The sequence below is a fragment of the Marinococcus sp. LNHM4E3-1 genome (genome assembly GCF_056034405.1).
On record NZ_JBQLID010000003.1, the window covers coordinates 115344 to 228583 of the forward strand.

At 47.7% G+C, this 113240-nt stretch carries 117 protein-coding genes, 4 tRNA genes and 1 pseudogene (2 of these 122 cut by a window edge); 81 read left to right on the top strand and 41 right to left on the bottom strand.

Annotation, left to right across the window (positions count from 1 at the left end; genetic code table 11):
- From mnmE to ACTRXI_RS04265, 6 genes are all read left to right on the top strand, one after another.
- Positions 1-628: the 3' end of a tRNA uridine-5-carboxymethylaminomethyl(34) synthesis GTPase MnmE gene (gene mnmE, locus ACTRXI_RS04240; protein WP_322525348.1), read on the top strand. Its footprint begins 749 nt before the window's first position; only the last 628 of its 1377 coding nucleotides appear in the window; its start codon lies beyond the left edge, outside the window; it ends in the stop codon at positions 626-628.
- 46 nt (positions 629-674) lie between these two features.
- Positions 675-2555 carry a tRNA uridine-5-carboxymethylaminomethyl(34) synthesis enzyme MnmG gene (mnmG, locus tag ACTRXI_RS04245; protein ID WP_474261231.1) on the top strand — a complete coding sequence of 627 codons (1881 nt, stop codon included), beginning with the start codon at positions 675-677 and terminating at the stop codon, positions 2553-2555.
- A gap of 129 nt (positions 2556-2684) precedes the next feature.
- Positions 2685-3398, top strand: coding sequence for a 16S rRNA (guanine(527)-N(7))-methyltransferase RsmG (gene rsmG / locus ACTRXI_RS04250; RefSeq protein ID WP_474261232.1), 714 nt, complete (start codon positions 2685-2687; stop codon positions 3396-3398).
- Between the two features lie 116 nt (positions 3399-3514).
- Complete coding sequence (gene noc / locus ACTRXI_RS04255; RefSeq protein WP_474261233.1) at positions 3515-4357, top strand: nucleoid occlusion protein; 843 nt, start codon at positions 3515-3517, stop codon at positions 4355-4357.
- A 40-nt stretch (positions 4358-4397) separates the two neighbouring features.
- Positions 4398-5171, top strand: a complete 774-nt coding sequence (locus tag ACTRXI_RS04260) for a ParA family protein (RefSeq protein ID WP_022792953.1) — start codon at positions 4398-4400, stop codon at positions 5169-5171.
- Positions 5152-6000, top strand: a complete 849-nt coding sequence (locus ACTRXI_RS04265; RefSeq protein WP_474261234.1) for a ParB/RepB/Spo0J family partition protein — start codon at positions 5152-5154, stop codon at positions 5998-6000. The genes ACTRXI_RS04260 and ACTRXI_RS04265 overlap by 20 nt, the downstream gene beginning before the upstream one ends.
- A 75-nt stretch (positions 6001-6075) precedes the next feature.
- Here ACTRXI_RS04265 and ACTRXI_RS04270 read toward each other — a convergent pair whose 3' ends face one another.
- On the bottom strand, positions 6076-6534 hold the full coding sequence (locus ACTRXI_RS04270) for a GNAT family N-acetyltransferase (protein WP_474261235.1): 459 nt from the start codon (positions 6532-6534) through the stop codon (positions 6076-6078).
- 277 nt (positions 6535-6811) lie between these two features.
- Here ACTRXI_RS04270 and ACTRXI_RS04275 point away from each other — a divergent pair, with 277 nt between their 5' ends.
- Positions 6812-7522: a DUF554 domain-containing protein gene (locus ACTRXI_RS04275; RefSeq protein WP_474261236.1), complete on the top strand. Its 711-nt coding sequence runs from the start codon at positions 6812-6814 to the stop codon at positions 7520-7522.
- Here the strand turns inward: ACTRXI_RS04275 and yyaC are convergent.
- Entirely contained in the window at positions 7460-8182 is a 723-nt protein-coding gene (gene yyaC / locus ACTRXI_RS04280; RefSeq protein ID WP_474261237.1) for a spore protease YyaC, read from the bottom strand. The two genes, ACTRXI_RS04275 and yyaC, sit on opposite strands and share 63 nt — an antisense overlap.
- Before the next feature lie 208 nt (positions 8183-8390).
- Between yyaC and ACTRXI_RS04285 the strand changes: the two genes are divergently transcribed.
- The 22 genes from ACTRXI_RS04285 to rlmH all read left to right on the top strand — a co-directional run bounded on the left by ACTRXI_RS04285 (position 8391) and on the right by rlmH (position 26959).
- The gene (locus ACTRXI_RS04285; RefSeq protein WP_091615215.1) at positions 8391-8579 is read left to right on the top strand and encodes a DUF951 domain-containing protein; all 189 of its coding nucleotides are present in this window, start codon (positions 8391-8393) and stop codon (positions 8577-8579) included.
- 154 nt (positions 8580-8733) lie between these two features.
- Positions 8734-9834, top strand: coding sequence for a redox-regulated ATPase YchF (gene ychF, locus ACTRXI_RS04290; protein WP_322525355.1), 1101 nt, complete (start codon positions 8734-8736; stop codon positions 9832-9834).
- 138 nt (positions 9835-9972) lie between these two features.
- Positions 9973-10260 carry a 30S ribosomal protein S6 gene (rpsF, locus tag ACTRXI_RS04295; RefSeq protein ID WP_022792961.1) on the top strand — a complete coding sequence of 96 codons (288 nt, stop codon included), beginning with the start codon at positions 9973-9975 and terminating at the stop codon, positions 10258-10260.
- 27 nt (positions 10261-10287) lie between these two features.
- Positions 10288-10776: a single-stranded DNA-binding protein gene (ssb, locus tag ACTRXI_RS04300; protein WP_474261238.1), complete on the top strand. Its 489-nt coding sequence runs from the start codon at positions 10288-10290 to the stop codon at positions 10774-10776.
- A 44-nt stretch (positions 10777-10820) separates the two neighbouring features.
- Entirely contained in the window at positions 10821-11057 is a 237-nt protein-coding gene (gene rpsR / locus ACTRXI_RS04305; RefSeq protein ID WP_022792963.1) for a 30S ribosomal protein S18, read from the top strand.
- A gap of 152 nt (positions 11058-11209) precedes the next feature.
- Entirely contained in the window at positions 11210-11347 is a 138-nt protein-coding gene (locus ACTRXI_RS04310; RefSeq protein ID WP_474261239.1) for a hypothetical protein, read from the top strand.
- 250 nt (positions 11348-11597) lie between these two features.
- Positions 11598-12536, top strand: coding sequence for a YybS family protein (locus tag ACTRXI_RS04315; protein ID WP_474261240.1), 939 nt, complete (start codon positions 11598-11600; stop codon positions 12534-12536).
- Between the two features lie 12 nt (positions 12537-12548).
- Entirely contained in the window at positions 12549-14519 is a 1971-nt protein-coding gene (locus ACTRXI_RS04320; RefSeq protein ID WP_474261241.1) for a DHH family phosphoesterase, read from the top strand.
- On the top strand, positions 14516-14959 hold the full coding sequence (rplI, locus tag ACTRXI_RS04325) for a 50S ribosomal protein L9 (protein ID WP_474261242.1): 444 nt from the start codon (positions 14516-14518) through the stop codon (positions 14957-14959). Before ACTRXI_RS04320 ends, rplI begins: the two co-directional genes overlap by 4 nt.
- Positions 14960-15055: 96 nt before the next feature.
- Positions 15056-16420 carry a replicative DNA helicase gene (gene dnaB / locus ACTRXI_RS04330; protein WP_474261243.1) on the top strand — a complete coding sequence of 455 codons (1365 nt, stop codon included), beginning with the start codon at positions 15056-15058 and terminating at the stop codon, positions 16418-16420.
- Positions 16421-16640: 220 nt separating this feature from the next.
- A complete protein-coding gene (locus tag ACTRXI_RS04335) occupies positions 16641-17933 on the top strand; it encodes an adenylosuccinate synthase (protein ID WP_474261393.1) in 1293 nt (430 codons plus the stop codon).
- A 142-nt stretch (positions 17934-18075) separates the two neighbouring features.
- A tRNA-Lys gene (locus tag ACTRXI_RS04340) sits at positions 18076-18151 on the top strand.
- A 5-nt stretch (positions 18152-18156) separates the two neighbouring features.
- A tRNA-Glu gene (locus tag ACTRXI_RS04345) sits at positions 18157-18231 on the top strand.
- Between the two features lie 199 nt (positions 18232-18430).
- Positions 18431-18506, top strand: a tRNA-Asp gene (locus tag ACTRXI_RS04350).
- Positions 18507-18687: 181 nt separating this feature from the next.
- Positions 18688-18763, top strand: a tRNA-Phe gene (locus ACTRXI_RS04355).
- 227 nt (positions 18764-18990) lie between these two features.
- Complete coding sequence (gene yycF / locus ACTRXI_RS04360; protein ID WP_091615232.1) at positions 18991-19701, top strand: response regulator YycF; 711 nt, start codon at positions 18991-18993, stop codon at positions 19699-19701.
- Positions 19702-19704: 3 nt separating this feature from the next.
- On the top strand, positions 19705-21555 hold the full coding sequence (gene walK / locus ACTRXI_RS04365; RefSeq protein ID WP_474261244.1) for a cell wall metabolism sensor histidine kinase WalK: 1851 nt from the start codon (positions 19705-19707) through the stop codon (positions 21553-21555).
- On the top strand, positions 21552-22916 hold the full coding sequence (locus ACTRXI_RS04370; protein WP_474261245.1) for a YycH family regulatory protein: 1365 nt from the start codon (positions 21552-21554) through the stop codon (positions 22914-22916). Before walK ends, ACTRXI_RS04370 begins: the two co-directional genes overlap by 4 nt.
- A gap of 1 nt (position 22917) precedes the next feature.
- Positions 22918-23853: a two-component system regulatory protein YycI gene (gene yycI / locus ACTRXI_RS04375; RefSeq protein ID WP_474261246.1), complete on the top strand. Its 936-nt coding sequence runs from the start codon at positions 22918-22920 to the stop codon at positions 23851-23853.
- Between the two features lie 18 nt (positions 23854-23871).
- Entirely contained in the window at positions 23872-24666 is a 795-nt protein-coding gene (locus ACTRXI_RS04380; protein WP_474261247.1) for an MBL fold metallo-hydrolase, read from the top strand.
- 213 nt (positions 24667-24879) lie between these two features.
- Positions 24880-26127, top strand: coding sequence for a S1C family serine protease (locus ACTRXI_RS04385; RefSeq protein WP_474261248.1), 1248 nt, complete (start codon positions 24880-24882; stop codon positions 26125-26127).
- A gap of 352 nt (positions 26128-26479) precedes the next feature.
- Complete coding sequence (gene rlmH, locus ACTRXI_RS04390) at positions 26480-26959, top strand: 23S rRNA (pseudouridine(1915)-N(3))-methyltransferase RlmH (RefSeq protein ID WP_474261249.1); 480 nt, start codon at positions 26480-26482, stop codon at positions 26957-26959.
- A gap of 51 nt (positions 26960-27010) precedes the next feature.
- Here the strand turns inward: rlmH and ACTRXI_RS04395 are convergent, their stop codons facing one another.
- Positions 27011-27646, bottom strand: a complete 636-nt coding sequence (locus ACTRXI_RS04395) for a hypothetical protein (protein ID WP_474261250.1) — start codon at positions 27644-27646, stop codon at positions 27011-27013.
- 183 nt (positions 27647-27829) lie between these two features.
- Entirely contained in the window at positions 27830-28102 is a 273-nt protein-coding gene (locus ACTRXI_RS04400; RefSeq protein WP_474261251.1) for a DUF4190 domain-containing protein, read from the bottom strand.
- 200 nt (positions 28103-28302) lie between these two features.
- Here ACTRXI_RS04400 and ACTRXI_RS04405 point away from each other — a divergent pair, with 200 nt between their 5' ends.
- Together ACTRXI_RS04405 and ACTRXI_RS04410 are read left to right on the top strand one after the other, a co-directional pair.
- Positions 28303-28992 carry a uracil-DNA glycosylase gene (locus ACTRXI_RS04405; RefSeq protein ID WP_474261252.1) on the top strand — a complete coding sequence of 230 codons (690 nt, stop codon included), beginning with the start codon at positions 28303-28305 and terminating at the stop codon, positions 28990-28992.
- Positions 28989-29831, top strand: coding sequence for an aldo/keto reductase (locus tag ACTRXI_RS04410; RefSeq protein ID WP_474261253.1), 843 nt, complete (start codon positions 28989-28991; stop codon positions 29829-29831). Before ACTRXI_RS04405 ends, ACTRXI_RS04410 begins: the two co-directional genes overlap by 4 nt.
- Before the next feature lie 57 nt (positions 29832-29888).
- Here the strand turns inward: ACTRXI_RS04410 and ACTRXI_RS04415 are convergent, their stop codons facing one another.
- Positions 29889-30377 (bottom strand): glutathione peroxidase, encoded by a 489-nt coding sequence (locus tag ACTRXI_RS04415; protein ID WP_474261254.1) that lies wholly within the window; start codon positions 30375-30377, stop codon positions 29889-29891.
- Between the two features lie 174 nt (positions 30378-30551).
- Between ACTRXI_RS04415 and ACTRXI_RS04420 the strand changes: the two genes are divergently transcribed.
- The 9 genes from ACTRXI_RS04420 to ACTRXI_RS04460 all read left to right on the top strand — a co-directional run bounded on the left by ACTRXI_RS04420 (position 30552) and on the right by ACTRXI_RS04460 (position 38061).
- Positions 30552-31601, top strand: coding sequence for an AbrB family transcriptional regulator (locus ACTRXI_RS04420; RefSeq protein ID WP_474261255.1), 1050 nt, complete (start codon positions 30552-30554; stop codon positions 31599-31601).
- A gap of 335 nt (positions 31602-31936) precedes the next feature.
- On the top strand, positions 31937-33217 hold the full coding sequence (locus ACTRXI_RS04425) for an ammonium transporter (protein ID WP_474261256.1): 1281 nt from the start codon (positions 31937-31939) through the stop codon (positions 33215-33217).
- A 3-nt stretch (positions 33218-33220) separates the two neighbouring features.
- Entirely contained in the window at positions 33221-34234 is a 1014-nt protein-coding gene (locus tag ACTRXI_RS04430; RefSeq protein WP_474261257.1) for a DUF294 nucleotidyltransferase-like domain-containing protein, read from the top strand.
- Complete coding sequence (locus tag ACTRXI_RS04435; RefSeq protein ID WP_091615278.1) at positions 34235-34942, top strand: exonuclease domain-containing protein; 708 nt, start codon at positions 34235-34237, stop codon at positions 34940-34942.
- A gap of 44 nt (positions 34943-34986) precedes the next feature.
- A complete protein-coding gene (locus ACTRXI_RS04440; protein ID WP_462869050.1) occupies positions 34987-35244 on the top strand; it encodes a MerR family transcriptional regulator in 258 nt (85 codons plus the stop codon).
- Between the two features lie 117 nt (positions 35245-35361).
- On the top strand, positions 35362-35547 hold the full coding sequence (locus ACTRXI_RS04445) for a hypothetical protein (protein ID WP_091615281.1): 186 nt from the start codon (positions 35362-35364) through the stop codon (positions 35545-35547).
- Between the two features lie 167 nt (positions 35548-35714).
- A complete protein-coding gene (locus ACTRXI_RS04450; protein ID WP_474261258.1) occupies positions 35715-37184 on the top strand; it encodes a nicotinate phosphoribosyltransferase in 1470 nt (489 codons plus the stop codon).
- A 180-nt stretch (positions 37185-37364) separates the two neighbouring features.
- Complete coding sequence (locus ACTRXI_RS04455) at positions 37365-37664, top strand: DUF5327 family protein (protein ID WP_474261259.1); 300 nt, start codon at positions 37365-37367, stop codon at positions 37662-37664.
- A gap of 19 nt (positions 37665-37683) precedes the next feature.
- Entirely contained in the window at positions 37684-38061 is a 378-nt protein-coding gene (locus ACTRXI_RS04460; protein WP_474261260.1) for a DUF423 domain-containing protein, read from the top strand.
- Positions 38062-38116: 55 nt separating this feature from the next.
- Here the strand turns inward: ACTRXI_RS04460 and ACTRXI_RS04465 are convergent, their stop codons facing one another.
- The 5 genes from ACTRXI_RS04465 to ACTRXI_RS04485 all read right to left on the bottom strand — a co-directional run bounded on the left by ACTRXI_RS04465 (position 38117) and on the right by ACTRXI_RS04485 (position 43683).
- Positions 38117-38944: a DUF368 domain-containing protein gene (locus tag ACTRXI_RS04465; protein ID WP_474261261.1), complete on the bottom strand. Its 828-nt coding sequence runs from the start codon at positions 38942-38944 to the stop codon at positions 38117-38119.
- Positions 38945-39088: 144 nt separating this feature from the next.
- On the bottom strand, positions 39089-39403 hold the full coding sequence (locus ACTRXI_RS04470) for a DUF3817 domain-containing protein (protein ID WP_474261262.1): 315 nt from the start codon (positions 39401-39403) through the stop codon (positions 39089-39091).
- Positions 39404-39502: 99 nt separating this feature from the next.
- Positions 39503-40060 (bottom strand): GNAT family N-acetyltransferase, encoded by a 558-nt coding sequence (locus tag ACTRXI_RS04475; RefSeq protein WP_474261263.1) that lies wholly within the window; start codon positions 40058-40060, stop codon positions 39503-39505.
- Between the two features lie 12 nt (positions 40061-40072).
- Positions 40073-41122, bottom strand: coding sequence for an NAD(P)/FAD-dependent oxidoreductase (locus ACTRXI_RS04480; protein ID WP_474261264.1), 1050 nt, complete (start codon positions 41120-41122; stop codon positions 40073-40075).
- A 380-nt stretch (positions 41123-41502) separates the two neighbouring features.
- The gene (locus tag ACTRXI_RS04485) at positions 41503-43683 is read right to left on the bottom strand and encodes an ATP-dependent Clp protease ATP-binding subunit (protein ID WP_474261394.1); all 2181 of its coding nucleotides are present in this window, start codon (positions 43681-43683) and stop codon (positions 41503-41505) included.
- Positions 43684-44081: 398 nt separating this feature from the next.
- Here ACTRXI_RS04485 and ACTRXI_RS04490 point away from each other — a divergent pair, with 398 nt between their 5' ends.
- The gene (locus ACTRXI_RS04490; protein ID WP_474261265.1) at positions 44082-44348 is read left to right on the top strand and encodes a hypothetical protein; all 267 of its coding nucleotides are present in this window, start codon (positions 44082-44084) and stop codon (positions 44346-44348) included.
- A 27-nt stretch (positions 44349-44375) separates the two neighbouring features.
- Here the strand turns inward: ACTRXI_RS04490 and ACTRXI_RS04495 are convergent, their stop codons facing one another.
- On the bottom strand, positions 44376-45623 hold the full coding sequence (locus ACTRXI_RS04495; RefSeq protein WP_474261266.1) for an MFS transporter: 1248 nt from the start codon (positions 45621-45623) through the stop codon (positions 44376-44378).
- A gap of 221 nt (positions 45624-45844) precedes the next feature.
- Here ACTRXI_RS04495 and ACTRXI_RS04500 point away from each other — a divergent pair, with 221 nt between their 5' ends.
- The 5 genes from ACTRXI_RS04500 (at position 45845) to ACTRXI_RS04520 (ending at position 50029) form a co-directional block, all read left to right on the top strand.
- The gene (locus tag ACTRXI_RS04500; RefSeq protein WP_474261267.1) at positions 45845-47200 is read left to right on the top strand and encodes an aminotransferase; all 1356 of its coding nucleotides are present in this window, start codon (positions 45845-45847) and stop codon (positions 47198-47200) included.
- 159 nt (positions 47201-47359) lie between these two features.
- Positions 47360-48160: a helix-turn-helix domain-containing protein gene (locus ACTRXI_RS04505; RefSeq protein ID WP_474261268.1), complete on the top strand. Its 801-nt coding sequence runs from the start codon at positions 47360-47362 to the stop codon at positions 48158-48160.
- 57 nt (positions 48161-48217) lie between these two features.
- On the top strand, positions 48218-48643 hold the full coding sequence (locus tag ACTRXI_RS04510; RefSeq protein ID WP_474261269.1) for a VOC family protein: 426 nt from the start codon (positions 48218-48220) through the stop codon (positions 48641-48643).
- 22 nt (positions 48644-48665) lie between these two features.
- Complete coding sequence (locus ACTRXI_RS04515; protein ID WP_474261270.1) at positions 48666-49073, top strand: VOC family protein; 408 nt, start codon at positions 48666-48668, stop codon at positions 49071-49073.
- A 56-nt stretch (positions 49074-49129) separates the two neighbouring features.
- Complete coding sequence (locus tag ACTRXI_RS04520; protein WP_474261271.1) at positions 49130-50029, top strand: DUF5996 family protein; 900 nt, start codon at positions 49130-49132, stop codon at positions 50027-50029.
- A gap of 38 nt (positions 50030-50067) precedes the next feature.
- On the opposite strand, the gene ACTRXI_RS04525 is transcribed toward ACTRXI_RS04520, so the two are convergent.
- The gene (locus ACTRXI_RS04525) at positions 50068-50388 is read right to left on the bottom strand and encodes a hypothetical protein (RefSeq protein ID WP_474261272.1); all 321 of its coding nucleotides are present in this window, start codon (positions 50386-50388) and stop codon (positions 50068-50070) included.
- Between the two features lie 177 nt (positions 50389-50565).
- Positions 50566-51102 carry a macro domain-containing protein gene (locus ACTRXI_RS04530; RefSeq protein ID WP_474261274.1) on the bottom strand — a complete coding sequence of 179 codons (537 nt, stop codon included), beginning with the start codon at positions 51100-51102 and terminating at the stop codon, positions 50566-50568.
- A 137-nt stretch (positions 51103-51239) separates the two neighbouring features.
- On the opposite strand from ACTRXI_RS04530, the gene ACTRXI_RS04535 reads away from it, so the two are divergent.
- Positions 51240-53258 (top strand): heavy metal translocating P-type ATPase, encoded by a 2019-nt coding sequence (locus ACTRXI_RS04535; RefSeq protein ID WP_474261275.1) that lies wholly within the window; start codon positions 51240-51242, stop codon positions 53256-53258.
- Between the two features lie 58 nt (positions 53259-53316).
- On the opposite strand, the gene rpiA is transcribed toward ACTRXI_RS04535, so the two are convergent.
- A complete protein-coding gene (rpiA, locus tag ACTRXI_RS04540; RefSeq protein WP_474261276.1) occupies positions 53317-54003 on the bottom strand; it encodes a ribose-5-phosphate isomerase RpiA in 687 nt (228 codons plus the stop codon).
- A gap of 55 nt (positions 54004-54058) precedes the next feature.
- Positions 54059-54685, bottom strand: a complete 627-nt coding sequence (locus ACTRXI_RS04545; protein WP_474261277.1) for a hypothetical protein — start codon at positions 54683-54685, stop codon at positions 54059-54061.
- Positions 54686-54813: 128 nt separating this feature from the next.
- On the opposite strand from ACTRXI_RS04545, the gene ACTRXI_RS04550 reads away from it, so the two are divergent.
- Both ACTRXI_RS04550 and ACTRXI_RS04555 read left to right on the top strand, forming a co-directional pair.
- Positions 54814-55872, top strand: coding sequence for a sulfotransferase (locus tag ACTRXI_RS04550; protein ID WP_474261278.1), 1059 nt, complete (start codon positions 54814-54816; stop codon positions 55870-55872).
- Between the two features lie 93 nt (positions 55873-55965).
- Positions 55966-57099, top strand: coding sequence for an alcohol dehydrogenase catalytic domain-containing protein (locus ACTRXI_RS04555; RefSeq protein WP_322525400.1), 1134 nt, complete (start codon positions 55966-55968; stop codon positions 57097-57099).
- Between the two features lie 109 nt (positions 57100-57208).
- Here ACTRXI_RS04555 and ACTRXI_RS04560 read toward each other — a convergent pair whose 3' ends face one another.
- The 10 genes from ACTRXI_RS04560 to ACTRXI_RS04605 all read right to left on the bottom strand — a co-directional run bounded on the left by ACTRXI_RS04560 (position 57209) and on the right by ACTRXI_RS04605 (position 64169).
- Positions 57209-57757: a GNAT family N-acetyltransferase gene (locus ACTRXI_RS04560; protein WP_474261279.1), complete on the bottom strand. Its 549-nt coding sequence runs from the start codon at positions 57755-57757 to the stop codon at positions 57209-57211.
- A gap of 118 nt (positions 57758-57875) precedes the next feature.
- A complete protein-coding gene (locus ACTRXI_RS04565; protein WP_462865915.1) occupies positions 57876-58067 on the bottom strand; it encodes a YwbE family protein in 192 nt (63 codons plus the stop codon).
- A 96-nt stretch (positions 58068-58163) separates the two neighbouring features.
- Entirely contained in the window at positions 58164-59090 is a 927-nt protein-coding gene (locus tag ACTRXI_RS04570; RefSeq protein ID WP_474261280.1) for a prenyltransferase, read from the bottom strand.
- 125 nt (positions 59091-59215) lie between these two features.
- Complete coding sequence (gene chrA, locus ACTRXI_RS04575; protein ID WP_474261281.1) at positions 59216-60391, bottom strand: chromate efflux transporter; 1176 nt, start codon at positions 60389-60391, stop codon at positions 59216-59218.
- Between the two features lie 17 nt (positions 60392-60408).
- A complete protein-coding gene (locus tag ACTRXI_RS04580) occupies positions 60409-60714 on the bottom strand; it encodes a PadR family transcriptional regulator (RefSeq protein ID WP_091615351.1) in 306 nt (101 codons plus the stop codon).
- Positions 60715-60864: 150 nt separating this feature from the next.
- A complete protein-coding gene (locus ACTRXI_RS04585; RefSeq protein ID WP_474261282.1) occupies positions 60865-61602 on the bottom strand; it encodes a class D sortase in 738 nt (245 codons plus the stop codon).
- A 128-nt stretch (positions 61603-61730) separates the two neighbouring features.
- The gene (locus ACTRXI_RS04590; protein WP_474261283.1) at positions 61731-62747 is read right to left on the bottom strand and encodes a DUF6612 family protein; all 1017 of its coding nucleotides are present in this window, start codon (positions 62745-62747) and stop codon (positions 61731-61733) included.
- A 198-nt stretch (positions 62748-62945) separates the two neighbouring features.
- Entirely contained in the window at positions 62946-63311 is a 366-nt protein-coding gene (locus tag ACTRXI_RS04595) for a DMT family transporter (RefSeq protein ID WP_474261284.1), read from the bottom strand.
- A gap of 16 nt (positions 63312-63327) precedes the next feature.
- Positions 63328-63639: a DMT family transporter gene (locus ACTRXI_RS04600; protein WP_474261285.1), complete on the bottom strand. Its 312-nt coding sequence runs from the start codon at positions 63637-63639 to the stop codon at positions 63328-63330.
- Positions 63639-64169, bottom strand: a complete 531-nt coding sequence (locus ACTRXI_RS04605) for a TetR/AcrR family transcriptional regulator (RefSeq protein ID WP_474261286.1) — start codon at positions 64167-64169, stop codon at positions 63639-63641. The genes ACTRXI_RS04600 and ACTRXI_RS04605 overlap by 1 nt, the downstream gene beginning before the upstream one ends.
- Before the next feature lie 183 nt (positions 64170-64352).
- Between ACTRXI_RS04605 and ACTRXI_RS04610 the strand changes: the two genes are divergently transcribed.
- The 10 genes and pseudogenes from ACTRXI_RS04610 to ACTRXI_RS04655 all read left to right on the top strand — a co-directional run bounded on the left by ACTRXI_RS04610 (position 64353) and on the right by ACTRXI_RS04655 (position 72077).
- The gene (locus ACTRXI_RS04610) at positions 64353-65444 is read left to right on the top strand and encodes a GGDEF domain-containing protein (RefSeq protein ID WP_474261288.1); all 1092 of its coding nucleotides are present in this window, start codon (positions 64353-64355) and stop codon (positions 65442-65444) included.
- A gap of 131 nt (positions 65445-65575) precedes the next feature.
- Positions 65576-65953, top strand: a pseudogene (locus tag ACTRXI_RS04615) (PAS domain-containing protein); the annotation flags it as partial.
- A gap of 81 nt (positions 65954-66034) precedes the next feature.
- Positions 66035-66490: a methyl-accepting chemotaxis protein gene (locus ACTRXI_RS04620; protein ID WP_474261395.1), complete on the top strand. Its 456-nt coding sequence runs from the start codon at positions 66035-66037 to the stop codon at positions 66488-66490.
- Between the two features lie 156 nt (positions 66491-66646).
- Positions 66647-67714 carry an NAD(P)H-dependent flavin oxidoreductase gene (locus tag ACTRXI_RS04625; RefSeq protein ID WP_474261289.1) on the top strand — a complete coding sequence of 356 codons (1068 nt, stop codon included), beginning with the start codon at positions 66647-66649 and terminating at the stop codon, positions 67712-67714.
- A 62-nt stretch (positions 67715-67776) separates the two neighbouring features.
- A complete protein-coding gene (locus ACTRXI_RS04630) occupies positions 67777-68196 on the top strand; it encodes a DnaJ family domain-containing protein (RefSeq protein ID WP_474261290.1) in 420 nt (139 codons plus the stop codon).
- A 277-nt stretch (positions 68197-68473) separates the two neighbouring features.
- Complete coding sequence (locus ACTRXI_RS04635; protein ID WP_474261396.1) at positions 68474-69454, top strand: sodium:calcium antiporter; 981 nt, start codon at positions 68474-68476, stop codon at positions 69452-69454.
- Positions 69455-69574: 120 nt separating this feature from the next.
- Positions 69575-70744 (top strand): MFS transporter, encoded by a 1170-nt coding sequence (locus tag ACTRXI_RS04640; protein WP_474261291.1) that lies wholly within the window; start codon positions 69575-69577, stop codon positions 70742-70744.
- Position 70745: 1 nt separating this feature from the next.
- Positions 70746-71180, top strand: coding sequence for a MarR family winged helix-turn-helix transcriptional regulator (locus tag ACTRXI_RS04645; RefSeq protein WP_474261292.1), 435 nt, complete (start codon positions 70746-70748; stop codon positions 71178-71180).
- Positions 71181-71328: 148 nt separating this feature from the next.
- Positions 71329-71877, top strand: a complete 549-nt coding sequence (locus ACTRXI_RS04650) for a DUF2812 domain-containing protein (RefSeq protein WP_474261293.1) — start codon at positions 71329-71331, stop codon at positions 71875-71877.
- Positions 71878-71909: 32 nt separating this feature from the next.
- The gene (locus ACTRXI_RS04655) at positions 71910-72077 is read left to right on the top strand and encodes a hypothetical protein (protein WP_474261294.1); all 168 of its coding nucleotides are present in this window, start codon (positions 71910-71912) and stop codon (positions 72075-72077) included.
- 19 nt (positions 72078-72096) lie between these two features.
- On the opposite strand, the gene ACTRXI_RS04660 is transcribed toward ACTRXI_RS04655, so the two are convergent.
- The gene (locus ACTRXI_RS04660; protein ID WP_474261295.1) at positions 72097-72732 is read right to left on the bottom strand and encodes a class I SAM-dependent methyltransferase; all 636 of its coding nucleotides are present in this window, start codon (positions 72730-72732) and stop codon (positions 72097-72099) included.
- 229 nt (positions 72733-72961) lie between these two features.
- On the opposite strand from ACTRXI_RS04660, the gene ACTRXI_RS04665 reads away from it, so the two are divergent.
- Positions 72962-73222 carry a metal-sensitive transcriptional regulator gene (locus tag ACTRXI_RS04665; RefSeq protein WP_474261296.1) on the top strand — a complete coding sequence of 87 codons (261 nt, stop codon included), beginning with the start codon at positions 72962-72964 and terminating at the stop codon, positions 73220-73222.
- A gap of 123 nt (positions 73223-73345) precedes the next feature.
- Here the strand turns inward: ACTRXI_RS04665 and ACTRXI_RS04670 are convergent, their stop codons facing one another.
- On the bottom strand, positions 73346-75784 hold the full coding sequence (locus ACTRXI_RS04670; protein WP_474261297.1) for an EAL domain-containing protein: 2439 nt from the start codon (positions 75782-75784) through the stop codon (positions 73346-73348).
- Between the two features lie 262 nt (positions 75785-76046).
- Here ACTRXI_RS04670 and ACTRXI_RS04675 point away from each other — a divergent pair, with 262 nt between their 5' ends.
- From ACTRXI_RS04675 to ACTRXI_RS04705, 7 genes are all read left to right on the top strand, one after another.
- Positions 76047-76499, top strand: coding sequence for a hypothetical protein (locus tag ACTRXI_RS04675; protein ID WP_474261298.1), 453 nt, complete (start codon positions 76047-76049; stop codon positions 76497-76499).
- Positions 76500-76586: 87 nt separating this feature from the next.
- Positions 76587-76934, top strand: coding sequence for a YflT domain-containing protein (locus ACTRXI_RS04680; protein WP_474261299.1), 348 nt, complete (start codon positions 76587-76589; stop codon positions 76932-76934).
- A 139-nt stretch (positions 76935-77073) separates the two neighbouring features.
- Complete coding sequence (locus ACTRXI_RS04685) at positions 77074-77880, top strand: ZIP family metal transporter (protein ID WP_474261300.1); 807 nt, start codon at positions 77074-77076, stop codon at positions 77878-77880.
- Positions 77881-78086: 206 nt separating this feature from the next.
- Entirely contained in the window at positions 78087-79340 is a 1254-nt protein-coding gene (locus ACTRXI_RS04690; RefSeq protein ID WP_474261301.1) for an MFS transporter, read from the top strand.
- A gap of 176 nt (positions 79341-79516) precedes the next feature.
- Positions 79517-80662, top strand: a complete 1146-nt coding sequence (locus tag ACTRXI_RS04695) for an iron-containing alcohol dehydrogenase (RefSeq protein ID WP_474261302.1) — start codon at positions 79517-79519, stop codon at positions 80660-80662.
- Between the two features lie 12 nt (positions 80663-80674).
- Positions 80675-82354 carry an ATP-binding protein gene (locus ACTRXI_RS04700; protein WP_474261303.1) on the top strand — a complete coding sequence of 560 codons (1680 nt, stop codon included), beginning with the start codon at positions 80675-80677 and terminating at the stop codon, positions 82352-82354.
- Complete coding sequence (locus tag ACTRXI_RS04705) at positions 82335-83714, top strand: sigma-54-dependent transcriptional regulator (RefSeq protein ID WP_474261304.1); 1380 nt, start codon at positions 82335-82337, stop codon at positions 83712-83714. Before ACTRXI_RS04700 ends, ACTRXI_RS04705 begins: the two co-directional genes overlap by 20 nt.
- 90 nt (positions 83715-83804) lie before the next feature.
- On the opposite strand, the gene adhP is transcribed toward ACTRXI_RS04705, so the two are convergent.
- From adhP to ACTRXI_RS04720, 3 genes are all read right to left on the bottom strand, one after another.
- Entirely contained in the window at positions 83805-84821 is a 1017-nt protein-coding gene (gene adhP / locus ACTRXI_RS04710; RefSeq protein ID WP_474261305.1) for an alcohol dehydrogenase AdhP, read from the bottom strand.
- 213 nt (positions 84822-85034) lie between these two features.
- The gene (locus tag ACTRXI_RS04715; protein ID WP_322525430.1) at positions 85035-85316 is read right to left on the bottom strand and encodes an adhesin; all 282 of its coding nucleotides are present in this window, start codon (positions 85314-85316) and stop codon (positions 85035-85037) included.
- 263 nt (positions 85317-85579) lie between these two features.
- Positions 85580-86878: an arsenic transporter gene (locus ACTRXI_RS04720; RefSeq protein WP_474261306.1), complete on the bottom strand. Its 1299-nt coding sequence runs from the start codon at positions 86876-86878 to the stop codon at positions 85580-85582.
- A 195-nt stretch (positions 86879-87073) separates the two neighbouring features.
- On the opposite strand from ACTRXI_RS04720, the gene ACTRXI_RS04725 reads away from it, so the two are divergent.
- Genes ACTRXI_RS04725 through ACTRXI_RS04735 form a run of 3 tightly spaced genes read left to right on the top strand, consistent with a single transcriptional unit; the run spans position 87074 to position 89352 of the window.
- Entirely contained in the window at positions 87074-87664 is a 591-nt protein-coding gene (locus ACTRXI_RS04725) for an NADPH-dependent FMN reductase (protein WP_474261307.1), read from the top strand.
- 27 nt (positions 87665-87691) lie between these two features.
- Positions 87692-88189 carry a cation:proton antiporter regulatory subunit gene (locus ACTRXI_RS04730; RefSeq protein ID WP_474261309.1) on the top strand — a complete coding sequence of 166 codons (498 nt, stop codon included), beginning with the start codon at positions 87692-87694 and terminating at the stop codon, positions 88187-88189.
- A gap of 5 nt (positions 88190-88194) precedes the next feature.
- Positions 88195-89352, top strand: a complete 1158-nt coding sequence (locus tag ACTRXI_RS04735) for a cation:proton antiporter (RefSeq protein ID WP_474261310.1) — start codon at positions 88195-88197, stop codon at positions 89350-89352.
- Positions 89353-89477: 125 nt separating this feature from the next.
- Here the strand turns inward: ACTRXI_RS04735 and ACTRXI_RS04740 are convergent, their stop codons facing one another.
- Entirely contained in the window at positions 89478-90083 is a 606-nt protein-coding gene (locus ACTRXI_RS04740) for a trimeric intracellular cation channel family protein (protein ID WP_079474554.1), read from the bottom strand.
- A gap of 256 nt (positions 90084-90339) precedes the next feature.
- On the opposite strand from ACTRXI_RS04740, the gene kynU reads away from it, so the two are divergent.
- Both kynU and ACTRXI_RS04750 read left to right on the top strand, forming a co-directional pair.
- Positions 90340-91611 (top strand): kynureninase, encoded by a 1272-nt coding sequence (gene kynU / locus ACTRXI_RS04745; protein ID WP_474261311.1) that lies wholly within the window; start codon positions 90340-90342, stop codon positions 91609-91611.
- 31 nt (positions 91612-91642) lie between these two features.
- Complete coding sequence (locus ACTRXI_RS04750) at positions 91643-93247, top strand: glutamate synthase-related protein (RefSeq protein ID WP_474261312.1); 1605 nt, start codon at positions 91643-91645, stop codon at positions 93245-93247.
- Positions 93248-93364: 117 nt separating this feature from the next.
- Here ACTRXI_RS04750 and hemQ read toward each other — a convergent pair whose 3' ends face one another.
- Positions 93365-94114: a hydrogen peroxide-dependent heme synthase gene (hemQ, locus tag ACTRXI_RS04755; RefSeq protein ID WP_474261313.1), complete on the bottom strand. Its 750-nt coding sequence runs from the start codon at positions 94112-94114 to the stop codon at positions 93365-93367.
- A 363-nt stretch (positions 94115-94477) separates the two neighbouring features.
- Between hemQ and pta the strand changes: the two genes are divergently transcribed.
- Complete coding sequence (gene pta, locus ACTRXI_RS04760) at positions 94478-95482, top strand: phosphate acetyltransferase (RefSeq protein ID WP_474261314.1); 1005 nt, start codon at positions 94478-94480, stop codon at positions 95480-95482.
- A gap of 43 nt (positions 95483-95525) precedes the next feature.
- On the opposite strand, the gene ACTRXI_RS04765 is transcribed toward pta, so the two are convergent.
- The 3 genes from ACTRXI_RS04765 to ACTRXI_RS04775 form a co-directional block, all read right to left on the bottom strand.
- Entirely contained in the window at positions 95526-96392 is an 867-nt protein-coding gene (locus ACTRXI_RS04765; RefSeq protein ID WP_474261315.1) for an MBL fold metallo-hydrolase, read from the bottom strand.
- Between the two features lie 107 nt (positions 96393-96499).
- Positions 96500-97846, bottom strand: a complete 1347-nt coding sequence (locus tag ACTRXI_RS04770) for a sugar porter family MFS transporter (RefSeq protein ID WP_474261316.1) — start codon at positions 97844-97846, stop codon at positions 96500-96502.
- Positions 97847-97978: 132 nt separating this feature from the next.
- Positions 97979-98821 (bottom strand): lipoate--protein ligase family protein, encoded by an 843-nt coding sequence (locus ACTRXI_RS04775; RefSeq protein ID WP_474261317.1) that lies wholly within the window; start codon positions 98819-98821, stop codon positions 97979-97981.
- A gap of 238 nt (positions 98822-99059) precedes the next feature.
- On the opposite strand from ACTRXI_RS04775, the gene ACTRXI_RS04780 reads away from it, so the two are divergent.
- From ACTRXI_RS04780 to speB, 6 genes are all read left to right on the top strand, one after another.
- A complete protein-coding gene (locus ACTRXI_RS04780; RefSeq protein WP_474261318.1) occupies positions 99060-100301 on the top strand; it encodes a dicarboxylate/amino acid:cation symporter in 1242 nt (413 codons plus the stop codon).
- A gap of 151 nt (positions 100302-100452) precedes the next feature.
- Positions 100453-101766 (top strand): HD domain-containing protein, encoded by a 1314-nt coding sequence (locus tag ACTRXI_RS04785; RefSeq protein ID WP_474261319.1) that lies wholly within the window; start codon positions 100453-100455, stop codon positions 101764-101766.
- Positions 101767-101835: 69 nt separating this feature from the next.
- Positions 101836-102339, top strand: coding sequence for a YwgA family protein (locus tag ACTRXI_RS04790; RefSeq protein ID WP_474261320.1), 504 nt, complete (start codon positions 101836-101838; stop codon positions 102337-102339).
- Between the two features lie 51 nt (positions 102340-102390).
- Positions 102391-102939, top strand: coding sequence for a YwhD family protein (locus tag ACTRXI_RS04795; RefSeq protein ID WP_474261322.1), 549 nt, complete (start codon positions 102391-102393; stop codon positions 102937-102939).
- A 61-nt stretch (positions 102940-103000) separates the two neighbouring features.
- Positions 103001-103840, top strand: coding sequence for a polyamine aminopropyltransferase (gene speE, locus ACTRXI_RS04800; protein WP_474261323.1), 840 nt, complete (start codon positions 103001-103003; stop codon positions 103838-103840).
- Positions 103841-103842: 2 nt separating this feature from the next.
- Complete coding sequence (gene speB / locus ACTRXI_RS04805; RefSeq protein WP_474261324.1) at positions 103843-104718, top strand: agmatinase; 876 nt, start codon at positions 103843-103845, stop codon at positions 104716-104718.
- A gap of 55 nt (positions 104719-104773) precedes the next feature.
- On the opposite strand, the gene ACTRXI_RS04810 is transcribed toward speB, so the two are convergent.
- Entirely contained in the window at positions 104774-105985 is a 1212-nt protein-coding gene (locus tag ACTRXI_RS04810) for a cytochrome P450 family protein (RefSeq protein WP_474261325.1), read from the bottom strand.
- Positions 105986-106155: 170 nt separating this feature from the next.
- Between ACTRXI_RS04810 and ACTRXI_RS04815 the strand changes: the two genes are divergently transcribed.
- Positions 106156-106743, top strand: a complete 588-nt coding sequence (locus ACTRXI_RS04815) for a hypothetical protein (protein ID WP_474261326.1) — start codon at positions 106156-106158, stop codon at positions 106741-106743.
- A gap of 19 nt (positions 106744-106762) precedes the next feature.
- Here the strand turns inward: ACTRXI_RS04815 and eutB are convergent, their stop codons facing one another.
- Positions 106763-107725: a hydroxyectoine utilization dehydratase EutB gene (eutB, locus tag ACTRXI_RS04820; protein ID WP_474261327.1), complete on the bottom strand. Its 963-nt coding sequence runs from the start codon at positions 107723-107725 to the stop codon at positions 106763-106765.
- 147 nt (positions 107726-107872) lie between these two features.
- On the opposite strand from eutB, the gene ACTRXI_RS04825 reads away from it, so the two are divergent.
- On the top strand, positions 107873-108742 hold the full coding sequence (locus tag ACTRXI_RS04825; RefSeq protein WP_474261328.1) for an NAD(P)-dependent oxidoreductase: 870 nt from the start codon (positions 107873-107875) through the stop codon (positions 108740-108742).
- Between the two features lie 46 nt (positions 108743-108788).
- On the opposite strand, the gene ACTRXI_RS04830 is transcribed toward ACTRXI_RS04825, so the two are convergent.
- The 4 genes from ACTRXI_RS04830 to ACTRXI_RS04845 all read right to left on the bottom strand — a co-directional run.
- Positions 108789-110264 (bottom strand): MDR family MFS transporter, encoded by a 1476-nt coding sequence (locus ACTRXI_RS04830; protein WP_474261329.1) that lies wholly within the window; start codon positions 110262-110264, stop codon positions 108789-108791.
- Positions 110261-111142, bottom strand: coding sequence for a TetR/AcrR family transcriptional regulator (locus ACTRXI_RS04835; protein WP_474261330.1), 882 nt, complete (start codon positions 111140-111142; stop codon positions 110261-110263). Before ACTRXI_RS04835 ends, ACTRXI_RS04830 begins: the two co-directional genes overlap by 4 nt.
- Positions 111143-111287: 145 nt before the next feature.
- Positions 111288-112949: a putative ABC transporter permease subunit gene (locus ACTRXI_RS04840; RefSeq protein WP_474261331.1), complete on the bottom strand. Its 1662-nt coding sequence runs from the start codon at positions 112947-112949 to the stop codon at positions 111288-111290.
- A protein-coding gene (locus ACTRXI_RS04845) for an ABC transporter ATP-binding protein (RefSeq protein WP_474261332.1) crosses the window boundary here: on the bottom strand, positions 112946-113240 show its 3' portion. The gene runs 479 nt beyond the window's last position; only the last 295 of its 774 coding nucleotides appear in the window; its start codon lies beyond the right edge, outside the window; the stop codon is at positions 112946-112948. The genes ACTRXI_RS04840 and ACTRXI_RS04845 overlap by 4 nt, the downstream gene beginning before the upstream one ends.

Genomic DNA, 113240 nt, shown 5'->3' on the forward strand with positions numbered 1-113240 from the left:
AGTGCCCGGCACCACAAGAGACGTGCTCGAGGAGTATGTAAACGTCCGGGGGGTGCCGCTTCGTTTAATTGACACCGCCGGTATACGTGAAACTGAAGATATTGTGGAAAAGATCGGCGTAGAACGCTCCCGCCAGGTGCTGCAGGAAGCGGAGCTGATTCTTCTTGTCATCAATAGTGCAGAGCCGCTCTCCGATGAAGACCGAGCATTATTTCAGGCAGTTCAGGGCATGAATGTTATTGTTATAATGAATAAAACGGATCTTCCTAAACAGGTCGATGAGGAAGAACTCCGGGAGTATACCTCTGGGCGGCCGATTATTGCCGCTTCTTTTCTGAATGATGAAGGCATTGACAGTCTTGAAGAAGCAATTGCCCACCTCTTTTTTGATGAAGGGGTGGAGGCAGCGGACATGAATTATTTGTCCAATGCCCGTCATATTGGGTTATTGAATCAGGCAAAACGTTCGGTAAATGACGCTTTGGAAGCCGTGGAAATGGGAGTACCAGTAGACATGGTACAAATTGATATTACCCGGGCCTGGGAACAGCTCGGAGAAATTGTCGGGGAAAATGTGCATGACGGATTAATTGATCAGCTGTTTGCCCAGTTTTGTCTCGGAAAATAGATACACCCGCTGCAGGCGGAGGGTAATACTAGAAGGAGGAACTGTAATGAGTTACAACGGAGGAAATTATGACACGATTGTCATCGGCGCCGGACATGCGGGCGTAGAAGCAGGGCTTGCTTCTGCACGCATGGGAGCTAATACATTGATGCTGACGCTGAACCTGGACGCCGTAGCGTTTATGCCGTGCAACCCGTCCGTAGGAGGGCCGGCAAAAGGCATCGTCGTCCGCGAAATTGATGCGCTCGGCGGAGAAATGGCTAAAAATATTGATAAAACCCATATCCAGATGCGGATGCTTAATACAGGAAAGGGACCGGCTGTTCAGGCGCTCCGTGCGCAGGCTGATAAATTTCTTTATCAGCAGGAAATGAAGCGGACCCTTGAGAACACAGACAATTTAACGATCCGCCAGGGACTGGTGGAGGAGTTGATCGTTGAAGATAACGTATGTAAAGGCGTAGTCACTAATACTGGTGCGAGCTATTATTCTTCCTCGGTCGTAGTGACAACGGGCACTTATCTGCGCGGCAAGATTATTCTCGGAGAACTCGCTTATGAAAGTGGTCCGAATAACATGCAGCCTTCCATCAATTTATCGGACAGCATTAAAGCGCTCGGGCTCGATATGGTCCGGTTCAAAACCGGCACTCCGCCCCGGGTGAACAGTAATTCCATCGATTACAGCAAAACAGAGATCCAGCCCGGCGACGAGCAGCCGCGGGCCTTTTCCTACGAAACGGTGGAATTCATTACTGATCAGCTCCCGTGCTGGCTCACCTATACCGGCGCAGAAACGCATGAGCTGATTACAAACAACCTGCAGCGCTCCCCAATGTATTCCGGTATGATCGAAGGAACAGGTCCGAGGTACTGCCCTTCAATTGAAGACAAAATTGTCCGTTTTAACGACAAGCCGAAGCACCAGATTTTCCTCGAACCCGAAGGCAGAAATACAGATGAAGTTTACGTGCAGGGGCTCTCAACCAGTCTTCCGGAGGACATTCAGTTTGGCATACTCAAAACGATCCCGGGACTTGAAAACGTAAAAATGATGCGCCCGGGATATGCGATCGAATACGATGCAATTGTTCCGACGCAGCTGTGGCCGACCCTTGAAACAAAAACCGTGGAAGGTCTCTTTACGGCCGGTCAGATTAACGGTACTTCGGGTTATGAAGAAGCTGCCGGGCAGGGGATTATGGCCGGAATCAATGCAGCCTGTAAAGCACAGGGCAAGGAAGGCGTCATCCTTGACCGTTCGGATGCGTATATTGGAGTACTTATTGATGATCTGGTCACTAAGGGCACCAACGAACCATACCGCCTGTTAACATCGAGAGCGGAATACCGCCTGCTTCTACGTCATGACAATGCCGATCTGCGTCTAACCGATATCGGTCATGAGATCGGATTGGTTCCGGAGGCCCGCTACGAACGATTTGTGCATAAAAAAGAATCGATCGAGGCTGAGAAAAAACGATTGGAGAGCTTTACTCTGAAGCCGCATGAAGAAATTAATGATATGCTCATTTCCCGCGGTTCAACAGCGATGAAGGAAGCAGCTTCGGCGGCCCACCTGATGAAGCGGCCGGAAATCGGTTATGCTGACGTTGCTCCATTTGCAGACGCGCCTTCGTCTATTGCGCCGGATGTAGCCGAACAGGTGGAAATTCAGGTAAAATACGAAGGATATATTTCCAAACAGCTTGAACAGGTCGAGCGGATGAAAAAAATGGAAGAGAAAAAAATTCCAGAGAGCATCGATTACCACTCCATCTCGGGTATTGCGATTGAAGCGAGACAAAAGCTTTCAGAAGTACGTCCGCTTTCTGTCGGACAGGCATCCCGTGTATCCGGGGTGAATCCGTCCGATATATCTATACTGCTTGTGTATATTGAACAGGGCCGTATGGCAACAACGTAACAGTGCGTGATAAAGCCCCTGCTTACTGAAAGCAGGGGCTTTTTTTAAGACAACGCCGTTTTGCTAAGGGGTAAACACCAGGAGTGTGAGCGTTGTCGTATTATCCAGTGAAGGGCAGGAAAGAAAAGAATGAGTAAAGAAACGTTTCCGGAATGGCTTGAAGCCATACATATTTCTTTGGACGATAAACAGAAGAAGCAATTTGAACAGTATTATCAGCTGCTAGTGGAATGGAATGAGCGCATGAATCTGACAGGCATTACTGAAGAACGGGAGGTATATGAAAAACATTTTTATGATTCTCTTACCGGGGCTTCCCTTTCGGCCTTTAAGGCAGAAGGAACCCTGATCGATGTCGGTTCAGGAGCCGGCTTCCCAAGTCTGCCTCTTAAGATCTGCTTTCCGGAGCTTCAGGTTACGATTGTCGACTCTTTAAAAAAACGCATCGGTTTTTTAGAGGAAATCGTCAGTGAGCTTGGACTTGAAGGAGTGACCCTTATCCATGACCGGGCGGAGCAGCTGGCTCGTCAAAAGACGTACCGGGATCAGTTTGACGCAGCGAGTGCCCGTGCTGTGGCTAAGCTGCCAGTACTGCTCGAGCTCTGCCTGCCGTTTGTAAAGCCGGGAGGTGTTTTCATTGCTTGGAAGGGAGCCAGCGGGGAAGAAGAACTGCTTGAGGCAGAAAACGCCCTGTTAAAATTAGAAGCAGAAGCATTGGCCCCGAAGAAAATGAAACTGCCTGAAGAAGAGAGCGAACGGGTGCTTTTAGCATTCGAAAAAAGGAAAAAGACCCCAAAAGCGTATCCGAGAAAACCAGGGACCCCGGCAAAAAATCCTTTATAATCACCCACGGCTCATTCGACAACCCTTAGAAACGTGATAGAATGAAAGAGCAAATGTACGAAATCCACTAGTGAAACATCATGGGCCGCAGTTTTTAAGTGAGGTGATATACGGGTATGAAACAGTCGATTCAAAAATGGTTCGGTCTGGGAGACAACCAGGCTGAAAAAAGCGGCATTAATGAACACGAAGTTAAAATGATTCCCATCCATCAAATCATGGCGAATCCTTTTCAGCCACGGACCATCTTTTCAGATGAAAAGCTTTCGGAATTAGCTCAATCGCTGCAGACGCACGGCCTTCTGCAGCCAATAACGGTCAGAAAGCAGTCCGGAGGCTATGAGATTATTGCTGGCGAAAGGCGTTGGCGCGCTTCGCAGAAGCTTGGATGGAAAGAGATCCCGGCGCTGGTGAAAGAATTTAATGATACCCAGACGGCCTCAATTGCGCTTATTGAAAACCTGCAGCGGGAAGCATTGACAGCGCTTGAAGAGGCAGCTGCATACGCCAGGCTGCTTGAAATGAATCAGCTCACGCAGGCAAGTCTGGCGCAGCGGCTGGGAAAAAGTCAGTCGACCATTGCTAACAAGCTCCGTCTGCTGCATCTGTCTGAATACGTTCAGGAGAAGCTCTCAGAAAAAGAAATTACTGAACGGCATGCCAGAGCCCTTCTGAAGCTGCCGGAGGCGGAGCGCCAGGATCGTATCGTTAACGAGGCCATTGAAAAGGACTGGAACGTGAAACAGACGGAAGACAGGATTGCTGCTTTGCTTGATCCAAAGCCAAAAAAGACAAGGCAGCCGAAAAAGCACGTATCCAAAGATACCCGTATTGCCTTAAATACGATCCGGGAGTCGATAGATATGGTGACGAAAAGCGGCATGGCAATTGATACGGATGAAGAAGACTATGATGGTTATTATCAGGTAACCATTCGAATACCAAAATCGAAGCAGTAAACAAGAAGAACAGCATGGAACTGGGAAAGTAGGTGTATCGATGGCAAAAACTGTTGCTATCGCCAACCAGAAAGGCGGCGTTGGGAAAACAACAACAGCAGTAAATATTAGCGCCTGTCTGGCACATGTAGGACAGCGGGTGCTTCTCGTGGACATTGATCCGCAGGGCAATGCTACCAGCGGGGCGGGCATTGAAAAAGGGGACGTTGAAAAGTGCGTTTATAACGTTCTCGTTGAAGACACAGATATTCGTGATATTGTCCGGGGAACAGCCTTGGAACAACTGGACGTAGTACCTGCCACCATCCAGCTTTCCGGGGCAGAAATTGAACTGGTCTCCACTATTTCCCGGGAAATCAGGCTGAAAAATGCATTGGAGGATGTGGCGGCGCAGTACGACTACATAATAATCGATTGCCCTCCCTCCCTTGGGCTTTTAACGATCAACGCGCTTTCCGCTTCGGATTCGATTTTAATCCCTGTGCAGTGCGAGTACTACGCCCTCGAAGGATTGAGCCAGCTGCTCAATACCGTCCGGCTTGTGCAAAAGCACTTAAACCATGATCTGGAAATCGAAGGAGTCCTGCTTACAATGCTCGACGCAAGGACCAATCTCGGATTCCAGGTTATAGAAGAAGTAAAAAAATATTTTCAGGAAAAAGTATTCGAAACGATTATTCCCCGGAATATACGTCTTGGGGAAGCTCCAAGCCACGGTCTTCCAATTATTATGTACGACGCAAAGTCTAAGGGTGCCGAGGTCTATTTAGAATTAGCAAAGGAAGTGGTTGCTGGTGGCCAAAGGTCTAGGTAGAGGATTGAACGCTTTTTTCCCGGAAGAAACAGGCGGCAACGAAGATCAAATCACTGCCGTACCAATACAGGAATTACGGCCGAACCCTTATCAGCCGAGAAAACGATTTGAAGAAGAAGCGATTGAAGAGCTGAAGCAATCTGTGGCGGAGTTCGGTGTTTTGCAGCCAATTCTCGTTCGCAAAAGTATTAAAGGGTACGATATTGTTACGGGAGAGCGGCGGTTCCGTGCTGCCTCAGCGGCAGGCCTAAAAGAAATTCCGGCGATTGTAAAGGATTTAAGCGATGAGCGGATGATGGAAGTCGCGTTAATTGAAAATCTGCAGCGGGAAGATCTGAATCCATTAGAAGAAGCCCATGCGTATCAGCGTCTGGTGGAATCACTCGACATTACTCAGGATGAACTGTCCAAGCGGCTCGGAAAGAGCAGACCGCACATTGCCAATTATATCCGACTTCTGCAGCTGCCGGCAGAAGTGCAAAAGCTCGTTGAGACCAAGGAGATTTCCATGGGACATGCCAGAACGCTTCTTGGATTGAAAAAGAAAGAGCTGGCGGTGAAGGTAAGCGAACAGATTGTTAAACAGGCACTCAATGTCAGGCAGACGGAAGCACTTGTTCAGCAGATGAACGAGGGTGTTCCACGTGAAACAAAGCCAAAACAGCCGGCCTCTCCTTTCCTTGAACAAAAAGCTGAGGAACTCCAATCATATTTTGGTACCTCCGTTTCTATTCAGCAGGGAAAAAACAAAGGAAAGATTGAAATCGAATTCTTTTCGGATGAGGACCTGGATCGGATTCTTCAGCTTCTGAGTGAAGAAAAAGAATAAGGAAAGGGCTTCCGGTTTTACCCGGGAGTCCTTTCTATTTTGCATGGCTTAAAAGGCGGAGGGTAGGACGAAGTATCAGGCGTAGGAGGAATGGCGTTCAAGTACTACCATGGGATGCCCGTCGGAAAGGCTGAATGTGCGGGAAATGACAAATCCAAATGAATGGTAAAGATCGATCGCCGGCTGGTTTTTTTCGCTTGTATAAGCGTAAATTAAAGTATCCAGATGGTGATTTAATAGATATTTCAGCAAATAAGAGGCAAAGCCCCTCCGGAAAAAATCCGGGTGGACGACGAGTCTTGTGATTTGCAGCTTTTTTTCCTGGTATTCATAAGCAATAAAAGCGCAAAGCTCCCCCTCCACAAAGTAACCAACAAAGGTTTCCTTCGATGCCCGGATAGCTTCCACCGTTTCATTTAGAGCAGGGATATCAAAATTGTCTATAAGCACAGCTTCTGTATGGTAGGATTGCTGCTGCAGAGCAAGTATACTTTTAGCGGTATTGTATTTATGATTAGGTAAAAGGACGATCATTATAATCTCTCCTTAAAATGAAAGGGCAGAAAAAACGATAAAAGACATCAGCTATGTAACCTTTGCCTTTTAGGGCAAGCCCGCTCCAGTTCATTTTATAGTAAAATATTTAAAGCCAGCCCAAAAGGCACAAAAATCAATAGCCAAAAGCACAGGATGAAGAGACTCACCGTTGCTTCCGGCATTTGGACTGCACTTATCAGCGTATCCACAAAGGATTTCAAAAGAATATACAGAGAGAAATAAAGAAACAAATGGGAAAAGGGAGCGGACATTTATGGTGCTGACAGGAACATTGGTCAACGGAGTGACTATTATTATTGGATCATTAATGGGGTTATTGTTTCACCGTATACCGGAAAGAATGAAAACAACCATTATGCAGGCGTTGGCGCTGGCGGTTGTTCTTCTTGGCATTCAGATGGGACTGCAGACAGAACAATTTTTAATTGTCGTGGGCAGTCTGGTAACTGGAGCCTGGGCAGGAGAGCGCCTGCGAATCGAAGATGGTCTGGAGTCGGTCGGCCAGTGGGTGGAAAAACGAATGGGAAACAGCGGTACAGAGAACACAGTAGCCAAAGGTTTTGTAACTGCCACGCTGGTATATGTGGTGGGAGCTATGGCAGTGCTTGGAGCAATGGACAGCGGGCTGCGCCAGGAGCACGATGTGTTATTTACAAAATCAATGCTGGACGGATTTTCAGCGCTTATTTTTACAACGACGATGGGGATCGGGGTGTTATTTTCGTTTATCCCAGTCGTTATTTACCAGGGATCCATTGCCCTTTTTGCCGTCCAAATTGATAGGCTGGTGCCGCAGGAGGCCATGGATACCTTTATTACTGAAATGACGGCTACCGGCGGCGTGATGATTATTGCTATCGGCTTAAAGCTGGCAGGTCTTTTAGAAATCCGGGTGGCAAATCTACTTCCGGCGATACCGATGGTGGCTTTTTTTGTGTTTATTATCCGTCTGTTCGGCGGATGAAGCCTCCCGAAGGAAGCGGACATGGTCGTCCTCGTTATGGAAAGTTAACGGAGGGGTGGTGGCTTCTTCCTCCTTCAGGACATGCTGCGTTGAGATTGACCGGTCGGCAAGAAGGAAGCTTTCTGCTATTAAAGAAGCCATTGTGTCGATAGTATACAACCTGGTATTTTGCAGTACGAAGTATTCCATCATTCCGCTGACATTCACTATGCCGTTAATATGCATATCTCCAACCATTGGAAGCTTCTTTTTCATGGCAGCTCCCGGAGTTACTCCTCCTTCATTCAAAGTAACTTTCCCTACATTCTGAAGATAACCAAGACAGGCGTCTACAGCGATAATAAAAGCATGCGGATGCTCTGCGGCAATGATCGAAAGCGTTTCTTCTAAATTAACAGCATGTACCGGGTACTGGAGAGTGCCGTATATATAAAAGTTTTCCAGTTGCTTTTCAAGAAGCTTGCTTCCGGTTAAAGGCCCTAGAGAATCTCCGGTGGAGCGGTCTGTGCCAATACAGACCAGGATGATATCTTCATCTGTGACACGCTCCCGGATGTGACCGGTCAGGCAGTCCGCCAGCTCTCCAGCACTTCCGGGCTCATCCATGCTGACGTGGCAGTGAGTACGGTAGGCTTCACGTGAAACAGCTTTTTTCCCCATAGCAGATAACTCCTTTCCAGAATTCTCCCCAAAAATAATTGTATTAGCCTACTATACCCGCGTTTGGGTAAAAATAACTGTCGTATTTAAGCAAAAGCCGCCCCGGACAGAAAGATGAGAGTTTAATTGAGGTTTTTGACGGATTACGATAGGATAAAAAGTACCGAATCGTTCAGGTGAGATGAGAAGAAAGGAGAAAACGGGCCTTATGGTGGAAAAGCAGCCTTTTGATATCAATAGTATTGTGGAAATGAAAAAGCAGCATCCTTGTGGAGAAAATCGCTGGAGAATTATCCGGATGGGCGCCGATATCCGGATTAAGTGCGAAGGGTGCGGACATAGCGTGATGCTTCCGAGAAAAGAATTCAGTAAAAAGGTGAAAAAGGTGCTCGAATAATTCCGGTAAAGCTGCTCTTGTTGTCGCAAAAGTGAAATTATACTATACTCAAAGCAATATACTAACGATAAAGAGTTGCTTTTAAGGACAGCTGCGGTTGTCCTCTTTGTTATGTTTAGAGAAATATTAATTGAAAGAAAGAAGGAAATAATAAATGGCTTTAACTACAGGTATAGTCGGACTTCCGAACGTCGGGAAGTCAACATTGTTCAACGCGATCACTCAGGCGGGAGCGGAGTCTGCCAACTATCCGTTCTGCACAATTGACCCGAACGTAGGTATTGTGGAAGTGCCGGACAGCAGGCTCGAACAGTTAACAAATATGTTTCAGCCGAAAAAAACGATTCCTACCGCATTCGAATTTACAGACATTGCCGGCATTGTTGAAGGAGCGAGTAAAGGAGAAGGCCTGGGAAATAAATTCCTTTCGCATATCCGCGAAGTGGACGCTATTTCCCACGTGGTACGCTGCTTTGACAGTGATGACGTGACTCACGTCTCGGGGAAAATAGATCCGATCCATGATATCGAAGTAATTAACCTGGAACTGATTCTTGCAGACCTTGAGACGGCAGAAAAGCGGATCGATAAAGTAGCAAAGCTTGCCAAATCCAAGGATAAAGATGCAATGCAGGAGCATGCAGTACTCGAAAAGATTGTCGAAGCACTGAAAGAAGAACAGCCCGTGCGCAGCCTGGAATGGACTGAGGAAGAGCTGAAAATCGTTAAAGGCTTCCAGCTTCTCACGATGAAGCCGGTATTATACGTCGCCAACGTCAGCGAAGATGACTTAATGGAAGAAGAAGACAATGAGCACGTCTCCCGTGTCAAAGAATTTGCAGCAGCTGAAGGTGCGGGCGTTGTAGTTATCTCGGGGAAAATTGAAGAAGAACTCGCGGAGCTTGAAGGAGAAGAAAAAAATGAATTTCTTCAGGATCTCGGCATTGAAGAGCCGGGGCTTGACCAGCTGATCCGGGAAGCTTATTCCCTGCTTGGCCTGCAGACGTATTTTACTGCAGGTGAACCGGAAGTAAGGGCCTGGACGATCCGCAAAAATACAAAAGCTCCCCAGGCTGCCGGTGTAATCCACAGTGATTTTGAGAAAGGCTTTATCCGTGCCGAGGTTGTCGGATACGAAGACCTGATGCAGGCAGGTGCAATGAATAGCGCCAAAGAAGCAGGCAAGGTAAGGCTTGAAGGCAAGGAATATATCGTTAAGGACGGCGACGTTGTTCATTTCCGCTTTAACGTTTAATTTTTCCTCCGGGAATATTGTAAAATGCAATTCAAGCTGATATAATTTTAACTTGCGAGTTAAAAACGGATAAGCGTTTTTTGCTCCTTGTTCTTTTCCACCGGAGAAGAGCCGAAGACCAAAAGGAGGTGACGCAGCATGCGGAATTATGAAGTACTTTACATTATCAGCCCGAATGTTGACGAAGATGGTGTCAAAAACACAATCGAACGGTACAACAAAATCTTAACGGATAACGGCGCTGAAATTGAAAAAGTAGACGAAGTAGGAAAAAAACGTCTCGCATACGAAATCAATGATTTTCGTGACGGGTATTACGTTGTAACCTACATTAAAGGCACCGCGGACGCTACCAACGAATTTGACCGTCTGGTTAAAATCGATGATAACGTAATCCGCCACTTAGTTGTTCGTAACGACGACTAATTTCATTAACAATCAGGAGGGGTTTAAATGATAAATCGTGTCGTGTTAGTCGGTCGGCTGACCGCGGACCCTGATCTGCGTTATACCCCGAACGGCGTAGCAGTCGCTAACTTTCGCATTGCGGTAAATCGTCCATTTACCAACCAGCAGGGCGAACGGGAAGCAGACTTTCTTAACTGCGTCATTTGGCGGAAGCAGGCAGAAAATGTGGCCAATTACTTGAAAAAAGGCAGCCTGGCCGGTGTGGATGGACGTATGCAGAGCCGGAGCTATGAAAACCAGGAAGGCCGTCGTGTAACGGTAGTAGAAGTTCAGGCGGAGAGCGTGCAGTTCCTTGAACCGCGCGGAGCGTCCGGAGGCGGAGGTTCTTCGCAGGGAAGCGGCTATTCTCAACAGCAGAGCAGCCAGAGCTCAGGTTCAGGCCAGCAAAATCGCGATTCGTCTAATTTAAACGATGATCCGTTTTCGGATAACGGGCAGCCAATCGACATTTCAGATGACGATTTGCCATTCTAAAACCCCTGAGAGCATAAACAATCTTTTATAAAGGAGGATAAACAATGGCAGCAGCAGCACGTCGTAGAGGAAAAAGACGGAAAGTTTGTTACTTCACAGTAAACAAAATTACTCATATCGATTACAAAGATACTGAACTCTTGAAGAAGTTTATTTCAGAAAGAGGGAAGATTCTTCCACGCCGCGTAACTGGTACGAGTGCGAAATATCAGCGTAAGCTGACCCGCGCTATCAAGCGTTCCCGTCACGTAGCATTGCTTCCTTTTGTGCGCGAGCAGTAAAGGAAACATTTAAACACCCTTTTCCAGGCCTTATGCCCGGGGAAGGGTGTTTTATTGTATGGAAACTGGCTGTATGTTTAGGCCGCTCCCTCCCCGGGGTATAAATGAAGTAATTGTTAAAGCGTTTTATATACTGGGAAGGAGGTTTTCATATGGACGTTCAGTCTTATATTACAAAAATTAATAAACAGCTTGAAGAATTGAAGCAGGATGATATTCAAGCCGCAGAGGAAAACATAGAAGCAGAGGTTCCAAACGAATCTTCCTTCAAGCTGCCGAATGAAGAATAAATAAAAGCCCGGCTGCAGATAAATAAACGAAATAAGGCGCTGACGTAAGTCAGCGTTTTTTAGATATGTACAGCCTTTGACTATTCGGCTGTTCGTCTTTCTTTTTAAAAGGGAATAAGCTAAAATGAACGAATGGAATTTCCATGAGTACGAAGAGATAAAGGCAGCACTGGGATAATGTGGGAGTGAAAGCAATTGGGCGGCTGCTGTACATTTATTTGACTGCCTTTGTAAATGAGGTGAACGTGAAGTGAAAAATGCTAGAAGTGTCGCAGAAGCAGCCGTCTTTAGCGCTATTTTCCTGGTGCTGGTACTGCTGCTGATCTTTGTGCCGGTCGTCGGAAGTATATTAACGATAGCGATGCCGCTTCCGTTTATTATTTTTGTGGCAAGAAACGGATGGAAGCCGGGCATTTTTATGTTTATCGTCTGTGCGCTGCTTGCGACTTTGTTTACGGGTGGTATTGGTTTTCCGACTGCTTTGATTTTCGGTCTTGGGGGCATTGCAGCAGGTGCGCTTATTCATCAAAAGAAGCCGGCTTTTGCCGTTTTTGCTGCAGGGACTGTGGCTTATATCATCGGCCTGGTTTTATTTTATTTAAGTTCGGTTCTTTTGTTTAATATTGATCCGATCCAATTGATCCAGCAAACACTGAATGAATCTATTGCCCAGGCGAGAAGCATGATGGAGAGTATCGATCAGAATACCTCAAATCTGGATGCCTTAGCAGAGATGGTTACACTGATTCAATACATCGGTCCGGTGCTCCTTATTGGCACAGGCATTATTCTTTCATTTATAACCCAGGTGTTCGCTCATGTTATTTTGAAGCGTGTCCGGATGGATTACCAGCAGTTTCCGGCTTTTCGAAACTGGAATTTTCCGAGGTCTCTCATATGGTATTATTTGACCGGTTCCATATTTATTTTGATTGGGCTTGAAGAAGGCACGGCTATGTATATTGTTGTTATGAATCTTTTTCCTCTTTTGGAGCTGGCTGTGGCGATTCAGGGCTTTACCGTGATCTTTTATTTCCTGCATGCTAAATCCTATCCGAAATACTACGGGGTTCTCATTATCGTCGGGAGTATATTATTATCAACAATAGCATTATTTTTGGCCCGCATTTTAGGTATAATAGATTTAGGTTTAAACTTGAAGCAACGCATTCAAACCGACACGAAGTAGGGGTTGAGTTACATGCCGAAGTTTTTAATACGGCGGTGGTACGGCTATCATATCGTCGGATTGTTCATACTAGCCGGAATAGCACTTGCCTTTCTCACCTGGTTTCAATGGGAAATAGGGGCTGTAGGATTTGTCCTGCTTGGAGCTTTGGCTATTTATGTTATCCAGGCGGAGCGTTCATTTGAAAAAGAGCTTGAACGGTATATATCTACGCTGACCCACCGTGTGAACAAGGCGGGGGAAGAGGCAGTAACCGAAATGCCTATCGGCATACTGTTATATGATAAGAATTATCAGATACAGTGGGCGAACCCCTTCATTCTTTCCTACCTGCCGAAGGAGTTCATGGGAAAACCGATCAGTACTGTATCTGAACGTCTGGCTGCAGCGATTAAGCAGGGGGAAAGCGAAATACATTTAACGATGAGAAATCGTCATTATACCGTTTATATTCACCGCGAAGAACGGCTGCTGTATTTTTTTGATATGACTGAAACGACGGATATTCAGGCGATGTATCAAAAAGAAAAATCAGTTGTGGCGTTTATTTATTTGGATAATTTCACTGAAGTTACCCAGGGCATGGACGATCAGACAAGAAGCCGGCTGATGAGTCATGTGACTACCGCTTTGAATGAGTGGGCGGGGGATCATGACATTTTACTGCGCAGCATCGCTGTAGACCGGTTTATTGCTATCATGAATCAGGACGCCCTTGATCATCTTGAGCAGACAAAGTTTGAGCTGCTCGATTACGTACGTGATATTACGAGTAAAGAGAAGGTGACCATCACCCTTAGCATCGGCATCGGTTCGGGCGAGCCCTCCCTGCAGGAGCTTGGTTCCCTGGCCCAGTCCAGTCTCGATCTCGCACTCGGACGTGGAGGCGATCAGGTAGCCATCAAGGACGCGAACGGAAAGGTGCGTTTTTACGGGGGAAAGTCCAATGCGGTCGAAAAGCGTACCCGGGTGCGCGCCAGAGTTATTTCCCATGCACTGCGTGATTTTGTTCTCGAAAGCGACCAGGTCATTGTGATGGGCCATAAAAATCCGGATATGGATGCTATTGGTGCTGCGATTGGCGTGCTTAAAATCGCTGAGGTAAATAATACAGATGCGTATGTTGTCGTAGATCCGGATGAAATTAATCCGGATGTGAAAAAGCTGATGGAAGAAATCGAAAACCATGAATACCTTTGGTCTCAATTTATTACGCCGTCAGAAGCAATGGATGAAGTGACGAAGCACACGCTGCTCGTTGTTGTGGATACACACAAACCCTCCATGGTTATCGAGCCGCGGCTGATTGACCGCGTGAACCGTACGATTGTTCTTGATCACCACCGCCGGGGAGAAGAGTTCATTGAAGATCCGGTGCTTGTATATATGGAACCGTACGCTTCATCCACAGCCGAGCTTGTAACAGAGCTTCTGGAGTATCAGCCGAAAAAGCTCAGTATGGATGTGCTTGAAGCAACGGCGATGCTTGCAGGCATTATTGTGGATACGAAAAGCTTCGCCATCCGAACCGGATCTAGAACGTTCGATGCAGCCTCATTTTTAAAAATGCACGGTGCCGACACGACTATGGTGCAGATGCTCTTAAAAGAAGATCTCGATCAATACGTGGAGCGGTCGCATCTTATCGAGCGGGCGGAGGTCTACCGTGACGGCATGGCTGTTGCCGCCGCTGCGGAAGATGAAATGTACGGCCAGATTTTAATCGCTCAGGCAGCAGATACCCTGCTTACGATGAACGATATCAAAGGTTCATTTGTGATATCTAAGCGTCAGGATGATAAAATTAGTATCAGCGCCCGTTCGCTTGGTGAAGTGAACGTGCAGTTAATAATGGAAGCTTTAGGCGGAGGCGGTCATTTAACGAATGCGGCAACGCAGCTGACCGATACTACGATTGAAGAAGCGGAAAAACGCCTGAAGCAGGCCATTGATGAATATTTGCAAGGGGGCACATCCGAATGAAAGTCATACTGAAACAAGACGTAAAAGGCCAGGGGAAAAAAGGTGAAGTTGCAGACGTATCCGAAGGGTACGCCAGAAACTATTTATTAAAGAAGGACCTTGCTGTAGAAGCGAGCAAAGGCAATCTGCGGGACCTGGAAGCTACGCAGAAAAAACAAAAAGAACGTGAGCAGGAAGAGCTTGAGCAGGCGAAGAAGTTTAAGGAGCAGCTCGAAACAACAGACGTAGAGCTTACTGCCAAAGCAGGAGAAGGCGGTCGTTTGTTCGGAGCGGTTTCTACAAAACAGATTGCGGAAAAGCTGAAAAGCATGAACATGAAAGTGGATAAACGTAAAATAGAAATTGACCAGCCAATTCGTTCACTTGGCTATACTAAAGTACCAATCAAGATTCATCCTGAAGTCACAGCTGTCGTAAACGTACACGTGACGGAAGAGTAACAGCTGCGTGGATGAATAAAGAGCCTGTTTCCCCGTCATAAACAGAGGGTAAGAACCAGGCTCTTTTTTTCAACACGTTCTATAGAGGTGAAAGCAATGAATGATATTTTCACAGAACGGGTCCCCCCGCAGAATATTGAAGCAGAACAGGCTGTTTTAGGTGCTGTCTTTTTAGAGGGCGAAGCACTCATTACTGCCACGGAGCATTTGATGCCGGAAGATTTCTATCGTCAGTCGCATCAGCGTATTTTTAATACGATGATTGAGCTGTCTGAACGGGGAGAGCCGGTTGATCTTATTACGGTCAGCACGGAACTGCAGGCAAAACAGGTGCTCGAAGAAATCGGCGGTCTTTCTTATCTTACCGATCTGGCAAATGCTGTACCGACAGCGGCCAACGTTGGTTATTACAGTCAGGGCGTATACAGTAAGTCCCTGCTGCGGCGGCTGATACGTGCGGCAACTAACATAGTGAATGAAGGCTACAGCGGAGAACATGATGTAGAGGAAGTACTTAACGAAGCTGAAAAGACTATAATGGAAGTATCGCAGGAGCGTCGTTCGTCTGCCTTCGTTTCCATCAAAGATGTACTCATTGAAACATATGACAATATTGAAATGCTGCAGAACCGGGAAAATGACGTAACCGGAATTGCGAGCGGCTTTGCCGAGCTCGATCATATGACTGCCGGATTTCAGCGCAGTGACCTGGTGATTGTGGCTGCGAGGCCTTCGATGGGGAAAACGGCCTTTGCCTTAAACATTGCCCAGAACATTGCAACAAAAACCGAGGAAAATGTGGCTATTTTCAGCCTGGAGATGGGTGCTGCCCAGCTTGTGCAGCGGATGCTCTGTGCAGAGGGAAACATTGATGCTAACCGTCTTCGTACCGGTGCGCTTCAGGAAGAGGACTGGGAAAAGCTGACGATGGCGATGGGGAGCTTATCTTCAGCCGGTATTTTTATTGATGATTCCCCGGGCATACGGGTAAACGATATACGTGCGAAATGCCTCCGTTTGAAGCAGGAACGGGGTATTGGAATGATTCTGATTGACTATCTGCAGCTGATCCAGGGAAGCAGCAGAGGCGGGGAAAGCCGCCAGCAGGAAGTTTCGGAAATCTCCCGAAATTTAAAAGCTCTTGCGCGTGAACTTGAGGTCCCTGTAATTGCGCTCTCCCAGCTTTCCCGCGGGGTGGAATCCAGGCAGGATAAACGCCCGATGATGTCTGATTTAAGGGAATCCGGAAGTATTGAGCAGGATGCAGATATTGTATCGTTTTTATACCGTGATGATTACTATGATCAGGAATCCGAAAACCAGAATATCATTGAAATTATTATTGCCAAACAGCGTAACGGGCCGGTTGGTACGGCCGAGCTCGCTTTTATTAAAGAATATAATAAATTCGTTAATTTGGACCGGCGACACGACGATAATCAGATCCCGCCCGGAGCTTAGACTCCGGGCTTTTTGTATAAGCGAACAAATTAAGCAAATAAAACTTTTAATGTTCGTGTTTTATTGACTTTGTGTGCCGTGGTTGATAGACTATCTAAGGGATTTTCTCCATAATAAAATAAGAATATGAAAACTTTAGATGAAGCCAAGTGAACGTTATTGGATAAGCAAGAAAAATATGCCTAAGGTGCCGGCAGGAGAGATTGTGGAGGTGGACGCTGTGTCGTCAATAGTAATTGTAGGAACTCAGTGGGGAGACGAAGGAAAAGGAAAAGTAACGGATTACTTATCAGAAAATGCGGAGGTTGTGGCCCGTTACCAGGGTGGAAATAACGCTGGTCATACGATTGTCTTCGGAGGAACTAAATACAAGCTTCATTTAATTCCGTCCGGAATTTTTTATGATAATAAAACATGTGTCATCGGAAACGGAATGGTTATTGATCCGAAAGCGCTCGTTGAAGAGCTGGAATATCTGCATGAGCGCGGCGTTGATACAAGCAACCTGCGTATCAGCAACCGTGCCCACGTTATTCTTCCTTACCATCTGCGTCTCGATGCCGTGGAAGAAGACAGCAAAGGCACAAATAAAATTGGAACGACCCGTAAAGGCATTGGCCCGGCTTATATGGATAAAGCTGCCCGCGTAGGCATCCGTATTGCTGACCTTCTGGATAAAGATGAATTCCGGGAAAAACTGTCGCGGAATTTGAAAGAAAAGAACCGTCTGCTCGAAAGAATGTATGACGCAGAAGGGTTTGAGCTTGAAGATATTCTGGATGAATACTATGAGTATGGCCAGTTCTTTGCGAAGTATGTCTGTGATACATCGGTAGAGTTGAATGAAGCGATCGATAAAGGCCGCCGGGTGCTGTTTGAAGGTGCGCAGGGCGTGATGCTTGATATCGACCAGGGCACGTATCCCTTTGTCACTTCCTCAAATCCTATCGCCGGCGGCGTAACTAACGGTTCGGGAGTAGGACCGTCCAAAATTCAGCACGTGGTGGGCGTTTCCAAAGCATACACGACCCGCGTTGGCGACGGCCCGTTTCCAACAGAGCTGTCTGACGAAACCGGGGACCAGATTCGTGAAGTCGGAAACGAATACGGGACCACTACCGGCCGGCCCCGCCGTGTCGGCTGGTTCGACAGCGTAGTCGTGCGTCATGCCCGCAGGGTGAGTGGGATCACCGATTTATCTTTAAATTCCATTGATGTTTTGACCGGTATTGAAACGCTCAAAATATGCAAGGCCTATAAGTACCGGGGAGAGATTATGGAAGAATTCCCTGCGAGCCTGAAGGTACTTGCAGAGTGCGAGCCGATTTATGAAGAGCTGCCGGGCTGGACAGAAGACATCACCGGTGCTTCGTCGCTCGGGGATCTTCCGGTAAATGCCCGTCATTACATTGAACGTATTTCCCAGCTGACCAACATTCCTATCAGCATTTTCTCAGTAGGCCCGGACCGGAATCAGACAAATATGGTCCGCGGTGTATGGGCTATCCAATAAAAACCACTAAGCATCTGCCATAGAGGCGGATGCTTTTTTCAACGAATCACTTTTTTCATGCAAAACTAGTTGAAATTGCATCTGTGACGTGATAATATTACTCATGTTGTCGTTATCCACAGCGACAATTTCTTCATATTAGGAGCCATTAGCTCAGTTGGTAGAGCATCTGACTTTTAATCAGAGGGTCGGAGGTTCGAATCCTCCATGGCTCACCATGAAAGGCCCGTTGGTCAAGTGGTTAAGACACCGCCCTTTCACGGCGGTAACACGGGTTCGAATCCCGTACGGGTCACCATTTTCTTATCAAGCAGAAAATGAACATCACTGAAACAAACGATAAGATTCGCAGTGTATTCCCCCTTACTCATTTTTGGAAAGAAGACACCAGAAGGTTGAGTTTGCCAGGGAGAGAGCAAAGGAACGTACAAAGCGTACGTGACTGCAGCGAACGAAAGCAGCAGACGATAAGATTCGCAGTGTATTCTTTTTAAAAAGGGCCTGTGGTGTAGTGGTTAACATGCCTGCCTGTCACGCAGGAGATCGCGGGTTCAAATCCCGTCAGGCCCGCCATTTTATTTTCTGATTTACTCATGGCCAGGCAGCTCAGTCGGTAGAGCAACAAGCGATACTTCTCCGAATGTTCTGCGAGTTGTCCGTCCCGAATTGCTTCATCGAATAAGCAAAGAATGAGGGTAAGGACAGTAGCCCTGGAAGCAAGAGCAGTATCTAAGCAAAATTATTTTTTTAGCATGGCTCGATAGCTCAGTCGGTAGAGCAGTGGACTGAAAATCCTCGTGTCGGCGGTTCGATTCCGTCTCGAGCCACCATTTTTATAAAATAACCAGCGCCTGGACATTGACGTCCAGGCGCTTTTTTCACAGGCTTTCGGCCTCGATAGGAACAGATAAAGAGCTGTGTTACAATGTGAAAGAGAATTGTAATCCTCTTAAATATTTTGCAATAAACATAAAGAGGCATACCTTTGCAGGATGTTACTACACATAGATGATTGAATTTATGCCTTTTCACATTTGAGGAATGGAGCGGTGGGAACATGGATGAGAAAATATTAGTAGTCGATGATGAACAGCCAATTGCTGATATATTAGAATTTAATCTTCAAAAAGAAGGGTTTCAGGTTGTTTGTGCATATGACGGCGACGAAGCTTTAGAAAAGGTGGATAATTTCGGTCCGGATCTGATTCTTCTTGACGTCATGCTTCCAAACAAGGACGGCATGGAAGTATGCAGAGAAGTCCGGAAGCGGTTTGATATGCCCATCATCATGTTAACTGCTAAAGACGGGGAAATCGATAAGGTGCTCGGTCTTGAACTTGGAGCAGATGACTATGTAACCAAACCGTTCAGCAACCGGGAGCTTCTGGCCAGAGTTAAAGCCAATCTTCGCAGGAAGCAGCCGGCAGCAGAAGAAGGCAGCACCGAGCCGCAGAATGCTATAAAAATCGGTGACCTTCTCGTAGACCCGGATGCTTATTTAGTAACAAAACGTGGGGAGCCGATAGACCTTACGCATCGGGAGTTTGAACTGGTTCTTTACCTTGGCCGCCATATCGGCCAGGTAATGACAAGAGAGCATCTTCTGCAGGCCGTGTGGGGCTATGATTACTTTGGGGACGTACGTACCGTGGACGTAACGGTGCGCCGTTTAAGAGAGAAAGTAGAAGACAATCCGAGCTTCCCTGAGTGGATTGTGACAAGACGTGGTGTTGGATACTACTTAAAACATCCAGAACAGGAGAAGTAATGTATGAAGATTATCGATTTTTTCAAATCGATTCATTTTAAACTCATTTTGATCTTCGTGCTGCTGATTTTTGTAGCGATGCAGTTCATTACCGTATTTTTCACGAGCGCTCTTGAAGACACGCTCGTGGAAAATTTTAATGATACGCTCGCCGAGCAGACCGATCTTCTGGAGTATAATGTGCAGGAAGAACTGACACAGAGTCGAGGAGAAGACGATAATACGGTTCAGGAGGATATCGACAGTTTATTAAGCCAATTTGCCAATTCAGGAGCAAATAATGATCCGGGACAGTCGAGTCCGGAAGCCAGGGTGATCGGCTCCAATCAGATTATTTTAGGCACGTCGAATATAAACGAGCAGGATATCGTCAATAACCAATCGAACGATGACCTTGTGCAGCGGGCGTTATTAGGGAATACGCTTGAAGAAGTGCGCTGGGACGCCGACAGCGGCCACAGGGTCAGCTTAATTGTGCGGCCGATCGAAGAAGACGGAGAAATTCTGGGTGTATTGTACGTGCGTTCCGACATGTCGAGCGTATACAGCCTGGTAAATGACATCAGCAGTATTTTAATTGCAGCGAGCATTATTGTGCTGATTTTAAACGCCATCCTTGGTATTTTGCTAGCCCGCACGATTACAAGACCTATCGCGGACATGCAGCGCCAGGCTAAAATTATGGGGGAAGGAGACTTTTCCCGCAGAGTCCGCGTGTACGGCAACGATGAAATCGGGCAGCTGGCCCATTCCTTTAACCAGCTGACGCTGAAACTAAAAGAGAGCCAGGCAAGCACCGAGGATGAAAGGAAGAAATTAAGCTCGGTTTTGACCCATATGACAGACGGGGTTATAGCCACTGATGAACTCGGGCGCATCATTTTGATGAACAAACGCGCTGAGCAGCTGTTAAACAAAAACAGCGACGAAATGGAAGGCACGTACATTACAGAAGCTCTGCATTTGTCTGAGACGCTGACATCGAGTGATCTGTATGATTATAATGAAGCGATTATGCTGGATTTCAGCAGCGAGGAACAGGATTTTCTGCTGCAGGCCAACTTTTCCATCGTGCGAAACGAAGACGGACCGGTTACTGGTCTGATTACCGTGCTTCATGATGTCACGGAGCAGGAAAAGATCGAAAGAGAGCGCCGGGAATTTGTATCAAATGTTTCTCACGAATTAAGAACTCCGCTGACTACGCTGAAGAGCTACATGGAAGCTCTCGAAGACGGAGCGATGCAGGATGAAAATCTGGGACCCCGCTTTTTACAGGTGACCCAGAACGAAACGGACCGAATGATCCGGCTCGTGAACGACCTGCTTCAGCTTTCGCGGATGGACAGTGACGAAATCAGCCTGGACTTTTTTACTGTGGACCTGTCTGAAATGATTAATCAGGTGATTGAACGCTTTGAAATGATTAACAAGGATAAAAATATTGCTTTCTATAAAGAAGTCCCTTCCTACCCGGTATACGTAGATATGGACAAAGACAGGATTTATCAAGTCTTTGATAACGTGCTTTCAAATGCCGTGAAGTACTCGCCGGATGGCGGGGAAATCAGTGTGCAGATGTTTACTCGTGCCGATGCTGTAGACGTGGAAATCAGCGATCAGGGTGTAGGCATTCCAAAAGAAAGCCAGCACCGTATTTTTGACCGGTTTTACCGGGTGGATAAAGCGAGAGCGAGAAACCTCGGGGGCACCGGACTGGGTCTTGCGATTGCCAAGGAATTTATCCATGCGCACGGCGGAAGAATTGCGGCTGACAGTGAATGGAAAAAAGGAACCACTATATTAATTACGCTGCCATATTCAGTGATTAATAAAGCGGAGGCTGGATCATGAAAGAAACAATCAAATCCTGGGTGTTAACGATTTTAGTAATAGGCAGTCTGCTTCTTACCTGGCAGAACTGGTCGTTTCAGCCCGAATATGATAGCGTCAATTCCTCTGAAACCGTACAGGAAACGACAGAAATAGCAGAGACCCGGGAAGCAGGTGAAATCGTCCGGCCGAATCAGGGAGTAGTGCGTTCAAATGGCAGAAGTGTTCTCATGACCGAGGACCAGGCTTCAACTGACCTGGACAAAGCCTTCCGGCAGCTCGAAGAGGCAAGCATCACAGAAACATCAGCGACTGACCTGGAGCATGATGAGCTGTACGAAAACGTCTCTTCAGCAGAATATTCGATGGAGCTTGTATTTCCGTCGTCGGTATCGTGGTCGATGATCAATGAACTGTTCAGCTTTGAGGATGAAAGCGATGAAGCATCCAGCATCCTGGATGGCTCGATTGACCGGATTATATTAACAGCTTCACCGGCAAGTGAAGAACTGAACGCTGCGTTTGTTTCCTACGATCAGGGTGTAGTTGTAAACAGCAACACCAGCCTGGATAAAAGCGATGTGGAGCACGAACGGTATCTCTCGGAATACGAAAACATGCTTACTTACAGTGCTGATGAAAACGGGTATGAAAAGCATATTTATATTCCCGAAGATCCGGGATCCCGGACGAATTATACCTATGCTTCCACGAGTTTATCAGCCAACAGCTTTCAGCAGGTGTTGCTGCCGGAAGGAAATGGACAAAACCTTCAGACGTACAACTATGATTCATCAGAAGTCATCACAGACGGCACGAGAGAGCTGCGGATTAATAATGCCGGGGATTACCTTCGTTATGCCAACCCAACCTATTCGGAGCAGACAGACGGTAATGATACAAGCAGCCTTGTTTCTTCCTTTGAGTTCGTGAACAATCATGCCGGCTGGTCGGATAATTACCAGTATTATGATTCCACCACCCTGGACGGAGAAACAACGGTTACCTTCAGAATGAATAAAGGCGGTCTGCCAGTCTTCCGGGACTCCAATGGCAGTGATTTTGCTTCCATTCAGGTGTCGAATGTAGGCACGCAGACAAGTGGGTATTCCCGGCCGCTGTTTGATTTGGAAAATAACCCGGTCAGGACCGGGGCTGCTGGTGTCTCCACCGATCTTCCCACCGGGGAAGAAACGCTCGATGCTGTACAGGAGCAGTGCAGTTCTTCGCTGATTGAAGATATACAAATCGGCTACAGCATTTCAAGAAACGGGGAAAATTCCGGCTATTATGACATGGAGCCCGGGTGGTTTGTCCGCTGCGATGGCAGCTGGTCTCCAGTGGATTTTGGCGGAGACGATAACGAAGAAGGAGGAGAATAAGATGGACTGGGCGAGAACAAAGACCATTTTTATTATTGTTTTCCTGCTTCTTAATACATTTTTGCTTTCGAGTTATTTAGAACAGCAGACCAATTACCAGGAAAGCTCTGCCTCCCAGACAGGCGGTGAGGAATCAGAACAGCGGCTCTATGGGTATCCAGAGGATGATCTGCCGGACCGGATTGAACAGCTTCATCTAGAAGCAAGCTACGTGGATTTTGAAGACGGGAGCCGCTCTCAAAAGGTAGAAGACAACTCAAACATTAGTGAAATTACGTATATATCAAACGAACGACTGATTGGAATGAGTGCTACGCTCGAGGAACCGGTGGAAATATCTGAAGCTAACCGGAACGAGGATCTGGCCTCCTTTTTAAGCGACTATGTCTGGAGTGCAGACGATTATGAACAGGGCCAGATGGATGAAGAGTTAAACAGGCAGTACTATTATCAGACGTTTGACGATAAGCAGATTTATAAACCGGAGACGTCTGCCCAGCTTGAGCTGGTGTTTAACGACCAGGACGAGATTGTGGGCTTCCGACAGTCGTATTTTGAGCTCGATGCCACTCCGGCAGACAGCACCATTCCTCCGGAGGATGCTATTGAAGCCCTGGGGAACCCGAGCAACGGTATTCTGCAGACAAACGATACGGTGAGCGATGTGAGCGTCGGTTACTTTAACCAGGTTACACCTCAGGGAGAAAACGTTTATTTATATACACCGATGTATATTGTGGAAGTAAACGGAGAATCGAGGTACCTGGTGAATGCCAGAACCCAGCGCGTCCAATCATGGGAGCAGGTAATGGAGAATAACGGCGAAGAGGATATCATGGTCGAACCGGAGGTGCCGGAAAATGACTCTGACCCGGAAGAAGATGCTGAAGAAGATGGTTCAGCGGAAAACGGGGAAGAAGCACCGGCTAATGAATAGGGAAAGCAGGAGGATAGAATGACACTGCAGTTCAGTGTACTTGCCAGCGGCAGTACAGGCAATGCTATTTACGTACAGACTGGGAAGCAGCGTTTGTTGATTGATGCAGGATTGAGCGGCAAAAAAATAGTGGAAAATTTAAATGCGATCGGTGTGGATCCAGCAGCTTTGGACGCGCTGATAGTTACCCATGAACACAGCGATCATATTAAAAGCGTCGGGGTATTAAGCCGGAAATACCAGCTGCCGGTCTATGCCAACGTAAAAACGTGGCAGGCGATGGAAGGGCTTATTGGGAAGGTACCCCTGGAACAGAAATTTCACCTTGACCGAAATCAGCCGGCTGCATTTGGCAATATTGAGCTTGAGCCATTCCACGTTTCGCACGATGCAGCAGATCCTATGTTTTTTGTGTTTCACCATGAAGGCAAAAAACTGGCGCTTGCCACAGATATGGGATACGTCAGCGACCAGATCAAAGGCACGGTAAAAAATGCCGATGCGTACGTTTTTGAATCAAACCATGACATTAATCTGCTTCGTATGGGCCGCTATCCCTGGAATGTTAAAAAACGAATCCTGGGTGATTCCGGACACGTGTCGAACGAGGACTCCGCTTATGCGCTCGCGGATATTGTCGGAGAGCGGACGAGCAGAATCTATCTCGCGCATTTAAGCCGGGACAATAACATGAAAGACCTGGCACGGATGACAGTAAAGCAGGTGCTTGAAGAAGAGGAAACAGGAATAGGTCATACGTTTCATCTCTACGATACGGATCCATTTCTTCCTACAAGCCTGCATACCCTTTAAACCAATATATATGGTACACCTTAGGGGTATTCTCTATAAACGTAAAAAATTATCAAAAGCGCGCCCTTTTACTGGACGGGGCGTGCTTTTTCTTCGTACAATAAATATACATCCCGGCACCCGAGACGGGTATGATAAAGGGTCTTCATTTCAGTATGTGTCAAAAGCACTGAAATCAGCCCCGGTATCTTATGAAAAAGGAAGTGTCGGAATATGGGTTATTATGATGATCATGCAAGAAAAGAAAGTCAGAAGCAAAAGAAAAGTCGCAGAAATGTAGGTATCGCGGGCTTTGTGGGGGCAATTCTCGGTGCAGGGGTAATGACAGTATCAGCACCGTTTATATATGATTCGGTTTCAGGGGAAAATACTGAAACGATTGACGGGACGGCGGATTTATCGGACAACGGTTCCGGATCCGACGTCTCTACGGAAGAAGTCAGTGCAGAGGCTGGCACGGTAACAGCAGCAGCAAACGAGGTTTCCGGGGCTGTAGTCGGAGTGTTTAATCAGGTTCAGTCAGAAAACGCCGGTATTCAGGGCAGCGAGGACCAGGGCGAAGAATCTGTCGAACAGGGGACCGGCTCTGGCGTTATTTATAAAAAGGAAAACGGCTCAGCGTTTATTGTTACCAACAACCATGTGGTAGAAGGAGCAAATTCAGTAGAAATCAGCTTAGAGGATGATACCCGGCTGGAAGCAGAGATTGTCGGTACTGACCCTTATACTGATCTGGCCGTGTTAAAAGTAGATGGCGGACAGATAGACACGGTAGCTGATTTTGGCAGTTCGGATGACCTGCAAGTAGGTGATCAGGCAATCGCCATTGGGAATCCGCTCGGCACAGATCTGTCACGAACAGTGACAGAGGGAATCATCAGCGCGAAGGACCGCAGTATTCCGGTGGATTACGACGGGGATGGACAGGATGACTGGGAAGCAGACGTCATGCAGACGGATGCAGCGATCAACCCCGGCAACAGTGGTGGTCCTTTGGTCAACAGCTCAGGTCAGGTCATCGGCATTAATTCGATGAAAATTGCCCAGTCTTCGGTGGAAGGCATCGGGTTTTCGATTCCAACATCAGTGGCAGTGCCGATCATTGAAGATTTAGAAGAAGACGGCGAAGTAGAACGCCCGCAGCTGGGTGTTGCTATTCAATCAATTTCTGAACTGTCAAGCTACAACTGGACAGAAGAGCTGGGACTTCCGGAAGATGTGGATCACGGAGTGTACGTGACCCAGGTCCAGCCAAATTCTGACGCGCAGGAGGCAGGACTCGAACAAAACGATGTGATCACTCAAATTGACGGCGAAGAAGTACAGGGAGGCAGCGACCTCAGGAATTATCTCTATAACAGCACCGAAATCGGAGATACAGTTACTATAACGTATTACCGGAACGGGGAAGAGCAGACAACGGATATAGAATTAACACAGACAGCATCCACAGGTGAATAAATCAATTCAGGGCCTTCCATTGAAGGCTCTTTTTTTGTGGATAAATATAGATATGGTCGAACTGAAGAAAATATATGCTACAATAGACGCGGAGAAAATTGTATGGAGAAAGAGAGACAAACCCTTGCTATACTGCTGTAAAGAACATATAAGATAATTATTGGATGACGTATTGTAAAATGAAAAAAGTATAGCTGTGGGTGTGGATAGGATTGTGGATGAAAGTGAAAAAATATCCACACCCTGTGAGTATCGGGGAGAAAAAGCAGAATATATCTTGTCAATTTAGGCTCGTTCACTTGTGAATATGTGGACAATTTCTGTGGAAAAATAAGCTGGAGGGAAAAGACCTGTGAATATATTGATTATTGCCGTCGGTAAATGCAAAGAAACATTCATCAATGAAGGAATCGCAGAATATAAAAAAAGACTGAGCAGGCAGGGCTCCTTGGAAATTGTTGAAGTAAAGGATGAAAAAACACCGGAGCAGGCCAGTGATAAGGAAAATGAGCAGGTAAAGAATACAGAGGGCGAACGCATTCTCAAAAAGATTCCTGAACGGGGATACGTGATTGCTCTTGAGCCGGAAGGCAGAATGATTTCTTCTGAACAGCTGGCTGCAACCTTCCAGGATTTAGCCGTACAGGGAACGAGTACAATTGTTTTTGTCATCGGTGGATCGCTCGGCCTATCCGGGGAAGTATTAAAGCGGGCTGATTTCAAATGGTCATTTTCTGCGTTAACCTTCCCCCACCAATTAATACGCCTGATGCTTACAGAGCAGATCTACCGTGCAGTACAAATTAATGCGGGTAGCCCGTACCATAAGTAAAAGGAATGTAAAAAGCGCTTACTCTTAAAGGAGCAGGCGCTTGTTTAACAGTTAATTATTGTAGGCGCTTAACTGTTCTTCATAGGCGAATTCGACCATAACAAAATCATAGCCCCAGTCGTTGTAAGCGTTTTGCAGAAGCGTTTCCTTTGTACCTGTGTCGATGGAAAGCTCTGATAAGCTCTCGTAGGCAGCTCTCTGCTCCTCTATGACGAAATCCTGCATGACGTAGTCGTCAGGCCAGTCGCTCTCTGCATTTTCTTTAATACGGGTCTCTGCCTCTTCTTCAGTAATCGAAGCGATAACGTTCGTGTAGCTTCCGTCTGTCTCTTCGCTGGAATCGGATGAAGCTTCTGTCTCTTCTTTCTCCTCGTTGAAGGTCCCTGCTTCTTCTTTTAATTCTGCGTTTTCTTCCTTAAGCTCTTCGTTTTCTTCCAGTAAATTCTGGTTCTTTTCCTTTAGATTTGTTTTCTTTTCTTTTAGACTGTTCTTTTTCTCGCGGAGTTCTTCATTTTTTTCCTGCAGATTGGACACTTTTGTTTTCAGTTTCTGGTTCTTTTCCTTTATTTCCTGCAGTTCTTCCTTCACAGAAGACCCTGAAGCAGCTTCGGTCTCTATAGAAGTACTGCAGGCTGAAAGCATGAATAAGGAAACAAGACCTACGACAGGTACAATCTTTTTGTTCATATAACCTCCTAATAAAATGTATTTAATAGTTATATAGTACTGCCGGTGAGAAGGATAAACAAGTATTTGTTTGCCGGCCATTTCTTTTTATAGGCAGCTGCTTTTTTTGCAGGGATGCTTTACTTTACGGACAAAAATTCGGCGCTTTTAGGTGTAAAAAACCTAAAAGCGCCGATACTTTTATCATAATACAAAAACATTTAACGTAATGATAGCTCCTATTATCGTTCCAATTAAGCTGAAAATGACTCCGGCCAATGCTGCTTTTCTTCCGCGGTAATGATAGTTTTTAATGTCCTTTAATGCTTTAATCCCGGTCCACAAACCAATAATACCGAAAATTACACTGAAAGGAAAAAGAATTACAAGAAAAATGAATGCATCAAACCCCAGGACTAAGGAAATGATGGCTTTAAGGCTTCTTGGCTGGGTCGCCACTGTATCAGTTTCATTCATGGGCTGCCGCTCCTTCACTATACCAGATCACATTATCGTCTTTTTTATCGTAACGCGACTGTGAAGCAAAAACAATGAACAGGAGTGGCATTCTATTGACATTTCCCGGACTGCTTACGTTTGATCTTTCTAAAAAAAGGATATTAAGGATTTAGAGCATACAGTAAAAGAAATCAGCAGGCGAAGGAGTCGACGCGGCTATGGAAATTCTGCAGAATGACTGGGCTCCTGTGCTCGAAAAGGAATTCGAAAAAGAGTACTATCAGGAGCTGCGGGAATTTTTAAAAAAAGAATACCAGGAAAAGACCGTCTATCCTGATATGCACGATATTTTTAATGCGCTGCATTATACAGGATACGAGAATACAAAAGTGGTTATTCTTGGTCAGGACCCCTACCACGGGCCGAAGCAGGCCCACGGGTTAAGTTTTTCCGTAAATCCGGATGTTTCCATCCCCCCATCGCTGAAAAACATCCATGCAGAGCTGGAAGAAGACCTGGGCTGTGAAAAACCGCGTCATGGTTCCCTCGTTTCCTGGGCAAAGCAGGGAGTGCTTCTGCTGAACACAGTACTTACGGTGCGAAAAGGGGAAGCGAATTCGCACAAAGGACAAGGATGGGAAACCTTCACAAATGAAGTAATCCAGCAGACTAACGAAAAAGAGTATCCCGTGGTATTCATTTTATGGGGCCGCCATGCACAGGCAAAAGAAGAGCTTATTACAAATGAGCATCACTTAGTCATTAAATCTCCACATCCGAGTCCGTTTTCCGCTAATAAAGGATTCTTTGGAAGCCGCCCGTTTTCAAAAACCAATCAGTTTTTGAAAGAGGCCGGGCGTCTGGAAATTGACTGGTGTATTCCAACAGAGGAGGAAGATCGTACATGAGTATTCAAACATCTGTAACAACCTTAGCAAACGGAGTAAAAATGCCGTGGTTAGGCCTTGGCGTCTATCAGGCAGAAAAAGGTGAAGAAGTAAAAAATGCTGTTTTAACCGCCCTGCAGGCAGGCTATCGCTCCATCGACACCGCTTCCTTTTATGACAACGAAGAAAGCGTCGGAGAAGCGATTCAGGAAAGCGGAGTGCCGCGTGATGAATTGTTTATCACCACAAAGCTTTGGAACAATGAACACGGCTTTGACGAAGCGCTGGAAGCCTTTGAGCGCTCCCGTAAAAAACTCGGCGTTGATGTAGTGGACCTTTATTTGATCCATTGGCCGGTTCCCGGAAAGTTCAAAGAAACTTGGGGAGCGCTTGAGAAGCTGTATAAAGACGGCAAAGTACGTGCCATAGGAGTCAGTAACTTTACCGAACAGCACCTCGAAGAGCTGCTGAAAACAGCAGAAATCACGCCGATGCTGAACCAGGTGGAGTTTCATCCGCGTCTTTTCCAAAAAGCCCTGTTAGAATACTGCCAAAGCCATGATATTCAGCTTGAAGGCTGGAGACCGCTTGGGAAAGGCGATCTTCTTGAACACGATGCGGTGAAAGAAATTGCTGACAAGCATGGCAAAACGCCGGCACAGGTTCTGGTACGGTGGGCCCTTCAAAATAAGGTTGTATCTATTCCTAAGTCTGTTACAGCCGAACGGATCCGCTCTAATGCAGAAGTGTTCGATTTTGAACTCGATACGAAAGACATGGACACGATCAACGGCATGAATGAAGACGCCCGTTATGGTCTGCACCCGGATGAGTTCGATTACGCGTCAACGACAAAATAATGAAGTAAAGCAGCCGGCATATTCGCTATGCCGGCTGCTTTTTTATGTTTACCATCTTTAAGACTGCTGAAGGCCAGTTTCAATCATGCTCGTTATTTGCGGATCGGTCGGTTTTGTACTGCTTTTGAAGCTGCCGAGAACTTCGCCGTGGCGGGAAACAAGAAATTTCTCAAAATTCCATTCGATCTCACGGTCTGGGCTCGTCTGCTCCAGAAGCCAGTCGAACAGGGGATGTTTTTCGTTTCCTTTGGCATGGATCTTATCAAAAATATCGAAGCTGACCCCGTAATTGGTTTCGCAGAATTCCGTGATATTTTCAATAGTGTCCGGCTCCTGGCCGCCAAAGTCGTTCGAAGGAAAGCCGAGTACCTGAAAGCCACGGTTTTTGTATCGTTGATACAGCTCCTCCAATTCTTCGTACTGCGGAGTGAATCCGCATTCTGAAGCAGTGTTGACAATCAGCAGTACCTCTCCCCTGTACTCGTTCAGTGTTTTTTCTGTGCCATCAGCCTGCACGGCCTCAATGTTGTAAATACTGGAAGTCATAATTTCCTCCTTTGAGCGAATAATACGTTTCATATAACCTCCGCCATTCCCATTCAAACTCCTGTGCTGTGAATAAAATGCAATTAATGCAGGAAATAGCGGGAAGGTTTTTCAATTTCATCAGGATGCTATAATATTAACCGATATGGATGAATGAGGAAAGAAGGCATCAGGATGAAGCGGACAAAACTTTTATTATTAGCAGCTGCCGTACTAACAGGCAGCTTGTTTACCTACTTACAGCTGCCGGCAGGATGGCTGCTTGGCGGGCTCGTGACAGGGATTGTTTGCGGGATGGCGTACAAACGGCTCGTTTTTGATGGCTGGCCGTTCCGCACCGTTCTTGCTTTGATTGGATGCAACATTGGTTTTATGATGGAGCCCGGCATCTTTGCTCTTCTGGGACAGTATATTTTTCCGCTGATTCTTACCCTCAGCTTAACAATGGCGCTCGGCGTTGGTCTCGGCTGGCTGATGAACCGCTGGACGGATCTCGATCCGCTGACGGCTTATTTTTGCTGTGTCCCGGGAGGCGCTTCGGAGGTGATCGGCTTAAGCAGCGATTACGGAGCTGACAACCGCATGGTCGCGGCATTTCACACTACGCGAATAACGCTGTTTGTGTTAACGATACCAATTTTTATCGGTCTTACGACCCCGGCGGATATTGGCTCGATAGGAAGTGCCGGACCGGCGATATCCGAAGTCTCTCCTACAGTAATGGGAGTGTTCGGTATTTGCGTTGTGGCCACGGTTCTGCTTTATTATTTGTATAAAGTACCGGCAGGAACGTTGTTTTACGGGTTACTAATTGGATTTGTCGTTGGCCACTGGGTGGTGACAACAGACAATGGACTCCCCTCTGTTATCGGTGGGAGCGGCCAGGCTCTGCTCGGAGCGATGGTCGGTATCCGTTTTGACCGTCCGACCTTTTATAAATTAAAGGAGATCGGATGTCCAAGCGCGGTGCTTCTCGGGTTTTACTTCATTTTCAGCCTGCTGCTCGCTCTAATGTTTCACGCTGCTACGGGTCTGCCGTATGTGACGAGTCTTCTCAGCACAGTCCCTGCAGGGGCAGCAGAGATGAGCAGCACGGCGGTTGCCTTACATCTTGAACCGACTCTTGTATCGAGTCTCCATATTATAAGAGTGCTTGTGTTGTTTCTCTGCCTGCCATTTTTTGTGCGTCTGCTGCAGAGGCTTATTCAAAAACAGTCGGTATAGCAGAACTGAATAGAAATAGACAGCTGGGGCGATAATTAATTTTATCGTCTTTTTTTTGGGAGAAAACGCTGGAGAAAAAATAAAAAGACTATTATTTTAAGGTAACGCTTTCAAAAATAATGAAAACAAAATTATTTCGTAAAATAATAAACCTTTTGAACCCGTTGCATATCACTGATTTTTCGGATTTTTAAGTCATAAGGAGGATATTTTTGTGTGAGATTATCTTACATAGTACTAGATTCTGAAAATTTAAACGGTAAAATACTATTTAACGCAAGATGTTAGCTAAGTTCACATGAATCTTGCACGATAATAACAGAGGGGGAAAAAACGTGGATCCGATAGTATTGCTTGATAACCTTTGGGTTATGCTTGGATTTATTTTAGTTATTCTTATGCAGGGTGGATTTATTCTATTGGAAGCAGGTTCGACCCGGATGAAAAACGCGGGTCACATTGCAGGAAAAACAATCTTTACACTGGGGATTTCCTCACTTGTCTTCTGGGCTGTCGGGTACGGTTTTATCTACGGTAACGACGTTGGAGGCATCATCGGGCTTTCGAACTTCTTTTACGGGGACGCAAGCACCGCAGACGGTTTAACGCCTGCCATCGACTTTATCTTCCAGCTCGCATTTGCGGCGATTGCCCTTACGATTGCTTTTGGCGGTTTCGCTGAACGTGCGAAGCTTGCAGCTTACGTAGTCTTCGCTATTTTATTCTCTGCCATTGTGTATCCAATAATTGCACACTGGATCTGGGGCGGCGGCTGGATTTCCGGTCTTGGCAAACAGGACTTTGCCGGTTCCACAGTAGTCCATTTGACTGGTGCGATGGGTGCTCTTGCGGCAACAATTTTACTTAAGCCGCGTATTGGGAAATACAATAAAGACGGTTCGGTCAACAATCTTCCAGGTCATAACCAGGTGTTTACTGCTTTAGGGGTGCTTTTCCTGTGGGTCGGCTGGTTCGGCTTTAACGGAGCGAGTACCTTCGGTGTAGCGGACGGTTTCTTTGGTTATGTTGCAATGAATACACAGCTGGCAGCGGCGGCGGGTGCTTTTGCAGCACTTCTGATTGCCTGGGCTGTGCTCGGAAAAGCAGACGTACCAAGCATGCTGAACGGAGCACTGGCAGGACTTGTAGCAATTACCGCTTCCTGCGCATTTGTAGCTCCATGGGCATCCGTGGTTATCGGCGCAATTGGTGGAATACTCTGCTTCTTCAGCGTTCGTTTCTTTGAAAAACGTAACATCGATGATCCAATTTTCGCCCTTTCAGTTCACGGTATGGCTGGTATCTGGGGTACGCTTTCTACCGGTTTCTTTGCTACACCGCAGCTTGCTGAAATGAACGGCGGCCGTGCCGGTTTATTCTACGGCGGCGGGCTGACCCAGCTGGGTGTTCAAGCAATCAGTGTCGTAGCTTGCGGACTGTTTGCACTCATCGCTTCTTACATTATTCTCTTAATTACAAAATCGATCATCGGCGGCCTTCGCGTATCGGAAGAAGAAGAAATCATGGGTCTTGATATGAGTGAGCACGGTGCATACGGGTACCCGGAAAACGTGCAGCCTACTACAGACAATTCTTCGGAAAGAACAGGAGCATAAATTATGTCGAATTCTTCATTCTCACAAGCACAGGGATTTTCAGCAGAACCTTCCTTTAAGAGCTATGAAGAAATAAAAAAAGACAAAGAAGAGAAGATGGACGATTTGGCGGGAGAGCCAGTAAAGCTTAATGAAGCCCACGATATGTGGATTTCAGAAACGGTTACTCTTGCTGTTCATCATCACCAGAGTGAGCGGGGAGACCTTCCTGCTCACTTTGCTTTTTTTCTTATGGGAAGCGCGGGAAGACAGGAGCAGGCGAAGTTCAGTGATCAGGATCATGGTATTGTTTTTGAAGGGACAGACGACGAACACCAGGATTACTTTCTCGGCCTCGGAGCAGAAATACGTGAAGGAATGGCGATCGTTGGATACCCGCGCTGTGAAGGACTGGTTATGGCTTCGCACAAACGCTGGTGCCACGGGGTGGAAGGGTGGAAAAAGCAGGTGGATGGCTGGATTGAAGCCGATGAATGGGGACCGTTCCGCCACCTGCTCACCTTTATCGATGCCAGGACGCTGGTGGGAGAAGATGAGCTTCTTGAGGAAGTAAAGGAGCATGTCTTCGAGCAGGCCGGCCAGCGAGACGTATTAAAGCGATTATCCGAAAACACTGCGTACCTGCACAAGGGCCTCAACGCTTTCGGCCAGCTTCTCCCGGAAGAAAAAGGGCAGTACGCAGGCTCGATGCACATTAAAGATGTTGGATTTTTCCCATACGTTCATGCTCTGCGTCTGCTTGCGATCCATGAGGGGATTCATGCTTCCTCCACGATAGAACGCATCCGGCAGGTGTCGGAAAAACATTCCTATGTGAAGGGCAAGGACGTGCATTTTAAAAATCTGCTGGAGCTGCGGGCTTCATTTTCCAAGAAACAGAATGTTTATGAAGATGTTCACTACGTACCGCTGCAGCAGCTTTCGAAAGCCCAGAAGTCCGAGTTGAAATCTGCATTAAAAGAAGGAAAACACTTGTTTCAGCACACAAAAAAAATCATGGAGTCGGGTGATTTTTAGATGTTTCAATGGATGCGCAGTATTTCTAGTCGATTTGGCGGTCTGGACTCCACGAATCCCCAGCATCAGTCTTTTATGCGTCAGCTGCAAAAAGATGTAAAGGCAGAGCAGCCTCTGCAGAAATCGCTGTCTTCACTGAACGTCACCGTCCTTGATCTGGAAACCTCGGGCTTTAACGCAGACGCCGGAGATAAGATATTGTCGATGGGAGCGATTAAAATTAAACACAACCGGCTGGTCCGGGACGATGCCTTTTATACGCTTGTCCATGAACCAGAGGCTGTGTCCCCGGAGGTAAGCGAAGTCACCGGTTTAACAGCGGAGGAATTGGAAGCAGACGGCCAATCGATCAGCGAAGCTCTCGAGCAGTTTTATCAGTTTGCCCAGGCGGATATACTCGTAGCGCATCACGCCTCCCATGAACGAAAGTTTCTGCAGAAGTATACGTACCGGACGATGGGAACGAACCTGCAGCATCGTCTGCTCGATACTTCGTTTGTGTTCAGTATTGCTGCCCCGGATTTTGAATTTCGTTCGCTCGATGACTGCTGCAACTATTACGACATCCCGATAAAAGGAAGACACAATGCTCTAGGGGATGCCATTATGGCGGCTGAGCTCTGGACACGCTCCATCCAGACGGTACAGGAGCTTGGCTATGAGACACTTCAGGACGTATATGCACATCTCAGCCACCGCCGGAGGTAACCCCTTACGGCAGGCTGAAAAAATTTATAAAGGAGGAGGGCGCGGTGAAGGGTAATATTCCTCGTAATGCTGCTTGTTTTCCCATTAGCGTGGTACAAGAAATCACATCATTGTCAGCTCGCCAAATCCGTTACTACGAAGAACAGGGGTTGATCAATCCAGAGCGAAATCAGGGAAACCAGCGCCTGTTTTCGATGAATGATATTGATCGGTGTCAGGAAATCAAAGAGCTTATCGACCAGGGGTTAAATATTGCCGGTATCAAAGCCGTGCTCTCCGTCCGGGATAAGAGTTCAAGTTGAGGAATTATCGCAGGATATGCATTAATAAAAAAGTCCCTTTTTTAAAAAAATTCTTTATATCTGTTTGAATAAAGAAGTGAACGGGAACACTTTCGAAACAACGGAGGTGTTTTATTCATGTCATTTATCATAGTAGAAGATATTCAAGTACCGGCGAAAAAATTCGACGAGCTTGAAAACGCCCGTGAAGACGCATCGGAAAAGGAAGTAATTGTCCGCAATAACGATGGCCAGTACTGGGTGATTGACGAAGAAGACTATGCGAAGATCGAAGCCTACGGCTATGAGCTTGTAGAGAAGTAAACGCAGACGTATAAGAGTCCGCACCTGATTCAGGGCGGGCTCTTTTTTAAATGTACCCGGGACAAGAGGGAAACGGGTTTCAATGGAAAGAAGAAGTGAAAAAGTACAAGTAGTGCAAACACGACTCAGGCAAGTACAAATAACAGGATTTAAAAGGGGGGACTGGAATGACACGCTATGAAGATGACAGTTTATCGCTCCATACCGATTTATATCAGGTGAATATGGTGGAAACGTATTGGCGGAGCGGCATGCATACCCGGAAAGCCGTATTTGATCTATATTTTCGGGAGCTCCCGTTTGGCAATGGGTTTGGCGTATTTGCCGGATTGGAACGGGTCGTACACTTTTTGGAAAATTTCCGGATGACAAAGGAAGACCTTACTTATCTGCGGGAAGAAGCAGGCTACGGGGAAGATTTTCTTTCCTATTTAGCGGAACTCCGGTTTACCGGCAGTGTTTATGCGATGAAGGAAGGCGAGCTTGTCTTCGGCAACGAGCCGATGATCAAAGTAGAAGCGCCGCTCGGAGAAGCCCAGCTGATTGAAACCGCGCTGTTAAACATGGTGAACTACCAGACACTGATCGCTACGAAAGCAGCCCGCATTAAACAGGTGACGGGTGGGGACGGACGAGCGATGGATTTCGGTCTGCGCCGGGCCCAGGAGCTTGACGCCGGGCTGTGGGGGAGCAGAGCGGCTTTTGTCGGCGGTTTTGAAGTAACGAGCAATGTCAGGGCCGGAAAAGTATTCGGGCTTCCTACAGCGGGCACACATGCGCATTCTATGGTACAGGCATGTGAAACAGAGTATGAAGCCTTTAAAATGTATGCCGAGCACCACACGGATTGCGTATTTTTAGTGGATACGTACGACACTCTCCGCTCGGGAGTACCTAATGCCATCAAGGTCGCAAAAGAGATGGGTGAAAATATCCGCTTCAAAGGCGTGCGTCTCGACAGCGGGGATCTGGCCTACCTGTCCAAAGAAGCAAGAAGAATGCTCGATGAGGCCGGCTTTACAGACACCCAGATTATTGCCTCCGGAGACCTGGATGAATATACAATTACCAATTTAAAATCCCAGGGGGCAGAAATTGATACGTGGGGTATCGGTACCAAGCTTATCACCGGGTATGACCAGCCTGCTCTTGGAGCTGTATACAAGCTTGTGGCGATTGAAAACAATAATGGTGACATGCGTGACACGATGAAAATTGGAGCAAAAAAATCCGGCAATCTGGAAAAAATGACTACCCCGGGCGTGAAAAATGTTTACCGGATAATAAATACTGAAAACAAACGCTCGGAAGGAGATTACATTACGCTTTCCGGGGAAGAGCCAAACGAGCAGGAGGAGCTGCACATGTTCCATCCGGTGCACACGTATATCAGCAAAAAAGTTCAGAATTTCAAAGCGGTGAATCTTCATGAAACAATATTCAAAGACGGTAAGCTGGTTTACAGTCTCCCGTCCATGACAGATATCCAGACCTATATGCAATCAAATCTGCCGCTTTTATGGGAAGAATACAAACGGTCGTTAAATCCTGAAGAATATCCAGTTGATTTAAGCCCGAAATGCTGGGAAAACAAAGTGCAGAAGATGCATGAAATTCAAAACGAATTTAGTCGGTAAAAGAACAGTCTGCCGGGCCGAATTTTTCGGTTCGGCAGTTTTTTTATACTATCTGCCGGAAAATTGCGAACGTCTCGTGACAATGAGGAGAAACATAGGGCTGCGGGCTGTACATATGATATAATTTGACAGAATTCCAAATGTGAATGCTTTGAAGCAGAGAAAGGGAGGGCAGAGCCTATGCAGATATCTGTTCAGACCGTGATTGAAAAAATGGAAGAGGAACTGCTCCAGCTCGCAGAGCAGGGGGAAAAGGGAGACGAGCGGGCGCTGCAGGAGCACGCAAGAACGCTTCGAAACTATTGTGATATTCTGCTTTCTTCCAGGGCCGGGGAAGCACAGCGCCCGGCTGCAGAACCTCCGCAGCCAAAAGCTGCGGCTCCTGCCCCGGAAAAGCCTGCAGCATCGAGGCCGAGCCGTGAAACGGTGGAAGAGGAAAAAGATATTCCGTCAACGGAAGGTAATTTACTGGATTTTTAATTAAGAAGGAGACTTAGGCATGCTGTGGAAAGTACTCGTTGTGTTAGGGGCAGTAAACGCTGCGTTGGCAGTGGGAATTGGGGCGTTCGGTGCCCACGGCCTGGAGGGCCGGCTGTCGAACCGGATGCTTGAAACGTATAATACCGGAGCGCAGTATCATATGTATCATTCCCTGGGACTGATCGCTATCGGTGCTGTAGCAGCTTATACTGGCGGAGGATCAGCGCTGTTGGGATGGTCCGGATGGCTGTTGTTTGCAGGAATTGTTTTATTTTCCGGCAGCCTGTATGTGCTGTCGCTTTCTGGCATTTCCTGGCTGGGGGCCGTAACTCCTTTAGGCGGAGTGGCTTTTATTGCCGGGTGGATTTGTTTAATTATTTACGTGCTGAAAGCCTAAGAAAAGCCGGCTGCGGTTAAAAATCCGCAGCCGGCTTTTCTCTTTTTCATGGGAATTACACTGCTCTGGTACGATCGATCCGGCCAAGGAAAAGCGCCAGGCCGAGGCCGACGGCAAACATTACCAGGCTGACGATAAAAGCAATCACACCGTCATTTAAGCCGGGAAATATAACGTAAAGCGACCCAAGGAGCAGGCCGGTAATCACCGCATACGTTCCGACAGTATGAGCACGCAGCAGGTAACGAAGGAGCTTACTCATAATGGCGATCCCTACGAGCACGCCGACTCCGAAGGTGAAAAGCACAGGCAGGTTCAGTTCTGTTAAGGCGTTGATCACCGTCTGATAAACCCCGATGATTACGAGCACAAACGAACCGCTGATGCCGGGGAGAATCATCGCTGTGCTCGCAAGCCATCCTGAGAAAAATAAGGTGGCAAAGCTTCCTGCGCTGCCGGTGGCAATGACAGCTGTCTCCTCATCCCCCTGGAAAAGACCTGAAAGAAGGACAATTACGGCTGCGATCAGCAAAATGACGTAATGATGCTTTTTAAAATTCGTTTTGTAATTCACCTTGTATAAAATAAAAGGAATCGTTCCGAGAATTAATCCAAAAAAGAAGAAAAACGTCGGCTGCGGGTGTTCGGCAAGCAGCCATTCAAGCAGATGAGCAAGTGACAGAATAGCTGTCCCCATCCCTACACCGAGAGGAATTAAAAAGCCGAGCTGCTGCTTCCACTGGCGTGAAAAAAGCAGGCTGATGGCAGACAACAGCCGGTAGTAAATACCAAGGATTAACGCCAGAGTGCCGCCGCTTACGCCCGGTATAACGTCACTAGCTCCCATGGCCATGCCGCGTAAAATATTTTTCCATTCAATCATGTACATCGAGACTCCTCGTTCATCAAAATTGTTTTATGTAAAAACTGCAAATTTTTCACAGCATCAATTCTTTATATCATGTTTTGAAAGAAATTACTATAAGTCGCCTGCGGCCCATGAAAAAAACCGAACGAAGGGTTCGGTTTAAAAAACGGCACCGGGCTCAAGTTCTTCATTTTCTTCACGCCGCAGGCTGCGCTCAAATACAAACGGGCCAAATGGGATGACGGATACAATAACGGCAATAAGCATGCGCAGAAACGGCCAGCGCTTCTGTATCCAGACAAATAAAGCAATAGCTACATACAGGACGAACAATCCGCCATGGGCAGCCCCAACGACACTGACAGCCATGTCAAAGCCTGCCCCGTATTTTAAAGGCATAGCAATAAAGAGCAGAAGCAGAAATGAGATTCCTTCAATGATACCGGCCCATCTAAGCGCTTGGAGAGAATTCATGCACGGCCTTCCTTTCTAATGTCAAAATCACGATAAGAATATATCGTTAACATAGCACAGGGAAAGAACCGGTACAATGGACGAATTGTGACAGTTGAATCAGGGGCGGGCTGCAGCATATAAGCTGAAGGAACGGTTCCACCGTTTTACAGGACGCTGATAAGTCATCCCAATATTTTCAGCTACTTTAATAGAAGGCGTGTTTTCAGGATCGATGATTGATATAAGCATTGAAATATCGAGTGAATAAAATGCGAAATTCCGGACCGTAGCAGCGGCTTCAGATGCATATCCGTATCCCCAGTTCTCCGGTGTGAACAGGTATCCAAGTTCAATAGAAACGCTGCCCTCTATTTTTTCGGGGACAAGTCCGCACTGGCCGATAAAGCGTTGGTTCTGCCGGTCTTCCACGATCCACATTCCGACCCCGTACGATAGATAGTGACTTTTATTCCAATGGATCCATTCATCGATTTCTTTTTCGGACTTTAACGCGGAGTAATAGCGCATAACGTCTTCATCCTGGAAAATGTTTTTCAGCAGCCGGTGATCTTTATGCTGCATGGAACGAAATGAAAGACGTTCGGTGGAGCGGGGTAGTCGCAACGCTTTCACCTCTTTGATTAATTGATGACTGTCAGTGTTTCGGTAAAGCATTCATATGGCTGCTTAAAGCTGCCTGGAAAGAATATTCTTTTGAATTTCCTGATTTTTTTCCGCAAACCGCTCGTTGTGGGAAGATACCATGGCTTTTGCTCCGGCACCGGGTTCAAGAAACTGTTTGACGCTGTTCGCAGCTGAAGCGCCTTCCACAAATGCGCCGGCAATCAAATGGACTTTTCCCTGGTGGCTGGTAATATCCCCGGCAGCAAATAAACCTTCGATATTTGTCCTCATCTGCTCATTTACGAGGATTTTATTTTCTTCTGTCTGCAGCCGCAGGTTTTCAAGAAGCTCGAACTCCATCTGGAAACCGTGATTCACGATGACAGCATCCACTTCTTTTTCCATACTTTCGTTGGTCTCAAGGTTTGTGCAGAGCACCCGTTCGATAGCAGTGCCCTCGTCGTTGCCGTGAAGTTCCGAAAGAGCAAACGGCGTCTGTACATTTACTTCGGAATCCTTCATTTCCTGAACGTGCCGTTCATGACCGCCGAATTCATCGCGCCGGTGCACGACTGTGACTTCGCTTGCGATCGGGCAGAGAGCGTTCGCCCAATCCACAGCAGAGTTGCCGCCTCCGGAAATGACGACCTTCTGGTCACGGAATCGCTCAAGCTGCTGAACGGTATAGTGCAGATTCGAAAGCTCAAATTTTTCTGCGCCTTCGATGTCGAGCTTTTGGGCATGAAGAATGCCGTGGCCGACAGCAATGATAACCGCACGGGAATAATAGATGCCTCCTGTTTCTGCCTCCAGACGGAAAAGCCCGGTCTCTTCCTTTTCCACATGAATAATTTTTTCATTTGTAGTAATTGCCGGGTGAAACGTTTCTGCCTGGGCCACCAGCTGATCCATCAGCTGTTTTCCGGAGGAAGGAGGCAGGCCGCCGACATCCCAGACGATTTTTTCAGGGTAGGCGTGAATTTTTCCGCCCAGATCAGGCTGCGCTTCGATTATATGGGTGTCGAGCGCACGCATCCCGCAGTAAAAAGCAGTGTATAGACCAGCAGGACCGCCGCCGATAATAGTAACATCATGTATGTGAAAGTCAGACAAGGTGTCCAGCTCCTTTAGTGATAATCGTTATCAATTACATTGTACGCTCTTTTTGTACAAAAGTAAAAGGAAGATGGGAAATAGCTTCACAAACATAAAATGTTCCACGTGGAACATTTAGCATTTCGGGGGAGAGAGCTTATAATACATGCCACCGCTATGTTCAGTAAAACGAGTAAGAAAATTAAATAATTAAAGAAGTTTTATTCTCCGGTGCGGGTTCCGATGCTGTAAAAAGCGGTGTTACAGAAAAATGCTTCTTTTTTGTGATACGCGGCGAAGGAAAAGAGCACATAAAATAAGTAAGCGGTCCATCATAGATATTCTTAAGTATAAAAAAGCCCTGCGGCAGCTGCTGCAGGGCTTTCCTTTTATGAGAATTATTCTTTGGCGGAGGCAGACGTTTGTGCATTGGCTACTTGGATATCGTTGTCATTCACCGTGATAGCAATATTTTGCACGTCTTCCTCTTCAAGCATAAGATCAGCAATGCCGTCTTCTACTTTCTCTTCGATTACCCTGCGAAGAGGGCGGGCACCGAATGAAGGGTCGTAGCCCTGATCGGCAAGCATGCGTTTTGCATCCTCAGATACGGTAACATTCAGTCCCTGCTCGCTGGCTGCTTCCAAGATGTCTTTGAGCATAAGATCTACAATGGTAACAAGGTCTTCGCGAGCCAGTTCTTTGAAGCTTACAATGCTGTCGAAACGGTTCAGGAATTCAGGACGGAAATAATCGCTGAGGGATTCCATGATTTTTGGTTCTACCTGGTCTTTGTCTCCAAAGCCTACCGTGACGCGCTTCATTTGCGAGCCGGCGTTTGAAGTCATGATAATGACTGTATCCTTAAAGCTGACCGTGCGTCCCTGACTGTCGGTCAGTCGGCCATCTTCCATGATCTGCAGGAACATATGCTGCACATCAGGGTGCGCTTTTTCAATTTCGTCCAGAAGAATAATGCTGTAAGGCTTCCGGCGCACTTTTTCTGTCAGCTGGCCGGCTTCATCGTGTCCGACATATCCCGGTGGTGAACCGATAAGCTTGGACACAGAATGTTTTTCCATATACTCACTCATGTCGAGGCGGATCATTGCTTCAGGGTCGCCAAACATTTCAGAAGCGAGTGTTTTGGACAGCTCGGTTTTCCCGACACCGGTTGGTCCGACAAATAGGAAGGAACCAATTGGGCGGCTGCCGCGGCGAAGGCCGGCACGATTTCTGCGAATCGAGCGGGCAACTTTGCTTACTGCTTCTTCCTGCCCGATAACATTTGCATTCAGACGTTCAGGCAGGTCGCGCATTTTCTTTTGTTCATCACGCTGGAGGCGGCGAACCGGGATACCAGTTTTATTTTCTACAATCATCTGGATCGTTTCTACATCAACGGTCGGTGTTTCTTTTTGAATATTGCCGTTTTGTTCGGCTTCCTTAACCTGCTCCTGCAGCTTGGCCTCTTCATCGCGAAGCTTAGCTGCACGTTCGTAATCCTCCTGCTGAGTGGCGCGTTCTTTTTCCGCAGCAATCTGCTCGAGGCGGCTTTGCAGGGATTCGCTGTCATCATCGCTGTGAGCGAGGTTTATTTTGGAGCCTGCTTCATCCATTAAATCGATAGCTTTGTCCGGCAGGAACCGGTCCTGTACATAGCGGTTGGATAAATTCACGCAGGCTTCAAGTGCTTCATCGGTAAAAGCCACATGATGGAATTTTTCATAGTTTGTCTGCAGGCCTTTTAAGATCGCTACGCTGTCTTCGAGGTTTGGTTCGTTAACCATGACCGGCTGAAAGCGGCGTTCAAGCGCTGCATCTTTTTCAATTTTGCGGTACTCTGCGAGTGTTGTTGCACCAATCAGCTGAATTTCTCCCCGGGCGAGCGCCGGTTTCATAATATTGCCGGCGTCCGAAGAACCTTCTGCCGAACCTGCGCCAACGATTTGGTGAACCTCATCAATAAAGACGATGACGTCCTGGCGTTCCTGCAGCTCTTTCAGCAGCTGTTTCATGCGTTCTTCAAACTGGCCGCGCACCCCGGTATTTGCTACAAGGGAAGTAACGTCGAGCAGGTAGATGCTTTTATTTTTCAGCTTATTTGGCACGTCGCCTTCTGAAATGCGGAGGGCGAGTCCTTCGGCGATGGCTGTTTTACCGACACCAGGTTCACCGATAAGAACCGGATTGTTTTTATTGCGGCGGTTCAATGTTTCAATGACCCGCTCAACTTCTTTATCGCGGCCGATGACTGGATCAATGAGGCCGGCGCGTGCAACATCAGACAGGTTTTTACCTAAGTCGTCAAGAAGACCTCCGCCCTGGCCGCCGCCGGATTGAGCCTGTTCCTGACCCTGACTGGAGCCTTGTTCTGCTCCGCCGCTCATCATGTTGTTGAAGAATTGGTCAAATGGGGACTGGGAGCCGCCGAAGCCGCCCTGGCCGGATGGCTGATTCATATTTTGACGAATTTCTCTATAGCACCGTTCACAGAGGTGCATTTTTTGATGACTTCCATTAACATTCATGTTCAGTTCAATGCGTGCTGGACGCTGTTCGCAATGTTCACATCTCATCATACTGAACCGAACCTCCTTATTTTAAAATAGTATTATTGACGTGTGCATCGTTCATTTTCATCTTCGGAAGGTCAGAATTATTTCATTGACTTTGACTATCTTTGACCTTGTAACAGTATTATATACCCACTTCCCGTATAATGCAAGAGATAAATTTGATTTTCTCTGACCAATTGATTTACACCTACATATTAGGAAATAGGGAAGAGAAATTCAAGAAATATGCTCGGATGGCATCTGTGAAAAAACGGTAAAGAATGTATTAACGTTTTTGCGAAAGTCTAAACATTTCTGACCAATAAAAAAATTGACTTCAAGAGAAGAAAAGCAGAAAAGGTTTGCAGGAAAAAAGGGAAAGGAAAAGAAACGAAAATGTTTAGAAAGGACGAAGCCAAATGAGAAACAATGAAAAGCGTTCACCCGCTAAAACATACAGATTATCAGAACCACGTCATTTGTTTGGAGAAAGCCGTCCGGTGCCAAGAAGAACATTTCCAGTCGAGAGGGTGCACCCGGTGGAGGTAAAACGAAAAATTGAAAATGGGAATCCGGTGGAAGCAGTGAGTGTGGCCGGAGAGCTAAAGGTAAAACTGTTCCGGTGGACACTGCTCCGTGTAGATATCCCTGCGCTGACAGTCCATCTGCACCGGCCAAAAAAATGAGCGGATAATGATTCGAAGACACGCGGATCAAGACACATAAGCTTTCTCGCTTTTTTTAAATGGAAGGCAGAGCCGGTAGCTGATAAGACCAACAACTCCCAGGAGAACGAACAGTGTCGACATTCCTGCAGCAGGAATGACGGCACTTGCGGTAAGCATAAAACTGCTGAGGAGAAGAGCGGTATTATACATCATTGACTCCATGGCCATATAAGAACCGCGGGAATCATCGTGAACGATGCCAGCGAGAATAGTCTGGCGGACCGGAATATAAATGATCTCTCCCAGAGTAAAGGCTGCAGCAGCTAGGATGAGGACTAAAAATGAAGTGCTGAATCCGAAAAAACCGAAGGCGAGGGTGTAAATACCGAGCCCGGCGGCCAGAACTTTTTTATAATCGAGGGAGGAAACCCGGGCCGAAACCGGCATAGTAAAGAATACAACGCCGAGGGTGTTAATAAACATAATAAGGCTGAACATTCGTACGCCCGTGAGTTCAAACCCGCCCAGCATCATATGAAATTGTTCATCCAGACGCACGGCCACGTATTTATCCAGCTGAAATTCCAGACTGGCAATACATACAGTCCCTACTAAAAAGAAAAGAAATCGACGGTCCTTCAATACGGCTGCATACCGCTTCCATATAGTGAGCGGTACCTGAATCTGCCGGGAGACGTTCCTGGAAAACGGAACGGTCTGTTGTTTTTCCTTTAATTTAAATGCGACGACGTACCAGATACATATGCTTACGAGAAATAAAGCAACAAATAAATAAAAGCGCCCGCTTTCGAAAAACAGTCCCCCAATAACTGCACCAAAGGCGTATGCTACATTGCCAAGCCAGTAGGCAAGCTGGTAAACGTAAGGGCGCTCTGCTTCAGAGCTGTAATCAATAATCATTGCTTCGGATGGCGGGTCAGCAGCGTTAAAACAAGCGTTAGCGATAAGAAAAGCTGCAAATGTAAGCCATACAGATTCTAATATGGGAGAGCTTGCCAGGGCCATTACACCAAGGCTCAATACCTGCAGCCCCTGAGCGGTAACTATAATTCGCTTTCGGCCGATGAGGTCCGATAAATGTCCGGTCCATAAACCAATTCCGATGCCTGCGGCCATAGTGAATGCGAGCAAAAGACCGGCGGTGCCGGCTCCGAGATGACTGCTGAAATACACCGCCATAAACGGAAGAATGGCCATCAACACAAATTCCATAGAAAAATCAGTAATAAGACGTATTTTAATGTTTGTGTGCAGTCCCTGGAATTTAGTCAACGCAGATCTCTCTTTTCCAATAATATTGAAGTATAAAAATGATAATACCTAAATATGGAAATGTTATCAATGTGTTTCCTGTAGCTTTTAAAATATAAAAATCACGTACTCTGACTATAAACTCCCTTCTGCTTAGTCTTTTCTTTTCACGTTGGACGTGAGAAGATCACGGTAGACAGCATTTTGTATGCGCTGACATTTTAAGGGAAAGGGTGACTGTGATGACTTGGGAACCGGAAGAGATGAAGAAAAGGGATGAGGAAAGTATTTGGCATGCTATGAGGCCTTACAGCCCGGGGGGAGGGATGGTTGTAGAGAAAGCGGAAGGCTCATGGGTAACAGACGTGGACGGAAAGCATTACCTTGACGGAATGTCCGGTCTCTGGTGTGTAAACGTCGGCTACGGGCGGCAAGAAATTGCCGAGGCAGCCTATGAACAGATGCTGAAGCTTCCATTCTATCCTTTAACGCAGAGTCACACTCCGGCCGTGCAGCTGACTGCAAAGCTTGATGAATGGCTCGGCGACGGCTATATGTACTTTTTTTCCAATAGTGGCTCGGAAGCAAACGAAACAGCATTGAAGCTGGTGCGTCAGTATTTTCAACAGATCGGCGAAGGCAGCCGCTATAAGACTATTTCACGCTACCGTACCTACCATGGGAGTACACTTGCCACCATGGCAGCAGGGGGACAGACGCAGCGGAAATACCGGTACGAGCCGCTTCCACCGGGCTTTGTGCATGTAACGCCGCCGGACCCGTACCGCAAGCCTGAAGGCCAGAGTGATGAAGAGTACAGCCTGGCTTGTGCTGATGAAATTGAACAGGCCATTTTATGGGAAGCGGAAGAATCTGTAGCAGCGGTTATTATGGAGCCTATCATCACCGGCGGCGGAGTGCTGATTCCCGAGGCCTCCTATATGAGACGAGTGCGGGACATCTGTGACCGCTACGGCGTTCTTTTGATCAGCGATGAAGTTATTTGCGGGTTTGGACGGACCGGGAAGCGCTTTGGGTTTATGCACGCAGATGTGAAGCCGGATATTGTAACGATGGCGAAGGGAATAACGAGCGGATATATGCCATTATCTGTAACCGCAGTGCGAAAGGATATGTACCAGGCATTTACAGGAAGTGAAGCCTATGACCATTTCCGCCACGTGAATACCTTCGGAGGCCATCCAGCTGCCTGCGCAGCCGCTGTGAAAAACCTGGAAATCATGGAACGGGAAAAGCTGGTGGAACGATCGGAGAAAAAAGGCAGGGAGCTCCTGGAGGCGTTAAAGGAGCTGGAAGAGCTTCCCTGCATAGGTCAGGTACGGGGACGTGGGCTTCTAGCTGGTATTGAATTTGTCGAAGATAAAACGACTAAAAAGGCAGCACCGGAAAAGCTCGTGAAGCAGGTTCTTGCAGCCTGCAAGAATGACGGGGTCATTGTCGGTAAAACGTCCGATATTGCCAAACACCATAATAATGTTTTAACTCTTTCACCGCCACTGAACATCGAAGACAAAGATCTCCAGCTGCTCATTACCACACTGAAAAAGCATGTAAAAGCTGCAGTGCATCCGGCATAAAATACAGAAATGTCCCCGCCTTGAGTAGGGGGCATTTCTATGAAGGTTTTTCTACTTTCTCAATCAAAATGAAAGCGCTTTCTGTTATAATTAATATCAGGAAACTGTCGGTTAAGCCAAAATGTATTTAATAACGGATCAAGGGCGGGAGGCAGGGTGATGGAACACTCATATTTGCCGGCTGTTCATGACGCCATTACGTACATGCATGAACATCTTCAAGAACCAATGGATCTTGCCGGGCTGGCCGCGCAGGCTGCCTATAGTCCGTACCATTTTTCGCGACTGTTTAAAAATAGTGTCGGGGTGCCGCCGCTGTATTACCTATCTGCTCTGCGGCTTCAGAGGGCAAAGGAGCTGCTGCTTGAAACAGCTCTTCCTGTACGTGACATTGGTATGGAAATCGGCCAGCAGAGCGTAGGAACGTTCACCACAAGCTTTGCGTCGAGGGTAGGAATGACGCCGGGAGTTTTTCGTGCATCAGCTGCTTCCACAGAGGAATCTTTGTACTCGTTAAGAAAGTCCCGCCATTGGGCCGAGCCGGTTTTTCCTTCGGCGAAAACGTGTGTCAGAGGCCGTATTTACAGTGAAACGCCTTTTGAAGGGTTTGTGTTAATCGGACTCTTTCCCCGGCCGATGCCGGAGGGCCTGCCATTGTACGGCACGCTGTGCGATGCGTCGGAAGAATACTGTATCCGTGGGGTGAAGCCGGGAATATATTACATGATGGCTACCTCGGTCGCCTGGAAAATGAAGACTGCCGACATTCTCATCCCTCATCACACACTTCGCACACGCTCAAAAGAGCCGTGTCATGTAGACGGAGCACTTGCAGAAGAAAATAGAGACGTTTATTTATACCCGCCGCGCCTCGATGATCCTCCCATTCTCATATCATTGTCGCTATTGATGAATAATTTTCTAAAGCGCCAGGCTAAAACCGCAATCGGGAAGAAATAGGGTGGAAGCGACCTTGCTATAGTGAAGGTAATCATTAAATAGAGGAGGATGTGTACGATGATTACCGGGATGACTCCGTACCTCACTTTTAACGGAAAAGCTCGGGAGGCGACTGTTTTTTATGAAAAAGCCCTGGGGACAAAAGTTATCGAAATCCAGACTTATGCAGAGGTCGAAGGCATGGAAATACCACCCGGAGCCGAAGAACTCATTATGCATGCTTATTTAAAAATCGGTGATATGGAGCTGATGCTCTCGGATACCTTTCCAGAAAGCCCTGCTCTGGAAGCTCCGGGGAGCCTGGTGTCGATCGCACTTAGCATGAGTAACGCTTCCTCGGCAGCAGCAACCTTTCACGCTCTTGAAGCCGGCGGGGAAGTAATCATGCCTATGGCAGAAACGTTTTTCAGTCCGGCTTACGGGCAGTTGAAGGATCAGTTTGGTGTGCTGTGGCATGTGGTTGCTTACGAAGAAGGAAAATGACAAAGAGGGAGGTGCAGAGGCAATGAGTCTGCAGACAAAGCAAATATTTGTAAATATTCCGGTTAAAAATCTTGAGGTCTCGATGGAGTTTTTCCAGACTATCGGCTTTTCATTTGATCAGCGCTTCACGGATGAAAATGCTGCGTGCATGATACTGGGAAGCGGTATGTATGTCATGCTGCTCCAGGAAGCATTCTTTCAAACCTTTACTAACAAAAATGTAGTGGATACGAGCAGGGAGGCGGAAGCCATTCTGGCCATTTCTGCAGACAGCAAGGAAGAAGTCAATGAGATTGTGCAGAAGGCGCTGGACGCAGGGGGCCGTCCATCCAACGAACCGATGGACGGAGGCTTTATGTACGGATGGAGCTTCCAGGACATCGATGGGCATCTCTGGGAGGTAATGTATATGGATGAAAACGCAGTGTAGCAGTAGAGCATCAGTAAACAACAGCAGCTTCATCCGGAAGAAAGGAGCAGAATTTAATGGAAATCATGCCATTTCAGGAATGGAAGGAAACCAAACTGACCCTTCAGCTTCTCTCTCAGATTCTCGGAAAAATACGGCTTGAAACAGCGCCGCAGGAGCCGCAGTGGGAGCATGTGATGCTTGAAGTTACCCGTAACGGATTCTCTACAGGCATGCTGCTTAAGGAGCACAAGGCATTTGAGCTCGAAATCGACATTCGGAACAGCCGGCTTGTGTTGGCAGTCGAAGATGCTGTGGAAACTAAAAGCCTTGAGGATGGCACGCCCATTCAAGCGTATTACGAATGGATTTTCAAATATCTTCACCAGGCAGGGGTGCACGTGAACATCCATCCCAAACCACAGGAAATGCCGGTAACAGTACTTTTTTCAGAAGATCAGACGCATAAACGGTATGATGCAGAGGCAGCCATGAAGGGATTCAAAATGATGCAGGCAGCGTATCAGGAGGAGCTGGCTTTTATCGGGCCGCTGCGGTGCCGTAAAATCAAACCGGGTTTATTCTGGGGCACCTTCGACGTCTCGACGATTATCGTGGAAAATATTCCGGAGCCTTTTCCGGAAGATAAGACAATTGAAAAGGCTGCTTTTGACGAACAGTTTATCGAATTTGGATTTTGGCCCGGCGATGAAGATACAGCTGTGCCTGCTTTTTTCGTGCTGCCATACCCTTTTCAGCAAAAGGATTTAAACAGTCCAGCGCTTGAGCCTGAAGACGCCTATTATGATCAAAACGCAAGTGAATACTTTCTGCCTCTTACAAACGGCTTTGACGAAAAGGCCATACAGAGGTTTTTCCATACGACGTTTGCTTTACTGCATGCAGAACTCGGATGGAAGGACCGGGATTACTTTTACCGCCCGCTTTTAATGAAAAAGCCTCCAACCATTAAATAGAGAAACCCCGTGCAGGAGAGCCTGCACGGGGTTGATGTTTATATGGCTAGAACGCGTCCGTCTTCGTATACACGGTACGTTTGGAGTAGGCCATCGTCGCCCTGCTCAATAAGGGAAAGGTCCAGTGCCTGCACCTGGTAATAAGCCTTGCCGCTTTCACTGATCGAAGGGTATTGATCAATTTTCAATTCCGCATCTGTGTCTTCCTGATCTCTTACTGTCTGTAGTGCTTCATAGGGGGTGAATTCCTGCTTCTGTTCCTGCTGAACAGTCGTTGGGGCTTCAGAAGCCTGCGCCGGGACAGCCGATCCTGTTACAAATAAAGCTGCGAGACCGACGATGGAAAAGAATTTTTTCATAGATGATCTCCTTTCAGTTGAAGGTATATTTCTACATTCCCTCGAGGAAATAAAACGTAACCAACAGCAGCAAATTCAAATCGAAAGTTGGACCTCTGCCTGCGCAGTTAAATAGTCTTGAATCATAAGCCCGGCAGAGGAGGCAGCCACTGCTGCAATCCCCGGGCCCTGGTGAGGTTAAGAGGAAACAGCTTCCTGAATATATTTTTCGTAAGAAGCAGCATCTTTATCACTAAACAGCACAAAGCGGATATGCCGAACAGAAGCAGCGTGAGAAAGCTGATCCAAAAAGGCAGGCATAAAATCCTCAAGAGCCTGATCGAGAGGGTAGCCAAAAGCCCCAGTGGAAAGAGCAGGAAACCCAATGCTTGTTATGCCTTTGTCTTCGGCCAGCTGCAGGGCATTAAGGTAGCAGGCACGAAGAAGTTCGTCAGAAGGCTTGTCGACGCCGTATACGGGTCCAAGACAGTGAATAATGTAATCGTTTGGCATTTGAAATCCCTCCGTAATCACTGCTTCCCCGGGGGAAATAGGAGCCAGCGGTTTGCAGGCTTCCTCGAGCTCCGGACCTGCCGCCCGGTGAATAGCGCCGGCAACCCCTCCGCCGATTAAAAGCTGGGCATTGGCGGCATTGACTACAGCTTCGAGACCCTCCTGCTTTGTAATATCGCCTTTTATAGATTCGATAGTAATACCCTTATATTCTGTCTGCATAAAAACTTTCGCCTCCAATCCATTGTTTGTAGAGGCTTTTCCCTCATCTTTGTTTTTTTATGCGGAGAGTCTTTTGTTTATCATTTTTTATACAGGGGTAGGGTATTTACAGGAATCATATTAAAGGAGGCGGGCTAATGGCACATGAACACGCAGATCACGAACAGGAGCATCAAGAACATGAAGGTCATGGCGGCGGACATGATCATCATGAACATCACAGCGCTATGATTGCTGATTTTAAAAGAAGATTTTTTGTATCCATTATTTTAACCGTTCCTATTTTGCTTCTGACCCCGATGATCCAGGGATTCCTTGGTCTCGACTGGGGTTTTCCTTATGATCAGTGGGTGCTGTTCGGACTCGCAACGATCGTATTCTTTTACGGCGGCTGGCCGTTTTTAACCGGAGCAGTAGACGAACTGAAGCAAAAAAGTCCGGGAATGATGACACTGATCGGGCTTGCGGTCGTTGTAGCTTACGGATACAGCACTATGGTGGTGTTTGGCTGGGAAGGCACCCAGTTTTTCTGGGAGCTCGCTACGTTAATTGATATTATGCTCCTCGGGCACTGGATCGAAATGCGCTCGATTATGGGAGCATCAAACGCCCTGCAGGAGCTGATTAAGCTCATGCCTCATGAGGCCCGCCGGGTGAAAGCAGACGGGGAGACAGAAGAAGTCAGCGTAGACGATCTTCAGCAGGGAGACCACCTCCTCATTAAGCCGGGGGAAAAAGTGCCGGTGGACGGAACGATTATAAAAGGACGGTCCTCGGTGGATGAATCCATGCTGACCGGAGAATCGCTTCCGGTGGAAAAGAACGAGCAGGATGAGGCGATTGGAGGAGCAGTCAACCAGGACGGAAGCTTAACAATTGAAGTAACAAAAACCGGCGATCAGACGTATCTTTCGCAGGTGGTTACGCTTGTCCAGGAAGCCCAGGAATCCAAGTCGCGGGCTCAGGACCTGGCAAACCGGGCGGCTAAATGGCTGTTTTATGCTGCGCTTGGGTCGGGCATCGTGACGTTTATTATCTGGTGGCTGGTAAGCGGCTCGACAGACAGTGCAGTAGAACGGGCCGTTACTGTAATGGTCATCAGCTGTCCGCACGCTCTCGGACTCGCAGCTCCTCTCGTTGTTTCTGTCTCTACGGCATTATCCGCAAAACAGGGACTGTTAATCCGGAACCGGCCGCCGTTTGAAAGCTCCCGGAAGCTTGATGCAGTCATTTTTGATAAAACGGGGACCCTGACCCAGGGAAGCTTCGGCGTAACCAACGTTGTCCCAAGCGGCAGTTATTCTGAAGAGCAGGTACTCGAATTTGCCGGCTCGGTCGAACAGGAATCGGAGCATCCGCTCGCAGAAGGCATCGTTAATGAAGCTAAAGCGCGCAATATCAAGCTGCATGAGGTGAAAGACTTTCAAACAATGACCGGCCAGGGGCTTGAAGGAACTGTGAACGGGTCAGCGGTGAAAATTGTCAGCCCCGGCTACATGAAAGACCAGCAGCTGACGTATGATGAGAAAACCTTCGAGGAAAAGGCAGAAGAAGGAAAAACGGTAGTATTTGTCCTTGTTGATGGAGATCTGATTGGAATGGTGGCACTTGCTGATATGGTGAGAGAATCCGCCAAAGAAGCTGTGGAACGCTTAAAGGAACAAGGAATTAAACCAATCATGCTCACGGGAGACAATCAGCGCGTGGCGGATTGGGTAGCTGCCCAGCTTGGCATTGAAGAAGTGTATGCGGAGGTGCTGCCGGACCATAAAGCAGAGCAGGTGAAGAAAGTCCAGCAGTCCGGGCGGAAGGTTGCGATGACGGGCGACGGCATCAATGATGCGCCGGCGCTTGCGACAGCGGATGTTGGTATTGCGATTGGCAGCGGTACAGATGTTGCTATGGAAACCGCCGACATTGTACTCGTGCAGAGCAATCCGCTCGATGTGCTTTCCATTATTGATCTGTCCCGGAAAACGTACCGGAAAATGGTTCAGAACCTCTGGTGGGCTGCCGGCTATAACATCGCTGCTATACCACTTGCAGCCGGTGTGCTGGCGCCTGTCGGAATTCTGCTGAGTCCGGCTGTCGGAGCGCTGCTGATGAGTATCAGCACGGTAGTAGTGGCTATAAACGCTCAACTGCTGCGAAATTAGGAAAAACCCGGAGGGCTTTCTGCCTCCGGGTTTTTTAATGGAATTACAAGGGTTTATTTCACCGTTTATTTTTTTCGAACGTTTCAGCTCCGCTGTCTGTACCTGCAATGATGACATCTGCCATGTCGGCAAATAAACCTGTTTCCACGACGCCGACGAGCTGAATCAGCTGGTGATGCAGCTCATCCGGCCGCTCGATCAACTGGAAATCACAATCGAGCACGTAGTTGCCGTTATCTGTTTCGAATGGATGGCCGCTATCGCGGCGAAGGACGGGGTCACAGCCCAGCAATTGAATATCTCGTGCTGTTTTCTGCCACCCAAAGGGCGTGATTTCGACCGGCAGTGGAAAGGATCCGAGCTGTTGAACAATTTTGCTTTGATCCACAGCAATAATCAGCTTATCTGCTGCGTCGGCAATAATTTTTTCTCTGAATAGGGAGCCGCCGCCTCCCTTGATCATATGAAAGTCAGGATCCACCTCGTCTGCGCCGTCAATGGCCACATCTGCTTTCGTCATTTCAGTGGAAAAGTATACGAGCGGCACGTGAAATTCGTTTGCCCACTGCTCGGTAGCAGGGGAGGAGGGGATGCCCTGGACGTGCATTCCCTGCTGAACAAGTTCTCCAAGCTTCTGCATGACCCAGTACATCGTGGAGCCGGAGCCCAGCCCGATAATAGAATTATCTGGAATATACTCGACAGCCTTTGCTGCTGCATCTTGTTTTTGCTGTTCCCTGGACATAAAAAAAGCTCCTTTAGGATGTATTTAAGCAGGCTATTTCCTTTTCTGACTCTGATCAAACCTGGGAGTGCTGGTTGGTCCCTGCAGAAATAAGCTTCACTCCATTTGGATCGACAGTATCTTCAAAAGCAGGATGTGACATCCAGGCTGAATGAAGAGCATGACGGCGAGTGATAAGAGATTGTACGCCGGAAGAATGAGGGTGAAGCAGCTGGTTTATTTCATGGTCAAGGCCTTCCGCAGTAGTTTCAATGTTGATGCTCTGGAGCCGGAAGGAACTGTCAATCTCGTCAACCGCCTCCTGATGTGTCTGAAGCTCCACCCGGAATGAATGACTGGTGGAAATAAACGTTCTTTTTTCTCCTCGTTGGATATGCAGTCCGGCCGTCTCAGCCTGCTGGCAAATAATCCCGAGCCGATGTTCATTTGTAAGGTAGCCGATATGGTCAAACATGATCCGCTTTCCCTGGCCGAACGTAATATTAACGGAGCCTCTGCGCATTTCAATAATACGGAATGTGATTGGTCTATTGCGGAAATCATCCCAATCCAGTGGAGGGTCAAAGGAATGATAGCTGCCTTTATATTTTCCAATACGCTGGGAGACGCGAAACCCCAGCCGGGCATAAAACGCTTCGGTTTGTTCTAAATAAGGGGTCCAGTGATGATAATGAAAAAGCATATGACAGCCTCCTATTTCCATTTCCTGCTATTGTACCAAAATCATCCAAAGGAAAAACCGGCCGTCATAATTTCGGTAAAAGAGGGTAGAGAAAAGTGAACGTATCACGATAAAAAGGAGTGTCTTCGATGACGGAGCCAGTATTTATTATTTCTACCGGGAGAAGCGGATCAACGGCTGTGTCCAACTGCATTCATCTTCATCCTAAACTTGTAAGCCTGTCTGAAACGATTCTTTCTGTTCATTATAATTTTGGGATCAGCGGCGAAGAATGGAAGGAATTCGATAAACAAACGCGGACAGGCAGTGAATTCTGGGAGATGCTTTCTCAAAAAGAGCCGGTACGGCTGGCTCCGTACGAAAAGAAAGGGCTATACAATAAAGAAGTGCTTTATGAGAGAACAGAACATACGTTATTTAACGAGAAAACGGGCTTGCCTGCTATAGCATCCATCACCCTTCCTCACTTAACCGATGAACCGGATAAGCTGTATCAGGAGCTTGAAGAAATCGTGCCGGCGTTTCCGGAAGCTCCGCTTTCGGAGCAATACGGCCGGCTGTTTGCGTGGTTGCAGCAGCGATTTGATGGAGACACGTGTGTGGAGCGTTCCGGATTTTCTACAGACGCAGTCGAACACTTAATAGACATGTTCCCGAATGCGAAATATGTTTTTTTGTACCGGGATCCGCGGGAAATTGCGGTGGCTTTTAACCGCTTCCAGACGATGAAGATGGGAAAAGCTATTTTGAAGGCGATGGAAGAAACAGGGGCTGACCCCTCGGATCCGTCGACAGAGGCCGAAAAGCTTGGTTCCTACCGGTGGCTGCACCCCGATTATTTTGAGCTTGAACAACTGCACCAAATGGACATGCCGTACAGGGAGCTTGGGTCCTGGATTTCGAGGTCACTGCTGCACGCAGGCTGTGTGATCGGGGGTCTGCCGGAGGATCAGCAGCACTGGCTTCGGTATGAAGACCTGCTGAAAACACCGGAAAAAGAGCTCGGGCGTCTGATTGCTTTTATAAACCCGCCGTCTGCGTCAAAAGAAACGAACGAACAATGGATAAACAAAAGCGCCGGTCACATCAACCACAAGCCGGATACGTGGCCGGACCTCCCGGAAGACAAAAGAACTGCGCTGATAGAAGCGGTTCAGCCTGCGCTTCGTTATTTAGGCTACGAGTAACCAGGTGTTTACAAATCAGTATAATCGGAAAGAGTATTTAAAACCAGTAACTCCAGACACGAATTAAAATACAGAAAGGCTGGTCTTAAAATAATGAAAGCAGTAACGATTCAAGGCAAAGAACACATGGAAGTCAAAGAAGTTGCAGACCCGAAAATTGAACGCAGCGATGACATGATTGTACGCATTACAGCCAGTGGTATTTGTGGATCGGACTTGCATTTATATAAAGGTGGTATTCCGACACCGGAGGACTATGTTGTCGGCCATGAGCCGATGGGAATCGTAGAAGAAGTCGGCCCTGATGTAAAAACGTTGAAAAAAGGGGACCGGGTTGTTATTCCATTTAACATTGGATGCGGGGAATGCTATTACTGTACCCATCAAATGGAAAGCCAATGCGACAACTCCAATCCTCACGCCGAAATGGGTGGACTGTTCGGCTTCTCTGAGGATTTCGGGAACTTCCCGGGCGGCCAGGCGGAGTATCTGCGCGTACCATATGCTGACTTTACCTCCTTTAAAGTACCGGAAGACAGCGAGCTGAAGGATGAAAGCGTATTGTTCCTTTCAGACGTCGTGCCGACTGCATTCTGGAGCATTGAAAACAGTGGAGCGACATATGGAGATACAATCATTATTTTAGGCTGCGGGCCTATCGGGTTAATGGCCCAGAAGTTTGCATGGATGAAAGGGGCTTCCCGAGTCATAGCCGTCGATCAGGTGCCGCACCGTCTCGAGCATGCAAGAAGAACCAACAATGTGGAGACGTATAATTTCAGTGAAACAAAAGAAATAGGCAAACTGCTCCATGAAAACACAAAGGGCGGCGCAGATGTAGTCGTTGACTGTGTAGGTATGGACGGTACGGTACCACCGGATACAACGTTCGGTTCCGAAAGCGACAACCAGTTTGGCACTATCAGCCCGATTGTGACAGCTTCCCAGTCTGTGAAGAAAAACGGAGTCGTGCAGCTGACAGGCGTTTACGGCACAGAAGCCAACAGTTTTCCAATTGGTGACTTCTTCACGAGAAACGTTGCGCTTACCATGGGCCAGGCACCGGTTATTCATATGATGCCAAGTCTCTACCGTATGATCGAAAATAAACTGTTTGATCCAACTGACATTATCACACACCCAATTCCATTGGAGGATGCAGCCGAAGGCTACCGCATCTTTGACGAAAAAGAAGATGGTAATATTAAAGTGATCCTGAAGCCATAAAATAATTCTAATATAATAAATGCGGACCCTCTAATCTTATTCAGGGTCCGCATTTATTATGTTAAAAATAGAGAAATCAAAATAAAATGTTTCACGTGAAACACTGTATTTATGCATTTTTATAGTAGACAAGGTTATCTGTCCATGCGTCATTTTCGTAAATGAACTTCCGGCGCAGACATTCGTATTCCATTCCGGCTTTTTCTGCAAGAGAGATGGATGGGTGATTATCGACATTTATGTGAGCTTCTATTCGATGAAAATGCAGATTATCAAACGAAGCGCGTAGAACCTCCTGGACGGCTTCTTTGCCAAACCCTTGATTCCAGTACTGGTTATGAATCATATAGCCGAGCATTCCCCATTGAAACTCTTCCCGTATTAACGTAGTAATATCAGCATGTCCCAGATGCCTTCCGTCTTTATGAAAAATATCATACACATAGGTGTAGTCCTGCGCAGCCATTTCTTTTCGCTTTCGAATCATGTCCGTAAACTGTGTTTTGGTAAAGCGGTTGATTTTTGGACGACCGGGGTCGTATACATGCTGGGAGGCTTTTCTTTCCGAGAGGGCATGCTGGTAGTTATCAAAATCATTTGGCTGCAGGGGGCGTAGAATCAAACGCTCTGTATGCCTGTTTTTTTGCGAAATGTTCATCATACACCTCCTGTATTCAATATATTAATATAATATAAATCTTGACTTTCACACATATTTTCAAATGAAAAAGCCCCGCCTCTTTGAGCAAAGAGAGGAGCTTAAGGATGCTGTGAAGTTAATGAATATGTTTGACGCGTCCTACCTGGCCGTCTTCGAGCCGGACTTTAATGCCGTGCGGATGGCTCGGGGAATTGGTCAGCAAATCCTTAACAATCCCCCGGGTCAGTGCGCCGCTCCGCTGATCTTTTTTCAATACGATATCGACTTCTGCTCCCGGGGTAACATCTTTACGCTTTGTGCCGTCCATAACATGTCCTTCCTTTCAAAGGTGATGCTTTATTATAGCAGACAAGCGAAAAGAGAAAACAATAAATTCTCTTTCCTGCATCGCTGCACCACCGGTTTAAATAAAAATGCCGAGCCATACGGCACTTAGCATAGCAACCAGCAAAAGGCTTTTCTCTACAGCTGATACGTGCTCGGGGTTGGAGTTATCCATTCGGCTGACAAGAATAAAAGATATAGCCATAAGTACGGCCAGCCCTGCTGCCGCCCACAGGCGGTCACTGCCGAGCCAAAAAATAGTAAGCCCCGAAATCACTAAATAACATACAGCAGGCATATGAGCGTAGGATGAACCAAATTTACGGGTGAACCAGACTACAGTAGTGCGCTTTTCGGGAGAGGCCTGCATATCCGCTTCCCGGTCCGGGATGTGGTGGACCATCACCCAGGCCAGACAGATCATAGCATTGATAAAGGCGTTCTGCCAGGCCCATTCCGGAATGTTTCCAAGCGCCAGCCATGCTCCTCCGAGACCGAGTGAAAATATGGATGGAAACAGGCTCAGCCATTCTCCGAGAAATGGCTTGTAGCTGAGGCTGAGCGGCGGAAGGGAATAAGAAGCCGCAGCCCAGATGCCTATAAGAAGAAGCACGCCTACTTTAAAGTAGCCAAAGATAAAACAAAGCACGGCGGCCACAATCAGTGCGATAGCGAGCCATTTTCCCACCAGCCATAATGATTTTAGCGACATGGCGTTGGTCTGTAGAACGCGGCTCCCGCCGGAAAGAATAGCAGGGCTGTGTTCATCCGTGCCTGAAAGATAGTCAGCATAATCATTAAAAGCATGAGTGAGAAGACCATGAATAAGAAAAGCGCCAATGGCCAGGAGAATAAAAATGGCTGTTAAATAAGAAGCAGGGAAAGACGAATATAAAAAAAGCGGCAGCATGGTAGAGATAATCGTAGCGATGCTTGAGGATATAACGGCAATGGCACGAACAAGCATCCACGCACTGCGCAGCGTTCCGGCGAACTGATTGGCCATCCACATCCTTCCTTTCTGGTTCCTGATGATTTCAATTTTTCTGGTACCAGTATCCCATTTTCTGGCGGTTTCGTACAGCCTCCAGAGGAGAAGAGGCGGCATAGGACAGTAAAAAAGGCGCTGTTCTATAAAAGAACAGCGCCTGCGGCTGCACCGCTGAAAACGATTACCCACGGCGGAAGCTTCCAGAAGGCAAGCATCGTGAATAGAAAAGCAGCTAGTATAAAATCAAGGGAGGACGTAATGGATGAGGTCCAGATTGGATTATAAAAGGCAGCCAAAAGGATACCTACAACAGCAGCATTTACACCGGTCAACACGCCTTTCATATGAGTGTTTTTACGGAGCAGGGACCAAAACGGCAGCGCTCCGATAATTAAAAGGAAAGCCGGTAAAAAAATGCCTGCAGAAGCGACCAGTGCTCCCTGCCAGCCGGACAGGACCGTGCCCAGGTAAGAAGCAAAGGTGAATAAAGGTCCCGGTACGGCCTGGGCTGCCCCGTAGCCTGCAAGAAACGTCTCTTCACTCATCCATCCGGTCGGAACAAACTCCCTTTCCAGCAGAGGAAGCACAACGTGGCCGCCGCCGAATACAAGTGACCCGGCCCGGTAGAAGCTGTCAAACATAGCTACGAAGGTGGAGCCGGTCCATTCCCGCACAAGCGGAAGTAGAGCGAGCAGAACAAAAAAGAGTATCAGGCAGAAAGCACCTGTTTTGCGCGAAACGGTTTCGATGACCTCCGAATTATCTGCCTCCTGGACCGAGCGGTACAGCACCCAGCCGGCTCCGCCTGCTGCCAGTATGACGAGTACCTGTGCAAGTGAGGTCTGCCATAAAAGGGTACCGCTCATGGCGAGCAGGGCGATGGTGCGCCGCTGAAGATCAGGCGTGAGCTTCTGGGCCATGCCCCATATCGCATGGGCAACGACTGCCACAGCGACAATTTTCAGTCCCTGGAGCCAGCCGGCATCGCTGACGTCGAGGCCCTCAAGTGCGAGGGCGAAGATCACTAAAGCAATAACGGAAGGAAGTGTGAACCCCAGAAATGAAATAAACCCTCCAACGAGACCGCCGCGCACAATGCCTATTCCTATGCCGACCTGACTGCTGGCGGGGCCGGGGAGAAACTGACATAAGGCAACCAGGTCCGCATAGCTCTGCTCGTCGAGCCACTTTCTGCGCCGTACGTATTCTTCATGAAAATAGCCTAAATGGGCGATAGGACCGCCGAAAGAGGTCAGCCCCAGCCGGGTGGAAATCAAAAATATTTCCAGCCATTTTCGGCCCAATGTTTTTCCCATGGCGTTCTCTCCTATCCTTACTTGATTTCTTTAAACAATTCATAAGCTTTTGCGCGGGCTTCCTGCAAAATGCCGGCTCCTTTATCTGTGGTGGTATAATATTTACGGATTTTTCCGTTCACGTTTTTATTTTCTTTGTGTAAAAGGCCGTCATTTTCCATAGCATGGAGAATAGGGTAAAGAGTGCCCGCACTCATTGAATAGCCGTGTTCCTGCAGTTCCTCAAGCATCCATTGCCCGTATACGGGATGCTCGGAGGCATGGTGCAGAATGTGAATGTGAATGAAGCCTAAAAAAAGCTTGCGAAGCGTTTTATCTTCCATGATCGATCATCCTTTCGGATTCCGATATCGAAATCCGATATCGGAATAGTAACAATTAATTTTTATTATAGCAAGAGGGGAACACAAATTTGAAACCCTGCCGGAAAAATGAAAAACGGCTCCGCTGGCTGGCGGAGCCGTTTTAGGTGCTTAAAGACTGTTCGTCTGTTCAAGTTCTGCTTCTACAATGTAACGATCAGGAGCACTGCCGATATAGTCAAAAGGATAGCAGGTGGTGAGCGTAAGGGTTGGCTCGTCTTTGTCGACAATGACAGAGCGGTCCTCTGCGTCCGTCACCCATGTTTTCTGCAGCCGGTACACGTACTGGGTGTTTTCATACTCGACGATAAGAGAGTCCCCGTCTTCAAGTTCGTCAAGCCCGGTGAAAACCGTGTCCCGGTGACCGCTGAGCACCGTGTGGCGTGACTCGTCCGGAGTGGTTGTCCATTCACTGACATACATACCAACGCCCTGATCAAGCGATGTATCATCTGTACCCCAATAGACGGAATAAGAGTTGCCAAGCTCCGGAATTTTTAATTTGGCTACATTTTCACCTTTATCCCATTGCTCTATTTCATCGCTCATCACCGCCGAATCTCTGCTGTTGTCGGAGGAATCTTCGTTAGGTGTCGTGTCTGTATTGTTTCCTTCAGGAAGCGTATAGGCTCCTGGTTCCCCAGCAGCTTCCACGCTGGAGGAATCATCCTGCTCTTCGGAGTTATTATCGTCCGGGGCTTCCGCTGATTCATTCGTAGAATCAGTGATAACGTCTTCTTCGTTGGTGGAAATTTTATCTACGCCTGCTCTGGCATCAAACCACTGGTATCCGAAATATCCGGTAATACTCAGCCCGATAATAATCATTGCAATAAATACTTTTTCCATATAGGCTCACTCCAGTAAAAGGACATAACAGACTGCAATAGGCATTACTATTATTTCCATAATACATGGTCCATGGAGAAAAAAACAACCTTCACCCAAGAGGTGAAGGCTGCGCGCTCGAAAGGTTATTATGCCTGCTGGCGGCGTCTTGTCCAAAGCAGAGCTCCGCCGGCCAGGCCTGCAAGGGCCAGGCCTCCAGCCATATAGGCCGGATCGGTGCTTGCTGTTTCAGGCATTTCTCCGCCTTCAGCGCCTTCTTCCATTGAGGCACCATCCTCAGACATGCCTTCTTCAGGCATCTCTTCCATGCCGTTCATTCCGTCCATGCCTTCCATTTCATCCATCGGTACAGCTTCATTCATGACTTCCTCCGGCACAGTAATATCACCGACGCTGTTGAAGTTGGAATAGGTGGAATCAGCTGTCAGGTTCATGTCTGTTGTGATTTCTTCCATCTCATAGGAAGCATCCAGATTAATGGTGCTCGCTGTCATGTAATGCGTTTCCTTATCTACGGTCAAACTCATGGATACGTCCTGAATATTAATCATACTCCAGGTCTCTTCCATCATTTCCTCATCAGCCATGCCGCTTCCCATATCCGACTGCATCATTCTACTGGCTGCTTCTTCTATCTCTTCACCGCTTCCTTCGTATGTGAGCACGTAGGAGTTCTCGGTCTCTTCTACATCCATCTCGTCAGCAAAGGACTCTGAAGCTCCCATATGCATGCCTGGATTTGTGGTCATCTCTTCCATGCCACCCATCATGTCTCCGGGCATCATTGTCCAGCTGCCATCCGGCATTTCTACGTAGTAACCGTCTTCTGTCCAGTACATTTCTGTGGACACTTCTTCACCGCTGACCGGATCGACCGTATTAGTTGTCTGGCGGAGAGCGAAAGGGTCCATCGTAATATCCTGTTCCGATGTGGAGCTGTTTGTTATTGTTTCCCCTTCGCCAGCGGCATTTGTAATTTCCTGTGAAATTTCGGTGGTGGCAGAGTAGCTGTCGAGCTCAGCCATAGTTTCATTTGACTGCTGCAGAACGTCCCCTGCATTCATCTCTTCTGCCTGGGCGGGTATTGCGATTACACCGAGAGCTAAAAAACCGGCGCTGCTTCCTGTTATCCATTTTTTCATCATTATTCGTCCCTTCTTTTGTTTCATGTATTCGGCAAAAGCTTATGTGGTAAACCACTGGCTTCTGGTATTCTATGGTAATTTTACCTTATAAATGTCGGAAATAAACGCATTTTTTAAAAATATGTGAAAAAATATGTGAAAAAAAGCCCATACAGCCATATTTTATACAGGCTTCGGGCTTAAAAAAACGGCGGGAGCTTAAGCATGCCGGGCACGGGGGAAATATCTGCTTTTTTTCGCCTCGCGGCTATTTTTTACATGAAGAAGAATAAGCCCGGAAATGACCAAAATTAAGCCGGCAGCCTTCATCCATCCAAATGATTCCTGAAAAAGCAAAATGCCTGCTACGGCTGTTAAGGCAGTGCCAAGACCTGCCCATACAGCATAAGCAACAGATAACGGGATCGATTTTAAGGCGAGGCTCAGAAAGAAAAAAGCCGCGATAAATGCTATAAAAACAGTCAGAGAGGGAATAAGGTTGGTAAAACCTTCGGAAAGCTTCAAGGATGTAGAAGCAATAACCTCAAATAAAATCGCAGCAAATAATAAAAGAACAGCACGCATACATTATTCCTTCCTTTCATCCTAAATTCATTAAAAGAATACCAATTACCAGACAGACAATACCTAAAGTATTCGTTTGATTCATCTTTTCCCTAAAGTAAAAAACGCCGATGCAGGTAGTCAAAATGGTGCCAAGGCCGCTCCATGTAGCATAAACGACACCGAGCGGAAGAGTTTGAAGAACGAGAGCGAGCAGGTAAAAAGCAATACCCATGCCGGCTGCAAAGCCAATAGACGGAAGCAGCCTGGTAAAACCATACGAAAGCTTGAGCATGGAAGAAGCGAATACTTCGCATACGACAGAGATAATAATGAGCACATAAACCATTACATTTCTCCTTCGTCAAAGCGTCTCAAAAGGTTTTGAAGCAGACGCTCAGCCTGCGCAAGGGGCATTGTATTAATTTCAAAAATATGTGAAAACCAGATGCCGTCACTTAACAGCCGGATCATCGAGGCTTCATCAGCTTGAAAAGCATCGTAAGCAAAAAGTGCCTGCCAGCGTTCATTGTATTCCTTCCAAAGATCGAGCACCTCTTTGTGATCAGCAAGGGTGGCAAGCAGACTCGCATTTATTAAAAAATTGCTTCCCGATCGAAGCTCTTCGAGCGTTGCTTCCGCATAAGCTTTAATATAGCTTCCGCCAGTGCTTTGTTTTTCTTCAATTAATTCATGAAACCGGGCAAGCGCATAAGCATTCATTTCGTATACGAGCCGTTCTTTATTTGGAAAATGATAAAGCAGACCGCCTTTACTCACTTCCGCTTCATCTGCCACAGCGTGCAGAGTTAGGCGGTTAAAGCCATCCCTGCGAATGATGCGGGCGGCAGCATGCATAATCTCTACTCGTTTACTCATTTTTGATTCTCCTTTAGCAGTTAACAGTCTGGACGGTACAGTAAAAAGTGTACCAGAGGAACGGATAAAAGGCGAAGAAGAAGACAGCCTATCCATAACTGGTGCAAGGATCTGTATAAAAAAAGATGGAGCCGCGGAGCGCTGAGGCGCAGACTGGGGCCTGAATGGGGGGAGGAGGCCGTGGTGTTTAGCCAACTTTTTGTTAATTTAACCATTTTAGTGACGTTCCTTTTTTTTTATTACCAGGTGTTCCGGGAGCATTCCTTTTCACGTGTAACCTCCATTCCAATGAGGCTGTTTACCGGTGTGCTGTTTGGCGTGCTCGGCATGGTGTTAATCGGATTTGGGATCAGGGTTAACGAATACACCCTGCTCGACCTGCGTCATATTCCAATTATGGTTAGTGCTTTATTTGGTGGATGGTTGCCTGCAGTAACAGCTGCGGTCATTATTTCCTTTTCCCGTCTTGCAATCGGTGGAGGGGTGATTGTTCTGTATCCGCTCAGCATGATTATTTTCAGCACGGCGGTGTCTATTTTTATCGCCCGGATGGTACGGAATCCGTGGCTTGCAGCATTCTATATGCTTCTATGCTCCAACATTTACTTTCTCATTATTATGATATACCAGCTGAATACTGTGAATCTTTACATGGAAGTGACACTCAGCTATTGGTTTGTGTCCTTTACCGGAGCGTTTGCAGCAGTATATATGGTAAAGCGGCTGACCTATTCCAATCAGCTGCTTCATAAGTACCGGGCAGAGTCTTTAAAAGACCCACTTACGGGGCTTGATAATCCGAGAAGCTTTGCGTATTCGTTAACAAAAAAACTCGAACAGGCTTCAAAAATGAAGCAGGCAGTCTCATTGCTCATTATCGATATCGATCATTTTAAAGACATTAATGACCGTTACGGCCATGCAGCTGGAGATGATATTTTAAGGCAGCTTGGCACCGTGCTTCTTGAAATGGTCCGGCCGGAGGATTCTGTGTACCGCAAAGGCGGAGAAGAATTTACGGTTATATTGTCCAATTGTCCAGCGTTTCAAGCAGTCGATATCGCTGAACGAATAAGAGAACGGGTGGAAAAATATCCTTTCCTCACGGATCATCAGACATTGTATATTACTGTGTCGACCGGGGTTTCAATATTTCCTGAGACAGCTGTAGAGGAAAGAGAGCTGTTTAAGCAGGCAGACGACGCTTTGTATCAGGCAAAAAACCAGGGTCGTAATCAGACATGCATGTACTCGAAAAAAGACCTTATAAAATAGGTCTTTTTTATTGTTTGTAAATAATTGAGTCTTTTTTATAAATATGTATTCGGAAAAGTGTTTTTAAAACAGTTTATTGGGTATAAAGTATTAATGATATATAATAAAAAAGAACTAGAGAGGTATTCGCCATGCAAAAAACAAAAAATAACGATCAGGTATTAGACACGTCCCAGGTTTTACGTGCGCTGGAACAGTCGCTCGCTATCATTGAGTTCGATCTCAATGGACGGGTGCTGTGGGCAAACCACAATTTTGCTGCGGTGATGGAGTACCATGAAGAAGATATGGCAGGAATGCATCACCGGCAGTTCTGCCCCCCGGATTTTGCCTCAAGCCGGGATTATGAAAGATTTTGGCAGGATCTTCGCGCGGGAAAATCCTTTCAGGATAAAATACAGCGGACGACGCGAAGCGGTAAGCTGGTAAGGCTTCAAGCTACGTACATGCCGGTGCTTGATGACGCGGGGAATGTCCATGCGGTGTTGAAGGCAGCGACAGATATTACCCTCCGGGAAGATGAAATGACAAATGTGTCAGATTCTGTGCAGAACATGTCTGAGGAGCTGTTAAAGAGGGCGGAGGACGGAATGACAAAAAGTCGTGAGATTACTGAAAACTCCCGGCAGGTAGTGCAGGAGGCGAATAACAATCTTGCAATTCTGGAGTCATTGGAGCAGCAGGCGGATTCTATCAGAGGGATCGTAAAAACGATCCGCGAAATTGCTGACCAAACGAATATGCTAGCTTTAAACGCAGCGATTGAGGCTGCAAGAGCAGGGGAGCACGGCCGGGGATTTACGGTAGTGGCAGATGAAGTACGGAAGCTGGCGACTAGAGCCCATTCCTCCATCCAGGAGGTAAACAGTCACGTCGAGGGGATCACTGGGGAAGTAAGTAAGATCAGTGAGGGCACGATCCGTTCCCAAAAAGGAATGGAAAACAGCCAGGAGCATATTAGGGAGGCTGTAAAAGAATTCGAACATATTGGCGCAGCAGCGAGAGGCCTCGAAGAAAGAGCAAAGCAATTCCGGCATATCTTATAAAAGGCAGCGGACAAACATCCCTGCTTTTTTATTTGCAAAAAATGAATGTAAAACTTTAGATTTAGTTCAAATGAACTGTATATAATATATGTCATGCTATAATAAATACATTTCCAATTAATTGTATTAAACATTGTAGTAAAGGAGAGAGCACATATGGCGGTACGACCTGAATTACTTATGCGTCTTCGTATCGAACAGCCCATTATTCAAGCCGGAATGGCCGGTGGGGTCACCACTCCGGAATTAGTAGCAGAAGTCACAAAAGCAGGCGGGCTTGGGACTATAGGAGCCGGATATATGACTGCAGAGAGCCTTCGCTCTACTGTTCAGCTTGTAAAAGAGCAGACGTCGCGCCCGTTTGCGGTAAATGTTTTCGTGCCGGAAACTCCGGAAGTGATCGCTGAAGATGTTCAGGCAGCCAATGAAAAGCTCTCCCTGATTCATAAAGAATTAAAATCGGAGCCTCAAGCAATGCCTGAAAAGCTGTCTTCTTTCTTTGAAGAACAGCTCGAAATTATTATAGAAGAAGAAATTGCGGTTTGCAGTTTTACCTTCGGCATTCCTTCTGCTGCACATGTTCAGCGGTTGAAGTCCCACGGCGTCTTTTTGATCGGTACTGCCACAACAGTTGAAGAAGCCGTTCAAAATGAACAGGCAGGGATGGATGCGGTGGTGGCCCAGGGAAGTGAAGCCGGCGGGCACCGTGGGACCTTTGCAGAATCCTTTGGGAAGGCGATGATCGGAACAATGGCCTTAGTGCCTCAGGTAGTGGACGGGGTCAACATTCCTGTAATTGCAGCTGGGGGAATTATGGATGGACGCGGTATTTTGGCTGCGCATGCCCTCGGTGCGGGAGCAGTGCAGATGGGCACCGCTTTTTTAACAAGCAGGGAAAGTGGCGCCCCGCCGGCCCATAAGCATGCAGTATTGATGAGTAAAGAAACAGACACTGCTGTTACTTCCATATTCAGCGGCAAGCCGGCTAGAGGAATTGCGAATAAAATGATGGTATGGATGGAGGAGCTCGAGTACAATTGGCCGCCGTACCCCATTCAAAATATGCTAACACAGCCGATTCGAAAAGAAGCGGCCAGGCAAAACGAGCCTGCATTTATGTCTCTCTGGAGCGGCCAGGGCACACGACTGAGCGTACAGGAGCCGGCAGGAGCCATGATTAAGCGTCTTACGGAAGAGGCGGAGGAAACATGGGAAAGCCTTTAGAAAGACCCCGTATGTTCTGTTTGTTAAAATGAAAACATCATAAAAACAAAGGAGCAGAACGAATGGCGTTATCGAAGGATTACAACGAGAGACTCGCCGGGGAAAAAGAAGGACTAACGTACCGCGACCCTGTTGGTGAATTGATTCGGGAGCACGAAAAAAAGGGTGGCTTTGACAATCTGCCGGGACGCGGCAGGCCGCTGACAAAGGAGTATCTGCAAAGCGACACCTTTGACACTCTTTTAAAGCGAAACGGATTTGTGCCTTCGTGGGTCCGGCTGCAGCGGGAAATCCGGGAGGATCTCGGGCGGGTGCTGAAGCAGCAGACGGATGAAGCAATTTCTGATCGCCGTATAAAAAAAGAAATCGGTAAAATCAATAAAAAAGTCCGCCGGTACAATCAGCTTTGTCCAGCACCAAGTCTGCAAAGGCGTTTAATAGAGAAAGAAAGCCTGCACAGCCAGTATGAGCGGTGGCATTAAAAGTTGCTGAAAAAGCGCGTGTAAGTTCCACGTGAAACGTCGAATTGATTATAGTTTTCTGTGCTTTCAGTCTCCGTCTGCTGGCGGAGACTTTTTAGTTGCTCCAAAGCTTAAAGCATTTAAAACTCTGAAGCCTCTCTCATTAAAAAGAGGAAAAGAAGGTTATTGTTATACTCGAGAGGGTAAAACGGGAAAGAGTTCTTAAATATTTAAGGTTCCAGGTTATTGGTCGTGAACAGACGGAAGGAGTCAATGCTTTATTACCGCTACGCTATCAATTGTTGCATTTATACTTTCTGCCGCAGTTTCAGTGTTTTCAGCTGTGAAATTGTCAGGCTATGCAGATATTATCAGCAGAAATACGAAGATTGGCGGGCTGCTGGCGGGCACTATTCTGCTTGCCGTTGCTACCTCTCTTCCTGAATTAACCGCAACCATCTCGGCAAGTGTCATCGGAAATGCAGATATTGCTGTAGGCAATGGACTTGGAAGTATTATTTTTAATATTTTCTTTTTGTTTTTGTTGGATATTTACTTTCGGAACAAACGGTTGTTTCTTAAAGTATCAGACGACCATCTCTATACGGCTGTTATTGCTCTTCTGCTCTGTGTGGTCACAGCTGGCGGGCTGATACTTCATTACCCGCTCTCCTTTTTTGGGGTAAGTGTGATCAGTCTGCTGGTTGTTGCTATTTACACCGGCGGGATGCTTTATATATCTAAAAAGCAGAACGACACTGCAGATGAGGGCAAACAAGCTTCGCCGGACCAGAATGTAAATATCCGGCGCACTGTTATTAAATTTATCACATTTGCTGCGATCATCTTTGTATCCGGAAGTGCACTTTCTATATCCGGGGACCTGATGTCGAGCACTACAGGCATCAGCGCTACGGCAGTCGGCAGTATTCTTGTCGCAACCGCTACTTCCCTCCCTGACGCCGTCAGCGTATTTGTAGCACTTCGGCTGGCTAATGTGAATATGGCGATCGGCACGATTCTTGGAAGTAATATCTTCAATGTGCTTGTGACAGCCATCGGTGACGTATTTTACCGTGGGGGCAGCATATGGGTAGATACGAGCAACCAGACAACAGTGGTCGCTGTAGCCGGATTTGTGCTCACGGCTCTTGTAATGATTATAGTGAAAAGGGACCGGACCAAAAATGCGTTCACCTACATGATGCCGTCGCTTGTAGTCGTGATCGGCTATATGGTTATGATTGCTTCGATTTTATTTTATAACGGAAGCACGTAAAAGCAGGCAGCCGCCTGCTTTTTTTAGTAACAAAAGAACATGGCCAGGCGCATTAGTTGCATGAGCAACTAATTATTTATATGGTGGGTAGAGTAAAATATAGACAAAGGAGTAATCAAAGTGTCTCAAAAGCTGGCTATACTATCCATTTCGCTGATCACCGTTATGGCAGGAGCTACTATTTCTCCGGCGCTCGGTTCCATTTCTGAAGCTTTTCCGGATGCCAATGAAACCTCGATTAAATTAATTAATACCCTGCACGCATTGTTCATCATTCCATTTACTTTTATATCAAGCCGGCTCACGAAACGAGTGTCCAAAAAATCTGTTTTAACAGCCGGACTCATTCTTTATGTCATTGGAGGTCTGGGAGGGGCTTTTGCTCCCACGCTTTGGCTGCTGCTCGTTTCAAGAGCGGTGCTCGGTATTGCTGTCGGATTGATCATGCCCATATCGACGAGTCTGATTCCAGATTTTTACGAAGGTAAAGAAAAAACTGTCATGATGGGAAGAGTGAGTGCCTCCAATCAGCTGGGCGGTATTATCTCCATCGTGCTTGCGGGCATACTGGCAGGTATTTTATGGAGGCTGACATTTGTAGTTTACGGCCTGGCCCTGCTGGTGCTGGTGCTTGTCTTCCTTTTTCTTCCGAAACAAAAGCCGGAAGCGGCATCGGTGTCAGAAGACAGCTCATCGAGGGGAGTGGAAAAGCCTATTTTTGCTCTTGCCGGCAGTATGTTTATTGTCTTCTTATTCTTTTATTCCATTCCGACGAACATGGCAATCTTTCTGCAGGAGAGCAATATTGCTGCTGCTTCCCTGGCCGGGGTGATGATTGCTTCTTTAAACGTAGGAGGCTTTGCCGCAGGCTCGATGCTTGGCAGCATCACTAGCCGGCTGGGCAGATGGACAGTCCCTTTACAGCTGGCTGTAACTGGTCTCGGGTTCGTCCTTATCGCTTTTGGCGGACAGGCAGTATTGATTACAATAGGGATCGTTTTGATTGGTATCGGGCTTGGTACAGTTATTCCGTTGATTTTTGACCGTGTGACGAAGGTGTCGAGCGCTGCCCAGATGTCTTTAGCAATGGCGGTAGTGCAGAGCTTTATGTATTTCGGGCAGTTTATGTCGCCGCTCGTGCTGGATGTTGTCGGCCGTCTGGCGGGCGGTTCGGTCGGTACCAATCAGTTCATATACGCTTTTTCCGGCTTCACGGCTCTTGTAGTGGCAGCGATGGTGTTTTTGTTTAAAGCTTTCGGGAAACGTAAAGCTCCGGAGGAGGAGAAATAGTATGACTGTTTATTCTGTGGGAAAATGGGCAGCTGTTATTCAGCGCTACACTCATCAATATATTGATAAACGATTCAATCATTTTGGTTTAGGGAATACAGAAGTGCTTGTACTTTTAACGTTATACGCTCAGGAAAATGTACCTCAGGAGTACATTACCAGGCAGATAGTGATGGATAAAGCTACAATTACGCGCGCTATAAAACGCCTCGAAGAAAAAGGATATCTTTACCGGAAAGAGAGCGTTTCGGACCGGAGGGAAAAGATCGTTTTTCTTTCTGAAGCGGCCTGGAAAATAGAAGAAGAGATTTCAGAAGCGATGCGGGAATGGACAGATATTATGACAAAAGAGTTTACAGAGGAAGAAAAACAAACGCTTCTCAGGCTCATGGAAAGAGCGGCAGAGGGGGCGAGGGCTGAAGTGGAGCCCGGGTAGAGTGTTTGTGACAGTAGGCGGCTCATGGTAGCATAAAGGTATATACTTCGTATAATTCGATTATTCCCCCGGCGTTTACTGCCTTTCATCATTTATTCCTATTAATTTCTATCCGTGTATATTCCATATATAGGAGGTGTATAGTTACTTGCGAAGAGAAACCAAATTTTTATTTTCTTTTATGCCTTTCACTACCTACGATAAAGAAAAAAGCCGTTTGAAGGAGCAGCGCCAAAAAGGATGGCAGGTGCAGGACTGCTCTTTGCTCGGCTATTCTTTGTCGGAAGTAAGGGAAGAAGAAAAGGAATACCAGTTCATCATGTCGAAAGATTATCAGGGATTGCGGAAAATTTCTGAAGATGAATGGACACTTCTGTGTTCCTCCCCGGTACTCCACATATTTGAAGGGGAGAAAGATGCTTCGTCCTTTCAGGACCACTGGACGCTTTATTTTTTGGAGGAGTACCGGAAAAAGTGCCGGAGGTGGGGGATTACAGCTGCAGTAAGTGCCCTTTTGTTTATAGTATTTCTGCTTTTGGTCATAACTGATTTGAACCTGCCGGGCATGGCGGTGAATTTTGCCTTTTTTATGCTTTCTTTGTTCACGGGAATAGTAGCCTTTACCGTGATAAGGTGGCTCCGGACGCTTACTGTCATCATTCAGGCTAAGCAGATTGTCAGTAACGGCACAGAATAATATTTTATCCTGTACATGAAAGGAAGGCCTTCATGGAAGAAGAGCTTCGCTATTTGAATGATGAGGACAAAAAACGTTTTGAAGAAATTCAGGCAATGTTGGAAAGAAATCTTTCGTATGACGACCAGAAAAAGCTCGTGACAGAGCTGGCAATACTGCGTGAAAGAAACGAACTCAGAAAAAGATCCCGGCCGGAATAGGCACGGGATCTTGCTGTATTTATTCCTCTGGTTTAATACATACAGCGATGCCAAGAGGGTAGTGAACACCGGGACGGACGGGATGTTCGAAAGCGACTCCCTGCTGGTAATACAACTGCAGCCTCTCCCACGGCCAGTCTTCTCTTGATAAGAGCTCTTCCCATTCCTCTGTCGTCAACTGATGGTAATGAAAAGGGGAATTGCTGGGCTTGTGCCTTCCCTGGCCGAAGGGCGTAGAAACGATGAGTGTACCGCCAGGCCGGAGGAGGGCGTACATACGTTTCATAAAGATACGGTCATCGGGCACGTGTTCAAGGGTCTCAAAGGAAACAATCGTATCGAACGTGCCTATCTGCAGCGGGAGATTCTCATCAAGAGCATCTCCTGTCTGGAAAGAAAGCTGGGGATGATAATAGTGCTTCTGGGCAAATGCTATCGCTTCAGCGTCAATGTCGACGCCGAGCACATAGTCTACCTCACGTTTTTTGCCTTTAGCTGTCATCTGGGCCCCGTAGCCGACCCCGCAGGCAATATCAAGCACGCGGCCCTTTGCGTACGGCATGGCAAAATAATAGCGGGCCAGATGCTCAAGCAGCATACCGTTGGTCGGCTTCATTTGTGAAGGGATGATTCGTTCTCCTGTGTCTTTTAGCACGAATAGTCACCGCTATCTGTATAGTTTAGTCTTCTCATCATATAAAAAGAAAGAAGGGAATTGCAAGGCTGAAAAATATCACGGGAGGCAGCAGCTGCCGGTACGCAGCATATGATACATATTTGACAAACAGGAGAGCATCGTTTATATTTTTTATATACCCACATGGGTAATAAAAAGAAATGAAGGCAATATAAATAAATACTCTATTTGAAAGGAGGAGCCTTTCATGGAATACAATGATCAAATGAAAAACCGGGTAAAAAGGGTAGAGGGGCAGGTCCGCGGTGTTCTTCGAATGATGGAAGAAGAAAAAGACTGTAAAGAGCTTGTTTCTCAGATGAATGCTGCACGTACAGCGCTCGATCGAGCGATCGGTCTGGTAGTGAGTGCGAACCTCGAGGAATGTGTGCGTGAACAGATAGAAAAAGGGGAAGACAGCGAAGAGCTGATCCAGGAAGCTGTTAATCTTTTGGTTAAAAGCAGATAATAAACCGAGTTAATGAATTTTTAAAAGAAATAAAAGAAGCTATTGAGTATATACTGAAATAGGGAATAGATCAAGCTTTTTAATGATTATAATCCGCGTTCTTCCATGAAGAGCGCGGATTATTTAGTATGAACTATTGTCGTTTTTTTTATACATTTTAAATAGTTCATCTCCAGCAACAGGCGGACTGTATAAATAACCTTGATATTCCTGACATTTTTTCTGTCGTAAAAGATTTAATTGCAGCGGGGTTTCAATACCCTCTGCTATAACATGAAAATTCAATTGTCCTGCAAGGTGTAGAATACTTTCGACAATAGCTGTTTCACGTGAAACGCCGTTCATGCCCTGAATAAATGTTTTATCAATTTTGAGCGTATCAAGAGGAAAATCCTTTAAATATCCAAGTGACGAATAACCGGTACCGAAATCATCCAGAGAAAGCTTCACACCGATATTTTTTAACTGGTGGAGAACAGGGACAGCTTCTGTAGCATGCTGGATAATATTTTCTGTCAGTTCAAGCTCAAGCACAGACGGCTCGAGACCCGTTTCCTTCAGTGTTTCGGCCACCGTTGAAGAAAAATCGCTCTGCTGAAATTGAATAGTGGAGATATTCACGGACATTCGGGAAAGGGAAAAGCCTTCTTTCTTCCAGGCTCTGGCCTGGCGGCATGCTTCTGTTAATATAAAACGGCCAAGGGGAATAATCAGACCGGTTTCTTCTGCTAAAGGAATAAATTCATCCGGTAGAGTTAATCCAAGCTCCGGATGCTCCCAACGGACTAAAGCTTCCACCCCTTTAATTTCGCCAGTGAGAGTATCAATCTGCGGCTGGTAAACTAAAATGAATTCATTACGCTCGATGCCTTTTCGCATCCCTGCTTCCAGCAGAATTTTTCTTGAGACATTTTCATTCATATCTTCAGTGAAAAAACGATAACGGTGCGTGCCCTTGTTTTTAGATTTATACATCGCAGTGTCCGCATTTTTAATCAAAGCATCAGTGTTTTTTCCGTTTTCAGGAAAAAGACTGATGCCGATGGAGGCAGACACAAACATTTCAAAGCTGTCAATAATAATCGGGTCATTCAACACATCCAGAATACTTTCGGCCATATGAGCTGCCTGATAGCCTTCCACACGGGAAAGAACCACAACGAATTCATCACCACTCTGCCTGGCTAAAAGATCCTTTTTTTGAAGAAGGCTGTTAATACGGGCGGCCACTTCTTTAAGCAGCAGATCCCCCGTAGCATGGCCGAACCTATCATTTACGTTTTTAAAGCGGTCCAAATCGATAAACAAAACGGCAAGGGAGGGGCCCTTTTCAGCACCGGAGTCCAGACAGGCATCCAGATATTCCTGAAGCATTCGCCGGTTGGGCAGCCGGGTGAGTTCGTCCCGGTAAATGAGTTCTTCAATCCGTTTTTGATAGCAGACCCGCTCTGAAATATCCCGTATGATACCGGTCACGTAAGAATGCGTACCGCTTTGCTGTCCGGAAAGGGAAAGCTCTATAGGAAAAGAGATGCCGTTTTCATGAAGGGCCTCCAATTCGTAAGTATTGCCGGAGGAGCCCCCGTCAGGTAAGGATTGGTAACGTTCAAATCGTTGCCAGTAGATCTGTTTATATTTTTCAGGCACAAGAGCGGTAAAGTAAGAGCCAAGAATGTCAGCTTCCTTGTAACCAAAGATCGTTCTGGCCGCCTGATTCCAGGCTACTATCCTTCCGTATTCGTCTAACGTAATAATGGCATCATTGGCCGAATGGATAATGGATTGATACAAATCATCCAGCAGGCCATAGCGGCTTTCGCTTGATTCTACCTTTCTGTCAAAAAAAGCAGCGATAAGAGCAATAGAAATAATCGCAGTAATACTGACACTGATAAAAATGGAAAGCATATGCGAATCAACGGTGCCAGCAGGCGTTACACTGCCCTCATCTGATTGAAAAGAAGCTGCTGCCATACCTGTATAATGCATACCTGAAATGGCTGCTCCCATAATTGCTGCGCTGCTCATATAAGCGATTTGGCTGAGAGACCGGCTTGGGTTGCCCGGCACTGAAGAAAACAGGCGGAGAGCGGTAAAGGAGGCACCGACAGCAATAACAATAGACAGGAAAACAAGCCAGGGATTGTAGGAAACGGAGGCTGGCATCTGCATTGACTCGATGCCTACGTAATGCATAGAAATGATGCCCGTTCCGACGAGACAGGAGCCGGCGGCGTGATAAAGAAGCCGCGGCCGGGTGAATTGAATAATGGCAAATGCAGCCCAGCTTGAAAGTATGGCCAGCAGAATACTTAAAGTTAAAAGAAGCGGTTCATAAGAAACGGGCATGCCAATGTCATAGGCGAGCATGGCCACAAAATGCATCGACCAGATGCCGCCCCCGAGAGACACTGCTCCCCCGGCAGTCCATAAGTGCTTATTTGCATAGTTCGTATGTACAACGCGGCCGGCAATATGAAATGCAGCATACGAAGCAAATACGGCGATGAACACCGATAAAAAAATGAGAGAAATAGAATAGGTTCCGGACAATAAATTCATAAGCATTGCTCCTGCCTTATTCAGTCAAAAGTAGGTAAATAGTTTTACAGCTAACGATATACCCTTGCGCTATACAAATCAATCAAACTTATTTATGTAATTATTATATTTTTAACATGTATATTAAGACATATATGTGCAATCAAAATTTTAAAGAGTTATACTTTTTTTAAATTTACCGGATGATTACAGGATAAAAAGGGTATAGATTTTAGGGCGATTGGCATAGGTTAAACTAAAAATTAATAAAGGTGGTTTCGCAATGCAGGGAGAGGACCGTGAAGTAGTATTTATCTCAGACAAGATCCATGCAATTATTCTTTTTCTGGATGATATTATCATTCAGGAAAAATATCACATGAAGGATATTGAAAAGCTTCAGCCTGAAACGATGGAATCTCAAAAGTATAAATCAGCGATTATTTTAAACATTATGGAACGCTCGGCAGAATTACTTCGTGGACGGTTTCCGGACTGCTGTGAGGCAGGGTCGCAGGTTACTTACACCGTGAAGGATCTGGAAAAGACGAGGGAAGATTTAAAAACAATTCACAATGAAACGTTTAAAGAGTACGGAATTATTAAATCCACGTACGAGCGGGGAGAAGAAAACGAGGATTCTTTTATTACGAAAACGGTCGTAGGCCTGGTGAACTATAATGTACATTTATTTGAAACGAAGTTTCTGGACTACATAGACCCCCACGCTCTCTAGGTGAAAAGAGGGAGTTTGCCGGGAAATGGTTTAAACAGAGTCAGAATTGTTTATTAGAATAGCAGTAAACATTAAAGGGAGGTTCTTATGAAACCATTCGTGAGAGAATACACTAATGACGAGGCTCTGCAGCAGGACGTTCAGCGTTTAGCTGAGAAGGGCATTGATAAAAGTAACGTGTACGTTATGACCCACGATAACGACCGCACCGGCCGTATCGCGGAGAATGCGAATGCCAACACTGTCGGCATGAAAGAAGAAGGAATAAAAAATGCAGTAGGAAATATGTTCAGCAAAAAAGGTGATGAACTCCGAAACAAGCTGCAGGAAATTGGGTTATCCCAGGAAGAAGCTCATGAGTACGAGGATGAACTCGATGAAGGAAAGATCCTTCTCATTGTGACAGACACTGAAGGGGTCAACACGATTATTTAACAGTGAAAGAATAGAGCCGCTCTCCAGACGGAGGCGGCTTTACGTTTGTCGATTGACAAACTTTTACAACAAGGAATAGAATAACGTTAGACTTTCCTTAGGGAAACTTTTTTTAATAGAGTGAAAAGGAGATTATATTATGGAGTGGTTTGCGGAGCTGCATCCTACACTGCAGGCGCTGATTGGCTCTTTGTTTACCTGGGGTATGACTGCAGCAGGCGCTGCGGTTGTGTTTTTTACGAACAGAAATAATCAGAAGCTGATGGATAGTATGCTTGCATTTGCCGGTGGGGTCATGATTGCTGCGAGCTTTTGGTCGCTTCTTTCTCCCGGCATTGATATGGCGGAGGAGCAGGGCCAAATACCTTATATTCCAGCTGTTATTGGTTTTTTACTTGGGGGTGTTTTTCTGTTATTGCTCGACAGGGTCATCCCCATGATGGATGAAGACACATATTTCACGGAAATAAAAGACAAGTATGCCAAGCACCGGACCACAATGCTTGTTTTTTCGATTACTCTGCACAATATTCCGGAGGGACTAGCTGTAGGGGTAGCGTTCGGGGCGCTGGCTTCGGAATTCAGCAGCTCTACGCTCGCTGGAGCAGTAGCGCTTGCGCTTGGCATCGGCATTCAAAACTTTCCGGAGGGAACTGCAGTATCGATGCCGCTTCGCCGGGACGGAGTGTCGAAAAAGAAAAGCTTTTTTTACGGGCAGCTGTCCGGTTTTGTAGAGCCGGTGGCTGCAGTAATTGGTGCTGCTGCGGTTATCATCATCCAGCCGCTGCTTCCGTTTGCTCTCAGTTTTGCAGCAGGAGCGATGATATTCGTCGTTGCCAAGGAGGTCATCCCCGGTTCCCAGGAAAAGGGCAACGTACGGCTCGCTACCTTCAGCCTGATGATTGGCTTCAGCGTCATGATGATACTGGATGTAGCTTTAGGGTAAAAGGGGCGGCTGAAGCAGAGAAAGCTTTTTCTGCTTCAGCTTTTTTTGCTGAAATTAAGGATTTTTTATCTGGAAGGCCGTTTTTTAATGAATTAAGGATAAAATCCATGCTCCCTTTTGTGATAAAGTAGCATAGATGAACAAACGGACCAGGAAGCTGAATTTATTTATAGTTTCTGGAGAAAATGCTGAAAAGGAGCTTCGACATGCGGGCTGATAAACCGAAAAACGGGTCGGGTCCCATTTTTTATGGATGGGCGATTGTGGCTTTATCCGCGTTAAGTATGTTTTTTTCCGGACCGGGCCAAACGTATTCGATTTCTATTTTTATTGATTATTACATTCAGGATTTTTCGTATTCACGTTCCTTTGTCTCTGGTATTTATTCGGTTGGTACTCTGGCTGCCGGTATTACTCTTTTTTTCGTCGGCCGTGCAATCGATCGTCTGGGCCAGCGTCTGGTAATGGGGGCTGCAGGAGTTCTTTTGGCTCTCGCCTGTATTTGGAATGCCTTTTTGACAGGTGCTGTAATGATGTTTATCGGCTTTTTTGCTATTCGATTATTTGGCCAGGGATCGCTGACCCTGGTTCCTAATACGCTTGTGCCACAATGGTTTGTGCAGAAGCGCGGCCGGGCCTTAAGTGTCATGGCGATTGGCGGTTTTGTCGGTGCCGCTGCCCTGCCCCCGTTGAACACATGGCTGATCCAAATGGTCGGCTGGCGGGACACATGGTTAATTTGGGGTGGACTGTTACTTTTTGTTTTTGTGCCGCTGGCTTTCTTAGTGGTGCGGAACCAGCCGCAGGATATTGGCCAGGAGCCCGATGGCAGAGGACCAGCGTCTCATGCGGAGGTCCGGGGCCAGCGAACAGGCATGCAGGAAAAAAGCTGGACCCTTCAGGAAGCGCGCAGAACCAGAGCCTTCTGGCTTATTCTTTTTTGTGTCAGCGTGCCGGCAATTGTAAACACAGGTGTTACCTTCCACTTAGTATCTATCGTAGAAGGAAAGGGTCTTTCGATTTCGCTTGCGGCATTAATTCTTTCCTTGATGGCTTTTATCGGTTTCCCGGTAACATTTGCTGTAGGGTATTTGGTGGACCGCATTGCTGTGCATTATGTGCTTGCGATGACGTTTGGGGTACATATTGTTTCACTTTTGGTGCTTTTAACTATAAATTCCTGGACAGGAGCTATCATTTTTGGAGTGCTGTGGGGAATAGCCCACGGCTTTGAACGTATTGTGTTAAGCATTGTGTGGCCCAATTATTTCGGCCCCAGGCATTTAGGGAGTATTAAAAGCATTGCCCAGACGGTAATGGTTATTGGCTCCGCTCTTGGTCCACTGCCATTTGGTATTTTTTATGACTGGTTTAATAATTATACGGCAATCTTATGGCTTATGATGCTTTTGCCGGCGACAGCTTTGGTTTTTGCTCTTTTATCCCCGAAGCCCTCCTGACAGCTTTATTACTAATATACCCTTGTTCCGCGGACCTATAAATCCGCGGATTTTTTGCATCAAAACAGGATCAGGAAGTCTTTGCACATTAAACAAGGGTAAGAGATAATAAATACATATTAAGTAAACGTTTTCAATCGCATGAAAAATTTCCAGCTGAATATGGTGGTGAGGATATGATTTCAAAATTTATGGCTCCCGAAATTATTTTCGGAGATCATTCGATTCATCAGGTAGGTGAGAGCTTTCTGCGTCTGGGAGCGCAGCGTGTACTCGTAGTAAGTGATCCGGGCGTCAAAGAAGCCGGCTGGACGGTCCAGGCTATGGAAAGTATACAAGCTTCCGGCCTTGAGTATCACCTTTTTTCAAATATTAGTACGAACCCTGACACAGCTCAGGTAGTAGAAGGTGTAGAATCCTATCATAAAGCCCGGTGTGACGCTGTACTTGGCATTGGGGGAGGAAGTGCGCTGGATGTGGCTAAAGCGGTGGCTGTCATTGTGAGCAATGGTGGAAAAATCGAAGATTACGAAGGCGTAGACCACATCCATAGTCCACTTCCACCAGTCATTATGGTGCCGACAACGGCGGGGTCGGGATCCGAGGTCTCCCAATTTTCGATTATTGTTGATCCGGTGCGGAAAAAGAAGATGACGATCGTTTCTAAATCGCTCGTGCCCGATATTGCGATTGTCGATCCGTTTGTCTTGATGACCAAAGATCATTTGCTTACAGCAGCTACCGGACTTGATGCAATTACCCATGGCATAGAAGCGTATGTAAGTGCGGCAGCGACGCCGCTGACGGATGTACATGCGGTAAATGCGATGAAGCTGGCGGCTGAATTTCTGCGGCCGTCGGTGGCATCACACACAAATGTGGAAGCCAAGCGTGCGATGGCGATGGCAAGCATGCAGGCGGGACTTGCGTTTTCCAATGCCATTTTAGGTGCAGTACATGCGATGTCCCACGCGATTGGCGGACGCTATGCTCTTCCGCACGGAGAGATTAACAGCATTTTGCTTCCGCATGTCATGGAATTTAATCTAATTGCTTCACCTCCCCGATTCGCTGCTATCGGTGATATTTTCGGTGCTTCTGCGGATGCCGGGGAAATGGTCCGTGCCAGATACGGCATTCAGGCAGTCCGGGCTCTTGCAGATGACATCGGTGCTCCCAAGACACTGCGCTCTGTCGGTCTGAGAGACCCTGACTTTGAAAGCATGGCCCGCATAGCCCTTGATGACGCATGCATGATCACCAACCCACGGGACGTAGCTTTGAAGGATATCGAAATGCTGTTCAAAAAGGCTTACGAATAAAGGAGCATCGGTATGTTCACAGAAAAAGAGATGGTGATTGAAAAATTAACCGGGGTCCGCGCCTCGAAAAAAAGCTATTATACAGACTTGAAAGCAACAATTGCGGAACTTGAAAAAAAGAATCGTAAGCTTGAAATTTTGAGCGAAGTAGCAAAGGGGTTTCAGGTTACAGGAACGATGGAGACGGCACTGCAGCATATTCTTGAAACCATTTACGAGCTGTATCCGATCGACCGGGTAAGCTTATCGCTAATCGAGCATGGGGCCATGTCATTAAAAAGTGTCTATCCTCTCTATGCAGAGGACTCTGCAGTAGGTATGCACCTTCCGAAAAAAGAGTCGTTGTACTGGAAAGCAATCGAACAGAATATGATTGTTTTTCACGAATGGGAGCCTGCTGATGCGTATGCGTTTGTGGAGGAGCAGACGCTTTCGGCTTTGAATTTTTACTATGTGTGTGTCATACCGCTTCGGATTAAAGCATCGACCATCGGCGTTCTTACCTTTGCTGCGGCTGAACGGATCGAGTGTGACCAGTCTGATATCAGCTTCTTCCGACAGCTTTCGGACCATATCGCCGTTATGATGGAGAACGCGAGACTGTACCAGGAGGTGTATCAGGGCAAAAAGGAATGGGAGGAAACCTTTCAGGCTGTAGCGGACCTACTGATATTAACCGATAACGATCACCGGATCGTCCGCTGTAATCAGGCTTCCCACTCCTTTTTTGGCGAACCCCCCGAGGCGGTGGCCGGCCGCCGCTGTCATGACCTGCTTTTTCATGATACGAAAGAGTTCTGTCCAATTGAAGAGAGTTACCGCGGCGACTCGATGAAAAACTATCAGATGACATTAAAAAATGGCAGTGTTTGCGACATTCAGACATATCCGGTCCGGGACGGAGAGGGGATAATGAAAGGACTGCTTATTTATATTAAGGATGTCACGACGCGTATCAAAACCGAAGCCCAGCTTCAGCATTCCGGAAAGCTCGCGGCGATAGGGGAAATGGCAGCCGGAGTAGCTCATGAGTTAAACAGTCCGTTGACCGCGGTGATCGGCAACACCCAGATACTGCAGCGGAGTCTGCCAGAGGAAGGGCCTTCGAAGGAGCTTGCGGCGGCGATTGAAAGAGGGGGCCGCCGTTGCCGGACGATCGTGCAAAATCTGCTTTCTTTCTCCCGTCCGGAAAAAGAAGAAAGTACGGAGTGCGATATTAATGAAGCAGTTGAAGATGTACTGAGTCTGATTGGCTTTCAGATCGAAAAAGAGAATATCCTGATTGAAAAGCATTATACGCCCGCTCTGCCATTTGTCCAGGCAGGACCTCATCAGGTCGGTCAGGTGGTTATCAACCTGCTTCTGAACGCAAAAGATGCGTTAAAGGACAGCGCAGAGACGGCTAAAAAGATCCAAATTAAAACCAGTGTTATTCATTCAAGCGTTGTGCTTGAGGTGAAAGACAATGGATGCGGAATCGCCCAGAGTCAGAAGCCGTCAGTGTTTGAACCTTTTTTCACTACGAAAAGAAAGCAGAACGGGACCGGCCTGGGTCTGTCGGTAAGTAAGGATATTGCAGAGAAAAATGGGGGGCGGCTGACGTTTACAAGCGAAGAGGGAAAAGGAAGTACCTTTCAATTGAAGCTGCCAGTTCATGGAGGAGGCGATAAGTATGAAGATATTAGTCATTGATGATGACTATGATATAGGCACGTTTTTTCGTTATCTGCTTGTAGAACAGGGTCATCATATTGATCTTGCCCATGACGGGAAGGAATATGAACGTCTTCGCGGCCAGAACCATTTGTATGAACTGGCATTTATCGACTTAAAGCTGCCTGACACGAACGGATTGAAGCTGCTTGCAGACTTGAAGCAGGCGCAGCCCTCGTGCCGCTGTATTGTTATGACAGGATACAGCACAATTGGTACAGCTGTGGAAGCAGTTAAGCTGGGGGCGGAGGACTATATTGAAAAGCCATTTGAAGATATCAGCATTATTGAAGAGAAAATAAAGCAGCCGGAGTCAGACCCGGAAGTGTCAGGACAAATTGAACAGGCAGCCGCAAGAAGCGGCTTGATAACCGGAGAAAGCGAAGCAATGAAAGAAGTGGTGCGGCTGGCTGTGCGCTTTGCGCCAAAGCCTCTAACAATCTTAATAGATGGAGAAACGGGCACAGGAAAAGAGGTAGCCGCCCGCTTTATTCATGAGCTTGCCGGGTCGGGAGAGCGCTTATTTCTCGGTGTGAACTGCGGGGCACTGCCGGAGCAGATGCTCGAAAGTGAGTTGTTCGGTCATGAAGCAGGAGCCTTTACCGGGGCAAATAAAACACGGAAGGGTTATTTTGAACTGGCCTCGGAAGGGACGCTCTTACTTGATGAAATTGGAGAAGCATCACTCTCGACGCAGGTGAAGCTGCTGCGGGTAATCGAAACGAGAGAGCTTTACCGGGTGGGTGGTGAACGCCCGATTAAAACAAAAGCCCGTATCATTGCTGCCACAAACCAGGACCTGCATCTTGCTGCAGAGGCAGGAGAATTTCGTGAAGACCTGCTGTACCGCCTCGAGGTCGTCCGGCTGACTATTCCGCCTCTGCGGGAACGAAAGGAAGATATCCCTGCGGTGGCCCAGTCGATTCTCCGCAAAGAAGCTCCGGCAAACACAGTGATCAGTCTGGAAGCTTTGGAGGCGTTACAGGCTCACCACTGGCCGGGCAATATCCGGGAGCTTACAAACGTACTGATCCGGGCGGCCGCAGAATCAGACGGAAGGATTGAACGCCGCCATTTAAACATGAGGCCCTCAAGCCGGAAAACTGCTGCCAGGAACCGGATTGTATCAGGGGACTGGCTCAGACAGAAAAAGCAGGAGCTCGAAGAGACTAACTATTTGTCGCTTGAAAGCACTGTTGAAGATATACGGAGTGAAGAAAAGAAAAGTATTCAGGATATTATTGACCACGCTTTAATGCTCACCCGTGGAAACCGCCGGGAGGCAGCAGAAATGCTCGGAGTGAATACCAGAAAGCTGCGCTACTGGCTGAATGAATAAATTCGGGAAGAAAAATCAGCAAAACCCGGCGGGAAGAGGAGCCCGTCCGGGTTTTACTTTGTGTAAGCGTTTCGTAACTTTACCGGTAATCTAGTCCTGAATTTTGAGTACAATCCTGCCGTTGATATCGCCTTTTTCCATTGAATCAAATACGTCGTTAATATCATCCAGTTCCTTCGTTTCAATAATCGGGCGGATCCTGCCGTTAGCCGCGAGCTCGAGACACTCCTGGAGGTCTTTGCGTGTACCGACAATGGAGCCTTTAACGTTCACGGCGTTTAAGACTGTGTCAAAAATAGGAATTGGAAGGTCCCCGACTGGAAGGCCTACAATGACTAAATTTCCTCCCCGTTTGACCGTCGAGTACGCCTGTTCAAACGCTTTTGGACTGACAGCTACGCTGATAGCGGCTTCTACTCCGTTTAATTTTTCCATCAGTATCCTGCCGGGATCCTCGTTCATACTATTAATGGTCATGTCTGCTCCCATTTCCTTTGCGAGCTCTAGCTTGTCGTCGCGTATGTCGACAGCTACAACGTTTAAGGCCATGGCTTTCGCGTATTGTACGGCAACGTGCCCGAGTCCGCCGATGCCAAAGATGGCTACCCAGTCACCCGGTTTGGCTTCAGAGACCTTGAGCGCTTTGTACGTTGTCACCCCAGCGCAGAAAAGTGGAGCCACTGTATCAAAGTCCAGGCTGTCCGGAATTTTTGTTACATAGTGGGCGGGAGCTTTACAGTATTCCGCGTAGGCTCCGTCTACGGAATAACCGGCATTCAGCTGCTGCTGGCAGAGTGTTTCTCTTCCCGAAAGACAGAATTCGCATTCACCGCAGGCAGAGTAAAGCCACGGAATGCCGACGCGGTCGCCGATTTTGATGGATTTGACGCCATCTGCAACCTTTTCCACTGTGCCTACACCCTCGTGTCCCGGCACGAGAGGCAGCTTTGGTTTAACCGGCCAGTCGCCGTGAGCTGCATGCAAATCGGTATGACAGACACCGCATGAATGAATTTTGACAAGCACTTCTCCGTAATCAAGTTCAGGCACCGGAATATCTTTAATCTCCAGTTTTTGATGAAATTCATTAACTACTGCTGCTTTCATGAATGAACCCTCCTTATAATTTTGCAGGATGCACTCTATGTATATGCAAGGAACGTGCCAACATTGAAAGCGCAGTCAACAACTGGTACAAGCGGTCCAGGTTATAAATAATTAATGAAGTAAGCCGAAATTTCGGCTCAATGCGACAAAAAAAGGCTCCGAAAACAAAAAAACAGCTCTGCTGTTTAAGCAGAACTGTTTTTGGGGCGCTTGTTATTCAGCTTCAGGAAGACCGGCCATGACGAGCTGTGTTTCGCCGTCTTCATTTTCCTGGGTGTCGAGCGTAACGTCCTGCATTAAGTCTGTAACGCGGTTATCCACTGCTACTTTAATGCCGTTTGCTTCAAGCACCTGATCGCTCTCCTGTGGATCCTGAAGAACAAGACCGATTTGAGAGGATTCTTCCATTTCTTCGACTGCCACGCGAAGGTGGTCCATGTTGTTTTCTTCCATCAGCGGTTCTAGTACTGCTTTAGCACCGTTTGTAATTTCCAAGAGTGAGCCTCCTTAATTTTTAAACCTGTATAGAATATATCTATACCTTTTTTTCTATGCCTGCAAACTGCTGAATACATTCCCTGCTCTCCGTAAGTTTAAACTGCCGGAGCCGGGCGCTGGATAATTATCATTTGCAACTCTGCCAAGGGTAACAACAATATTGCTGTTATTCAACTAATTCATTCAGTAAGCCTGTCAGGTATTCATATTTCGAGCGCAGAAGGTGTCATATTTCCCGGGAAATGACCGGCTGTTTCCGGTCAGCCGCCAATGATTAACAGCCATACATAGAGGCCGACAAGAGTAATAAAAAGCGTTGGAATGGTCAGAATGATACCGACTTTGAAGTAATAAGCCCAGGAAATATGAAAGCCGAACTGACGCAGCACATGAAGCCACAGCAGGGTAGCGAGAGAGCCGATCGGAGTGATTTTCGGCCCCAGGTCGCTGCCGATCACATTGGCGTAAATAAGGCCTTCACGTACAGCTCCGGAAGTAGCTGTTTCTGAAATAGCCAAAGCATCAATCATCACTGTCGGCATGTTATTCATGACAGAAGATAAGAGAGCGGCGATGAAGCCCATCGAAAGTGTTCCGACAAATAAACCCTCATCAGCAGCTGCCTGTATCACAACTGCCAGCTGCTCGGTAAGCCCGGCGTTCTGAAGGCCGTAAACGACAACGTACATTCCCACTGAAAAGAAAACGATATCCCACGGCGCTCCCTTTAATACTTTGCCTGTTTCAACAGCCGGACTGCGGCGGGCCATCAGCAGGAAGAATAACGCCACGATACCGGCTATGACGGAGACGGGAACTGCTACGAATTCGCTGAAGAAGTACCCGACAAGCAGCACCGCAAGCACCACCCATGAGAGCCGGAACATTTTTATGTCCTGGATCGCGTCCTTCGGATTTTTTACTTTTGTGATGTCATACTTTCCGGGAAGATCCTTCCGGAAAAAAAGGTAGAGGACAAGAAGGCTCGCCCCGATAGAGAAAAAGTTTGGAACAATCATCCGGGTCGCGTATTCAACAAAGCCGATACCGAAAAAGTCGGCAGAAACGATGTTTACGAGGTTGCTGATAATCAGGGGCAGGGAAGCTGTGTCAGCGATAAAACCACTGGCCATAATGAACGGAAGAATCATACGTTCCTTAAATTCAAGCGCTCTTACCATCGCGAGAACGATAGGCGTCAGTATAAGGGCAGCACCGTCATTGGCAAAAAGCGCAGCAACGACGGCTCCGAGCAGAATTATGTAAATAAACATCCGCAGGCCGCTTCCTCCGGCGATTTTTGCCATGTGCAGAGCAGCCCATTCAAAAAATCCAATTCTGTCGAGAATCAGACTGATAATGATAATAGCAACAAAGGCGAGCGTAGCATTCCATACGATGCCAATAACGGTTTCGACGTCTCCAAAGCTGACAACGCCTGCGATAAGAGCGATAATAGCGCCTCCGCAGGCAGACCAGCCAATATTTAAATTTTTCGGCTGCCAAATAACCAATACGAGCGTGATAAGAAAAATAATAACTGCGAGCAGGGTGTTCATACATACCTCCAGGCCGGGCCGAAAACGATGCGGCATCCGTTTCTTTCTAAATTTAATCAGGCAATTGCTGAATTTATTATATAAGCATATGCTAATATAAATATATATAGAAGTCAAAGCACGATTCAATACTTTTAGAAAAAAGTGTGATTGCTAGGGTAAAAGAGCAGAAAAAATGTATAATGAGGCTAGAAGATGAAGGCAAAGGCGGTGAACCATATGACAGAGGAACAGATGAATGTAACGGTGATATGCGGGAGTCTGCGGAAGGAATCCTATAACCGGAAGCTGCTGGATTTAATGAAAGCTGAGTTTCCGGAGCACTGGGAGGTCGAAGAAGCATTTTTGCATCACATCCCGCTTTACCATGCCGATGTGGAAGAAGCAGGAACCCCCGAATCCGTTGTAGAATTGAAACGAGCAATGATGCGTGCGGACGGGGTTATTATCGTAACCCCCGAATACAATAACGGGATGCCGGGCGTTGTAAAAAACGCCCTGGACTGGGCGTCCAGTCCGCCTGCGCACTCCGCTCTGACCCACCGTGCCTTTGCGCTTGCCGGAGCGACCCCCGGGGGCGGCGGCACGGCTTTATCCCAGTATCAGGTCCGGCAGACACTTACAGCTGCTGAGGCCTATGTAATGCCAGGGCCGAAAATGCTGGTGGCAGGAGTGAGAGGAAAAATGAACAAAGAGTTGGATACGCTTGAGGATGAAAAAATCACGCAGCACGCAAAAAAGTTCGTGCAGGCGTTTAATAGCTGGATGCACCGTTTTGACGGATGACGAAAAGAATCACAGGAGGAATGACAAATGAGAATCAGAGAACATGACCTGCCGGGGGTAGGAAAACGGATAGCGTTTGAAAACCGGGACGGTATTACCACGGTCATGATCGTACACCATAGCGGCAAGAGAGAAATTTATTTTGTGGAAGACGAGGACGATGATGAAGCGCTTTTTTCAACCATATTCACATCTGATGAAGCGAGAGAACTGGGCGCCCGCCTGCTTGGCGTTCATGAGGACCCCGTGGATGAAGAAAGCTTTGAGCGTTTTCGCCTGTTAAGAAAGAAAATGCTTGTTGACTGGATCAAGGTGAAAAAGGGCTCTAAGATGGATGTGCGTTCAGTGGAAGAAGCCCAGACATCAATACCGGAAGGAGTTTCTATTGTGGGCATCATGAGGGATAACGATATTCTTCCGAAGCCGGAGGATGATTTTATCATTCAGGCCGGGGATACCCTGCTCGTTGTCGGGAAAAAAGACATTATTGGGCGCTTTGAAGAAGTTTGTAAGGCGAAAGGATAATTCTTATGCCGGAAATGCCTGATTTGCTTGCTGCGGGATTGATGCTGCTCGTACTTTTTGTCGGGGGATGGATGTCCTTTAAAATGCGATTCCCTGATGTCATCATCTATCTATTAATTGGAATTGTCGTCAGCAGCTGGCTGGCAGATTCTCACCTGCTGTATTTTGCCGGTGAGATCGGTATTGTCCTGCTTTTTTTTATGCTGGGGATGGAATTTCCAGTCCGGCAGCTCATGCATGTCGCAACAAAAGTTTTCCGGGCCGGAGTCCTGGACATTGTGCTCAGCTTCGGAGTTACCGTAGGTATTACGCTGGCGTTTGGGCTTGGATGGCTTGAAGCACTAATCATAGGCGGAGTCACCTACGCGACAAGCTCTTCGATCACAGCCAAAATGCTTGAAAACTCTAAACGGATGGCAAACCCCGAGTCTGAATTTATACTCGGCCTCCTCATTTTTGAGGATTTATTTGCCCCGGTCCTCGTGGCGGTGCTTGTCAGCATGACCGTAGGCAGCGGAGTTACTATAGGCACGCTCGGATGGACCTTCGTTCAAATTATTATATTGGTGGCAGGAGCAATCCTGCTCGGAATATTTGTTTTCCGAAAATTGCGTTCATTTGTGGACCGCTATATGGATGAGGATTTTTTTCTTCTTTTCGTGTTTGGTATTGCGCTTTCGTACGGCGGTATTGCTTTGTACCTGGATTTATCCGAGGTGCTGGGCGCTTTTCTGGCCGGCATTATTCTGGCTGAAGTGAAACGGAGCGACGTGCTCGAAGGCCTGGTCGTGCGCTTCCGGGATCTGCTGCTCCCAATGTTTTTTGTTTATTTCGGCACAACGATTGAGGTTGGGGAAGGAGTGCCGATGATTCCGATGCTTCTCGTGCTGCTTTTCTGGTCAGTGGCTGCGAAAATAATTGTCGGATTTGCAGGCGGGAAGCTGTACGGTCTGTCATCCAAGGTAGCTCTGCGCGCAGGCTTATCTTTAACCCAGCGCGGGGAATTCTCCATTATTATTGCAGCACTTGCTACAGGCACGCTGCGGACCTTCAGCAGTATTTTTATTCTTCTTTCGGCTCTCGCCGGAGTATATTTGTTCCAGAAAGCACCTGAGCTTGCCACAAGCATTTACGGGAAGAAAAGAAATAAAAAAACAGTATAGGACAAAGCTTTGAAGGCTGCTCATAGAAGAGCAGTCTTTTTTTATAATTTTACGAAGGCTTCATTTTTAATCATATCTACGGTATGTTGAACATAAAAAACCCGCCGGAGACTGGCGGGAGGGATTTACATGGAGGGAATCGTTCGGTGGGGAAGCTTCCATTGAAAACGGTAGGAGCATACACGTCCGGAAACGAGCAGAACGAATAGCAGGAACAGGCCAAAGCCGCCGGTAACCCAGCCCATACCGATAAATAAGCCGCCGACCAGTGCCCACAGGGCGTAGACCTCCGAGTGAAGCACCATCGGTTTTCGGTTGGCGAGCACGTCACGGATCAGTCCGCCGCCGCTGCCCGTGAGTACCGCTGCCACGATGACAGCGCTGAGGGGATGGCCCATTTCCACTGCAAAAAGGGCCCCCTGCATCGCAAAAGAAGCAAGGCCGATGGCATCAAAAAATGACCCCCAGCTGTGCCAGTGCTTCATTAAAATATTTGGAAACAGCACAAACAGCAGAATAGAGAAAAAGGAAACCTGGAAAAATAGACCCTGGCTCCAAAGCTCCGACACTGGAACCCCGATCAGAATGTTTCGAATCGCTCCTCCTCCAAACGCTGTGATAAATCCTAAAAACAATACTCCAAATATATCAAGGTCTTCCTCCATAGCGACAATTGCTCCGCTGATGGAAAAAGCGATGGTGCCTATCACCGTCAGCATATCCCAGGTCATACAGCTCCTCCTTTTCCGGTTGATACGTCTTCATATAAAAATCGCTGCCGGAAAGGCAGCGACGGCGTACACACTTATAGTCCGAGAATGATTATAAGCTGTAACTGTAAAAATAGCAACCCAGCGCCTGTGCCAAAGAGAGCGGCAGAATATTTCTGTTAGTATGGTGCAAAGAGCAGTTAATGTTTCACTTGCCGGGGGAATCATATATAAAGTGGGGACTAAAAATGATATTTATGCAAAAAGAAGGGATCCTATGGATATAGAAAGCTTACATACAAAGGCTTATGCGAAAAAACTGGATGACGATGATGTACTCCGGAAATACCGCCGGGAATTCTATATGGGTGAGACGATTTATTTGGATGGAAACTCGCTCGGACTGCTGTCGGAGAGGGCAGAAAAAAGCGTACAGGAAATTATGGATATGTGGAAGAATCTGGGTATTGATGGATGGGCAAACGGAAGCCATCCCTGGTATTACCTGTCGGAAAAACTGGCCCAGACTTCGGCTCCGCTGCTCGGCGCAAAAGAGACAGAGGTGATTGTTACCGGTTCGACGACCGTAAATATTCATCAGATGCTTGCTACCTTTTATCAGCCTACTGCTGAACGATACAAAATACTCGCAGATGATGCGGCTTTTCCTACCGATATTTACGCATTAAAAAGCCAGCTTCATTTGCGCGGTCTGGGTAAAGAAGCGCTGGTTCAGGCGCCGAGCCGGGACGGGATGCTTGATGAAGATGATATTATTGATAGGATGAATGACGATACCGCTCTATTGTTTCTTCCGGGCGTATTGTACCGGAGCGGCCAGGTGCTCGATATGGGGCGGTTAACTAAAGAAGCCCATGCCCGAGGCATTATGGTCGGCCTCGATCTTTGTCATTCGGTCGGGTCAGTACCGCACGAGCTTCACGCATGGGGCGTCGATTTTGCCGTTTGGTGCAATTATAAGCATTTGAACGGAGGACCGGGAGCTGTTGCAGGACTGTACGTCCATGAAAAGCATTTTGGGGGATCGCCGGGGCTTGCGGGCTGGTTCAGTTCAAAAAAAGCTGTCCAGTTTGATATGAAGCATACCCTCGAGCCGGAAGAATCGGCCGGAGCCTACGAAATCGGGACCCCGCATGTGCTGAGCATGGCTCCATTGATCGGGTCTCTGGAAATGTTCGGGGAAGCAGGAATCGAACGAATTCGGGAAAAGTCCCTGGGGTTAACCGGCTATATGATTGATCTGGTTGATTCCGGTATTGGCAGCGGCCTGAAGGTGATAAGCCCGCGGGACCCCGCTTTGAGAGGCGGACATGTGCTTTTTAAACATGAATACGCTGCCGGCATCTGCAAGGCATTGAAAGCTGAGGGCATCGTGCCTGATTTCCGGGCACCGTCCTACATCCGGATTGCGCCGGTAGCGTTGTACAATACGTATGAAGAAGTCCGGAGGACAGTAGAGACGCTGAAAAAAATCATAGATAATGAAGAATACCTGCAGTTTTCAAATGAACGTGGAACGATCGCCTGAAAAAGGTGAAAGGAAAGGAGGGCGTTTGGAGATGGAAACAGCTATTATTATTCTTTTGGGTCTGTTAATTGCTTTTATCGTTTTAGTGCCGGCAGGCCTGGTGCTTTGGATGTACGTTAAGGACCGCCGGCAGAGGCAGCACGCTATTTTAAAAAATTTCCCGGTTCTCGGGAGAATGCGTTATTTAATTGAAAAAACAGGGCCGGAGTTTCGCCAGTATTTATTTAACAACGATCTTGAAGGAAAACCATTTTCAAGAGAGCAGTTCATTTCTACGGTAAAGGCTGGTAAATATAAAACACGCATGCTTGGTTACGGGTCGAAAGAGGACTTTAATACGAATGGCTATTATATCGTAAACGATATGTATCCTACGCTTGAAGAGGATGTACGCCGGGACCGGGGGGCGGAAGCAGTCCCGTCCAAAGTATATGAAATTGACAACGAACGGCTGTTTACGAGACAGGAGCACCGGGTGGAGGAATCGTTCGATCCGTTTCTGCTGGATGAGCAGGACATTCTGACGCTTGGAAAACATAGCGGGGTCAAGCATCCCTTCCGTGTTAAGGGGCTCATCGGCCAGTCAGGCATGAGCTACGGGTCGCTCGGAGACCGGGCGATCGAAGCATTGTCCATAGGAAACGCCCGGGCTTCCGGCTCCTGGATGAACACCGGGGAAGGCGGGCTGTCAGACTATCATCTTAAGGGCGGAGCGGACATCATGTGGCAGATCGGCCCGGGATTGTTCGGTGCAAGAGACCGTGCCGGCAGCTTTAATCGGCAGCTGTTTCAGGAACAGGCAGCTTATGAGCAGGTGAAGGCTGTAGAGATAAAGCTGGCTCAGGGAGCAAAGCAGCGGGGCGGACACGTTGACGGGGCTAAGGTTACCGAAAAAATTGCCGCTGTGCGGAACGTGGAGCCATGGAAAACGATAGACAGCCCGAATCGGTTTAAAGATATTGAAACAACCGAAAAGCTTATGTCTTTTCTTGAAGAACTGCGACAGCTGAGCGAAAAACCCGTCGGCATTAAAATTACGCTTGGCTCAAGACAGCACGCTTCTAAGTTGGCAGAAGAGCTGAAGACTTCAGAGGTTCTTCCCGACTTCATTACGCTGGACGGCAGCGAGGGCGGCACGGGAGCTTCCTACAAAGAAATGGCGGACAGTGTAGCCCTCCCGCTTTTTTCAGCGCTGCCGATGCTTGAAGAAGCACTGCTTGAAGCAGGAATTAGAGACAAAATCACCATCATTGCCTCCGGGAAGCTTTTAACGCCGAATAAGGCGGTCACTGCACTGGCCCTGGGCGCAGATTTGATCCATGTGGCGAGAGGATTCATGGTGAGCGTCGGCTGTATCATGGCCCAGGTTTGCCACACCAACGAGTGCCCGGTCGGGGTGGCCACGACTGATCCGAAGCGGCAGGAGGCTCTTGATATTGAAGAAAAATCCTACCGCGTCACTAATTTTATAATTTCGATGCGGGAAGGGATGCATAATTTAGCAGTGGCGGCAGGCCTCCATTCGCCGACGGAATTTAACCGGAATAATCTTATTTATAAAGATATGGATGGCCGGACGTATTCCGTCGAAGACATTGTAGAAAGAAAAATGGAAAGAACTGAAAGCAAAGCTTGAGAAGATTTTAATCCGCCACGGAGAGCGAAAACATTTCCCGGGAAATATACGGGTTCTGCAGGAGGCTCAAAGATAAAAAACCGCCAAAGTGTATGCTCACTTTGGCGGTTCGTTCTATTATACAGAAAAATATGCCTGGATTTTTTCGGGCTCGAGAATGTTTCCGACATAAAAGGCTCCAAAATCGCCGTAGCGGGCAGAGACTTCGTCAAAACGCATTTCGTACACGAGTTTTTTAAACTGGAGGGCGTCATGGGCAAATAAAGTGACTCCCCATTCCCAGTCATCAAGGCCGGTGGATCCGGTAATAATCTGTTTTACTTTTCCGGCGTACTGCCGGCCGGTCATGCCATGTGCTTTCATTAATTCGCGGCGTTTATCGATCGGAAGCGAATACCAGTTGTCTTCGCCCTCCCGCTTTTTGTCCATCGGATAGAAGCAGAAATGCTCCCATTTCGGCAGGATAGGGTAAATACGGCCACGGATCCATGGGTTATCGAGAGGATCGCTCCCGTCTTCCGGAGGCATATAGTTTCCGAGCTCTACGATGGAAACGTATGAGTAGGCAGGGGTCGTGTAAGCTGCCAGCCCGGATTTATTGAAAGCGAGCTCAATATCGTGAATCTCTTTCATGGTCTCACGGAGCACCATGATAACAAAATCGGCTTTTTGACCGACAATCGTGTATAAAGCATGGCTGCCTTGTTCAGCCTCTTCCACCTGCTGAAATCCTTCAATCATACGATGGAATTCGTTAACCATCTGGTCGCGCTCTTCGCTTGGCACCTGCTTCCATGCATGCCAGTTAAAGTGGCGGAAGTCATGCAGGCAATACCAGCCGTCCAGTGTTTGAGAAGCTTCGCTCATCATGATTCCTCCTTCATCTAAACCTTCCGTTGCCCACTATACCACAGTACGAAAGCGTCCAAAACGAATATGATTGAGCAATTTGTAACACGTGCATAATTGCAGTTGAAAATGGCCATCCCGTCTGTATCAGGAATTAAGAGGGGGGACAAAAGTGTGAAAATTTACAAATCATTGAATTTATTCGTCCCGGTTTATTTTTTCTGACAGAAGGAGTATGCTAATGTATGAAAACTGTGCAGGTATTTTCATAATGAATAAACGAATGCTTCTCCGCAGGAGCTTCGCTAATTATCTGAAGAACTACTACAATGAAACCAACACCATATACACTTGTTTACAATATTTTGAGGAGGAATTTTGTTGAGCGATCTTTTCGCATCCATCTATGATCAGGTGAAAAAAGAACATCCTTCCATCGTACTGCCGGAAGGGGACGATGACCGCGTCGTCCAGGCAGCTTCACGTCTCGGGGAAGAAAATGTGCTTACCCCTATTCTTATTGGAGACGAGCAGGAGATAGAGGCCAGGGCACAGAATTTAGGCGTCTCCCTTGAGAACGTTACTGTCTTCAACCCGGAAACGTATGAAAAAATGGACGAGCTTGTAGCTGCATTTGTCTCCCGCCGAAAGGGGAAAGAGACAGAGCGGACAGCAAAAGAAAAGCTGAAGGACGTCAATTATTTCGGTACAATGCTTGTATATATGGATTTTGCAGACGGACTCGTCAGCGGGGCAGCTCACTCTACCGGTGACACCGTGCGTCCGGCGCTTCAAATTATTAAAACAAAACCGGGTATTCAAAAAACGTCCGGCGTATTTATTATGGTGAAAGAGGACCACAAATTCGTGTTCGCGGATTGTGCCATTAATATATCTCCAAGTGCTGAAGAGCTGGCGGAAATTGCGATTTCCACCGCGGAAACGGCAAAATCATTCGATATCGATCCAAAAGTAGCGATGCTCAGCTTCTCTACCAAAGGCTCGGCCGCTTCCATGGAAACGCAGAAGGTGTCCGAAGCGACAAAAACCGCCCAGGAGACCCGGCCGGATCTTGTCATTGACGGGGAATTCCAGTTTGATGCTGCGTTTGTGCCGGCGGTGGCTCAAAAGAAAGCACCGGATTCCCCGCTTCGCGGCGAGGCAAATATATTTATTTTCCCAAGTCTCGAGTCCGGCAACCTTGGCTATAAGATCGCCCAGCGTCTCGGCGGCTATGATGCTATCGGCCCGATTCTTCAGGGCCTGAACAAGCCGGTGAATGACCTATCGAGAGGGTGCAGCATAGACGATGTGTATAAGCTTTCACTTATTACGGCCAAGCAGGCCATTACCGAACGCGAAGCAGTGGCCAATAAAAAATCATAAATGAAAAAGGCCTTTCGGAGAAAAACTCCGAAAGGCCTTTTTACTACTGCCGCGTATCGTGCGTCTGCGTCTCCGGTACGGCTATGGTATCAAAGTTGTCTGCGAGCTTTTGCAGCCCGTCCTGCAGCGCGTTGCCACGGATAGGCATGCCGTGGCCTGTGATTGCAGCGGCTGGCTCGAGTTTGTTTAGTTTTTCAACGGAGCTTTTAGCTGCGACCCAGTCCATTGTTAAATACTTCGGAGGGCCGTGGATTTCGAGCTTTTGCGTTGTAACACGGGAGAGGGACTCCTGTTTTACGGTAACAAAAGCATCACCGGCGATGAGGGTACGGTCGTCTTCACGAAACAGCGAGATGTGCCCCGGCGTGTGTCCCGGTGTGTGCATCCATTTCCACTCGCTCAACTCAGGGACAGAGCCGTCGGACGGAAGCGGTTGTACGAAGTCTCCCAGATTGACGGGCTCGGTTGGAAACCGCGGCGACATCTTAGCCACGAGTCCGCGGTCTACAGAGCTGTCCGCCTGTGGATAGGCTTTCTTTCCGGTCAGATAAGGCATCTCCTCCGGATGGGCGTAAACGGGAACGTTCCATTTTTTTACGAGCTCCACTACTGTACCCACATGATCAAAATGACCGTGCGTGAGTATGATGGCGTTTGGTTTATTGTTTGTGCCGTATAAATCCTCGACCGCCTGAATAACTTTATCCGAGGATTTAGGCATGCCGGTATCAACCAGCACCCAGTTGTTGTTGTTATCATGCTGCTCGATAGTACAGAGATTAACGATTTTATTTGTATAAGCGTGTACGCCCCGGGCTACCGTATGCTCTTTGCCGCTTTTCACCGAGGTCATCGGCAGATACTTGTCCGCCATTGGATTATACAGCTCTTCATTCGTTTCTTCGCTCATTGTTTTCCTCCTTCAGAAATAAGCATGTATGATACGTATTTCCGTGTCCCGGATAATTAAAACCGGAAAAAGACGGACGCTCCTGTAAGCGCCCGTCTAAAAAGCTATTATGATTTGGAGGATAATCCCCCGCGAAGGTCTTTTTCGATATCCTCGAGACTGCGTCCTTTAGTTTCTGGAATAAACCGCAGTACGAATAAGAAAGCAAGAACGCCCATGAAGGCGAAGATAACGAAAACCCAATTGATGCCTATAGCGCCTAATAGAATAGGGAACGTTAAGGAAACAATTAAGTTTGCCAGAGACAGTACGAGCGTTGTAATGCCAGTAGCTGCACCACGTGCTTTCATTGGGAAAAGCTCCGGCAGCATAACCCAGACGACCGGTCCCCAGGTGGCGGAGAAAAACATAATAAATACGCCAAGGAAGACCACGATCAGCCAGGCAATAGTTGTGGTGAGTTCGACGCTGAACAAAATAATTGAAAGCGACGCGAGACTGGCCACCATCCCAACGTTACCGATTAAAAGAAGCTTTTTCCGGCCAAGCTTATCGATCGTTGCTATTGCGACCAGGGTCATCAGCACGTTTACCGTACCGATACCGACTGTACCAAGAATTGAAGCGGCATTGCCGAGTCCTGCTTCCGTGAAGATCGTCGGCGCATAATAAATAACGGAGTTAATACCAATCAACTGCTGAAAGGCAGCTAGCAGACAGCCGACCACTAACATTGGGCGCAGCCATTTTGCCTTCAGGAGATCGCCGGTCCCTTCTTCAATGTGTTCAATTTCCTTCATCTGTTTCATTTCATCTTCGATTTCTGACTGATCGCGCGTTAAGCCCATTATGTTCCGGGCTTCCTGTTCACGGTTGCGTTTGATCAGCCAACGCGGGCTCTCCGGCATAAAGATTACGCCGATCATAAGCAGAATCGCCGGTACGGCTGCGAGCCCGACCATCCAACGCCATCCTTCGATTGGAGTGAAGGCGTAGTTGACGATGTAGGCAAGTAAAATACCGAGAGTAATCATCAGCTGGTTTAAAGACGAGAGAGCGCCGCGCTGACTTGTTGGAGCCATTTCCGATAAGTACACTGGCACAAGCGCCGTAGAACCGCCGACTGCAAGACCGAGAATAATACGGCCAGTAATAAGTACACCTGCGTTTGGAGAAAATGCAAGAACCAGGGAGCCGATTAAGTAGACGAGAGCAATTACAAATACGACCCGTCTTCGTCCGAACTTATCCGATACATAGCCGCTCAGGCCGGCACCGACAATGGCCCCTGCGAGCAGCGAGCTGACGACGACACCCTGCAGGAAGTCCGAAAGAGGAATATCCTGATTAATGAAAATGAGAGCGCCGGATATAACACCGGTTTCATAACCGTACAATAAGCCGCCAAGGGCGCCAAAAAAGTATATCCAGCCCTTGCTTAAGCCGTTAGACATTATATACCCACCTTTAAATTTTTGTCCTGACAGGATTCTTCCACGTTTGAGATGGTCCCAAACATTTCCATTCAATAAATTCATAAGAAAACAGCCGCAAACTATACGTGTTTTTGGCTGTTTAAGTTTTTCCTATGAGCGTGGCTGGGTCGCTTTTTTGTTTCTTGCAAGCACCCGGTCGTAGAAATGTGCAAAACGGGACTGCTCGTCCTCTGTAAGCTGATCATCATATACAGAAGCGCCCAGGCGCTCTGCTGTCTGCTGGATCCGCCGGTTGATATCCTGAATGGAAAAAGCGGTGCCGTACAGTTCTTCGAGAGAAGTCATCACAGAGGGAACAACGGCCGGCCAGGTGATCTTTGTGTTTGTCTGGTCGTCAGCGGCACGCTTGTAGAATTCCCGCAAAACTTCTGCGCGGGCAGCGCCGCTCCGGGTGACGGCTAAATAAATCTGCACCGCTACCCCGCCTCTGATCCGCCGCTGTGAAATGCCTGCGAATTTTTTTCCGTCGATGCTTAAATCGTAAGATCCCGGACAGTACGATCCGACAATTTCATAGGCGTCAATGTAACCTGGACTGTCTTCAAATACTTCCTGCATAAATGCCCACATCCATTCATATCCGGCATGAATAGAAGTTCCGCGTTCTTCTTTGAAAATGAGGGACAGATTATAAATTCCCTCATCGAGTACGACAGCAAGACCGCCGGAGTTGCGTACTATAACTTCGTAGCCCTGCTCCCGGAGATATTCAAGTCCCCCGGCCGCACCCGGCAGCCGCGTGTCCTGAATACCAAGGACAACGGTGGGGGCATGGACCCAGGCACGCATAACAGAAGGGGAAGAACCCTCTCCCAGACTCACACAAAAATTATCATCAAAGGCAAAAGATTGCAATGGATCCATATTAATTCCAGTTACTGAATGATCGATCCACCGCCATTTTTTATCCGTAAAAATATCTTTCATTTCCATTTTATGTACCCCGATTCTATTCATTTTCAATTTGACCGGTCTTATTATAACACTGCTATTTCCATGTGAGATATTACACGCTACTAAATAATAGAAGAAACCAGGATTTTTCCTTTCCAAACAAAGTAATGAACAGTATAATTACGGTATCTGCCTGAGAGAGTTTTTAGTGGAGGGGCCCGAAAACAACATAGAGAGAAAATTCATAATATTTATATTTGAAAAGGGGGACCTTAACATGAACAAGAAATTGACGATTTGGATTTTAATCGCGCTGGTTGCGGGTGTGATCGCAGGGATCATTTTAAGCTTTGGACCGGACAGCGTCTACAATCCATTGGATACATACCTGTTATATCCTGTCGGCGAAATTTTCCTTAATTTAATCACAATGCTCGTAGTACCGATTGTGTTCGTTTCGATTACGCTCGGGGCGGCAGCTTTGAACCCGAGAGATCTCGGGAGGATCGGCGGCAAGACGATTGCGTTTTACCTCGCCACGACCGCGATTGCCCTGACCATCGGTGTCATTGTTGCTTACGTACTTCAGCCGGGGGCCGGCGGGGACTTTGATATTCAAAACGCCAGCTACGACGCAGAGGAAGCTCCTTCCATTACAGAAACTCTGCTCGGAATTATCCCGGATAACCCGGTACAGGCAATGGCAGAAGCCAATATGCTGCAAATTATTGCTTTTGGTATCTTCATCGGTATTTCTCTCGCCATGCTTGGAAGCAAAGTATCGATGGTAACGAAATTCTTTGAACAGCTGAATGATATCCTTATGTTTTTGGTTACGATTGTAATGTACACAGCTCCGTTCGGCGCGTTTGCATTGATCGCTTCTGCTATTGGAGAAGCGGGACTGGATGGCCTTCAGTCCATTCTCATGTACGCTCTCGCAGTTATTCTTGCTCTTGTGCTGCAGGCGGGTATTGTGTATACCCTTGCGATCTCTCTACTCGGCAAGGGCAACCCGCTCACCTTCTTTAAAGAATTCTTCCCGGCGATGGCCGTGGCCTTTAGTTTATCGAGCTCCAGCGGCACGCTGCCGATTTCGATGAGAATGGCCCAGGAACGACTGAAGGTAAGTAAGCCGGTATCGAGCTTCGTACAGCCGCTCGGTTCAACGATTAATATGGATGGTACGGGCATCATGCAGTCCGTGGCAGCGGTATTTATTGCGCAGGCGTACAGCATTGAGCTTTCGTTTACTCAAGTGATTGTTATTATCCTGACGGCGACTCTGGCAAGTATCGGGACTGCCGGTGTTCCGGGCGTCGGCCTGATCATGCTTTCGCTCGTGCTGACCCAGGTCGGACTACCGGTAGAGGGCATAGCCCTGATTATTGGTATCGACCGTCTGCTGGATATGCTCCGGACTTCCCTGAACGTGACAGGCGACGCAGCATGTGCATTCGTCATCGACCGTTCGGAAAAACGAAAACGGGGCGAAGAGATAGAGCATATTGGAAAGTAATGATCTTAAATAGGTACCGGCGGCATATGCTGCCGGTATTTTTTATGGCTGCTTTTTTTGCTAAGCGAGGAAGAAACTTGCTATAATAACAGTATTGAAATATACGATCAGCGGGCCCGCTGAAACAGAGACGGAAAGGAACGCAATGACCATGCCGGTTGGGAATAAGAAGCTTCCAGAAGAAAAAGTATTTAAGGATCCGGTCCACCGCTATATTCATATCAGCGATGAACTCATATGGGATCTGGTGGGGACAAAAGAATTTCAACGGCTGCGCCGTGTCCGCCAGCTTGGAACGACGTTTCTGACGTTTCACGGAGCGGAGCATACCCGCTTTAACCATTCCCTGGGCGTGTATGAAATCATGCGCAGGATTATCGAGGTATTTGAAGGCCGGCCGCACTGGAATGGGGACGAAGGGCTGCTTTGCCTGAGTGCGGCGCTTCTCCATGATATCGGCCACGGCCCGTTTTCCCACTCGTTTGAAAAGGTTTTTAATACAGACCATGAAGAATGGACGCGACATATCATTTTAGGTGATACAGAAGTGAATACCGTTCTCCGGCGTATGGGCGGGGATTTTCCTCAACAGGTCGCAGACGTGATAGAAAAAACCCATCCGAATAAATTGATTGTCAGCATGATCAGCAGCCAGATTGATGCGGACCGGATGGATTATCTGCAAAGGGATGCCTTTTACACCGGGGTAAGCTACGGTCATTTTGATATGGAGCGTATACTCCGGGTTATGAGGCCGACAGAGGACCAGGTGGTTATTAAGGCAACCGGCATGCATGCGGTCGAGGACTACATCATGAGCCGGTACCAGATGTACTGGCAGGTGTATTTTCATCCAGTGACGCGGAGTGCGGAAGTGATACTGACAAAGATTTTACAGCGCGTCAAAGACCTTAAAAACGAGGATTACACGTTTAAATACCCTCCGGACCATTTTGAAAGCTTTTTTCGCGGTGCCATTACGCTCGAGGATTACCTGGACCTCGATGAGTCGGTTGTTATGTATTATTTTTTAATGTGGCAGAAGGAAGAGGATGCGATACTTCAGGATCTGTGCCGGCGCTTCATGAACAGACGGCTGTTTAAATATGTGGAATTCGACCAGCATTTTATGATGAATGAGTGGCTTCGCCTGCAGCAGCTGTTTGCAGATCTCGGTATAGATCCTGCATATTACCTGGTCGTCGATTCTTCGTCAGATCTGCCGTATGATTTTTACCGGCCCGGCGAAGAAGAGGACCGGGTGCCTATTCATCTTTTGATGCCGGATCGCCGTCTTCGTGAATTATCGAGAGAATCGGATGTAGTAGAGGCGATATCGGGTAAAAAGCGGACCGACCATAAATTATACTACCCATCGGAGATTCTCGAAGAGCCGGGGCAGGAAGACACGAAACAGCAGATTAAGGACATACTTCATTTAAAATTAGGGAAAGTAGAACGGTGATCCCGCCGTCTTCCGGTGAGGCCGGAAGATACATAAAGACAGCAGCAGAAAGGGAGGGGGAGCGGTATTATGTTACCGGACCACGCCAAAATCATGGCCCTGCTTGAGGATACAAAAGAAGTTATTGGACGAAAAAAACTGCAGAAAATCGTATACATCGGAAAAAAGCTGAACCTTCCATTTCAGGAAAAATACACGTTCCGCATGTACGGACCTTATTCAGAGGAGTTGACGCTCCGTCTCGAGGAACTGTGCGGCCTTGGCCTTATTACAGAATGCAAGGAAACAAAATCCGGCTATTATCAGTACCGGTATGAGCTTTCGGAAGACGGCACGTCGTTTCTGGAAAAGTTTCCGCTTGACTGGCCGTCTGAGCGGGCAAAGCCTGTCCTTCAGAGCCTGAACAGCCAGAGCGCCCGGTTTTTAGAGCTCGTTTCCACGATGCTCTATTTTGACCATCTTTCCAAAGAAGCGGTGGAAGACCGGGTAGCCGAGCTGAAAAAAAGCCAGAATTACCGCCCGGAGGAATTCGAGGAAGGCTGGGAATATATCGAATCGTTGCAGAATCAGTAAGAAAACAGGTACGATAAGAATAAGGAACGATTAAAGGAGGAGCTTTTCCGAATGAGTGAATTCAGTAAAGATAATAATAAAGGCGCTGAAAAGAAACGCGGCAGCCAGTTCAATATTTTAAGCGGGGACGCTACTAAGGGGGACGGCGGCTTTAACGCCGGTGCCCTTAGTCTGGACCATGTGACCCCCGTCTTTATCGACCCGGCGGAAGACGCAGCATTTATTGACATGGGCGCGCTGCACGCCAGATCCGAACCGGAAAAGAGGGTGAAATTCGGCCCGGATAAAAGCAACGTGCCGGATGGCAAGCTGTACTGGCTCGTATGGGTGTCGACGGAGCAGGGAGAAAATGGCCCGTTTTACGCTGGTCTTGGTGCCTGCGAAATGCTTGTGGACAAAAAAGCCCGCCGTGCATACAAAAGTATGCCGGAGCATGTAAACAACCTGGATAAAGCAATTAAAGGGCGCATAGCCATTGCGCACATGGATGAGCATTCCCGCTACATTCTGCAGGAATATTTAAAAGCATTTAACCGGGACATGTGGGACAATTCGACCGAAGAGCTGTATGAAGCCTTCCGCGGAGCGGCGGAGCAATAAAAAACGGGGCGTGCGGGGATATTTCCCGCACGTTTTGTCTGTGAAAAGAGGAGGAACCGCTATGGAAACGTGGTTTACAGAAAAACAAACGGAGCATTTCGGCATCACCGCACGTATTACGAAGACACTGCATTCCGAGCAGACCGATTTCCAGCAGCTCGACGTGGTGGAAACGGCAGAGTTCGGAAATATGCTGCTGCTTGATGGTATGGTGATGACTACGGAAAAGGACGAGTTCGTCTATCATGAAATGATGGCCCACGTGCCGCTTGCAGCACATCCAGAACCGAAGCATGTGCTTGTTGTCGGCGGCGGGGACGGCGGTGTTATCCGGGAAGTACTGAAGCACCCCTCGGTGGAGGCAGCTACGCTTGTGGAAATTGACGGCCAGGTAGTAAAGTATTCAAAAAAATATCTGCCTTCCATTGCCGGGGCGCTTGATGATCCGCGGGTCGATGTGCAGGTAGCCGACGGATTTATGCATATCGCAGAAAGTGAAGCAGCGTATGATGTGATTATGGTGGACTCCACGGAGCCGGTAGGCCCGGCGGTGAAGCTGTTTGAAAAAGGCTTTTACGAAGGTATTCACCGGGCGCTAAAGAAGGATGGCATTTTTGTCGCCCAGACGGATAACCCGTGGTTTCACGCAGACCTGCTTCAGACAGTATACAACGACGTAAAAGAAATATTTACCCATACCGAAGTATATACGGCAAACATTCCGACGTATCCGAGCGGCCTGTGGACATTTACTATCGGTTCGAAGGAGTACAGGCCGAAAGAGTCGCACCGAAGCCGGACAGCAGCACTGGATACGCATTACTATACGGCGGATATACACGAGGCTGCATTTGTGCTTCCGGCTTTTGTGCAGCGGGGCCTTGAACGGGAGGGGAAATAACTATGGATGCCTTTGATCCGGCTTATACAGGAAAGGTATTTATCGGGAGCTCTGCTTCCTATGAGGACAGCAGCGTGGTATTGTACGGCATGCCGATGGACTGGACGGTCAGCTTCCGTCCGGGCTCCCGTTTTGGCCCGAACCGGATTCGGGAGACCTCTATCGGTCTCGAGGAATACAGTCCCTATCTGGACAAGCATCTGGAGGACTATTCGTATCACGATGCCGGGGATATGGTGCTTCCGTTCGGAAATCCGGCCAAAAGCGTAGAGATTATCCAGGAGACGGCGGCGCATCTGTTTGCGGATGGCAAATTCCCTCTGGGGATAGGGGGAGAGCATCTTGTGACCTGGCCGATTATGCAGGCGGCCTGCGCGCATGATCCTTCTGTCGCCTTTATTCATATCGATGCGCACACGGACCTGCGCGAAGATTATGAGGGAGAGCCATTATCCCACGCTACCCCGGTACGGAAAATCTGCGAAAAAATAGGACCGGAAAATGTGTATTCCTACGGAGTGCGCTCCGGAGAAAAGGAAGAGTTCAACTATGCCCGCACGTCCGGCATGCACTTCTCCCCGTTTGAAGTAGCAGAGCCGCTGCGGCGGGATCTAAAAGAACTGCAGGGACGCTCGGTGTATGTATCGATTGATATCGATGTTTTAGATCCGGCGTACGCGCCGGGTACAGGTACGGCGGAAGCCGGCGGCATAACGTCAAAGGAGCTGCTGGAAGCCATTCACGCAATTGCCGCTTCGGAGGTTAATGTAATCGGGGCCGATATTGTGGAAATTTCACCGCCATACGACAGCGGGGACCAGACTGCGATTGCGGCCGGAAAATGTATTCGGGAGATGCTTCTCGGCTGGACAAAATAGAAGCTGAGACCATCAAAAAGGCCGGAAAGCCTCTTAAGGTTTTCCGGCCTTTTATTTACGTCAGACGAACGGGAAGCTCTGTGAGGCCGCGCATGAGTATGCCGGGACGCCATTCCAGGTCATCAGACGCTATGTCCAGCTGCAGCTCCGGGAAACGTTCAAGCAGCGTATTCACGGCGACTTCCGCTTCAACTCTGGCAAGCGGGGCCCCGAGACAGAAATGGATGCCTTTGCCAAAAGCAAGATGTTTGCTGTGGCCGCGGGTGATGTCGAAAACATCGGGGTCTTCAAATGCTTCCGGATCACGATTGGCCGCATCAAGCGCGACAAGTACATGGTCTCCCCTGTTGATCGTTTTCCCCTGAAGCTCGAGTGTTTCAGAGGCCCAGCGGTCGGTGCTGAATTCAACCGGTCCCTCGAAACGAAGCATTTCTTCAATGGCCGGGCGGATGAGGTCCGGCTGCTGCTGTAACGTGCGCATCTGCTCCGGGTGAGTCATCAAAGCGAACAGGCCGTTTGCAATGAGGTTTACCGTCGTTTCATGGCCGGCGATAATCAGCAGGGAAACGACTCCGTATAGCTCCTGCTCGGATAAACGATCGCCTGCTTCTTCTGCCTGGATGAGCTTACTCACCATGTCATCCTCCGGCTGCTCCCGCCTGGTGGCTATCCAATCCCTGAGGTAGGCGGTGAATTCCTCCGTGTGCTGCTGAATTTTTTCAGCTTTTCCCGGGTCGTTGGAGGCTTCGACGAGGGTGTTGGACCAGGTACGGAATTTATCCCTGTCCTCGCTCGGCACCCCGAGCATTTCGCAGATAACAATGATAGGAAGCGGAAAAGCGAAGTCATCGATAATATCAATTCGGGAGCGGTTCTGCATGTCATCAATCAGCTCATTTGCAATTTCTGTAATTCTGTCCCGCAGCTCTTCGATCATTTTCGGTGTAAATGCCTGCTGAACGAGTCCGCGCAGCCTTTTATGATCCGGGGGATCCGCAAAAAGCATATTTTGGGAAAAAATATTTTTCTGTGCTTCGGCGCGTTCTTCTTCATTTAAAAACACAGTGAAATCCTTAATGAAGCGATTATCCTTCAGTACCGCGACAGCGTCCTCGTACCGGGTAACGATCCAGGCGTAATGACCGTCGGGCATTAAGGCCTGATGTACTGGGTCATGCTGCTGGAGAGAGTGAAAGGCGGGATACGGGTTCTGGTTAAAGGCATGAGTGAATAAGCCGGCTTCTTTACTGTGGAAATCGTTCTTCATTTTGATCGGCTCCTTTATAGTAGGCTTAGGGGAGGAAGTACCCGTGCATTTAAAGAAACGGGGGACAGGTTAATGATATTCCCGTTTTTTCGAAAGCGTCATCATTGTTGTTTAAAGAAGAAACAATTAGAATGTAGAAAAATCCATCCTTTGCGGAGGTATAGCAAAATATGATCTATCATGAATGGAATCGTAAATGGAATGAACTTGAATGCCACCGTCTATACCGCAACGATGATTTAGAAAAGGATAAACAAGGATATATTGCGTGGGAACGGGAGCTGCCGTTTTTTAAAAGCTACCGCAGTCGTGCGTTTTATGTTGCTGATATGTCCCGTTATATTGAGCATTGGGCTGCCGACGAAGAAAGAAAAGCGAGAGCAATCACGCGTCGTTTTCCGGAAAAATTCCGGGAGCAGAAGGAGGAAGCCGACCGTCTCATCCAGGCGGACTACCGGCTGCTGCTTTACCGTCGTCTGTATGAGGGAAGAGTGCCTTACGTTTTAATGTCTCCAAGACAGATGGAAGTGTGGCTGCAGAAGGAAGAGGCATTTCAGCTGCAGCTGACAACGCTGAGTGCCGAAGAGGGCCCGCTTCAAAGCCTTTCTTTTTTGAAAAAACAGATGGGAAACAAAAATTATCGTAAATGGTTTGCCCAGCGCCGAAAAGAATGGGAAAAAATAAAGAAGCAGGACGCCATGGACCTGCTTTCTTTATCTCCGTACCGGTCGCGCCAGCGGGAAGAAAAGAAAATATAGCCCCCGGGCAGCGGTCTGTTTAAATATACGGAGCGACTGCTTTGCGGTGGGTGTGAACGTCCACACTGCTGCCGGAAACGATGAGAACAGTGGGGCCTTTAACGGATATGAGTCCATCTAAAAGAGCGCCGGCGCCGACAGCGGCTGCCCCCTCGACCACCATTTTATGCTTATCGTATAAAAACGCCATGCCACGGGCGATCGTGTCTTCATGCAGCCGGAGGCGCTGGTCGGCATAGCGCTGAACCATGGAAAAAGTGTATTGATTTTCGAGTCCGATACCTCCGAGCAGGCTGTCAGCAAGTGTCGGGGCCTCCGGTACGATAGTCGGCTTGCCGATATTCAGGCTCTCATCCATAGCAGCTCCTTCCCGGAGGGACAAACCGCTCAGCTCAAGATCAGGAATTTGTTCCTTCAGGGCAAGACCGAGGCCGGACAGCAGGCCCCCACCGGACAAACCGGTGAGCACGTGCTTCACGGAGGGTAGATGCTCGATGATTTCGAGCCCCATCGTTGCCTGCCCGGCGATGACAGAGGGGTGGTCAAAGGGAGGGATAAGAGTCAGCCCCTCCTCTTCGACGAGCCGGGCGCTGACTTCTCCGGCTTCATCCTGGCCGCTGCCTTCCACATGCAGCTCAGCGCCGCTTGCTTTGAGTGCCTCGACTTTATTTGCAGGTACGTTTTCTGAGACACATACGACGGAGCGGATGCCGAGACTGGCTGCTGCTGTCGCTACAGCGAAACCGTGATTGCCGGTGGAAAATGTGACTACGCCCTGGGCACGCTGCTCCGGAGTCAGAGAACGAATCATGTTAGTCGCTCCCCGGAGCTTGAAGGAGCCGGTGACGTGCATTTGCTCGAGCTTTAAGTACACGGGATGGCCGGCAATATTTGTCAGAGGCTGGGAAAAAAGGAGCGGCGTTTCCGGAAGTACCGGACGTAATCGCTGTCTTGCTTCCCAGGCATGCTGAAGTGTTAACATAGAATCATCTCCTGCTGCAGCAAAATTTATAATTATACTTATTTAAACATAAGCGGAGAAGCGAAAACAATACGGTCTGGCGGACGTTTGCCAGGTGGCGGATAGGGAACACCCAAATAGAAGTGTACGCAGAAAGGATGAATGAGTGTGAGAGTTGGTTTTATTGGAACAGGGATTATGGGTTCAAACATGGTAAAAAATTTAATGGATGCCGGGGAAAAGGTTACGATTTATAACCGGACTAAGCAAAAAGCACAGCACCTGCTCGACGCAGGAGCTGGGTGGCGGGAAACGCCGAGAGAGCTGGTTTCCAAGGTGGATGTCGTATTCACGATGCTGTCGAACCCTGAAGCAGTTGAGGAAATCGCGAACAGCGTGGACGGCCTGTTTGCCGGTGAAACAAGCCGGAAAATCTGGGTGGATATGAGCACCGTTAATCCCGGCTTTACCAGGCAGATGGCCAAAACTGCAAAAATGAAGGAAATGCGCCTGGTGGATGCACCGGTATCTGGATCTAAAGGGCCCGCTGAAAAGGGAGAGCTGGTGTTTCTGGCCGGCGGCCGTGAGGAGGACGTACAGAAGGTACAGCCGCTTCTCGAAATTATGGGTAAAAATGTTCATTACATGGGAGGAACCGGAAGCGGATCTGCAATGAAAATGTCCGTCAACTTAACGCTGATGCATGCCATGACGAGCTTATCAGAAGGCCTGCACGCAGCAGAAGGACTGGGACTTGATAAAGAGCAGGCGCTTGATGTGCTGCTTCAGGTGCCGACGACGGCTCCTGCTGTGGCTGGAAAGCGTGACATGCTTCTGAGCGGCAGCTACGAAACCCAGTTTCCATTGAAGCATGCCTACAAGGATTTACATTTGCTTGAGGAATCAGCGTACCAGGCAGGAATTTCCCTGCCGGTCACCGGCTCAGTCCGGGAAGCGTATGCGCTGGCAAAGCAGTACGGTATGGGTGATGAAGACTTTGCGGCGGTGTATAAGCTGCTGGCAAAAGGGAGCGAATAAAAAAATCCCCGGCAGGCCGTTTTTTCAGGCCTGCCGGGGATTTTTGCTATTTAGCGGGAGCGCTGCTCTGCTGTTCTTCGTTTGCCTGACGGGTCATTTCTTTTTCTTCTTTCGGTGAGCTTAAGAAAAGGGAAAGAATCAGGGCGACAAAGGCAAGAGCCGTGCTTCCCATAAAGGCCCATTCAAACCCGGCTACCTGAGCGAGCTGGGGAGCCGCTTCTGCGGAGGTCGAGGCGTCCGGCTGATACTGCTGGGCACCTAAGGCGACAAAGGTAACCAAGAGGGCCGTACCGATAGAAGCGGAAATCTGCTGCAGCGTATTCGCCATTGCCGAGCCGTGGGCGTACCATTTCATCGGCAGCTGGTTTAAAGCTGATGTCATAACCGGCATCAGTGCACAGGCGAGACCGAACATGCGGATGGCATATACGATAGTTAAATACGTAAACGATGTTTCAAGCGAAAGGTTCGTAAACATAAAGGTCGTGATGGTAACAATGGAAAGCCCGGTAATGGCAAGCCATTTCGCACCGAAGGCGTCAAACAGGCGTCCGGTAATCGGCGACATAATCCCAATCACAATGGCGCCCGGTAAAAGCATCAAGCCGGATTCCAGCGGTGTAAAGCCCAACACATTCTGCATGAACAGCGGCAGAAGCGTTTCTGCTCCTATTAATGAAATCAATACCGCCATAGTGATACCGATGGCGAGACTGAATATCTTAAATTTAAACACGCGGAATTCGAGCATCGGCGACTTCAGCGTAAACTGACGCCAGACGAATAATCCGATAATCAGGGCACCGACAATTACGGCGGTAAGAACGACCGGGCTGCCCCAGCCGCTTTCGGAAGCCGTCCCGAAGCCATACAAAAAGGAGCCGAACCCAAAGGAAGAAAGAATGATGGACAATACATCAATCTTCGGACTGCCCAGTTCGGTCACGTTTTTCAGGAAGACTGCCCCGGTAATAATTGTCAGTGCTACGATTGGAAGTACGGTAATAAACAAGGCTCTCCACGGAAAGTGCTCGAGTAGAAAACCGGAGAGCGTCGGGCCGATAGCCGGCCCAAACGAAATAACGATCCCGATCATGCCCATCGCTGTGCCGCGGCGCTCCACGGGAATAATGGCCAGAAGCACTGTCATTAAAAGAGGAAGCATAATGCCGGAGCCGGATGCCTGGATAACACGTGCAAAAAGAAGCACCGGAAACGAAGGAGCAATGGCTGCTATAGCGGTACCGGCACCGAATAAGCTGATAGCGGTCAAAAATAATCCTCTGGTAGTAAAGCGTTCAATTAAAAAGGCGGAGATTGGAATCATAATGCCGTTTGTCATTAAGAAGGCCGTCGTCAGCCACTGAACGGTCCCCTGGGTGACTCCGAGTGCGTCCTGAATGGAGGGCAGGGCAGTAGCGAGCAGTGTTTCGTTAATAATTCCCATAAAAGCACCAAGCAGCAGGGCAGTAATCATAGCTGCCTTCTGCCTGGTGGGAATGTCCCAAGATGAAGAACTCATAGTACGTGTTTCTCTCCTTTCCATGCGCTCCATTTTGCACTCAGCTTCTGTGTGTGCGTATGGAGATCCGCGTGGTGCTGCAGCTGATGCAGTAAAGCATCGATCAAAAATTCCCTCGGTATTTCTGCCTTGAACTCTTCATGAATCATTTCAGTTGTCTGGAGTGTCTTTTCAGGCAGTTCGCCCTGCGTGTGCCGGGCTTTTACAAATAAAAGCAGTGCTTCGGATTCGCAGCGGATGCTTTCCATGCCCTGCACGGGCTCTTCTCCTCCGGCCCATTCTCTCGGAAGCTGGGGATGGAGATCACTGTCATCTTTAACGATGGAATGAAGCCTCTCTACGATGAATGCCGATAGCTGGTTCAACGGGAGAGCGGAAATATGCCAGGTCATAAGGGTTAAATAGGAGTGCATGATTCCTTCGAGAATGACAGCAAGATCACTGACGTAAGGGTGCACCCGGGGGCCGAAGGCTTCCAGTAGTGATTGTTCATGCCATTCCTGAAAAAAGCGGCGCATACGGTTTAAGTAGTTGGAAATTTTGTTTTCCGTGTGAGGGGGGAACTCCGTGAATAGCATCTGAAACAGCGGACGGTACTCCGTGAATTTCTCCAGCTCGATGCGTACTTTACCCTCGAGCCGCTTGAGCTCAGGCTCATGCTGCGTTTCCTGATAGTTTTCGGCCTCATAAAGCATATTTTCATGCACTTTGCGGAGCAGCTCTAAAAGCATCGTTTCTTTGGAATCAAAATGCTTATAAAAGCCGCCTTTGGATATGCCGCAGGCCGCTGTAATGTGCTGGATGGAAGTGGAGTGGAAGCCCTGCTTCACAAACAGCTGCAGTGCTGCTTCCAAAAGCTCATCCTTACGCTCTGTCATGCAGCTTTCGACCCCCTTTTTGACTCTGTGGTTACTTTTGGTGAACGTTTAGTCACAAAGAGTATCGTAGCATTTGCCATGTATAGAATCAAGTAATGAGCTTAGAGATTTTGAGGCAAAAAAACCTGCCGGCAGCCCGGCAGGTTTATGTATCTAAATAATCAACGCCCCGCTCTGTGAGCTCTTTTGTACCATGGCCCAGATGGAGATAGACGATCAGGAGCGCAATCCCGGCGGCAGACAGAAGTCCCCCGGCTCCCAGCAGGCTGATCCATTGCCACGGGGCTGTATTCCATAAGGGAAGAAAAGCCGGCTCCGGACCGTGCCATTTTGAGTGCAGGGACAGACCGGCGCTTAAAAGCATCCAGGCGGGGACGAAAAAAAGCAGAAGGTACAGAACGTTGAGGAAAAAGGATACCACTCCTGTATCGAACCGCACCCGCTTTTGCGGGTTTTTTTCGTTGTATGTTCCGCCGGCGGCCCCGGCCCAGACACCTGAAGCAGCGGCAACAGCTGTGAGGGAAAGTGTCAGGACAAGCCCGGCGAAAAACAGTACGATGCTCCATCCAAAGAGCAGAAAGGTGATCAGTTCAAGAGCTGTAAGTGCCACCCCTGTCATAACCCAGTGAGCCAGAAATTTTCCGAGGACAATCTGCCGGGGTGTTATAGGGAGCGCCCGCAGCATCCATCGGGAATCGCCCTCTCTTCCAAATGCGGCCGCAGCAAACTGCTGCAGACCAAGCAGAATAGCTGGACCGAGCATAACGTGCACACTGCTCCAGGCGGAGGCGGGGTTTGTCCAGGGCGAAGCAAGCGCCGAGTCGCTGCCAAAGAAATTGATGAACATTAAAATAAGAATAAGGGCAAACGTGAAGCAGGTGGTCCATTCTTTAGGATTTCGCTGCACAGCCCGCCATTCCTTAAAGGCAATAGCATGGGGGACAGGGCGGGCGGCTCCGGGCCTGGTCGATTTGATTTTGTTTCCCACGGGCTCGGCGGCCCGCTGCCAGGAGGAAAAATAGTGTTTTTCCACGAACCACAGGGAAGCGAGGCTTATGACCGCCAAAGCTCCGAGGGAGGCAGCTGTATAAATGACTCCTGTGCCTTCCCCGTGAAAAGAAGCGAAAAGAGCGGCTGCCACCGGCTGCGTGGGCAGCCATACGGGAGCTGCTTCAATGGTAAGGGATGTGTTACCGTTTTGCATAATAATGTTTGGCATCTGCGCAGCCAGAACAAACAGGGCTGCAGATATGAAGCTGATTACAGTAGTCAGCTGCTGGACACGCTGGGCCGGCAGAATATAAACCAGAAACAGATTCAATAGAAACGCGAGGCCTGCTCCAAAAACAGACAGGCCGAAAAACAAAAGAGCAGCGGCCGGATAAAACAGTAGGTGGGCTCCGGAAACGACTCCGATAATAATGCTGAGCCCGGTTAACAATAAAAAGGAAAGCAGGGGGAATCCGGCCCATCCGGTGAAAAACTGCATGGCAAACAGATGCCTTGAGCGGATGGGAAGAGTGAATAAAAACTCAATATCCTTGGAGCCGAACAACAATTGAAAGGTGCGCGGCATGGTCACGAAAGTGATGACAGCCATGATGCTCAGCAGCAGGTAAACGACGACCGCATGTAAGCTTTCCGGAGAAAAAACGTCCCCGGCCGCAGCCATGCCGAGACCAAAGGGAACCATAATGAACAGGGCCAGGGCTGTCAGAGTGATGTATAATACTTTTCGCCCGGACGGCAGAGACTTGTACTGATGGCGCAGCGTTTTTTTCTGATAATACCAGAGCGTTTGTATCACGGAACCTCTCCTTCAGGGCCTTCGGTTTCGTGCTGCTCTGTCATGCGGAGAAAGACATCCTCCAGAGAGCCTTCGGCGTGACCGGCATGCTCCTGTTTAAGCGCCTCTGGAGTGCCCGTCTGCAGAAGCATCCCCTGGTGAATGATTCCAACCCGGTCACAGAGCTGATCAGCAACGTCGAGCATATGAGTGGAGAAAAAAACGGCAGTGCCGTCTGCTGCGGTTTCGCGCAGAATAGCCCGAAGGTCGCGTGAGCTCTTCGGATCGAGCCCGACCGTAGGTTCGTCCAGA

Bases quoted from the DNA above. Each gene is read 5' to 3' on its own strand.
- mnmG (WP_474261231.1), top strand. From the start codon at position 675: ATGAGTTACAACGGAGGAAATTATGACACGATTGTCATCGGCGCCGGA.
- rsmG (WP_474261232.1), top strand. From the start codon at position 2,685: ATGAGTAAAGAAACGTTTCCGGAATGGCTTGAAGCCATACATATTTCT.
- noc (WP_474261233.1), top strand. From the start codon at position 3,515: ATGAAACAGTCGATTCAAAAATGGTTCGGTCTGGGAGACAACCAGGCT.
- ACTRXI_RS04260 (WP_022792953.1), top strand. From the start codon at position 4,398: ATGGCAAAAACTGTTGCTATCGCCAACCAGAAAGGCGGCGTTGGGAAA.
- ACTRXI_RS04270 (WP_474261235.1), bottom strand. From the start codon at position 6,534: ATGATCGTCCTTTTACCTAATCATAAATACAATACCGCTAAAAGTATA.
- ACTRXI_RS04275 (WP_474261236.1), top strand. From the start codon at position 6,812: ATGGTGCTGACAGGAACATTGGTCAACGGAGTGACTATTATTATTGGA.
- yyaC (WP_474261237.1), bottom strand. From the start codon at position 8,182: ATGGGGAAAAAAGCTGTTTCACGTGAAGCCTACCGTACTCACTGCCAC.
- ACTRXI_RS04285 (WP_091615215.1), top strand. From the start codon at position 8,391: ATGGTGGAAAAGCAGCCTTTTGATATCAATAGTATTGTGGAAATGAAA.
- ychF (WP_322525355.1), top strand. From the start codon at position 8,734: ATGGCTTTAACTACAGGTATAGTCGGACTTCCGAACGTCGGGAAGTCA.
- rpsF (WP_022792961.1), top strand. From the start codon at position 9,973: ATGCGGAATTATGAAGTACTTTACATTATCAGCCCGAATGTTGACGAA.
- ssb (WP_474261238.1), top strand. From the start codon at position 10,288: ATGATAAATCGTGTCGTGTTAGTCGGTCGGCTGACCGCGGACCCTGAT.
- rpsR (WP_022792963.1), top strand. From the start codon at position 10,821: ATGGCAGCAGCAGCACGTCGTAGAGGAAAAAGACGGAAAGTTTGTTAC.
- ACTRXI_RS04310 (WP_474261239.1), top strand. From the start codon at position 11,210: ATGGACGTTCAGTCTTATATTACAAAAATTAATAAACAGCTTGAAGAA.
- ACTRXI_RS04320 (WP_474261241.1), top strand. From the start codon at position 12,549: ATGCCGAAGTTTTTAATACGGCGGTGGTACGGCTATCATATCGTCGGA.
- rplI (WP_474261242.1), top strand. From the start codon at position 14,516: ATGAAAGTCATACTGAAACAAGACGTAAAAGGCCAGGGGAAAAAAGGT.
- dnaB (WP_474261243.1), top strand. From the start codon at position 15,056: ATGAATGATATTTTCACAGAACGGGTCCCCCCGCAGAATATTGAAGCA.
- yycF (WP_091615232.1), top strand. From the start codon at position 18,991: ATGGATGAGAAAATATTAGTAGTCGATGATGAACAGCCAATTGCTGAT.
- walK (WP_474261244.1), top strand. From the start codon at position 19,705: ATGAAGATTATCGATTTTTTCAAATCGATTCATTTTAAACTCATTTTG.
- ACTRXI_RS04370 (WP_474261245.1), top strand. From the start codon at position 21,552: ATGAAAGAAACAATCAAATCCTGGGTGTTAACGATTTTAGTAATAGGC.
- yycI (WP_474261246.1), top strand. From the start codon at position 22,918: ATGGACTGGGCGAGAACAAAGACCATTTTTATTATTGTTTTCCTGCTT.
- ACTRXI_RS04380 (WP_474261247.1), top strand. From the start codon at position 23,872: ATGACACTGCAGTTCAGTGTACTTGCCAGCGGCAGTACAGGCAATGCT.
- ACTRXI_RS04385 (WP_474261248.1), top strand. From the start codon at position 24,880: ATGGGTTATTATGATGATCATGCAAGAAAAGAAAGTCAGAAGCAAAAG.
- ACTRXI_RS04395 (WP_474261250.1), bottom strand. From the start codon at position 27,646: ATGAACAAAAAGATTGTACCTGTCGTAGGTCTTGTTTCCTTATTCATG.
- ACTRXI_RS04400 (WP_474261251.1), bottom strand. From the start codon at position 28,102: ATGAATGAAACTGATACAGTGGCGACCCAGCCAAGAAGCCTTAAAGCC.
- ACTRXI_RS04405 (WP_474261252.1), top strand. From the start codon at position 28,303: ATGGAAATTCTGCAGAATGACTGGGCTCCTGTGCTCGAAAAGGAATTC.
- ACTRXI_RS04410 (WP_474261253.1), top strand. From the start codon at position 28,989: ATGAGTATTCAAACATCTGTAACAACCTTAGCAAACGGAGTAAAAATG.
- ACTRXI_RS04415 (WP_474261254.1), bottom strand. From the start codon at position 30,377: ATGACTTCCAGTATTTACAACATTGAGGCCGTGCAGGCTGATGGCACA.
- ACTRXI_RS04420 (WP_474261255.1), top strand. From the start codon at position 30,552: ATGAAGCGGACAAAACTTTTATTATTAGCAGCTGCCGTACTAACAGGC.
- ACTRXI_RS04430 (WP_474261257.1), top strand. From the start codon at position 33,221: ATGTCGAATTCTTCATTCTCACAAGCACAGGGATTTTCAGCAGAACCT.
- ACTRXI_RS04435 (WP_091615278.1), top strand. From the start codon at position 34,235: ATGTTTCAATGGATGCGCAGTATTTCTAGTCGATTTGGCGGTCTGGAC.
- ACTRXI_RS04445 (WP_091615281.1), top strand. From the start codon at position 35,362: ATGTCATTTATCATAGTAGAAGATATTCAAGTACCGGCGAAAAAATTC.
- ACTRXI_RS04450 (WP_474261258.1), top strand. From the start codon at position 35,715: ATGACACGCTATGAAGATGACAGTTTATCGCTCCATACCGATTTATAT.
- ACTRXI_RS04455 (WP_474261259.1), top strand. From the start codon at position 37,365: ATGCAGATATCTGTTCAGACCGTGATTGAAAAAATGGAAGAGGAACTG.
- ACTRXI_RS04460 (WP_474261260.1), top strand. From the start codon at position 37,684: ATGCTGTGGAAAGTACTCGTTGTGTTAGGGGCAGTAAACGCTGCGTTG.
- ACTRXI_RS04465 (WP_474261261.1), bottom strand. From the start codon at position 38,944: ATGATTGAATGGAAAAATATTTTACGCGGCATGGCCATGGGAGCTAGT.
- ACTRXI_RS04470 (WP_474261262.1), bottom strand. From the start codon at position 39,403: ATGAATTCTCTCCAAGCGCTTAGATGGGCCGGTATCATTGAAGGAATC.
- ACTRXI_RS04475 (WP_474261263.1), bottom strand. From the start codon at position 40,060: ATGCTTTACCGAAACACTGACAGTCATCAATTAATCAAAGAGGTGAAA.
- ACTRXI_RS04485 (WP_474261394.1), bottom strand. From the start codon at position 43,683: ATGAGATGTGAACATTGCGAACAGCGTCCAGCACGCATTGAACTGAAC.
- ACTRXI_RS04490 (WP_474261265.1), top strand. From the start codon at position 44,082: ATGAGAAACAATGAAAAGCGTTCACCCGCTAAAACATACAGATTATCA.
- ACTRXI_RS04500 (WP_474261267.1), top strand. From the start codon at position 45,845: ATGACTTGGGAACCGGAAGAGATGAAGAAAAGGGATGAGGAAAGTATT.
- ACTRXI_RS04505 (WP_474261268.1), top strand. From the start codon at position 47,360: ATGGAACACTCATATTTGCCGGCTGTTCATGACGCCATTACGTACATG.
- ACTRXI_RS04510 (WP_474261269.1), top strand. From the start codon at position 48,218: ATGATTACCGGGATGACTCCGTACCTCACTTTTAACGGAAAAGCTCGG.
- ACTRXI_RS04515 (WP_474261270.1), top strand. From the start codon at position 48,666: ATGAGTCTGCAGACAAAGCAAATATTTGTAAATATTCCGGTTAAAAAT.
- ACTRXI_RS04520 (WP_474261271.1), top strand. From the start codon at position 49,130: ATGGAAATCATGCCATTTCAGGAATGGAAGGAAACCAAACTGACCCTT.
- ACTRXI_RS04525 (WP_474261272.1), bottom strand. From the start codon at position 50,388: ATGAAAAAATTCTTTTCCATCGTCGGTCTCGCAGCTTTATTTGTAACA.
- ACTRXI_RS04530 (WP_474261274.1), bottom strand. From the start codon at position 51,102: ATGCAGACAGAATATAAGGGTATTACTATCGAATCTATAAAAGGCGAT.
- ACTRXI_RS04535 (WP_474261275.1), top strand. From the start codon at position 51,240: ATGGCACATGAACACGCAGATCACGAACAGGAGCATCAAGAACATGAA.
- rpiA (WP_474261276.1), bottom strand. From the start codon at position 54,003: ATGTCCAGGGAACAGCAAAAACAAGATGCAGCAGCAAAGGCTGTCGAG.
- ACTRXI_RS04545 (WP_474261277.1), bottom strand. From the start codon at position 54,685: ATGCTTTTTCATTATCATCACTGGACCCCTTATTTAGAACAAACCGAA.
- ACTRXI_RS04550 (WP_474261278.1), top strand. From the start codon at position 54,814: ATGACGGAGCCAGTATTTATTATTTCTACCGGGAGAAGCGGATCAACG.
- ACTRXI_RS04555 (WP_322525400.1), top strand. From the start codon at position 55,966: ATGAAAGCAGTAACGATTCAAGGCAAAGAACACATGGAAGTCAAAGAA.
- ACTRXI_RS04560 (WP_474261279.1), bottom strand. From the start codon at position 57,757: ATGAACATTTCGCAAAAAAACAGGCATACAGAGCGTTTGATTCTACGC.
- ACTRXI_RS04565 (WP_462865915.1), bottom strand. From the start codon at position 58,067: ATGGACGGCACAAAGCGTAAAGATGTTACCCCGGGAGCAGAAGTCGAT.
- ACTRXI_RS04570 (WP_474261280.1), bottom strand. From the start codon at position 59,090: ATGGCCAATCAGTTCGCCGGAACGCTGCGCAGTGCGTGGATGCTTGTT.
- chrA (WP_474261281.1), bottom strand. From the start codon at position 60,391: ATGGGAAAAACATTGGGCCGAAAATGGCTGGAAATATTTTTGATTTCC.
- ACTRXI_RS04580 (WP_091615351.1), bottom strand. From the start codon at position 60,714: ATGGAAGATAAAACGCTTCGCAAGCTTTTTTTAGGCTTCATTCACATT.
- ACTRXI_RS04585 (WP_474261282.1), bottom strand. From the start codon at position 61,602: ATGGAAAAAGTATTTATTGCAATGATTATTATCGGGCTGAGTATTACC.
- ACTRXI_RS04590 (WP_474261283.1), bottom strand. From the start codon at position 62,747: ATGATGAAAAAATGGATAACAGGAAGCAGCGCCGGTTTTTTAGCTCTC.
- ACTRXI_RS04595 (WP_474261284.1), bottom strand. From the start codon at position 63,311: ATGCGTGCTGTTCTTTTATTATTTGCTGCGATTTTATTTGAGGTTATT.
- ACTRXI_RS04600 (WP_474261285.1), bottom strand. From the start codon at position 63,639: ATGGTTTATGTGCTCATTATTATCTCTGTCGTATGCGAAGTATTCGCT.
- ACTRXI_RS04605 (WP_474261286.1), bottom strand. From the start codon at position 64,169: ATGAGTAAACGAGTAGAGATTATGCATGCTGCCGCCCGCATCATTCGC.
- ACTRXI_RS04620 (WP_474261395.1), top strand. From the start codon at position 66,035: ATGACAAAAAGTCGTGAGATTACTGAAAACTCCCGGCAGGTAGTGCAG.
- ACTRXI_RS04625 (WP_474261289.1), top strand. From the start codon at position 66,647: ATGGCGGTACGACCTGAATTACTTATGCGTCTTCGTATCGAACAGCCC.
- ACTRXI_RS04630 (WP_474261290.1), top strand. From the start codon at position 67,777: ATGGCGTTATCGAAGGATTACAACGAGAGACTCGCCGGGGAAAAAGAA.
- ACTRXI_RS04645 (WP_474261292.1), top strand. From the start codon at position 70,746: ATGACTGTTTATTCTGTGGGAAAATGGGCAGCTGTTATTCAGCGCTAC.
- ACTRXI_RS04655 (WP_474261294.1), top strand. From the start codon at position 71,910: ATGGAAGAAGAGCTTCGCTATTTGAATGATGAGGACAAAAAACGTTTT.
- ACTRXI_RS04665 (WP_474261296.1), top strand. From the start codon at position 72,962: ATGGAATACAATGATCAAATGAAAAACCGGGTAAAAAGGGTAGAGGGG.
- ACTRXI_RS04670 (WP_474261297.1), bottom strand. From the start codon at position 75,784: ATGAATTTATTGTCCGGAACCTATTCTATTTCTCTCATTTTTTTATCG.
- ACTRXI_RS04675 (WP_474261298.1), top strand. From the start codon at position 76,047: ATGCAGGGAGAGGACCGTGAAGTAGTATTTATCTCAGACAAGATCCAT.
- ACTRXI_RS04680 (WP_474261299.1), top strand. From the start codon at position 76,587: ATGAAACCATTCGTGAGAGAATACACTAATGACGAGGCTCTGCAGCAG.
- ACTRXI_RS04685 (WP_474261300.1), top strand. From the start codon at position 77,074: ATGGAGTGGTTTGCGGAGCTGCATCCTACACTGCAGGCGCTGATTGGC.
- ACTRXI_RS04690 (WP_474261301.1), top strand. From the start codon at position 78,087: ATGCGGGCTGATAAACCGAAAAACGGGTCGGGTCCCATTTTTTATGGA.
- ACTRXI_RS04695 (WP_474261302.1), top strand. From the start codon at position 79,517: ATGATTTCAAAATTTATGGCTCCCGAAATTATTTTCGGAGATCATTCG.
- ACTRXI_RS04700 (WP_474261303.1), top strand. From the start codon at position 80,675: ATGTTCACAGAAAAAGAGATGGTGATTGAAAAATTAACCGGGGTCCGC.
- ACTRXI_RS04705 (WP_474261304.1), top strand. From the start codon at position 82,335: ATGAAGATATTAGTCATTGATGATGACTATGATATAGGCACGTTTTTT.
- adhP (WP_474261305.1), bottom strand. From the start codon at position 84,821: ATGAAAGCAGCAGTAGTTAATGAATTTCATCAAAAACTGGAGATTAAA.
- ACTRXI_RS04720 (WP_474261306.1), bottom strand. From the start codon at position 86,878: ATGAACACCCTGCTCGCAGTTATTATTTTTCTTATCACGCTCGTATTG.
- ACTRXI_RS04725 (WP_474261307.1), top strand. From the start codon at position 87,074: ATGAAGGCAAAGGCGGTGAACCATATGACAGAGGAACAGATGAATGTA.
- ACTRXI_RS04730 (WP_474261309.1), top strand. From the start codon at position 87,692: ATGAGAATCAGAGAACATGACCTGCCGGGGGTAGGAAAACGGATAGCG.
- ACTRXI_RS04735 (WP_474261310.1), top strand. From the start codon at position 88,195: ATGCCGGAAATGCCTGATTTGCTTGCTGCGGGATTGATGCTGCTCGTA.
- ACTRXI_RS04740 (WP_079474554.1), bottom strand. From the start codon at position 90,083: ATGACCTGGGATATGCTGACGGTGATAGGCACCATCGCTTTTTCCATC.
- kynU (WP_474261311.1), top strand. From the start codon at position 90,340: ATGGATATAGAAAGCTTACATACAAAGGCTTATGCGAAAAAACTGGAT.
- ACTRXI_RS04750 (WP_474261312.1), top strand. From the start codon at position 91,643: ATGGAAACAGCTATTATTATTCTTTTGGGTCTGTTAATTGCTTTTATC.
- hemQ (WP_474261313.1), bottom strand. From the start codon at position 94,114: ATGAGCGAAGCTTCTCAAACACTGGACGGCTGGTATTGCCTGCATGAC.
- ACTRXI_RS04765 (WP_474261315.1), bottom strand. From the start codon at position 96,392: ATGAGCGAAGAAACGAATGAAGAGCTGTATAATCCAATGGCGGACAAG.
- ACTRXI_RS04770 (WP_474261316.1), bottom strand. From the start codon at position 97,846: ATGTCTAACGGCTTAAGCAAGGGCTGGATATACTTTTTTGGCGCCCTT.
- ACTRXI_RS04775 (WP_474261317.1), bottom strand. From the start codon at position 98,821: ATGGAAATGAAAGATATTTTTACGGATAAAAAATGGCGGTGGATCGAT.
- ACTRXI_RS04780 (WP_474261318.1), top strand. From the start codon at position 99,060: ATGAACAAGAAATTGACGATTTGGATTTTAATCGCGCTGGTTGCGGGT.
- ACTRXI_RS04785 (WP_474261319.1), top strand. From the start codon at position 100,453: ATGCCGGTTGGGAATAAGAAGCTTCCAGAAGAAAAAGTATTTAAGGAT.
- ACTRXI_RS04790 (WP_474261320.1), top strand. From the start codon at position 101,836: ATGTTACCGGACCACGCCAAAATCATGGCCCTGCTTGAGGATACAAAA.
- ACTRXI_RS04795 (WP_474261322.1), top strand. From the start codon at position 102,391: ATGAGTGAATTCAGTAAAGATAATAATAAAGGCGCTGAAAAGAAACGC.
- speE (WP_474261323.1), top strand. From the start codon at position 103,001: ATGGAAACGTGGTTTACAGAAAAACAAACGGAGCATTTCGGCATCACC.
- speB (WP_474261324.1), top strand. From the start codon at position 103,843: ATGGATGCCTTTGATCCGGCTTATACAGGAAAGGTATTTATCGGGAGC.
- ACTRXI_RS04810 (WP_474261325.1), bottom strand. From the start codon at position 105,985: ATGAAGAACGATTTCCACAGTAAAGAAGCCGGCTTATTCACTCATGCC.
- ACTRXI_RS04815 (WP_474261326.1), top strand. From the start codon at position 106,156: ATGATCTATCATGAATGGAATCGTAAATGGAATGAACTTGAATGCCAC.
- eutB (WP_474261327.1), bottom strand. From the start codon at position 107,725: ATGTTAACACTTCAGCATGCCTGGGAAGCAAGACAGCGATTACGTCCG.
- ACTRXI_RS04830 (WP_474261329.1), bottom strand. From the start codon at position 110,264: ATGAGTTCTTCATCTTGGGACATTCCCACCAGGCAGAAGGCAGCTATG.
- ACTRXI_RS04835 (WP_474261330.1), bottom strand. From the start codon at position 111,142: ATGACAGAGCGTAAGGATGAGCTTTTGGAAGCAGCACTGCAGCTGTTT.